At 61.7% G+C, this 86516-nt stretch carries 81 protein-coding genes and 5 pseudogenes; 52 read left to right on the top strand and 34 right to left on the bottom strand.

The genetic code is table 11. From position 1 onward, the window contains the following. Positions 1-72 precede the first annotated feature (72 nt). From AC5ZG5_RS31745 to AC5ZG5_RS31780, 8 genes are all read right to left on the bottom strand, one after another. A complete protein-coding gene (locus AC5ZG5_RS31745) occupies positions 73-327 on the bottom strand; it encodes a hypothetical protein (RefSeq protein ID WP_456645208.1) in 255 nt (84 codons plus the stop codon). 19 nt (positions 328-346) lie between these two features. Beyond that, positions 347-655 (bottom strand): hypothetical protein, encoded by a 309-nt coding sequence (locus AC5ZG5_RS31750; RefSeq protein ID WP_456645207.1) that lies wholly within the window; start codon positions 653-655, stop codon positions 347-349. A 43-nt stretch (positions 656-698) separates the two neighbouring features. Then, positions 699-1112, bottom strand: a complete 414-nt coding sequence (locus tag AC5ZG5_RS31755; RefSeq protein WP_456645206.1) for a hypothetical protein — start codon at positions 1110-1112, stop codon at positions 699-701. Between the two features lie 163 nt (positions 1113-1275). Beyond that, positions 1276-1452, bottom strand: coding sequence for a hypothetical protein (locus tag AC5ZG5_RS31760; RefSeq protein ID WP_456645205.1), 177 nt, complete (start codon positions 1450-1452; stop codon positions 1276-1278). A gap of 40 nt (positions 1453-1492) precedes the next feature. Then, positions 1493-2686, bottom strand: coding sequence for a hypothetical protein (locus tag AC5ZG5_RS31765; RefSeq protein WP_456645204.1), 1194 nt, complete (start codon positions 2684-2686; stop codon positions 1493-1495). After that, complete coding sequence (locus AC5ZG5_RS31770; RefSeq protein WP_456645203.1) at positions 2683-3120, bottom strand: hypothetical protein; 438 nt, start codon at positions 3118-3120, stop codon at positions 2683-2685. Before AC5ZG5_RS31770 ends, AC5ZG5_RS31765 begins: the two co-directional genes overlap by 4 nt. Before the next feature lie 167 nt (positions 3121-3287). Next, positions 3288-5441 (bottom strand): lytic transglycosylase domain-containing protein, encoded by a 2154-nt coding sequence (locus AC5ZG5_RS31775; RefSeq protein ID WP_456645202.1) that lies wholly within the window; start codon positions 5439-5441, stop codon positions 3288-3290. Positions 5442-5490: 49 nt separating this feature from the next. After that, positions 5491-6030 carry an SH3 domain-containing protein gene (locus tag AC5ZG5_RS31780; protein WP_496138711.1) on the bottom strand — a complete coding sequence of 180 codons (540 nt, stop codon included), beginning with the start codon at positions 6028-6030 and terminating at the stop codon, positions 5491-5493. A gap of 306 nt (positions 6031-6336) precedes the next feature. Here AC5ZG5_RS31780 and AC5ZG5_RS31785 point away from each other — a divergent pair, with 306 nt between their 5' ends. From AC5ZG5_RS31785 to AC5ZG5_RS31810, 6 genes are all read left to right on the top strand, one after another. Next, positions 6337-8412: a sensor histidine kinase gene (locus tag AC5ZG5_RS31785; protein ID WP_456645200.1), complete on the top strand. Its 2076-nt coding sequence runs from the start codon at positions 6337-6339 to the stop codon at positions 8410-8412. Continuing rightward, on the top strand, positions 8384-9061 hold the full coding sequence (locus AC5ZG5_RS31790) for a response regulator (protein WP_456645199.1): 678 nt from the start codon (positions 8384-8386) through the stop codon (positions 9059-9061). Before AC5ZG5_RS31785 ends, AC5ZG5_RS31790 begins: the two co-directional genes overlap by 29 nt. Positions 9062-9901: 840 nt before the next feature. After that, on the top strand, positions 9902-10087 hold the full coding sequence (locus tag AC5ZG5_RS31795; RefSeq protein WP_456645198.1) for a hypothetical protein: 186 nt from the start codon (positions 9902-9904) through the stop codon (positions 10085-10087). A gap of 347 nt (positions 10088-10434) precedes the next feature. Then, positions 10435-11232 (top strand): enoyl-CoA hydratase/isomerase family protein, encoded by a 798-nt coding sequence (locus AC5ZG5_RS31800; protein WP_456645197.1) that lies wholly within the window; start codon positions 10435-10437, stop codon positions 11230-11232. Position 11233: 1 nt separating this feature from the next. Continuing rightward, a complete protein-coding gene (locus tag AC5ZG5_RS31805) occupies positions 11234-12499 on the top strand; it encodes a CaiB/BaiF CoA transferase family protein (RefSeq protein WP_456645196.1) in 1266 nt (421 codons plus the stop codon). 136 nt (positions 12500-12635) lie between these two features. Further along, positions 12636-13139, top strand: a complete 504-nt coding sequence (locus AC5ZG5_RS31810; protein WP_456645195.1) for a winged helix-turn-helix transcriptional regulator — start codon at positions 12636-12638, stop codon at positions 13137-13139. On the opposite strand, the gene AC5ZG5_RS31815 is transcribed toward AC5ZG5_RS31810, so the two are convergent. The 4 genes from AC5ZG5_RS31815 to AC5ZG5_RS31830 are packed head-to-tail and all read right to left on the bottom strand — an operon-like array spanning position 13119 to position 17581. Next, entirely contained in the window at positions 13119-13973 is an 855-nt protein-coding gene (locus tag AC5ZG5_RS31815) for an FAD binding domain-containing protein (protein ID WP_456645194.1), read from the bottom strand. The two genes, AC5ZG5_RS31810 and AC5ZG5_RS31815, sit on opposite strands and share 21 nt — an antisense overlap. Continuing rightward, positions 13970-16339: a xanthine dehydrogenase family protein molybdopterin-binding subunit gene (locus AC5ZG5_RS31820; RefSeq protein WP_456645193.1), complete on the bottom strand. Its 2370-nt coding sequence runs from the start codon at positions 16337-16339 to the stop codon at positions 13970-13972. Before AC5ZG5_RS31820 ends, AC5ZG5_RS31815 begins: the two co-directional genes overlap by 4 nt. Before the next feature lie 5 nt (positions 16340-16344). After that, positions 16345-16827 (bottom strand): (2Fe-2S)-binding protein, encoded by a 483-nt coding sequence (locus AC5ZG5_RS31825; RefSeq protein ID WP_456645192.1) that lies wholly within the window; start codon positions 16825-16827, stop codon positions 16345-16347. A gap of 37 nt (positions 16828-16864) precedes the next feature. After that, positions 16865-17581 carry a hypothetical protein gene (locus AC5ZG5_RS31830; RefSeq protein WP_456645191.1) on the bottom strand — a complete coding sequence of 239 codons (717 nt, stop codon included), beginning with the start codon at positions 17579-17581 and terminating at the stop codon, positions 16865-16867. Positions 17582-17723: 142 nt separating this feature from the next. Between AC5ZG5_RS31830 and AC5ZG5_RS31835 the strand changes: the two genes are divergently transcribed. After that, the gene (locus AC5ZG5_RS31835) at positions 17724-18221 is read left to right on the top strand and encodes a winged helix-turn-helix transcriptional regulator (protein ID WP_130225663.1); all 498 of its coding nucleotides are present in this window, start codon (positions 17724-17726) and stop codon (positions 18219-18221) included. Between the two features lie 125 nt (positions 18222-18346). Here the strand turns inward: AC5ZG5_RS31835 and AC5ZG5_RS31840 are convergent, their stop codons facing one another. Then, positions 18347-18559: a hypothetical protein gene (locus tag AC5ZG5_RS31840; RefSeq protein WP_456645190.1), complete on the bottom strand. Its 213-nt coding sequence runs from the start codon at positions 18557-18559 to the stop codon at positions 18347-18349. Between the two features lie 141 nt (positions 18560-18700). Here AC5ZG5_RS31840 and AC5ZG5_RS31845 point away from each other — a divergent pair, with 141 nt between their 5' ends. From AC5ZG5_RS31845 to AC5ZG5_RS31860, 4 genes and pseudogenes are all read left to right on the top strand, one after another. After that, on the top strand, positions 18701-19417 hold the full coding sequence (locus tag AC5ZG5_RS31845) for a gluconate 2-dehydrogenase subunit 3 family protein (protein WP_456645189.1): 717 nt from the start codon (positions 18701-18703) through the stop codon (positions 19415-19417). A gap of 670 nt (positions 19418-20087) precedes the next feature. Next, positions 20088-21071, top strand: a pseudogene (locus AC5ZG5_RS31850) (GMC family oxidoreductase N-terminal domain-containing protein); the annotation flags it as partial. Positions 21072-21193: 122 nt separating this feature from the next. Continuing rightward, positions 21194-21532: pseudogene (locus tag AC5ZG5_RS31855) on the top strand (cytochrome c); the annotation flags it as partial. A gap of 126 nt (positions 21533-21658) precedes the next feature. Next, positions 21659-22426, top strand: a complete 768-nt coding sequence (locus tag AC5ZG5_RS31860; protein ID WP_456645212.1) for a c-type cytochrome — start codon at positions 21659-21661, stop codon at positions 22424-22426. Between the two features lie 16 nt (positions 22427-22442). Here AC5ZG5_RS31860 and AC5ZG5_RS31865 read toward each other — a convergent pair whose 3' ends face one another. After that, entirely contained in the window at positions 22443-23186 is a 744-nt protein-coding gene (locus AC5ZG5_RS31865; RefSeq protein ID WP_456645188.1) for an IclR family transcriptional regulator, read from the bottom strand. 286 nt (positions 23187-23472) lie between these two features. Between AC5ZG5_RS31865 and AC5ZG5_RS31870 the strand changes: the two genes are divergently transcribed. The 10 genes and pseudogenes from AC5ZG5_RS31870 to AC5ZG5_RS31915 all read left to right on the top strand — a co-directional run bounded on the left by AC5ZG5_RS31870 (position 23473) and on the right by AC5ZG5_RS31915 (position 31534). After that, a complete protein-coding gene (locus AC5ZG5_RS31870) occupies positions 23473-24693 on the top strand; it encodes an ABC transporter substrate-binding protein (protein ID WP_456645187.1) in 1221 nt (406 codons plus the stop codon). 121 nt (positions 24694-24814) lie between these two features. Next, positions 24815-26308, top strand: coding sequence for an aldehyde dehydrogenase (locus AC5ZG5_RS31875; RefSeq protein ID WP_207231012.1), 1494 nt, complete (start codon positions 24815-24817; stop codon positions 26306-26308). A 49-nt stretch (positions 26309-26357) separates the two neighbouring features. Then, on the top strand, positions 26358-27128 hold the full coding sequence (locus AC5ZG5_RS31880; protein ID WP_456645186.1) for an SDR family NAD(P)-dependent oxidoreductase: 771 nt from the start codon (positions 26358-26360) through the stop codon (positions 27126-27128). Between the two features lie 165 nt (positions 27129-27293). Continuing rightward, positions 27294-28571, top strand: coding sequence for a cystathionine gamma-synthase family protein (locus AC5ZG5_RS31885; protein WP_456645185.1), 1278 nt, complete (start codon positions 27294-27296; stop codon positions 28569-28571). Positions 28572-28731: 160 nt separating this feature from the next. Further along, positions 28732-29682 carry a c-type cytochrome gene (locus AC5ZG5_RS31890; RefSeq protein WP_028163301.1) on the top strand — a complete coding sequence of 317 codons (951 nt, stop codon included), beginning with the start codon at positions 28732-28734 and terminating at the stop codon, positions 29680-29682. A gap of 70 nt (positions 29683-29752) precedes the next feature. Continuing rightward, positions 29753-29944 (top strand): hypothetical protein, encoded by a 192-nt coding sequence (locus AC5ZG5_RS31895; RefSeq protein WP_456645184.1) that lies wholly within the window; start codon positions 29753-29755, stop codon positions 29942-29944. 201 nt (positions 29945-30145) lie between these two features. Continuing rightward, a pseudogene (locus tag AC5ZG5_RS31900) lies at positions 30146-30591 on the top strand (baeRF12 domain-containing protein). A gap of 66 nt (positions 30592-30657) precedes the next feature. Next, on the top strand, positions 30658-30831 hold the full coding sequence (locus AC5ZG5_RS31905; protein WP_155255129.1) for a hypothetical protein: 174 nt from the start codon (positions 30658-30660) through the stop codon (positions 30829-30831). A 119-nt stretch (positions 30832-30950) separates the two neighbouring features. After that, positions 30951-31115, top strand: a complete 165-nt coding sequence (locus tag AC5ZG5_RS31910; protein ID WP_456645183.1) for a hypothetical protein — start codon at positions 30951-30953, stop codon at positions 31113-31115. 206 nt (positions 31116-31321) lie between these two features. Further along, entirely contained in the window at positions 31322-31534 is a 213-nt protein-coding gene (locus AC5ZG5_RS31915; protein WP_456645182.1) for a hypothetical protein, read from the top strand. A 68-nt stretch (positions 31535-31602) separates the two neighbouring features. On the opposite strand, the gene AC5ZG5_RS31920 is transcribed toward AC5ZG5_RS31915, so the two are convergent. Further along, positions 31603-31986 (bottom strand): BA14K family protein, encoded by a 384-nt coding sequence (locus tag AC5ZG5_RS31920; RefSeq protein WP_456671231.1) that lies wholly within the window; start codon positions 31984-31986, stop codon positions 31603-31605. 355 nt (positions 31987-32341) lie between these two features. Here AC5ZG5_RS31920 and AC5ZG5_RS31925 point away from each other — a divergent pair, with 355 nt between their 5' ends. From AC5ZG5_RS31925 to cutA, 5 genes are all read left to right on the top strand, one after another. Beyond that, positions 32342-33313: an isopenicillin N synthase family dioxygenase gene (locus AC5ZG5_RS31925; RefSeq protein ID WP_456645181.1), complete on the top strand. Its 972-nt coding sequence runs from the start codon at positions 32342-32344 to the stop codon at positions 33311-33313. 12 nt (positions 33314-33325) lie between these two features. Next, positions 33326-34090: an alpha/beta fold hydrolase gene (locus AC5ZG5_RS31930; protein WP_456645180.1), complete on the top strand. Its 765-nt coding sequence runs from the start codon at positions 33326-33328 to the stop codon at positions 34088-34090. 138 nt (positions 34091-34228) lie between these two features. Continuing rightward, positions 34229-35107, top strand: a complete 879-nt coding sequence (locus AC5ZG5_RS31935) for an FAD binding domain-containing protein (RefSeq protein WP_456645179.1) — start codon at positions 34229-34231, stop codon at positions 35105-35107. Next, positions 35107-35634, top strand: a complete 528-nt coding sequence (locus AC5ZG5_RS31940) for a (2Fe-2S)-binding protein (protein WP_456645178.1) — start codon at positions 35107-35109, stop codon at positions 35632-35634. Before AC5ZG5_RS31935 ends, AC5ZG5_RS31940 begins: the two co-directional genes overlap by 1 nt. Next, positions 35634-38027 (top strand): aerobic carbon-monoxide dehydrogenase large subunit, encoded by a 2394-nt coding sequence (gene cutA / locus AC5ZG5_RS31945; protein ID WP_456645177.1) that lies wholly within the window; start codon positions 35634-35636, stop codon positions 38025-38027. Before AC5ZG5_RS31940 ends, cutA begins: the two co-directional genes overlap by 1 nt. Positions 38028-38162: 135 nt before the next feature. Here the strand turns inward: cutA and AC5ZG5_RS31950 are convergent, their stop codons facing one another. Genes AC5ZG5_RS31950 through AC5ZG5_RS31965 form a run of 4 tightly spaced genes read right to left on the bottom strand, consistent with a single transcriptional unit; the run spans position 38163 to position 42806 of the window. Beyond that, positions 38163-39098 (bottom strand): ABC transporter permease, encoded by a 936-nt coding sequence (locus AC5ZG5_RS31950; RefSeq protein ID WP_456645176.1) that lies wholly within the window; start codon positions 39096-39098, stop codon positions 38163-38165. 10 nt (positions 39099-39108) lie between these two features. Beyond that, positions 39109-40185: an ABC transporter permease gene (locus AC5ZG5_RS31955; protein ID WP_456645175.1), complete on the bottom strand. Its 1077-nt coding sequence runs from the start codon at positions 40183-40185 to the stop codon at positions 39109-39111. 22 nt (positions 40186-40207) lie between these two features. Then, the gene (locus tag AC5ZG5_RS31960) at positions 40208-41710 is read right to left on the bottom strand and encodes an ABC transporter ATP-binding protein (RefSeq protein ID WP_456645174.1); all 1503 of its coding nucleotides are present in this window, start codon (positions 41708-41710) and stop codon (positions 40208-40210) included. A 16-nt stretch (positions 41711-41726) separates the two neighbouring features. Beyond that, positions 41727-42806, bottom strand: a complete 1080-nt coding sequence (locus tag AC5ZG5_RS31965; RefSeq protein WP_456645173.1) for a BMP family ABC transporter substrate-binding protein — start codon at positions 42804-42806, stop codon at positions 41727-41729. A gap of 399 nt (positions 42807-43205) precedes the next feature. Between AC5ZG5_RS31965 and AC5ZG5_RS31970 the strand changes: the two genes are divergently transcribed. The 5 genes from AC5ZG5_RS31970 to AC5ZG5_RS31990 all read left to right on the top strand — a co-directional run bounded on the left by AC5ZG5_RS31970 (position 43206) and on the right by AC5ZG5_RS31990 (position 49968). Next, on the top strand, positions 43206-43880 hold the full coding sequence (locus AC5ZG5_RS31970) for a cysteine hydrolase family protein (protein ID WP_456645172.1): 675 nt from the start codon (positions 43206-43208) through the stop codon (positions 43878-43880). A 167-nt stretch (positions 43881-44047) separates the two neighbouring features. Then, positions 44048-44902 (top strand): FAD binding domain-containing protein, encoded by an 855-nt coding sequence (locus AC5ZG5_RS31975; RefSeq protein WP_456645171.1) that lies wholly within the window; start codon positions 44048-44050, stop codon positions 44900-44902. Continuing rightward, complete coding sequence (locus AC5ZG5_RS31980; protein ID WP_456645170.1) at positions 44899-47214, top strand: xanthine dehydrogenase family protein molybdopterin-binding subunit; 2316 nt, start codon at positions 44899-44901, stop codon at positions 47212-47214. The genes AC5ZG5_RS31975 and AC5ZG5_RS31980 overlap by 4 nt, the downstream gene beginning before the upstream one ends. Beyond that, the gene (locus AC5ZG5_RS31985) at positions 47207-47695 is read left to right on the top strand and encodes a (2Fe-2S)-binding protein (protein ID WP_456645169.1); all 489 of its coding nucleotides are present in this window, start codon (positions 47207-47209) and stop codon (positions 47693-47695) included. The genes AC5ZG5_RS31980 and AC5ZG5_RS31985 overlap by 8 nt, the downstream gene beginning before the upstream one ends. After that, a complete protein-coding gene (locus AC5ZG5_RS31990; protein WP_456645168.1) occupies positions 47692-49968 on the top strand; it encodes a xanthine dehydrogenase family protein molybdopterin-binding subunit in 2277 nt (758 codons plus the stop codon). Before AC5ZG5_RS31985 ends, AC5ZG5_RS31990 begins: the two co-directional genes overlap by 4 nt. A gap of 10 nt (positions 49969-49978) precedes the next feature. Here the strand turns inward: AC5ZG5_RS31990 and AC5ZG5_RS31995 are convergent, their stop codons facing one another. Then, positions 49979-50599: a helix-turn-helix domain-containing protein gene (locus tag AC5ZG5_RS31995; RefSeq protein ID WP_028163319.1), complete on the bottom strand. Its 621-nt coding sequence runs from the start codon at positions 50597-50599 to the stop codon at positions 49979-49981. A 181-nt stretch (positions 50600-50780) separates the two neighbouring features. Between AC5ZG5_RS31995 and AC5ZG5_RS32000 the strand changes: the two genes are divergently transcribed. From AC5ZG5_RS32000 to AC5ZG5_RS32010, 3 genes are read left to right on the top strand one after another with little or no spacing between them, the layout of a single operon-like run. Further along, positions 50781-51104 carry a cupin domain-containing protein gene (locus AC5ZG5_RS32000; RefSeq protein WP_196237252.1) on the top strand — a complete coding sequence of 108 codons (324 nt, stop codon included), beginning with the start codon at positions 50781-50783 and terminating at the stop codon, positions 51102-51104. Positions 51105-51107: 3 nt separating this feature from the next. After that, positions 51108-51512: a cupin domain-containing protein gene (locus AC5ZG5_RS32005; protein WP_282530806.1), complete on the top strand. Its 405-nt coding sequence runs from the start codon at positions 51108-51110 to the stop codon at positions 51510-51512. Positions 51513-51523: 11 nt separating this feature from the next. Beyond that, positions 51524-51748 (top strand): hypothetical protein, encoded by a 225-nt coding sequence (locus AC5ZG5_RS32010; protein WP_130225636.1) that lies wholly within the window; start codon positions 51524-51526, stop codon positions 51746-51748. Positions 51749-51914: 166 nt separating this feature from the next. Here AC5ZG5_RS32010 and AC5ZG5_RS32015 read toward each other — a convergent pair whose 3' ends face one another. Then, on the bottom strand, positions 51915-52283 hold the full coding sequence (locus AC5ZG5_RS32015) for a BA14K family protein (RefSeq protein ID WP_028163322.1): 369 nt from the start codon (positions 52281-52283) through the stop codon (positions 51915-51917). 157 nt (positions 52284-52440) lie between these two features. After that, a complete protein-coding gene (locus tag AC5ZG5_RS32020; RefSeq protein ID WP_456645167.1) occupies positions 52441-52830 on the bottom strand; it encodes a hypothetical protein in 390 nt (129 codons plus the stop codon). 507 nt (positions 52831-53337) lie between these two features. Between AC5ZG5_RS32020 and AC5ZG5_RS32025 the strand changes: the two genes are divergently transcribed. Continuing rightward, complete coding sequence (locus tag AC5ZG5_RS32025; RefSeq protein ID WP_456645166.1) at positions 53338-54336, top strand: helix-turn-helix transcriptional regulator; 999 nt, start codon at positions 53338-53340, stop codon at positions 54334-54336. Here the strand turns inward: AC5ZG5_RS32025 and AC5ZG5_RS32030 are convergent. Next, on the bottom strand, positions 54333-54734 hold the full coding sequence (locus AC5ZG5_RS32030) for a YciI family protein (RefSeq protein ID WP_456645165.1): 402 nt from the start codon (positions 54732-54734) through the stop codon (positions 54333-54335). The two genes, AC5ZG5_RS32025 and AC5ZG5_RS32030, sit on opposite strands and share 4 nt — an antisense overlap. A gap of 199 nt (positions 54735-54933) precedes the next feature. Between AC5ZG5_RS32030 and AC5ZG5_RS32035 the strand changes: the two genes are divergently transcribed. Beyond that, entirely contained in the window at positions 54934-55683 is a 750-nt protein-coding gene (locus AC5ZG5_RS32035) for a hypothetical protein (RefSeq protein WP_456645164.1), read from the top strand. Between the two features lie 41 nt (positions 55684-55724). On the opposite strand, the gene AC5ZG5_RS32040 is transcribed toward AC5ZG5_RS32035, so the two are convergent. Beyond that, positions 55725-56009 (bottom strand): hypothetical protein, encoded by a 285-nt coding sequence (locus AC5ZG5_RS32040; protein ID WP_456645163.1) that lies wholly within the window; start codon positions 56007-56009, stop codon positions 55725-55727. A gap of 369 nt (positions 56010-56378) precedes the next feature. On the opposite strand from AC5ZG5_RS32040, the gene AC5ZG5_RS32045 reads away from it, so the two are divergent. From AC5ZG5_RS32045 to AC5ZG5_RS32060, 4 genes are all read left to right on the top strand, one after another. Beyond that, positions 56379-56966 carry a hypothetical protein gene (locus tag AC5ZG5_RS32045; RefSeq protein ID WP_456645162.1) on the top strand — a complete coding sequence of 196 codons (588 nt, stop codon included), beginning with the start codon at positions 56379-56381 and terminating at the stop codon, positions 56964-56966. Positions 56967-57593: 627 nt separating this feature from the next. Further along, a complete protein-coding gene (locus tag AC5ZG5_RS32050; protein WP_496165487.1) occupies positions 57594-58388 on the top strand; it encodes a hypothetical protein in 795 nt (264 codons plus the stop codon). Positions 58389-58709: 321 nt separating this feature from the next. After that, positions 58710-60023, top strand: a complete 1314-nt coding sequence (locus tag AC5ZG5_RS32055) for a DUF7947 five-stranded beta-barrel domain-containing protein (RefSeq protein ID WP_456645160.1) — start codon at positions 58710-58712, stop codon at positions 60021-60023. 224 nt (positions 60024-60247) lie between these two features. Continuing rightward, on the top strand, positions 60248-60799 hold the full coding sequence (locus AC5ZG5_RS32060) for a terminase small subunit (RefSeq protein ID WP_456645159.1): 552 nt from the start codon (positions 60248-60250) through the stop codon (positions 60797-60799). 304 nt (positions 60800-61103) lie between these two features. Here the strand turns inward: AC5ZG5_RS32060 and AC5ZG5_RS32065 are convergent, their stop codons facing one another. Continuing rightward, a complete protein-coding gene (locus tag AC5ZG5_RS32065; RefSeq protein ID WP_456645158.1) occupies positions 61104-61433 on the bottom strand; it encodes a hypothetical protein in 330 nt (109 codons plus the stop codon). Positions 61434-62188: 755 nt separating this feature from the next. Continuing rightward, a complete protein-coding gene (locus AC5ZG5_RS32070; RefSeq protein WP_456645157.1) occupies positions 62189-62887 on the bottom strand; it encodes a recombinase family protein in 699 nt (232 codons plus the stop codon). Between the two features lie 233 nt (positions 62888-63120). Between AC5ZG5_RS32070 and AC5ZG5_RS32075 the strand changes: the two genes are divergently transcribed. After that, positions 63121-64884, top strand: coding sequence for a serine hydrolase (locus tag AC5ZG5_RS32075; protein WP_456645156.1), 1764 nt, complete (start codon positions 63121-63123; stop codon positions 64882-64884). Positions 64885-65300: 416 nt separating this feature from the next. Further along, positions 65301-66203, top strand: a complete 903-nt coding sequence (locus AC5ZG5_RS32080) for an NAD-dependent epimerase/dehydratase family protein (RefSeq protein ID WP_456645155.1) — start codon at positions 65301-65303, stop codon at positions 66201-66203. Positions 66204-66479: 276 nt separating this feature from the next. Here the strand turns inward: AC5ZG5_RS32080 and AC5ZG5_RS32085 are convergent, their stop codons facing one another. The 5 genes and pseudogenes from AC5ZG5_RS32085 to AC5ZG5_RS32105 all read right to left on the bottom strand — a co-directional run. Next, a complete protein-coding gene (locus AC5ZG5_RS32085) occupies positions 66480-67325 on the bottom strand; it encodes a carbohydrate ABC transporter permease (RefSeq protein ID WP_456645154.1) in 846 nt (281 codons plus the stop codon). Between the two features lies 1 nt (position 67326). Beyond that, on the bottom strand, positions 67327-68187 hold the full coding sequence (locus tag AC5ZG5_RS32090; RefSeq protein ID WP_282532709.1) for a carbohydrate ABC transporter permease: 861 nt from the start codon (positions 68185-68187) through the stop codon (positions 67327-67329). 68 nt (positions 68188-68255) lie between these two features. Then, positions 68256-69293, bottom strand: coding sequence for an ABC transporter ATP-binding protein (locus AC5ZG5_RS32095; RefSeq protein WP_456645153.1), 1038 nt, complete (start codon positions 69291-69293; stop codon positions 68256-68258). Positions 69294-69427: 134 nt separating this feature from the next. Further along, positions 69428-70609 carry an ABC transporter substrate-binding protein gene (locus AC5ZG5_RS32100; protein ID WP_456645210.1) on the bottom strand — a complete coding sequence of 394 codons (1182 nt, stop codon included), beginning with the start codon at positions 70607-70609 and terminating at the stop codon, positions 69428-69430. 51 nt (positions 70610-70660) lie between these two features. Beyond that, positions 70661-70819, bottom strand: a pseudogene (locus AC5ZG5_RS32105) (twin-arginine translocation signal domain-containing protein); the annotation flags it as partial. A gap of 807 nt (positions 70820-71626) precedes the next feature. On the opposite strand from AC5ZG5_RS32105, the gene AC5ZG5_RS32110 reads away from it, so the two are divergent. From AC5ZG5_RS32110 to AC5ZG5_RS32125, 4 genes are all read left to right on the top strand, one after another. After that, positions 71627-73225, top strand: coding sequence for an FAD-binding oxidoreductase (locus tag AC5ZG5_RS32110; RefSeq protein ID WP_456645152.1), 1599 nt, complete (start codon positions 71627-71629; stop codon positions 73223-73225). A 529-nt stretch (positions 73226-73754) separates the two neighbouring features. Continuing rightward, a complete protein-coding gene (locus AC5ZG5_RS32115; RefSeq protein WP_051397068.1) occupies positions 73755-74036 on the top strand; it encodes a hypothetical protein in 282 nt (93 codons plus the stop codon). A gap of 128 nt (positions 74037-74164) precedes the next feature. Then, positions 74165-74755, top strand: coding sequence for a QcrA and Rieske domain-containing protein (locus AC5ZG5_RS32120; protein ID WP_051397074.1), 591 nt, complete (start codon positions 74165-74167; stop codon positions 74753-74755). Positions 74756-74844: 89 nt separating this feature from the next. Then, on the top strand, positions 74845-76572 hold the full coding sequence (locus AC5ZG5_RS32125) for a methanol/ethanol family PQQ-dependent dehydrogenase (protein WP_028167104.1): 1728 nt from the start codon (positions 74845-74847) through the stop codon (positions 76570-76572). Between the two features lie 185 nt (positions 76573-76757). Here AC5ZG5_RS32125 and AC5ZG5_RS32130 read toward each other — a convergent pair whose 3' ends face one another. From AC5ZG5_RS32130 to AC5ZG5_RS32140, 3 genes are read right to left on the bottom strand one after another with little or no spacing between them, the layout of a single operon-like run. Next, a complete protein-coding gene (locus AC5ZG5_RS32130; protein ID WP_456645151.1) occupies positions 76758-77018 on the bottom strand; it encodes a hypothetical protein in 261 nt (86 codons plus the stop codon). A 55-nt stretch (positions 77019-77073) separates the two neighbouring features. Next, positions 77074-79392, bottom strand: a complete 2319-nt coding sequence (locus tag AC5ZG5_RS32135; RefSeq protein ID WP_028167102.1) for a xanthine dehydrogenase family protein molybdopterin-binding subunit — start codon at positions 79390-79392, stop codon at positions 77074-77076. 1 nt (position 79393) lies between these two features. Next, on the bottom strand, positions 79394-79846 hold the full coding sequence (locus AC5ZG5_RS32140) for a (2Fe-2S)-binding protein (protein WP_456645150.1): 453 nt from the start codon (positions 79844-79846) through the stop codon (positions 79394-79396). Positions 79847-80317: 471 nt separating this feature from the next. On the opposite strand from AC5ZG5_RS32140, the gene AC5ZG5_RS32145 reads away from it, so the two are divergent. The 6 genes and pseudogenes from AC5ZG5_RS32145 to AC5ZG5_RS32170 form a co-directional block, all read left to right on the top strand. Beyond that, the gene (locus tag AC5ZG5_RS32145; protein WP_456645149.1) at positions 80318-80638 is read left to right on the top strand and encodes a hypothetical protein; all 321 of its coding nucleotides are present in this window, start codon (positions 80318-80320) and stop codon (positions 80636-80638) included. A 118-nt stretch (positions 80639-80756) separates the two neighbouring features. Then, on the top strand, positions 80757-81386 hold the full coding sequence (locus AC5ZG5_RS32150) for a C13 family peptidase (RefSeq protein WP_456645148.1): 630 nt from the start codon (positions 80757-80759) through the stop codon (positions 81384-81386). Between the two features lie 491 nt (positions 81387-81877). Next, a complete protein-coding gene (locus AC5ZG5_RS32155; protein WP_456645147.1) occupies positions 81878-82792 on the top strand; it encodes a c-type cytochrome in 915 nt (304 codons plus the stop codon). Positions 82793-83320: 528 nt separating this feature from the next. Beyond that, positions 83321-85408: a carbon starvation CstA family protein gene (locus AC5ZG5_RS32160; protein WP_456645146.1), complete on the top strand. Its 2088-nt coding sequence runs from the start codon at positions 83321-83323 to the stop codon at positions 85406-85408. Between the two features lie 34 nt (positions 85409-85442). After that, positions 85443-85634, top strand: coding sequence for a YbdD/YjiX family protein (locus AC5ZG5_RS32165; RefSeq protein ID WP_456645209.1), 192 nt, complete (start codon positions 85443-85445; stop codon positions 85632-85634). A 50-nt stretch (positions 85635-85684) separates the two neighbouring features. Beyond that, positions 85685-85820, top strand: a pseudogene (locus AC5ZG5_RS32170) (helix-turn-helix domain-containing protein); the annotation flags it as partial. Between the last annotated feature and the right edge of the window lie 696 nt (positions 85821-86516).

The raw sequence follows: 86516 nt of genomic DNA on the forward strand, positions 1-86516 counted from the left end.
CCGCACGAAATTACTTCGCTGTCGTCGCTATCGCCGCAACTCTGCTCTGGCTAAGATAACTGTCCACGCGACCTAGACCTCATCGCCGGTCCAGCCATTTTCGCGGCGTGAATCAGCTTCGGTATTGCAGACCCGAGCAGGCCGGCCAACCGCCTTCCATCCGACCATATACGGCCACTTCGGCTCGATCTTTTGCCTGTGGTAGTAGTCCTCAAATTGCTGCCGCTCCTCAACCCAGCAGCAGAGATCCACATTCGGCCCTGCTGTGGTAATCAGGAACACGCTGCCATCTTTCGGTGCGGTCTCGGGCGGCCACCAATCGCTCATCTGTTCAGAACTCCCTGTTTTAAGTTCGCGGTGAAGGTGGCAGAATGGCGCCAATCGCCTTGGCGATGCTTTTGGCCTCAACGATCCGGCCGCGCGAATAGGCTCCTTGCTTGCCCTCTGTGTCGCGCTCAGCAATCGCGTGGTAGCGCTCGACGGTATCCTCGTGCAGGGCAAACACTTCTCTGGCCATCTCACGCCGTCCCCGGTCGGTCCGGCGCTCGAATGGGATCAGTCTGGCGATCTCCAGGGCGGCATCATGGATTTGCGCCGAGCCCTCGCCATTGGCGAGCTGGAATAAGCGCTCGATTATTTTGTCTATTTCGCCCATCGCCACCTCTCCTGATCGAATAGAGATTACACATCGGGGGACCTTAGCGCTCGCCCGACCACCAGGTCGACGGCGGATCCTGCGCCGAGATTTTGTTTGGCCTCAGCGCAACCAGGTGGCTGCGCTTGTAGGGATAGCCGCGCTCTTCTGAGCACAGCTTGCAGCGCATGTAGCGCTCGAGCTCGTGGATTGGCGTCGTCTTTGGCCGGCGGACGATATCGAGCGCGACCGTCTGGTGCGTCTCGCAGCCGAGACACTTCACCTCGAGATAGGTGTAGCCGGCATTGAGTGCGTCGCCGAGGGAAGGCGAGGGCTGCGCCGGTCCCTGGAACGCAAGCATACGCTTGTTCCAGGCTTCGCAGGCGAGCCGATCGGCTTTCTTACGCGCCTCGAGCGCCTGCTCGGCGGCGGCGCGCACGGATGCGCCAAAGATGGTCTCGCGTGACTTGGTGCCCATAGCCTGAAAATGCGGTCTGCGGCCTTCGGCGGCAAGCCGCTAGGTCTTGCGTCGGGCGCATTCGACCTCACTAGCTGCTGGTCAACAGCTTCCTGGCCAAAACCAACACCAAGATCACCGCCATACAAACCAAAGGTCCATGAGCCGACGCGGGTGAGGCGGTTCATGCTTCCATCTTTTGAATGGGAGTTTTGAACGCAACATCCGGATTGAGCAGGCAGTCAATCTGATTTGCAAGAATGTAGGTATCGCTTCCGAAGCGGAAGCGATCCTCTATTTCCTCAAGCGCATCATAAGCCCGCTGAAGCACGTCTCTCGGTACGATTATCAAGTTTTCCATCTACCCGTCTCCTCCTGCTATTTGCTCGGGGCGGCGCCGGTCATGCCAATAACTTTTGCGCCCAATCGGAAAGTGCCACGTAGCCGGCCGCTGGCTTCGTGATGATGCCGAGCGTCGAGAGCGACCCAATCAGATTGTTGAAGCCGCCGCTCGATGCTGAATAGTCCGTCCTTTGCCCAAGCTCTTCCCGTGAAAGATCGCCGGCACCATTCAGGGCATCGACCAGTTTGCGCTGCGGGTTGCTCAGGTAGCTCAGCAGCATGTCCCGCCCCTCTGCGGCGTCCATCACGTCTTCGTCCACTAGAATCGAGACATGCCCTGGCATTGGCTTGCCGATCGCGCCGGCCGTAGCGAGCGCGCCCAGCAGGTTATTGAAGCCGCCAGAGGAGGGGCTATATCCGGCCGCTGCGGCGACCATCTCGCGGGATGGGCTCGGATGCCCCAATGCCTTCCACATTGCGAGCGAGCGCAGGACGCGATGCTGCGGGCCGCTGAATTGCCCGTTGGCTTTTGGAAGCGGCGGCGCGGCCACCGTAGGCCGGCTCGGAGCCGGCGGCGCTACGACTTGCCGCCGGGGTGCGGGCGCCCGCATCGGGCTGTCCAACGCTTCCAGGGCGCTCCCGGCCACCGTCAGCGCGTCGCCTAGCCGGTCGTGGACGGCTTTCAGCGCCGCCTTGGCCCGGTTCTCGCCGCGCGCCAGCCCCTCAGACAACCCGCGCTCGTAGGCCTCCTCAACCGCCTTCGGGTCGATGCTGGTTGGCTTTGCGGCCAACTCCTTCCGCAGGGAGGCAATCTCAGCCTTGAGCGCCTTCGGGTCGTTCGCTTTCGTCTCGGCCTCGACCTTGGATAATCGCTCCTTCAGCCGGCCAAGATCCAGCGGTCGCAGGGTGGTCTCCTGCAGCTTTTCGCCCCGCTTCGGCGTGCGCGAGCTGTCGAAGGTGACCTTTTGCGGGAAGGCTGCGGTCTCGAGAACGCGGCGCGTCGGAATCCAGATAACCCCGCGGCCGCGCTCAAGACTCGGCAAGGAGGCGAGGATGGCCTTGCCCTCCTGCTTGTCGGCTTGGCCCTCGATCCAGGCGCCGATCGCATCGCGGTCCTGCGAGGCCGTGAGCTTGAACGACACAATTCCATCCGCTTGGCTGAGAACGTCCTTCGACAAAACGGCCGGCCGTTGGGTGATCAGCCACGGAATGAAGCCCCGCACGCGCCCGCGCCGAACGATCGTCTCCATCATGCCAGCAACTTTGCGGCCTCGCCATCCTTATCGAGCAGCCGCTGCGGCGCCCACATATCCGCTTCGTCGATGATGAGGTGAACCGGAGAGTTGGTGCCGCGGTAGAGTGCCGTCAGGAACGCCAGCATAAAGCGGCGCTCCCCGGCCTTCGTCCCGATCTGGCTCAAGTCTAGAATGCAGCTCTCGACCATGCCGGCGACCGTCTCGCCGATCAGCGCGCCAGCATGCTCGGTCAGCGTGAGGTCGCCGTGCGCCCCGCCGAAAATCGGGATGTCGAACGCCGACGCTGAGTTGCCATCGGCCTTCAGCCGGAGGCCCCACCATATGCCCAGCGGGTCGATCACGACGCATCGGGCCTTGGCGGCCAACAGCCGCTCGACACAGCTTCCGGCGTTATAGGTCTTGCCGCTGCCGGCCGTGCCGACGAAGGCCAAGCGATCGTCGAGGGCATCCTTTGGAATCGGGTGAGGTGCGGGCATCGCTCAAAATTCCCCTTTGGCTTCAAAGGCACGGAAGCGCCCGCACCTTTCTGTAAGTCTTTGGGAATTAAGAAGGATGCCACAACTGCCTCCCCCACCAGCCTGTAACGGGCTGATGCGTCCTATCCCTGGCGCCCGCGCATGTCGGCTTCGATGGTCAGGCGCGCGGAGTCGTCGAAGCGGGATCGATAGACCTGAAGGTTCTCCATCACCCGTTGTACATAGATGCGCGTCTCCGTGAATGGGATGCGCTCGACCCAGTCGACGGAGTCCACATTCGGATTCCGCGGATCGCCATAGCGTGCGACCCATTCGCTGACGCGCCCGCGCCCGGCATTGTACCCGACGAAGGCGAGCACATGATTGCCGTCGTATGTCTTGATGAGATCGGCGATCTCCGCCGAGCCGAGTTGCACGTTATAGGCGGGATCGCTTAGAAGCCGCTTGGGCTCGAACTTGATTCCCAACCGGCGCGCGATTGTGTGCCCTGCCGCAGAAGTCACCTGCATCAATCCCTGAGCCTTGGCGGATGAAACCACCTCTGGATTGAAGGCGCTTTCCGCCCGCGCCACTGCGTAGACAACGCTTGGGCTCGCCTTCGGTCCGATCTCGACATAATTGGGTAACCCGAACCGGGGAAAGGCATACTGATCAAAAGCAAGACCGCGAAACAGCGCGCCCTTGCCGATCGTCAACGTGGCACGCGCATCCCGATGCTTTGCGTTTGTTTCTGCGACCATCGTCAGAATGCCGACATCGCCAACGCGATCGAGATCGGCGACGAACGGAATGACCAGGTCCCGATTGCCGGTTGCATAAAGAAGCTCGACCGCGCGGACCAGGTCGACATTGCGCAGCGTCGCGTGCTGCATGCGGCTCAATCCCGGCGGCTTGCGCAGCGCGATCTTGCGATGGCCAAGGCGGGCGCTTGCAAGCTGACCGTAATAGGCCGCGGGGTATCGCGCCGCGGTCTCATAATGGTGGCGTGCCTCGTGGATGCGGCCGGTGGCTTCGGCCGCACGTCCAAGCCAATAGCCGGCGCGGGCAAGCGACGTCGGATGCGCAGTGATCTGCGGTATCCGAGAAAAATGTTGAGCTGCCAGATGCGGGTCGTTGAGGAAGCGCAGCGCGATCCATCCCGCGGTGAATGGTTGGTCGACTCTCAAGGACTCCTTCGACGGGGGGACGGCCTCGCTGGCGATCCGGTAGGCGAGGCGGCTCTTGTCTTCGTCAAGCAGCTTGCGCACCAAGGTCCGGCGCTCGATCCACCACACATCGGGATTGCCGATGGCGGCCGCATCGCGAGGCACCGACAGCATCAGCCGGGCGGCCTCACTGGTGTGGTGGTTGCGGCGAAGCCACTGGATACGCGTGAGTGCGTAGGCAGGATTGGCGCGGGCGGTCATCGGAACGGCGTTCAGCAGCGCGTGCGAATTGGCTGCGTTGCGGTCGACGGCGGCGCGCGCCTTCACGATCGCAACCGCGCCTGGCCCCAATCGCCTTGCCGCGCGCATCGCACCTTCGATGTCATCCGCATAAAGCCGCGACATCATCCGCGCCCTGTGATTGTCGCTCGTCAGGAGCGGCTCAAATGTCGTGAGCACCTGTGCTTCGAGTTGAGCCGAGAAATGTCCCTCCTGCCAGGCGGAGCGGGCGTATTTTTTCGCCGCGATCCGATCGCCATGGGCCAGCAGCGCGCGAGCCATCGCGAGCTTGCCATGGGGACTGAGCGGCTCCTGTTCGGAAAAGAAAGCGAAGACGGCTCTGGGCTCGCTCCGCTCAGTCCAGAGCAGGACCTCCGCGCGTCGTCGAAACAGATTGAAACTTGGCCAAGACGGATGGGCACGCACGAACGCGGCATAGCGGGCAGCGCTCATCGCATCGTCGCCAATGTCGCTGGATCGCAGCGTCACCCACTCCGCGAGTCTCCTGCCCACGGCGTCGTCAATTTGGTTGAGGCGATCCGTCGCCGCTTTCGTCTTGCCGCCACGCGCCAAACGGATCGCATCCCTGATCGCGCCGATCTCTGTGCCTACCGGCGCGCCAACGGATGGAGGAGCAGGCGGCGGTGCGGTCGACGACAGGAATCGGCCGATCGCATCGGAAGCCGTTCGAGTGGCCGTTCCGCTCGCGCGATCACGTTGGGCCAGACCGCCGTGCCCTGTGGTGTGGGCGTTCGCCGCAACCTTATCGTCACTCGGCGTGCCCATCGCCTGAGAGCAGAACAGCACTGCGCCCGTCAGAAGTGAAATCCGTGCAAGGGGAATGCGAATCATCTGGACCTCAAGTCATGCTGCGATCGAGCCGGCTGGATGAACGGCCTGACTAAAATTTCTCGTTTGGATACGCACCCCACAGCTTGGTTTGGCGGATGTATCCCCGTCGACCCTTTACTTCCACGCGGCACCAGGTTCCGTCGCAACGGCTCACGTGAACCAGCACGTTTGGCTGCACGATCGCGACAATCGAGGCGTCCTTCCTCGCGTTGGCTCGCAGCGAGACCGGCTGGGCTCCGCGCCATGGAGCAACCAGCGCCGTCCTTTTGCCGGAAAGCAACGGGCCCAGCATCCATCCCTCTTGCCCTTCCCAATCGCGGATTCGCCGCCAATGTCCGAACTCGGCAGTTATCTCGAGCGGAACCCCTTGGCCGACGTACGTCCATTTGAGAGGGTAATCGATCCCCGGTCCCAGACGCACGTTCGCGGGCGTAACCTTTGTCGAAACGAAGCGGGGTGTCGGAAGACCGGTGGTCTGTCCGACATCCGATGCAGATGCGGCCGCGATTTGCAGGCACGCGGCGCTAGCTGAGAGGATCAGGCGGCGGAAGAAGCGACGCTTCAAAAGTCGTGACGTTGAGTGCGACAAAAGTGACCGGCTTTGACGTTCGGGTGGAGTTTGAGTTTGCGGCTTAACTTCGGTCGTGTTTCATGAACATCGTCTTAAGCTGCGCAGTCCAGCCGACATCGCATCGTCGAGTCTATCCGTTCAACGTGAGAAGAAGCGATCCTCTCAGCGGTGGAGGGATCGGTTCCAGCGTCAGGATTTTCCTGACGGAGCAGCGGCGAGAGTGATCGTTACAGGACGGATCCAGGAGAGCGTCAGGTCGGGGAAGCCTGCAGAGCAGTTCCTGTCGTTGTTGAATCTGATGCGGGAGAGGACGCACGTGGACGCATGAATGTCGTCGAGAGATTTTCCAGAGGCGGCAGCAAGCAGGCTGTCTGGCTGTTCATCGCGCTTGCTCTGAGTGCGGCCATTCCGGTCCTGCTACTTGGCGGATGGATGGCGTATATTACTGCTGACCAGGAGCGCAGCTACGCGCGACAGGCAGCGACAGAAGCTCTCACGCAAGTGGCGCACCAGATTGAAGGCGAGATTTCCAGGGAAATGCTGGTTGCCAAGACGCTTGCGAACTCGACTGCGCTTGATCGTGGCAATCTGAATGATTTCTATCAAGAAGCCACACGGCTTGTTGCCGACCGTCCTTTGTGGGAAACGGCGTCGCTGACGAAACCAGATCTGGAGCAGGTTCTCAACGTGCTGCGGCCGCTGGGTGAGCCTCTCGGTCCAGTAACGGATACGGACAGCTTCAATGCTGTCCTCCGCGCCCGCAAGCCTGTCTTGGGAGGACTCGGCGCCTTTCAGCCCGCAATTGGCAAGAGACTGGTGGCCTTGCGGGTCCCGGTTATCCGCGATGATGAACTCCGCTACATACTGACTATCGGCCTGCTGCCCGATCAGATCAGCACGATCCTGGGACAAGCCGGGTTGCCTGCTGGCTGGGCAGGCACTGTCGTCGATGCAAAGGAAAGAATTGTAGCCCGGACCCCGAACAGGGAAATCGGGAGCGGAGATGCCACGACACCTGCCGTACAGGAAGCTATTGCTCGTGGTAAATCCAATTCCTTGCGCACGAAAACAAGTGAAGGTCTAGACGTTGAAACCGTCCATCGCACATTGGCCGGCACTGATGGCTGGTCGGTGCATGTGGGAGTGCCGTTAGCGGAACTCGACGCGCCTGTGTCACGCTCTTTGCACCTGCTGTTTGCGGGAACGGCCGCCAGTCTGGCGCTGGCACTTGCACTTGGATTGGTGATCGCGCGGGAGATCGCTCAACGGCGGCATCTGGAGGCGCTTCGCGCCGCCGCCGCGCTGCTCGACAGTGAAAAGCGAGGCGCGTTGGCCATCGATGCCGCCGAGCTCGGTACGTGGCGCTGGGATCTGGCTGCAAACGAGTTCAACGGCTGCAGTCGATTTTGTACGTTGCTCGGGCTGCCCGGCGTGCCATCTGGCGCAACGAAGTGGTCCGCAGATGAAGTTTTCGCAGTGATAGAGCCATCGTATCGGTCGGCCCTGTCGTCATTCGCTGCCACCTGCCTTGAAAGCGGCAAATCAAGTAGCGTTGAGTTTCCCGTTCGGACGCAGGATCGCGGCGAATATTGGCTACGGGCTGCCGGAAGGGCTGAGGGCCAATCCAATCACCGTCGCGTCATTCACGGAGTATTGGCCGATATCGACATCCCAAAGCGCGCGGAGACCGAGAGATCCAATTTGCTGCGGCGGCTGGCGTCAGCTCAAGAAGAGGAGCAGCGGCGGATTTCGCGCGAATTGCATGATCAAGTCGGTCAGACCGTAACTGGTCTCTCGCTTGGACTGAAGGCGCTCGAACAGGGATTGGCGCAAGGAAAGGACCTGGACGTGGCCGCCGATCATGTGCGCTGGCTTCAGGAGCTTGCCATACAGATCGGTCGCGACATTCATCGATCTGCGTCGGACCTGCGGCCAACTGCCATCGATGATCTCGGCCTTTTCAAGGCTATCGGAGCCTACGTCGCGGAATGGCAGGAGCGCTACGATATTGATGTCGATATGCAGACGTTCGGACGCGACGATCTGTTGCCGCTTGATGTCGCAGTGGTACTCTACCGGATCGTCCAGGAAGGGTTGACCAACGTCATCAAGCACGCGCACGCCAGCAAGGTCAGCATCATACTCGAGCAGAAGTCGGATGTATTCACGCTCGTTCTTGAGGATGATGGCGTTGGTTTTGATCCTGACGATCGGGCGCGGCCAGATCGCGGTGAGGTTTCGGGTCTCGGTCTCTCCGGCATGAAAGAACGAGTAGCACTTCTAGGCGGCTCCATTGCCCTGGAATCTGCTCCCGGGAGAGGGAGCACGATCTTTGTGAACATACCATTGGAAGAGTCTCGCAGGGACACAGATGACGCCGATTCGGATCAGCCTCGTTGATGACCACCCTGTTGTCCTCGCCGGGATCAGAGCGCTTCTGCAGGTCGCGCCTGAGATCGAACTTGTCGGGGAAGCGAGCACTGCGGCGGCGGGTCTGGAGATTATCTGCGAACGCTGTCCGGATATCGCCGTGATCGATCTTTCCTTGCCGGACATGAGTGGCATGGAACTCGCGCGCCGAGTGAGCGGGAGGTGTCCGCAGGTGAAGATTGTTGTCCTCACCGTTCATGAAGATCGGGCGTATGTTCGTCCTGTGTTCGAAGCGGGAGCCAGGGGGTATCTTTTGAAGCGATCGGCCGGGGAGGAATTGCTGCGCGCCATCCGAATCGTAGAGCAGGGCGATACCTATCTTGATCCTGCGTTGGCCGAGAAGGCGTCCACGACTGCTCTTCAGCCGTTCCCGATAGCCGACGCCGATGGTGGTGAACTCAGCCCGCGCGAAGAAGGTGTACTCAGGCTCGTGGCTCAGGGGCTGAGCAACAAGCAGATCGCCGGGCAACTGAGCATAAGCATCAAAAGTGTTGAGACATACAAGGCGCGTGCATCTGAAAAGAAAGGACTCCGTAGCCGCGCGGATATCGTCCGTTTTCGGTGTCAGTCGGGGCTGGTTGATTGCTCCCAACTGACCTGGGGCGCGCCTCAATCCTGACGAGGCGCAGGGGCCGGCCCCCGCCGAACGGCCTCTGACCGTGAGTCGTTATTGCAGATCAGGCAGATCGCTTTCGACATCAGCTTACCGTTTACTCCTACCCGCTCGTAGCGATGCGGCGTTCTTTCCGAACATGGCTCGCAGTAGGCGAGAGGTCGAGTCTCGCTGCTTTCACTGTTCAACATTCTACGTCCCCCAGATCAGGAAATGGCGACGGATCGCCGTCCTGACAACTGGACCCGATCGTGTCAACACTATCGGTTCCTGGTTGCGAGTAGATCGACGGCGACCAGACCCGAAATAAGAATTGCCGAAGTCAGGGCCTGATTCCTGAGAGCGGAGCTCGGCACTCCCAGATCGTAGTGGGCAATATGCGCCAAGGAGTAAGCAACGAATGCAGCGCTGGATGAGGCGAACGCAAGTGTAAGTATGAGATCAGCGAGCTTCTTCACCTGCGCTTACCTATTGCGATTAACAGGCCGACCAGAGTTCGTGACAATTGCGCTGTGGGACCGAAGTTGCTCGGAAAGACCCTTGGCAGTTTCGATGCGGAGCGACGTCCAGCATTTGCGTGGGGCATAATAGAGTGACGACCGTCTCAGGAATGTCAGGAAAAGCCTGTCACAAGCCGGGGAAGAATAGTTGCAACAAGTGAAATCGGCCGCCGCGCACGCCGGCCATTTGAATTCTGCAAGGAAACTTGATGCGTTGGCGAAGGATTTTGGACGCGTATCCGCAGCGTGGCCCGCTGACACGTCAGGGCTTTCCTGACAAGACGGCGAGTTGGAATGTTCTTAAACGGCCTCTAGCGAAATGTCATAGAGGTCGAGCAAAAATATCATGATCGCAACCGTTGCGCTCGCCGTTTTGGTGTTCCTTGTGGCGCTCGTCTATATCGCAGGGGCGACCTACGGCAATGAACGTCGACACGATCGCCGCAACTTCGCGCAGTCGCTCGATGCGCGTCTGGTGCTGATCTGTTTGGGATTTGGAATAGCGGCGCTATTGAATTCAATGCCAAACTAGGCGGCGTCCCATAGACGCTTGCCATCCGTAATGGCGACTTTCTTCTCCATCCGTTCGCGGAGAACGTGCTGCGTCCGCAGGGGAGGCGATATTGTTCCGCGGCATGTCGTGCAGACGGAGCCCGTAACTCTGACGCCTCGGCGTGGCCGCGGAGCAGGTGCCGGGCAGGCTGGCGGCGAAATAGCTGGCTGGCATCACGGGTCAGACCAGCGCGGCCGGCCTTGCTCGCGCGCCAAGGCCGTCATCGGACAACGACTCGTGACTTGCAAAATGCAAGTCATGATGTAGTGTTCTCGGAAACGAGAATACGGCCATTGCGAAGCAGCGCCGACACACAGGAGGCAATTTTGTCCGAGGACGTGCTCGTGACGCGCGAAGAGCGCGGCAACATCTCCGTTTTGACCATGGTTTATCGGCCGTACAACCTGCTCGGCCCAAAGCTCATCAATGCGCTTGTCGAGCAGGTGGAGGCGGCCCAGAAGGTCGGCAGCCGCGCTATCGTGATCCGCAGCGGACTGCGCCATTTCTCTGCCGGCGCGGATCTGGATATCTTCGACAAGCGGGTCGCCGCGGGTGCCGCTGATCAGGCCAGCGAAAACAGGCGGCTCAACGGCGTCGAATTCCTGCGTTTCATGGAGTTGTTGCCAATTCCGCTGATCGCCAGCGTTCACGGCGTCTGCCTTGGCGGCGGACTCGAGCTTGCGCTCTCCTGCGACTACATCATCGCCGCCTCTTCGGCAAAGATCGGATCGGTCGAGGCGACGCTCGGGCTGCATCCCTTGCTCGGCGGAATCCAGCGGCAGGTGCAGCGTATCGGAGCTCAGCGCGCCAAGGAGATGTCGATGCTGGCGCGGCGCTACGACGCGCCGACGCTGGAGAAGTGGGGGCTGATCAATCTGACGGTTCCGGAGGAGTCGCTGGAGCAGACCACGATGACGCTTGCGGAAGAATTCGCGCAGGGTCCGACCGTGGCGCATGCGGCCACCAAGCAACTCGCGTACATCGCGGTCAATGAAGGTGTCGCTGCTGCCGATGAGGCGATGGCGAGGGTGCAGGCGCCGATCTGGACCTCGGAAGACTTGAAGACCGGTCTCGCGTCATTCCGCAAGAATGGCCCGGGCCTCGCAAAATTCGCGGGGCGCTGACATGAGCGGCCCTTTAAGCGGAATCCGTGTTGTCGACTTCTCCCGTGTGCTCGCCGGCCCGTTATGCGCGCGGACGTTGCAGGATCTTGGCGCCGAAGTCATCAAGATCGAGCCGCCAAGCCCTGATGTCTCGCGCTTCGCGTTTCCGTCGACCGACGGCATGTCGGGCTACTACGCACAGCAGAATGCCGGCAAGCGCAATGTCAGCATCAATCTCAATGTGCCCGGTGCCTATGAGCTGGCGCTGAAGCTCTGCGACACGGCCGATGTCGTCGTCGAGAATTTCCGTGCGGGCACGCTGGGTTTCTTTGGTCTCGACTATGAGACTCTGTCAAAGCGAAATCCGCGATTGATCTATGCCTCGATCACCGGCTATGGCCAGGGAGGACCGTGGCGGAGTCGGATGGCATACGCGCCGACGGTGCAGGCCGAGGCAGGTTTCACCGAGAACAGCGTTCGTCATTATGGGAGTGCGCTGAGTGAGCCACGTACCGACAGCCTGTCGCACGCGGATGTTTATGCCGGACTGCAGGCCGTGATCGCCATCCTGGCAGCGCTCAACAGCCGCCAGAAGTCCGGACGCGGCCAGTACATCGATGTCGCGATGGCTGCGACGCTGCTCGCGGTCAACGAACGGGCGCATGTCGATCTTTCCGACGATGATATCGGCGCCGAACCCGCCGTGCTTGGTGCCACCGATTGCTCGTTCTTTACCGGGCCGCAAGGCGAGCACTTCACGGTCGCGACCAGCATTGTCGGAAGCCGGACCTTTCCGTCGTGGTTGCGCGCGATGCGCCGAGCGGACCTGATGGACGATCCGCGATTCTCCAGCGCGGCCGCGCGGCGGCTGAATTTCGGCGCGCTTCACCAGATCATCCAGTCGTGGATACTCACCTTCCCTGATATGGCGACCTTGGACGCCCAGTTCGATGAAGCCAAGATCGCGATGGGCGAGATCCGCTCGATCAAGGAACTGACGGCATCGGAATGGAGCGACTATTGGGGAGCCGTGCAATACGTCTCCGACCGCAGCGGTGGTCAGTATCGCCTGCCAGGACGTCCCTGGCGCTTTTCGGCTGAAGAGCTGACGCCGATCGGCACTCCGGCCTTTCAGGGTGAGCATAATGCCGCGGTGTTCGGCGAACTCGGCGTCAGCGAAACTGAATTGAAGCGCTTGAGCGAAGCCGGCGTACTGGTGACACATCGGCGCGCACTTGAGCCTGAGACCGCCGTCAAGCCGCAGACCGAGCCCGGTCAGGCGGCCTGATCCACCGGAAACAGGCAAGCTACGCTGAGGCTGGACATCCGCGAACTCGCCCCAATATGGTACGGGCTCGAGTTCGGAGCTGAAGAGAGCTATGTCCGGCGTCAAGCAAAGCCGTCTTGCAAACAAGGAATGTTCCATGGTGCGAGCCATGGAAATCGTCGGCGACCGCTGGACGATCCTGATCCTGCGAGAGGCCTATTATGGCGTGAAGCGGTTCGACGAATTCGAGTACTATGTCGGAGTGGCGCCCAATATCCTGAGCAGTCGGCTGAAGAAACTTGTCGAGGCAGGCGTGATGGCCCGTGTGCCGTTGCCCGAGCACGCCGGCCGATACGAATATGTTTTGACCGACAAAGGGCGCGACTTTTTCCCCGCCTATCTTGCACTCAAGAAATGGGGGGACAGCTGGCTCGCAGAGCCGGAGGGGCCGCAGGTGGTTTTTCGTGAGCGCCGCGCCGGACATCCGATCGAGTATCCGGAACTGCGGACAGCCGGCGGCCAGCCGTTGCGTCTCGAAGACGTCGAAGTGGTCCCGGGAGCCGGCGCCGTGCCGTTCAACCGCAAGCGGTTCGGCGGCGCGGCCTCGGCCGGGAAGACGACCGAATCGCCCCAACGCGCCTCACGCAGCAAGAGCAAGTAGCGCGCGCGTTATTTCCGTTCTGACCAGGCTGGCGCGATACTCGGCCGATGCGTAGCGGTCCGACAGGCACTCGGTCGCTGCGCTCTGGAGCCTCGCGGCCTCTCCGATATTTCCTTGGGACAATGCCTTGCCAGCCAGGAATTTTGCCGCGACATCTCCCGCAAATGCGTGCCCCGCCGCGCCGCTGACGCCGATCGAGACGTCCGCGGCGACGCCGACGTTGACGCGCACGCCGGCAGCCACACCGACGACGGCATAGCCGCTCGCAGGATGCCGGATTTTCCGATAGGTGAAGCGCGTATCCGCCGCCGGGCGCGGAATATGGATGGCGACCAGCACCTCGTCGGGCTCCAGCGCCGTAGAGAAGATATCGACAAAAAAGTCATTCGCCGCTACGCGTCTTGATCCGCTGGCGCTTGCGACCTCCAGTTCCGCCTTCAGCGCGATCACGATGGCCGGCCAATCGGCTGCGGGATCGGCATTGGCGAGTGATCCACCAATAGTGCCGCGGTTGCGCACCTGCGGATCGGCAATCAAATTGGCCGCCTGACGGAAGATCGGAAGCACCTGGTGTAGCGCGTTGGATGCAAGCAGTTCGGCATGTGTCGTCAGCGCGCCAATGCTGATGGTGTCCTCGCCGATCAGGATTCCTTTCATTTCCGCGACGCCGCGGATATCGACGAGCAGCGCTGGCGAGGCCAGCCGAAGCTTGAGCGTCGGGATCAGCGTGTGGCCTCCGGCGACCAGCTTCGTTCCGTCTGGGTCACGGCGCAGGAGATCGATCGCCTCGGCGAGCGAGCCCGCGCGAACATAGTCGAAGGGCGCAGGGATCATTGGCTCGCTCCGTTGCGCGCGCTCTGGACCGCCGCCCAGATGCGCGGCGGCGTCAGCGGCATATCGAGGTGGCTGATGCCGAAGGGCGACAACGCGTCGAGCACGGCGTGAACCATGCAGGGCGGCGCCGCAATCGAGCCGCTTTCGCCGATGCCTTTGACGCCGATCGGATTGGTCGGGGAGGGGGTCTCCTGGAACAGCGAGGTGATGCTGGGCACATGCTCGGCACGCGGCACGGCGTAGTCGAGCAGCGAGCCGGTCAGGAGCTGTCCGCTGTCAGGATCGTAGCTGACCTCTTCATAGAGTGCCTGGGCAATGCCCTGCACGACGCCACCGTGGATCTGGCCCGCCGCCAGCAGCGGATTGATCAACGTGCCGACGTCGTCGACCGCGACATAGTCGATGATGTCGACGATCCCGGTCTCGGGATCGACCTCGACATAGGCAAGATGGACGCCGGACGGCGCGCACATTCCGGTCGGATCGTAGAAGACGGTTTCGTCGAGGCCAGGCGTGACCCCATCGGGGAGCTTGTGTCCGACATAGGCCATGCGCGCGACCTTGCCGAAGGCCAGAGGTGCGATGTCGGTGCCGGGCACACTGAACTGGCCCGCGGCATAGGCGACGTCCTTCTCGTCGACCTCCAGCATGCCCGCAGCGATTTTCTTTGCTTTTGCGACGATGCGCTGCGAGCAGACATGCAGGCTCGATCCGCCGACCGCCATCGAACGGGAGTTGAAGGTGCCGTGGCCAGCCTGCACCTGGCGCGTATCGCCCTGGATCACGTCGATGCTCTCGATCGGAATTTGCAGCACGTCGGCGGCGATCTGCGACAGCGAGGTGACATGGCCATGGCCCTGGCTCATCGAACCCGAATACACCGTGGCGCGGCCGCTGGAATCGATCGCAACCCGCGCGCTCTCCCAGCCGCCGCGATCGAATCCGATCAGCGCAAGACGCCGCGACGGCGCCATGCCACACATATGCGTGTACGCGGCAACGCCGATGCCGCGGTAGATGCCGTCGCGGCGCAAGGTGTCGCGTTCGTTCCGGCGAGCGTCGTAGTTGAAAGCGGCGAGGGCCTTGTCGAGAAGGCCCTGATAATTGCCGCTATCGTAGATCACGGCCATGCCTCCATAGGGCCGGTAGGGAAAATCGGCGAGCTGAATGAAATTCTTCCGCCTGATCTCGACCTGATCCAGATTCAGATGACGCGCCACGGCGTCGATGGCGCGCTCGGCGATATAGGCGCCCTCCGGCCGGCCATAGCCACGATAGGCATCGACGGGCACTGTGTTGGTGACGACGACGCGCGAGGTCGCCTCGTAGTTCGCGATTCTATAATTGCCGGTGCCGAAATTGACGGTGTTAACGGTCGGCCCACCGCTCGCCATGTTGGAGAGATAGGCTCCGACATTCCCGAGCGTTTCGACCTTCAGTCCGAGAATGATGCCGTCATTCTTGATCGCCACCTCGATATTTTCGGTGTGGGCGCGGCCATGGTTGGTCGATTGATGGCTCTCGGAACGGCTTTCCCACCATTTCACTGGTACGCCGAGTTCGCGCGCGAGATGCGGACAGAGCAGCTCCTCCGGATAAAGATGCATCTTGGCACCAAAGCCGCCGCCGATATCGGGCGCGACGACGCGCAACAGGTGTTCCGGAATGCCGACGGTCTCGGCGATCCAGCGCCGATGCATGTGCGGGACCTGGCTTGGCAGGTACACCGTCAATGTGCCGTCGGGTTCGGGCGCGGCGACCACGCTGCGCGTTTCCATGCAGGTCGGGATCAGGCGGTTGTTGACGACGCGCAGCTTGAGAACCTGGTCGGCTTCGCGGGCTGCCATGGCATAGTCCCCGCCGCGCACCTTGTACACGGTGGTGATGTTGCCGGGCACGTTGTCGTGAAGCTGCGGCGCGTCGGCGGCGATCGCGGCTTCTTCGTCGATGACCGCAGGCAGCACCTGATAATCGACGTCGATCAGGCCGACGGCGTCATAGGCTTGCGCTTGCGTCTCCGCCACCACCAGCGCGACGCATTCACCGACGAAACGCACGCGATCGACGGCGACAACCGGGCGAAACGGCACCTTGGTCCCGGGCATGACCCAGTTCGGAACAATCGGACCGATCTTGCCCGGAAGATCCTGACCGGAGAGGGCAAGGCGAACGCCCGGCGCTGCCTTGGCCGCGCCAAGGTCGACGTTCTTGATGATGGCATGCGCATGCGGCGATCGCGCGATCGCCATATGGAGCATGCCGGGCAGCCTGATATCGTCGACATAGCGGCCCTTGCCGGTGAGGAATTTGAAATCCTCGCGGCGCTTCAGCGGCTGGCCGATGTAGGGGAGCACGGTTGCGTTCATGGCGATCAGCCTTTTGCAACGAGGGACTCAACGGCGCGGACGATGTTGTGATAGCCGGTGCAGCGGCAGATGTTGCCGGCAATGCCGTGGCGGATGTCGTCTTCACTTGGATCAGGATGAGCGCGCAGCAACTGGCGCACGCTCATGATCATTCCCGGCGTGCAGAAGCCGCACTGCAGCGCGTGATGCTCATGGAAGGCCGTCTGCACCGGATCGAGGGTCGATCCCGCTGGCGACACGCCCTCGATCGTCGCGATCGAGGCGCCGTCGGCCATCACGGCGAGCACGGTGCATGATTTTGTCGCCTGTCCGTCGATCTCGACGGTGCAGGCGCCGCATTGCGAGGTGTCGCAGCCGATATGCGTGCCAGTCAGGCCGAGATCGTCCCTGATCAAGTGGACCAGCAGCTTGCGGCTTTCGACCTCGAGCGTACGGCGGATGCCGTTGATCTCGATCGTCACCGTGTGACGTTTTTCCGCTTCGGCCATGAATCCTCCCGTTGCGGTCCGGCGACCGCGTATCTCGTTAGAAGAACCTGATGGCGGCGATGTCGATGGCGACGCCGATCCCGTTTGTCATGGGAGTCCCGTCTGCATTGCGGCGATAGGCTCGACGCTTGGCCGGGATCTTGATGCCGTCGAAGTCGCGATAGTCGGACACGTAGTGGGCGGTCGGAACGCCGCCGATCACATCAGCGAAATAATCGAGCCTCGAAATGAGCCCATCGGCGCGGACATAGAAGACTTGTTCGGGACAGTGTGTCGCAACTGAGCTGGGGAAGGTCACTTTGAGCCGGCGCCACGTCTCTCCGCTCTCGTTCCAAGGCTCGATCTCCTCGGTCGAAAAGCCCGGCAATGCGAACATGAAGGGCGTGTTGAGATAGTTCCACATCGCATAGCCGCTGAAATAGGCGAGGTGCAGATCGTCCCATGGGGTGGCTGGGGTGTGGTCGGCAAAAGAAGCGCGCGGACTGCTCCGCTCTCTCAGGCGTTTGCCCTCGACAGTATCGATTGCAACCAGATCGGGCCGATAGAAGCTGCGCAGGCCGTCGGCGGTGAATGGCTCGTAGCTGAGCTTCTGGCCGGGGATATCGACCGTGACGCGAACGTCTTTCAGCACTTCAGGCCAGCCTTTTCCGGCCCAGAGCGAACCAACGATCGACATGTCGCCCTCAATGCCGCGAAACCGTTTCCATTGCGCCGCGCCATGGGCATCGAGGACGAGATCGCGGAGATCTGCCATGCTGTTTCCTTCCGATCCAAGAATTCTAACGAGATGGACAACTCTAATAATAAGAGTGATTAGAAAGCAAGAGATTTGCAAGGGTTGTGCGCACGTCGAAATTACTCTAATTATTAGAGCGATTTGCGAGGGGGTATGACGAATGCGCTCGAAGAGTTTCGAGGGAATGGTGTGCTCGATTGCCGGCGTTCTGGACGCCGTCGGCGACCGCTGGGCAATGCTGATCCTGCGGGACCTCGGTCTTGGGCTGCGCCGCTACGATGACCTGCGCAAGTCGACCGGCGTCACCCACGCCACACTGTCCGATCGTCTCAAGCATCTCGAGGAGAATGAGCTGATTGAGCGGCGGCTGTATCAGACCGGGCCCGACCGCTATGAGTACGTTCTGACGCGAAAGGGAGCGGACATTATTCTCGTGATCCAGGCACTCGCGCAGGTCGGCGACAAATGGCAGATCGCTGGCGACAAAGGTCCGCCGCTGAAATTCATCAATCAGAGCAGCGGGCGGGCGGTCAAGCTTGCTCTTGTCGACGAAAAATCAGGTGAAGTTGTCCGCCTGCGGGATGTACGGCCGCAGGCCGGCCCGGGCGCCGACGATCTCGTGCGCTGGCGGCTGACGAAGTTCAATGGATCGCGGTGATAACCAGCTTCACTCGATGCGCTCACGGCGAACGAACGCTCCGGCATGTCACAGCCTATCCTTGGTGACGCTGAGCAAGTCGCATTTTCAGCGTATTGCTCGTGGATGGTCACCTCAGGTAAACATCAGGTATGCCGGGCCATCGCATGATAATGATGCCGCGTCTGCGCACGGAAGATCTGATGGCTGATCTCTCGGTCCTTCTTCAGCCCGCCGAGCTGCTTTTGGGAGTTTGCCATACCGGTCGATTCCCGAGCCTGCTGCTCCTTGGTCTGGCTCATCGCCGGAGCGGCACCAAGGATCGCGATCGTGATGGCAAGACATAGCGTGCGTGTCACCGCGTGCTCCTTTCGGTGTTTTCCGGCGTAACGCCGCGGCGGGAGCGACGTTCCTACCAAAGAATGAGCCCGTAATAGGAACCGGCGAACGGCGCCGACGTTGGCCGAGGTAGCTCGATGGGACCTCCCATGCGACGCCGATTGTTTTTATTTTCACTCGCAGCCTGGCTTGTCGGCACCACATCGCTGACACGCGCGACCGTCATCCGCGATCATGTGCCTTGGGCGCCATTTCCGAACTCGGCGCCGGAGATCGAGCGGCCAGGACCCTGGCAATTCTTCACCGCCGACGAGGCCCGCGCGATGGAAGCAATCGTCGATCGGATCATTCCGCCAGATCCGGAAACGCCAGGCGGAAAGGATGCCGGCTGCGCCGTCTTCATCGATCGGCAACTCAAGGGGCCCTATGGATCGAACGAGGGATTGTACACGCTCGGCCCGCATGTGAAGGGCATCAAGGAGCAGGGGCCGCAATCGGAGCTTTCGCACGCGCAGCTCTATCGCAAGGGGCTGGCCGGGCTCGACGCCTTCTGCCGATCGAACCACGGCGGCAGGGCTTTTGCCGAATTGAACATCAACGAGCAGGATGAACTGCTGAAGAAGATCGAGGCGGGCGATGCAAAATTCGACGGCGTCGACGCGCAGGGATTCTTCGATGCGCTATTGAAGGACGTACCGGAAGGTTTTTTCGCCGATCCGATCCACGGCGGCAATCGCGACATGGTCGGATGGAAGATGATCGGCTTTCCCGGCATCCGTTACGACTATCGCGACTGGGTGATGCGGCACAACGAGCGTTATCCGTACCCGCCCGTGAGTATCGCCGGCCGCGCCGACTGGACCCCTGCAAAATCGTGAGCGCCGAACAATGGCCCGCAAACTGCCGCCAAAGGATGTCGTGATCGTCGGCCTCGGTTGGACCGGGTCGATCATGGCCTACGAGCTTGCCGATGCCGGCCTCGATGTGGTCGCGATCGAGCGCGGACCGTGGCGCAACACCGCCACCGATTTTCCGCCGGGCTATGCGGCGGACGAACTGCGGTTCCGGATTCGACACGAGCTCTTCCTGCGTCCCGACCAGACCACCTTCACCTTCCGCAACAAGATGAATCAGACGGCGCTGCCGATCCGCAGCTGGGGTGCGTTTATGCCGCCCAACGGGGTCGGCGGCGGAGGCGTGCACTGGAACGCGGAGACCTGGCGTTTCCTTCCGTCGGATTTCGTATTGCGCACGCATCTGACGGAACGCTATGGCGCGAGCTTCCTGCCCGAAGACATGACGATCCAGGACTGGGGTGTGACCTATGACGAGCTCGAGCCGTATTACGACCGGTTCGAGTATCTCTGCGGCACGTCAGGCCAGGCCGGCAACATCAAAGGCAAGATCATCGACGGCGGCAATCCTTTCGAAGGGCCGCGCTCGAGGCCCTATCCAAATCCGCCGCAAGACCAACCGTTCAGCTACACGCTGTTTGCCAAGGCCGCCCGCGACCTCGGTTACAAGCCATTCCCACAGCCATCGGGTAACATGTCGCGCCCCTATCAGAACCCGCTCGGCGTGCGGCTTGGTCCCTGCACGTATTGCGGTTTCTGCGAATGGTTCGGCTGCGGCAACTATTCGAAAGCCTCCCCGCAGACCACGATCCTGCCCGCGCTGATGCGTAAGCCGAATTTTTCGGCGCGCGACAACAGCGAGGTGACGCGGATAAGCCTTGACGGTTCGGGCAAACGCGCAACCGGTGTCACCTTTGTCGATACCACCGGCAATGAATGGGAGCAGCCGGCCGCTCTTGTGGTGCTATCGGCCTACACCATCTTCAATGTGCAGCTGCTTCTCTTGTCCGGGATCGGCAAGCCTTACGATCCTGCAGCGGGCACCGGCGTGATCGGCCGCAACTTCACGCACCAGACGATCTCCGACGTCGTCAGCTTCTTCGACCCTGCCAAATTCATCTTCAATCCTTTCATCGCCTCCGGCGCGATCGGAATGTGCATCGATGAGTTCAACGGCGATAATTTCGATCACGGGCCGCATGGCTTCGTCGGCGGCGGCTATATGGGGCAGGTGCAGACCAACGGTCGGCCGATCGAGACCACTCCGGTGCCGCCGGGAACGCCGCGATGGGGCGCGCAATGGAAGAAGGCAGTGAAGGAGAACTATCTCAGCGCGCTCAAGCCTGGAACCGGCGTGCATGGCAGCATGTACAGCTATCGCGACGTTTATGTCGATCTCGATCCGACCTACAAGGATCGCTTCGGCCGACCGCTGGCGCGGATCACCATGGATTTCCACGACAACGAGATCAAGCAGAACAAGTTCTTGACCGACAAGTTCGCCGAAATCTTCCAGGCAATGGGCGCGCGGCAGGTCCAGAAGGAATATCGTAAGGCACCCTACGACATCACCAAGTACCAGACGACGCATCTGTGTGGCGGTGCGATCATGGGCACCGATCCCGGCACCAGCGCGCTGAACCGCTATTTGCAGAGCTGGGACGTGCCGAACCTGTTCGTGCTGGGCGCGAGCGCCTTTCCGCAAAACGCCGGCTACAATCCGACGGACACGGTCGCTGGCTTACTGGGCAGCAGATGCGATCCGCGGAAAATATCTCAAGAAACCGGGACAGTTGATCGATGGCTAGAAGGCTGCGGTTCGTGCTTGCGAGCATCGCGCTCGTCGTTGGCGGGTCCGCGGCCACAAGCGCGAGCTTGCAGGATTTCGCAGCGGTGGAGCGCGGTCGCTACCTCCTCAATGCCGCCGACTGCGGAAGCTGCCACACGGTCCCGGGAAGCGATCGTCCCTTCAGCGGTGGGCGAGCGATCGAGACGCCGTTCGGCGTGCTGGTTTCCCCAAACATCACGCCTGATCGGGACACGGGGATCGGCGCGTGGAGCGACGAGGAGTTCGACGCGGCGGTACGGCGAGGGATACGCCGGGACGGCAAGCGGCTCTATCCGGCCATGCCGTTTCCGTATTTCACGCGGATGTCGCGCGAGGACGTCAAGGACATCCGCGCTTATCTCTCGACCGTCGCTCCCGTTCACAACGCAGTTGTCTCCAACAAGCTGCCATTCCCCTTGAATATCCGGACGGCGATGATGGCCTGGGACAAGCTCTACTTCACGCCGGGAGAGTTTCGCGAGGATGCCTCGAAATCTAAGGAGTGGAATCGAGGCGCCTATCTCGTGCAGGGACCAGGGCATTGCGGCGCCTGCCACACGCCCAAGACATGGTTGGGTGGCGACAAGACAACGGCGCTATTGCAGGGCTACACGCTGCAGGGCTGGGTCGCGCCGGATATCACCAGCGGGGAGGGGCCGCTTGCAACCTGGTCCGTCGAAGATCTCGCGCAATATCTGAAGACCGGCCATAACCGTTTTGCGGCGGCTGCGGGATTGATGGGCGAGGTCGTAGACCTCTCGACGTCGAGGCTGAGCGACGAGGACGTCAAGGCCATGGCGACCTACCTGAAGGACGTGACCGGGCCAAAGCCCGGGGCGGACAACTCGTCTGCTGACCAGAAAGTGCTCGCGGCCGGCGGCGCGATCTATCAGGATCTCTGTTCAGCATGCCATAAGTCGGATGGCACCGGAGTTCCGAACCTGATCCCGAATCTCTCGCAAGCCGCAACCGTCAACACGGGCGATCCCACGACAGTGTTGCGGGTGATTCTGCAGGGCGCGCAGAGCGTGGCGACGGATCGCGAACCGACCGGCCCTGCAATGCCGGCATTCGGCTGGCAGCTTAACGACGTGCAGGTCGCGGCTGTCGCCAGCTATGTCCGCAACCACTGGGGCAAGGCCGCGCCGGTCAGCGAGGACCAGGTGAAGCGAGAACGCGAGGCGCTCGAAGCCAGGACGAACTGAGCCTTGGCCGTAAATCTCAATTGCTTTCCAGCTCGGACGCGAAGCGGCGCAATGCTTGCTGCATCGTTGACGCCGTCAGTGCTCTTCGTTCCAGGCACCGAGACGTCGGTCCGGCAACGACGATCGAGAGCTGTCGTGAACTGAGCGGAAGGGAAAGCGCGACGCCTGCCAGATCGGGAATGTACTCCGACGAACTCTGGTGGTACCCGCGCTTGGCCGCGATCTCGAGTTCAGCCTCCACCGCGTCGGCGTTCACGGGCGTGGTTTCGGAAAACGGCTCGAACTTGATCTTGCGATAGATGGCCCGCCGTTCTTCGGGAGAATGCTGCGCCAGGATGGCCCTTCCCACCGAGCTTGCATACACCGGCACCCGGTCGCCCACTTGAGCGAAGTAGCGCACCGAATGCCCGGATTCCTCGACATGCAGGAAGATCGCAGAGGTGCCCGCTAGGGCCGCGATCGCCGTGGTCTCTCCGGTCTCCTTGGCAATTTCTGCCACGAGTGCATAGGCGACTTCTGGAAGCGGGGCCGCGTCCGCAACGGCGCGCGCCAGCGTCAGCCAGCGCGGGCTTGGGTAGTACCCGCTTCGCGCTCGCGTCTCGTAGAGCCATCCCTTGTCGACAATCGTGCCAACAAGATTGAAGGTGCTGGAGCGCGGCCAGCCCAGATCGTCCGAGATCTCGGCCAGCGTCGCCGGTCGTTTGCGGCGCGCAAAGTACTCCAGCAGCTCGAGAACGTTAGCAGCCTGCCTGACCAACATACGAAACCCGCATCTTCTCCGCGAAGGTTGGTTGCCCCGTCACGTCGAGCAACAACTCCCGCTTACTCAGCCGCTGATTGGCGACTCCACGGTCATAGCATCATCCGCTCAGCCGGAAGCTCGTCCCGGAATTTGAGGCAGCGCGTCCTGTGGACTTCGGCTCAGAGGTCGGATCGAAACGCCTTGACTTGAAATTCATATACGTGTCTTGTGAATTCACAATAAAGAATTTCGTTGAAGGCTGGGGCTGTCACCATCAGCGAAAGCCCACGGGGGAGGACCTTTCATGGCTGCATTCAGGAATTTGGTTTCATCGGCGGTGGCGTCGGTTTGCATGGTGACCGCCTCGGCCGCCTTAGCTCAGACCAGTGTCAAGCTCGGCGTGCTCGCCGACATGTCCGGCATCTTCTCGGACATCGGGGGCATGGGCGCCGCCGAAGCGACGAAGATGGCGGTCGAGGATTTCAACAAGCTGCCGGGTTCGGAGAAGTTCAAGATCGAGGTTGTCAGCGGCGACGCGCTGAACAAGCCGGACGTGGCGCGCGGCATCGCCCGCAAATGGTTCGACACGGAGAATGTCGATGCGGTCGTTGATCTGCCGACGAGCGCGATCTCGCTGGCCATCGCACCCCTCGTTCAGGAGTTGAACAAAGTCGCGCTGTTCACCGCATCGGGCACGTCGGACCTGACGGGCAAGTCCTGCACGCCGAATTCGGTGCACTGGACCTACGATACCTGGGCGCTGTCGCACGGTACCGCCGATGCCATCACCAAGGCCGGCGGCAAGACCTGGTTCTTCGTCACGGCCGACTTTGCCCTCGGGCATTCGCTGGAGCGCGATGCGAGCGCCGTCGTCAACGCGAACGGTGGCAAGGTCGTCGGCAGCGTCAAGCACCCGACTGATTCGAACGACTTCGCGTCCTTCCTGCTTCAGGCGCAGGCGTCGCGCGCCGAGATCATCGCGCTCGCCAATGCCGGTGGCGATACGATCAAGGCGATCAAGCAGGCCTCCGAATTCGGCATCATTGAGGGCGGGCAGAAGCTCGCAGGGATGCTGCTGTTCATCTCGGACATTCACTCGCTTGGCCTGAAGACGGCGCAAGGCCTCCAACTGACCACCGCGTTCTATTGGGACCTGAACGACAAGACGAGGAGCTTTGGCGAGCGCTTCGCGGCTCGGAACAACGGGCGCTATCCGTCGATGAACCAGGCTGGAGCATATTCCGCGACGCTGGCCTATCTGACCGCCGTCGCAAAGGTGGGATCGCCGCGTGATGGCGCCGCCGTCGTCAAGGCGATGCGCGAGCTGGGCACGTTTGACGATCCTCTGTTCGGAAAGACGTCGTTGCGCGAGGACGGTCGCGTTCTTCACGACATGATGCTGATCCAGGTCAAGACGCCCAGCGAATCGAAGAAGCCCTACGACTACTACAAGATCGTTTCGACCATTCCTGCCGAAGCGGCATTCCGTCCGCTCAAGGACGGCGGTTGCCCCCTTGTGAAGTGAGTGTCCGGCTCGGTCGAACGCGAGCGAGCCGGAAATTCAAGCGAGAGCCGCGCCTGCCTTGCGGCGAGCCGCATGGCGGGGCTGCTCCGAGATTTTGCGTTGACCTGTGGAGGATCAATCCGTGCTGAAATCCGATCGTCTCATCCGCTACGATCATCTCTATATTGGCGGCTCGTGGGGCGCGCCTGAAGACGGCGGTTTTCTCGAAAGCATCGATCCATCTACGGGACGCCCCTGGGCTCGCGTCGCCTTCGGCGGCCCCGGTGATATCGACCGCGCCGTCGCGGCGGCGCGACAAGCACTGAACGGTCCTTGGGGACGCATGCCCGGGCACGAGCGCGCCGCACTGCTGCGCAAGTTCGCTGACCTCTATGCGAAGCGCGCCGCTGATCTTGCGGTTCTGGAAACAACGGATTCCGGCCGCGCGCTGCGGGAGTCACGTGCCGATATTGGCGGCCACACCTATGGCTATCACTGGTGGGCATCATTGGCGGACAAGCATGCCGGCCGCACCATTCCATTCGACGACAGCGTGCACGCATTTACGACCCGCGTGCCGGTCGGCGTGGTCGGCGCGATTACGCCATGGAACGTGCCGCTCATGGCTGCGGCATGGAAGCTCGGTCCGGCACTCGCGGCAGGTTGCACTGTCGTGTTGAAGCCGGCAGAGCAGACGCCGGTCACCTCGCTTGAACTCGGAAAATTGTTTGACGAAGCCGGGTTTCCGCCTGGGGTAGTCAACATCGTTCCCGGATATGGGAAGGATGGCGCTGGTGAGCGGCTCGTCACCCATCCGGGCGTCGACAAGATCGCATTCACCGGCGAGGGCGCGACGGCGAAGGTCATTCTGCGTGCGGGCGCCGACACGATGAAGCGCTTCACTTTCGAGCTTGGCGGCAAGTCGCCCCATATCATTTTCGCTGACGCCGATCTCGAACAGGCGCTGAACGCGGCCACCAATTCCGCATGGACGCTGTGCGGACAGAGCTGTGCGCTCGGCTCGCGGGTCCTGGTTCAGAGGCCGATCTACGATCAGGTCGTCGCAGAATTTGCGCGCCGCGCGGCTCAGGTGCGGGTCGGTCCTCCGCTGGATGAAGCCACGCATATGGGCCCCCAGGCGCACGAGGAGCAACTCGCCAAAACACTGTCCTATATCGATATCGGACGGGCCGACGGCGCTGAACTGGTGACCGGCGGAAGCCGGCTGAGCGGCGGCGTGCATGGCGACGGCTACTTCGTCCAGCCAACTGTCTTTGCCAACGTCTCCAACGAGATGCGTATCGCGCGCGAGGAGATTTTTGGCCCCGTGGCCGCGCTGATTCCGTTCGACGATGAGGAGCAGGCGATCGCGATCGCGAACGACACGGCATACGGACTGACGGCCGGCCTCTGGACCCAGGACATCGGACGCGGCCATCGCGTCTCCAGCCGGATTCGCGCCGGCATGGTGTGGGTGAACACCTATCGCTTCATTCGCTGGTCGACGCCTTATGGCGGTTTCAAGGGCAGCGGGTGGGGCCGAGAGAACGGTATCGAAGCGCTCGATTCCTATCTCGAAACCCGCACCACGGTGGTCAGCACGACCGGGCGTTTTCCGAACGCCTATGCCAACTAAAATCAAGCACAGCACCTCTCGTTAAATCCAACAAGAAGAGAAGACGATCATGCGTTTGGCAAACAAGCTCGCGGTGGTAACGGCCGCCGCATCCGGGATGGGACGTGCCGGTGTCGAGGTCTTCCTGAGGGAAGGGGCCAAGGTCGTCGCCGTCGATATCAACCGCGATGCGCTGGCACAGCTCTCCGCGGACATGCGTGCCAAGGGCTACACCATCGAAACGCTTCAGGCGGATCTGTCACGGCCGGAAGAAACGCGACGGTCGGTGAACGATGCGGCGCCGCTATTGGGCGGCATCGACGTGATGTGGGCTCATGCCGGAATTCCCGGCCCGGCCGGCGTGGAGAATCTCGATCTGGCGGCCTATGAAGCCGCGATGGCGCTCAACGTCACGTCCGCCACCTTGGCAGCGGGCGAAGTGATTGGGCATATGCGCAAGCGGGGCGGTGGATCGCTGATCTTCACGGCATCCGTCTCGGGACTGGTCGGCTCGATGTTCAGCCCGGTCTATTCAGCGGCGAAATTCGCGGTGGTCGGGCTGACCAAGTCGTTGGCGCAACGCTTTGCCGCGGACAATGTGCGCGTCAACGTCGTTTGCCCCGGGCTTGCAGATACGCCCATGAAGACTGGATTCACGGGGCGTTCGGGTGATCCTGCCGAGGCCGCCGCCAATCAGGCGCGCCTGCTCGCGTCCGTGCCGATGGGACGGCTCTGCAAGGCGGAGGAAGTCGCGCATGCGGCGCTTTGGCTGGCATCTGATGAAGCTTCGTTCGTGACCGGCGTTGCGCTTCCGATCGATGGCGGATTCACGGCTCGCTGAGTTCTGACGATCAGAACGAGGGCGGATGGCTTGCGATTGTGCCATCCGCCGAATTATGCCCGCATCGACGGGCTCGATCTGGCCATTCTGGCGTTATAGCCATAGGAGACTTTCATACCGCCGTAGACAGGCGCCGGGTAAGGTGTTCCCCCAAAGGAGCGAGCCATGGTGAAACCGACGAAGACGCGCATTGGCAACCACACCCTGCACCCGGAAACGCTGATGCTGAACTACGGCTATGATCCGCAATTGTCGGAGGGAGCCGTCAAACCCCCGGTCTTCCTGACCTCGACCTTCGTCTTCAAGACGGCGGAAGACGGCAAGGACTTCTTCGATTTCGTCGCGGGCCGGCGCGAACCGCCGGAGGGGATGGGCGCGGGCCTGGTCTACTCGCGGTTCAATCATCCCAACAGCGAGATCGTGGAGGACAGGCTCGCCGTCTACGAGCGCACCGAGAACTGCGCGCTGTTCTCGTCCGGCATGGCGGCGATTTCGACGACGATCCTGGCCTTCGCACGCCCTGGCGATGTGATCCTGCATTCCCAACCGCTGTATGGCGGGACGGAAACGCTGTTTGCGAACACGCTTGCGAAGCTCTCCATCGGTGCCGTGGGCTTCGCCGATGGCCTCGATGAGGCCGCGGTCAGGCACGCGGCGGAGGACGCCATGCGCAGGGGCCGAGTGACGATGATCTTCATCGAAACCCCGGCAAATCCCACCAATGGCCTGGTCGATATCGCGATGATCCGCCGTATCGCCGAGCTGATCGGCGAGGTCCAGGGCCACACGCCGATCATCGCATGCGACAATACGCTGCTCGGGCCGTTGTTTCAGCGGCCGATCGAGCATGGTGCTGATCTATCGTTGTACTCGCTGACCAAATATGTCGGAGGCCATTCCGACCTGATCGCCGGTGCTGCGCTCGGTTCAAAAGCTTTGATGAAGGACATCAGGGCGTTGCGAGGCGCGATCGGCACCCAACTGGATCCCCATTCCTGCTGGATGATCAGCCGGTCGCTCGAAACCCTGAGCCTGCGGATGGAAAAGGCTGACAGAAATGCGCACCTTGTGGCGGATTATCTGCGCGATCATCCCAAAGTGGAGCGCGTCCATTATCTTGCCCACCACGCCGAGGATTCCGCGGCCGGCCGTCTGTTCGCGAGGCAATGCAGCGGAGCAGGCTCCACGTTCTCATTCGATATTGTCGGCGGCCAGACGGCTGCATTCAAATTCCTGAATGCGCTAAAAATCCTGAAACTGGCAGTGAGCCTGGGCGGCACCGAGTCGCTTGCCAGCCATCCCGCTACCATGACCCACTCGGGCGTCCCGTCCGACATCCGTCAAAGGATAGGCGTGCTCGACTCCACGATCCGGTTGTCTGTTGGCATCGAGCACCCTTCCGATCTGATCGCGGATATCGCGCAAGCTTTGATCGCGGCATAGGTGCGACGCAACGGGAGGCGCTGGCTCAGCAGCGATGCCGTGCACGTTACGCCTGTAACACGATAGGCCGGTCTCGAAATTATTTCGTATCGCGCGCCCCATAGCGTCTGCAGCGGTCGACATTTCATCGTCGAACGCATTGATTTGGGGGCAATACAGAATGTTCGAATGGCTCGAGCCCGCGGCGTTGATCGTCATAGCGGGATTGCTGGCATGCTCAGGTATTCGTAACTGGCGATCGAAGAAACCAATTGTCAAATGGGGCGGAGCAGGTTTGGCGGCTTTGGCTTCCGTCATTGCTTTCTCGATCAGCGTGCTGCTGACCATCGGGCTATTCAAGCTGCACGCGCGCAGCGCGCCAAGCGTGGACGTGAAGGTTGCAGGGACCGCGGAGCAAATCCGGCGCGGCCAGACGATCGCGGACAGCTTTTGCAGCGGCTGCCATACAAGGACCGACACGCTCACCGGCGGCGCGGATCTCGGTAAGGATATCTCGTTGCCGATCGGTTCGTTTATAGCCGCCAACCTCACGCCGGTCGGGCAATTAAGCCGGTGGTCGGACGGCGATATTTTCCGCGCCATTCGCAACGGGGTCGATCCCGAAGGGTATTGGCTGGTCATCATGTCCTACACCAACGCCGGAAAGCTGAGCGACGAGGACACCAAAGCGGTGATTGCCTATCTCCGCAGTCTGCCTGCTGCAGGAGAAAAGACGAGAAATCCGGCCGATCGTCTCACGATGCTGGGCATCGCGATGTTGGGCGCTGGCATGCTGCCAGCAGGCAAGCCCGTCTCAACAGACCATGTGACCGCGCCACCAAAAGGCCCCACGTCTCGATACGGCGAATATCTCATTTCGTATCAGGACTGCCGCGAATGCCATGGCAAAGATCTGACCGGTGGCAAACCCGGCCAGCTCGCCCCGCTAGGGCCCGATCTCAATGTCGTCAAGGGGTGGAAATTCCAGGAATTCGTCGCCACCATGCGCACTGGTGTCGATCCGAACGGACATACCCTCGGCAATCGGATGCCGTGGCAGCCGATCGGCAGGATGGAAGATGAAGACCTTCGCGCTGTCTATGAGTATCTAACACATCTGCCCGCAGCCTGAACAATTCCGTGCGGCGCTCGCATCCTTAGAATGAGGGCTAGCTTTTCGGGGTTGAATCCGCGCCCAGCAGTTGGCCGGTCTTGCGGCTGAGAAAATGCAGTCGCGTGCAGGCAGGGCAGCTTACCGCCGTGAATTCGTTCTGATCGGTATTATCATCCTCGTCCAGGCTGTGCTGAACGTTGAGATGGGTATTGGGGCAGACGAAGATGAAATGTCTCATCCGCTCTTTGTCGAAGATCTGGAATCGGACGATTTGATCTAGCGCAAGGTTTTAGCCCCCCGGAAGCGCAATGCCTCCACGGCCGGCACCGTCCTATGGCGCGCGATCTATCCGGATGGTTTGATCCAGAACAAACGGCGGAGAAAAGCTCCGAGATAGCCTGTCGTCGTTGTTGAATTGTGCGCGGCTACGGCCTCGTTCCGCGCCGTTCGGCAGATTGAAGACAGGTACCGGAGGTTCATCATGGCTAAACTCAAGATTCCGCATGACGCCATCGTATTCGTGGGCGACGGGCGGAAAGCGCTGTTCCTCCGCAACGAAGGCGATGAGAAATTCCCCAATCTGAAGACCGAGCAGGTCTTTGAGCGGCAAAATTCCTCGACCCATGATCAGGGCAGCGAGCGGCCCGGACGCACGAGGAAGCCCGGTTCGGGGCAGCGAAGTACGGTCGAGCCGGTAGACTGGCATGATCTCGAAGAGCATCGGTTCGCGCGACAGGTGGCGGCCGCCGTCGAGCAGGTCATCCGCAGCGGCAAGGCAAAGGCCCTCGTCGTCGTGGCCCGCCGCGAACCCTGGCAGAGCTTCGAGTTGCCTTTCATGCTGACGTGAAACGGCATATCCTGGCCGAGTTTGACAAGGATCTCACCAAGCATCCTGTCGGCGAAATCGAAAGGCATCTGGTTGGATGATCCGCGGGCGATGCCCGCTGATCTTGATGCATAACGTGTTCTCACGCGTCTCTGCGGGAGACAATGATGTCCGCTGTTCCTCGGAAGCGGGGCGCCGAACCGGCTGATCAGGCCGATGAAGCGCCCGGCTTGATCGATCAGGATCAGGTTGATGTCGAGCGCGATGAGCCGCTCGGCGAGAATGAGCCGGTCGAACGCGATTCCCCTGATGCGCCGGCCTCGCCAGCATTCGAGGAGTGATGTGCATGTGATGCAGTGTGGCTAAGCGTCGCTCGAAATCGTCTGGTCTCTCAGACCTCCATGCGGTAAGACGCAACAATTGTTGTGATGCTCGAATTCCGCGGATGGAGGTTGGTCCCGTGGAGAAATTCATTCACAATCAGAATCTCGCGCTGTTCAAGAAGAAGCTGAACGATCCGCACATCAGCGAGGCGGAGCGCGACGTCGTTCTCAAGCTGTTGGCGGATGAGGAAGCGAAGGAGGGGCTGCTGCGTTCCACCCGAGCGGATCGGAAACCGTCCTGATCCAACGCAATTTTCCGAAAATCACATCGCGCTTTGGCGCTGTTGCAGAAAGTTTGGGCATGGAAGACCGCGTCCGATGGTTCCGCGCTAAGCTGGGGATCTGCGTTGCAATTTCAAATCGGCTCATCGCCTATTCGGCTTGCGCGAGATCAACGCGGGGCCTCGCGGGCTGGCTCAGCTAGCAGAGGAAAAGAGGAGCTACGCGGATGGCGCGCTTCATTGCCCGATTCTACAAAAATGTGCTTGGCGAGAACGGCCAGGTCGGCGATGTCTGCCAATGCACGGTGGATCTCGACGTGCCCGACGACGCGCAAGCAGTAGACGTCGCCAAGCAGAAATTCTGCGAGATACACCGGGTTCGTGACTGGACCCTGCACGCCGATCGGCTGGAGGTGAAGCCGGCCGACTTTCCGTCATAGGCAGGGAGATACCGGGCTGCGTGCTGCGCACGCATCCCGGAATGACGCTTGCGCTCGGCTAGGACTCGTTACGGGCAGGGATGACGGTAGCCGTCGGTGCCGAGATAGGTGCCTGAGGCGGGATCATAGGAGCGGAAGCGCTGCGCGCAGTAAGCTTGTGCATTTGCCGCTTGTGCCTGGCTGGATGCAATGGCACCGCCGATGATGGCGCCGGCGGCGAGTCCGCCAAGCACTGCGGCGCCGGTTCCGTATCCACGTCCATGTCCATGTCCATACCCGCCGCGGTAACCGTAGTGGCGGTATCCGGGACCACCATGGTAGCGACGGTATTGCACCTGCTGTACCGAAGACTCTTGTGCCACGGGGGACGGCGTCATGGGCGCGGCTCGAACAGGTAGGGATGCCGATATCGTCAGCGCTGTGGCGGCGGCCATCAAGAAAATCCTACGCATGTTCACGGCTTGCTCCTTTTCTTGTTTGGTTGGGAACACAACGGCCGTGCTGCCGAACGGTTCCCGGGGACTTCCCGCTCGCGACGACAGAGAGCCAGCGAAGCGTTAACTCCCACTACAAGATTCCGCCCCTGCGGTCATCACAAGATCAGTCGGCCCTCACGTGCGAATATGAAGGGCTCCGTTGCATCTCTGCCGTGTGATCCGATTCGCCTTCGGATGCTTTTTTGAGCCGAAAACGCCAATTTTTGCCGAAACTTTCAGCGCGCATGATCGCGCTCGCCGCGCTACCTAGAAGCGGACGAGGGAAGCGCTTCATGGTCGTGAGGCGGCCGCGCGAAGGAGGGTAACCAACATGCTCGAAGCGGCACGGGTTTCGCAGTCCAGTCTGCCGGTGATCGATATCTCCGGCTTATCGTCGCCAAACCTGTCGGATCGCAAAGCGGTTGCCGCCAAGCTGCGCGCCGCCTGTTTGTACAACGGCTTTTTCTACATCTCGAACCATGGCGTCGACGAAAAGCTCGTCGCCGATGTCTTCGCCGAGGCTGCTGCGTTCTTCGATCTATCGCCCGAGACAAAGGCCGAGGTTGACAAGTCACGCTCGAAGACCAATCGCGGCTATGAGCCGCTGCAGGGCCAGACGCTGGAGCCCGGCGCGCCGCCCGATCTCAAGGAAGGCTACTATGTCGGGCCCGAACATGCGCCTGACGATCCGCGCGTGCTCGCCGGCATGTTCAATCACGGCGCCAACCAGTGGCCGTCGTCGCGGCCGAACTTCAAGCCGGTGATGGAATCGTATCTCAACGTGATGCTGGAGCTGTCGGCCCGGATGATGGGTGGCATCGCGCTGTCGCTCGATCTGCCGGAAGATTATTTTAGGGGTTATTGCACCGACGCGATGGCGACCGTGCGGCTGTTGCACTATCCGCCGCAGCCTGCTGGCGGCAATCCGGACCAGAAGGGCGCCGGCGCGCACACCGATTTCGGCGGGCTGACGCTGTTGCGCCAGGGCGATGTCGGCGGCCTGCAGGTCTGGGACCAGGCCTCCGGCGGCTGGATCCACGCCGACCCGGTGCCCGGCACCTATGTCGTCAATCTCGGCGACATGATCGCGCGCTGGACCAACGACAAATACCGCTCGACGCTGCATCGTGTCGTCAACGTGTCTGGCCGCGAGCGCTATTCGGTGCCGTTCTTCTACACCGGCAACTACGCCCACAAGGTCGAATGCATCCCGACCTGTCTTGCACCGGGTGAACAACCGAAATATCCGCCGATCACGGTCGAGGAGCATATGCGCGCGATGTACAAGCGGACCTACAAGTAGTCCGTCGCCGCCATGACTGCTCCATCCCCGTGCTATACCTTTATCCTGATCCACGGCGCCTGGCAGGGCGCCTGGGCCTGGGAGACCATCGTTCCGCGCCTGAAGGCGCTCGGTCACGAGGCTATTGCCGTTGACCTGCCGGGCAACGGCCACAATCCGCTGCCACCCGAACAGGTCAATCTCGAGCGCTACGCCGCGCATGTTGTCGACATCATCGACAGGACCAAAGGTCCGATCATCATTGTCGGGCACAGCATGGGCGGCACGGCGGCCGCGCAGGCCTGCGAGTTGCGCCCCGAACGGATCGCGCTCGCGATCTTCCTCTGCGCATTCATGCTGCCTGACGGGATGTCCGTGCTGCAGTTCTACGAGCGCTATCTGGAGCCGTGGATGCGCGGCGCGCATGCGCGTGTCACCTATGACGAGGCGGGCCTGCTGTCACGTATCGATCCGGCCTCCGCAGTCGAGGTGTTCTACCAGAAGGCGGATCGCGCGTTGGCTGAAGCCGCTGCGCGTCGGCTGACGCCGCAGCCCGAGGGCGGGCGCCGCTCGCAACTGAAGCTGTCGGCGGAGCGCTTCGGCACCGTGCCGCGCGTCTATATCGAGGCGCGCGAGGATCGCTCAGTGCACCTGCCGCTGCAGCGGAAGATGCAGGAATTGTCGCCGTGCCTCGAAGTCTACGGCCTCGACAGCGACCACGCGCCGCAGCTCTCGCAGCCGGATGAGCTCGTTGCACTATTTATGAAGGCGGTTGCCGCGCACGCCCGCACGCTGTGACTGATCTCGCGACCGCGATTCAATCGCGGCGGCCAGATCGATGCTTCATTTGTGGGCAAATGGTGCTCATTTCACTTCGTTGACAGCATTTTCGCGCCACCTATCCTGACCGCAGTTTTGGCGAGCTGAAGAGATCAGATGAAGCCCTCCATCTTTGGCTATCAGGCGCCAGCATCAATCGAAGAGGTAATCAGCATTCTGGCCGGCGATCCCGACGCGGTCGTGCTCGCCGGCGGGCAGACATTGTTGCCGGCGATGAACTTTCGCGCTGCCAATCCGTCCACGCTGGTGGACATCCAGCATGTGGCTGATCTGCGCGGCATCGAAGTCGGCACCGACATCATCGTCGTGAAGGCGATGACCCGTCACCGCGAATTCGAACTCGATGCGGGCGTCGCGCGCGTCAATCCGCTGGTCGCCGAGGTCATGCAGCATGTTGCCCATGTGCCGATCCGCAACCGCGGCACGGTGGTCGGCAGCCTTTGCCACGCCGATCCCTCCGCCGAAATGCCGATGCTGCTGGTGCTGCTCGGCGGCTCCGTGATCGCGCAGGGGCCGTCGGGGCGGCGCGAGATTGCGGCCGAGGATTTCTTTCAGTCGTTCCTCACCACGGCCCGAGAGCGGGACGAGATCATCACCGAGGCGCGCTTTCCGGTGCTGCCGAAAGGCGCCGGATGGGCCTTCGACGAGGTGACCCGGCGTCACGGCGACTACGCAATTGCCGGCGTCGGCTGCGTTCTGTCGCTTGACGATCGCGGCCATGCGTCGCGCGTGCAGCTTGCGGCGTGCGGCATCGCGGATACGCCAGTGCGCTTGAAGGAGGCGGAGAATATCCTCACAGGCACCGCGCTCGGTGCGTCCGATCTCGACGCCGCGGTGGCGGCCTCCGGTGCGGCCGTGACACAGCCCGACGAGATACATGTGTCCCAAACCTATCGCCGCAGGGCGCTCGGCACGCTGATCCGCAGGATCGTGACGACAGCCGCGCAACGTGCCACGCAGATGGAGACCGCCTGATGGCGCGAACGATGAAGGCCGCGATTCCGGACCGCTCCGCCGATGCTGAGGTCGACGTGTCGATGACGGTCAACGGCGAGGCCGTCAGCCGCAGCGTCAGCGTCCGGATGCTGCTGAGCGACTTCCTGCGGCACGAGCTGAGGCTGACCGGCACCCATGTCGGCTGTGAGCACGGCGTCTGCGGCTGCTGCACGGTGCTCCTTAACGGCAGGGCCGGCCGCTCCTGCCTGACGTTGGCGGTGCAGGCGAATGGTTACGATATCCGCACCATCGAGTCGGTCGCATCAGCTGACGGCACGCTGCATCCGGTGCAGCAGGCGTTCAAGGAGTGCCATGGCCTGCAATGCGGCTATTGCACGCCCGGCATGGTGATGAACATCGTCGCCCGCTTCGAGGAGCCGGAAAAGCTTGATCTCACCGACGAAGGCATCAGGGATTTGCTCTCGGGCAATCTCTGCCGTTGCACTGGCTATCTCAACATCATCGCCGCGGTGCGCCGTGCCGCTGAGCTGCTCGGACGGGCCTGATGTCGACACGCCAGTTCGGAGCGCGCGTCGAGCGCAACATCGATCCCAAGCTGCTGCGGGGCGAGGGGGCCTTCGTCGACGACATTCCGCTGCCGGACGCGCTGCACGTCGCTTTCCTGCGCAGCCCGCATGCGCGGGCGCGGATCGTCTCCATCGACGCATCGGCAGCGAAGCGCCATCCGGGCGTCGCGGCTATCTATACCAGCGACGATATCGGCACTCTCGATGTCGAGATGCCGCTATTGATTCCGCATCCCTCGATGAAGAATCCGAAGACCCAGCGTCCGCTAGCGCGCGGCGATGTCCACTATGTCGGGCAGACCGTGGCAATGGTGGTCGCCGTCGATCGCTATACCGCCGAAGATGCTGCAGCACTGATCGAGGTCGAGTACGAACCGCTGCCAGTCGAGATGGACCTGGCGAAGGCGCTGACCGACGACACGCCGCTTGTGCATGCCGACGTGCCGAACAATCTGGCGGCGCATTTCATCCAGACCAGCGGCAATCCGGACGACGCTTTTGCGCGCGCCGAGCACGTCACCAAGATCACCGTGCAGGTCGACCGTTCGACCGCAGCGCCGATGGAATGCCGCGCGGTTGCGGCGCGCTGGGATGCGGTATCCGGTGAACTCACAGTGTGGGACGGCACACAGGCGCCGATCTCGGTGCGCGGCGGGCTTGCATCCGTGTTCGAGCTCGATGAGGACAAGGTCCGCGTCATCGCCCCCGATGTCGGCGGCGGCTTCGGGCAGAAGGTGCTGCTGTTCTATCCGGACGAACTCCTGGTGCCGATGGCGGCGATGCGGCTCGGGCGCCCCGTGAAATATATCGAGGACCGCCGCGAGAACTTCCTGGGTTCTTCGCAGGAGCGGACGCAGATCCACACGATCGAGCTCGCCGCGCTCAGGACCGGTGAAGTGATCGGCCTGCGCGATTTCTTCCTGCACGACACCGGCGCTTTCATTCCCTATGGCATCGCCGTGGCGCAGGTCGCCTCCACCTCGATCGCGGGCCCGTATCGCATCCCGAACATATTCGTGGAGTTCAAGGCGGTCTATACGCCGACCGTACAGGTGACGCCATATCGCGGCTGTGGCCGGCCGCAGGCCTGCTTTGCCATCGAACGTGCGATGGATCAGCTCGCCGAGGAACTCGGGCTCGACCGTTTCGAAATTCGCCGCCGTAACCTGATCGCCGAGAAGGAGTTTCCCTATGAGCGCGAGGGGCTGCTGTTCGCCGACGGGCTCAAGGTGACGCTCGACAGCGGCCAGTATGGCAAGGCGCTGGCGATGGCTGCAGCCGAGCTTGGCGCGGAAAGTTTCGCCGCCGAGCAGGCGAAGGCGCGCGCCGAGGGACGTTATCTCGGGCTCGGGCTCGCCTGCTACGTCGAGGGCACGGGCCTCGGTCCTTACGAGGGAGGCCACGTCAAGATCCACCCGATCACCGGCAAGGTCTACGTCAACACCGGCCTCAGCACGCAGGGGCAGGGGCACGACACGGTGTTCGCGCAGATCGTCGCGGATCAGCTCGGCGTCAGTCCGCATGACGTTATCGTGGTCGAGGGCGACACCAAGGCGTTCGACTGGGGCGTGGCGACCTTTGCCAGCCGCGCCGCCGTCGTCAGCGGCAACGCGATCCACAAGACCGCGCTCACCGTGCGCAAGAAGGTGATCGAAGCCGCCGCCAACATGCTCGATGTCGACCCTGACCAGATCGAGCTGCGCGATTCCGCGGCTTGGGTGAAAGGCTCGAACCGCTTTGCGCCGCTGGCGGCGATCGCGACCGCCAGCAATCCGCTGCGTTACGCCTTCAACAAGGCGGCGCAGGCGGCAACGCAGTTCGCGCCGGCGAGCAAGCATGACGGGCCGCCGCTCGCGGACGGCCAGGCGCCGGGACTGGAGGCCACCGACTATTACAGTCCGTCCCAATCCACCTGGGCCTATGGCGTGCACGGCGCGATCATCGAGGTCGACCCGGGCCTGTGCACCGTGAAGATCAGGAAGTACGTCTGCATCCACGATTGCGGCAACATGATCAATCCGATGATCGTGGAGGGGCAGGTGCTCGGCGGCATCGCGCAGGGGATCGGCGGTGCGCTCTATGAACATCTCGACTACCAGGCCGACGGCAATCTCGCCAATGCCAGCCTGATGGATTTCCTGGTGCCTTACGCGACCGAGATTCCCAACGTCTCGATCCTGCACCTGGAGACGCCGACGCCGCTGAATCCGCTGGGCGTCAAGGGCGTCGGCGAGGCCGGCTGCATCGCGGTCGGCGCTGTCGTCGCATCAGGCGTGGAGGACGCGCTGCGTCCATTCGGCGCGCTCAAGTTCCACCAGGTGCCGCTGTCGCCGAGCATGATCTCATACGCCCTGGAGCAGGCGGGGCACTAAGTAGCGGCTCGGCCTGTGGCCTCATGGTTCGAGACGGCGCTTGCGCGCCTCCTCACCATGAGGGTCTCAGACCTCATCCTGAGGAGGTCGCGCAGCGACCGTCTCGAAGGATGAAGCCGCGGACAGCGCCACACGTCACCGCCGCTCCTCGCGCACGTGTGGCTGGCCCAGCGCGCCGGGCTCCTGCGTGATGCCGGAATCCTTGGTGCCAACCCAGATCATGACGGCGATGGTCGCCAGATACGGCGTCATCAGCATCAGATATTGCGGCACGCGGATGCCAGCCGCCGCGATCTGCGGGATCAGCGCCTCGATGCAGCCGAACAGGAGCGCGCCGGCGAGTGCGGGCCACGGCGCCCAGCGCGCGAACACGACCAGCGCCACCGCGATCCAGCCGCGGCCGCCGGTCATCCCCGTCACCCATAGTTTGACGCTGACGACCGAGATGTAACCGCCGGCCAGGCCAATCAGTGAGGAGCCGGCGACGATCGCAAAGATCCGATGCAGCGTGACGTTGACGCCGGCGGCGTCTGCAGCGCCCGGGTTCTCGCCGACGGAACGAATCCGCAAGCCCAGCATGGTACGGAACAAGAGGAAGTTGACGGCGAAGAAGATGAGGATGGTGAGATAGACGATCGGATCCTGCTGGAACAATATCCGCCCGATGCCGGGGATTTCCGACAGCGGCCAGATATTCAGCGGAGCCAGCCCCGTCAGTTGCTTGTTCTGCCATTTCGCCAGCGTGCCGACGAGGCCTGTAAAGCCCTGGCAGAAGAACACGACTGACAGGCCCGCGATCACCTGGTTGATGCGCAGCACCACCACCAGCACCGCGAACAAGAGCGAGACCGCGCTCGCCGCCACCATCGCGGCGACCAGCGCCACCGCCGGATAGCCGCCAAGCATAAGGCAGGCGCCCGCACCCGCGAGCGCGCCGACCAGCATCAAGCCTTCCGCGGTGAGGTTCAATACGCCGGAACGCTCGGCGATGATCAGGCCGAGCGCCGCAAGCGCGTAGGGGACCGCCGTGACGGGAGCGTTGGCCAGCCAGTTGATGAGGAAATCAATCACGGTAGTCCTCTCAACGTATCCAGCGGATGCGGTGGCGGATCAGGAATTCCGACGACGCGACCGCCATGACGATGATCGCCTCGATCATCTGCACCATGGTGAAGGGGATCTGGTAGAATACCTGCAGCGTCTGGCCGGTGATGAAGAGCACCGCGATCAGGAAGCCAACGACAGCGACCACGATCGGATCGTTGCGCGAGAGGAACGCGATCAGCACGCCGGAGAACACGTAGCCGTTGGCGAAGGATTGCGTGAGCCGGCCTTCCTGGCTGGCGACATTGACGAAGCCGGCGAGCCCTGAGCAGGCCCCGGAGATCGCGATGATCCAGATCGTCGCCGTCTGCACGGGAACGCCGACCACTTTCGCCATTCTCGGATTGGCGGCGATGAACCGGGTGTAGAAGCCGATGCGGCTGAGATGGATCAACCAGCCCGCCGCGAGCACGCCAGCGATTGCGATCAACAAGCCGCTGTTGACACCATAGCCGATATCGGTCAGCCGCTCGAAGGGACGGAACGGTGTCGATTGCGGGAACGCGGTCTTGGAGTCCTGCCAGGCGCCGTAGAGCAGGTGGAACAGGAAATACATCGCGACGTAATTCAGGAGCAATGTCGCGATGATCTCGTTGACCCGGAAGCGCAGCTTCAGGAACACGACGAGTAGCACCCAGAGCCCACCGCCGAGCGCGGCGGCCATTCCCATCAGCAGCAGTCGCGTGGCGGGCGGGCCGATGTCATAGATCGAGATCGCGGCGGCAAAGATGCCGCCGAAGATCATCTGGCCTTCAATGCCGAGATTCCAGAAGCCGATGCGGAAGGCGAGGCTGGCCCCTAAGCCGACCAGGATCAGCGGCGCAGCCTGGATCAGGACGCCGCGCAGGTTCTCCGCCGTGAGCACGCCGGCAAGTTCGCTCGCGAGCGTCAGCGGCGGGATGCCGGCCACCGCGAGGATCGCGACCGAGATCGCGAGGCCGAGGATCAGCGATGATCCGACGAACACCGCCTGTTTCCATGCCGGCAGGTTCTGGCGCACGTCGAGCGTGAGGCGGCCGAGGCCGCGCGATGCAGCGGGAGTGGGCGACGTCAATGGTTCGGCTCGGCGCAAGATGTCATGCATGGTCGACCATGGCCCGGCCAATCGCCTGACGGTCCGCAGGGCGTTCGAATTCGGCGACGATCGCGCCGCGGGTCATCACTCCGATGCGGTCGGAGAGGCTTAATATCTCGTCGAGGTCCTCACTGATCAGCACGATGGCGGCGCCGCGTTCGCGCGCCGCGATCAGGCGCTGGTGCACGGCGGCACAGGCGCGCGCATCGAGCCCGCGGCTCGGGCTGTGCGCGACCACGACATCAGGCTCGCGGCTGAATTCGCGGGCGATAACGAGCTTCTGCGCATTTCCGCCGGACAGCAGCGAGGCCTTCTGCTTGACGCTGCGCACGCCCTGCACATCGTAGTCCTTCACCGCCGCGATGGCGTCGCGGCGCATCGCGGCACGATCGAGCCTGACAACGCTGCCGTAGCGCCCGGAGCGGATCTGCGCCACCGCGAGATTGTCCTGGATCGGCAGGCTGCCGGCGAGCGCATAGGCATAGCGGTCGGCGGGGATCGCGGCGATCGCAGCTTCGCGCCGCTTGGCCTGGCCGGCACGGCTGATGTCGCCGGCGCCATCGACCCAGATCTCGCCCAAGGAGGGCTCGATCGCGCCGATCAGCGCTTCCGCAAGCTCGGCCTGGCCGTTGCCGCTGACGCCGGCGATGCCGTAGATCTCGCCGGCGCGGACAAAGAAGCTCGTGTTGTTCAGCATGGTGCGGCCGTCGGCGCGCGTATAGGTGAGGGCGCCGACATTGAGCCGGGTCGGACCACCCTGGTGCGGCGTTCGCTCCGGGAGCGCCGAGGTCTGGCCCACCGTGAGCTCGGTCAATTCTTCCGCGGTCGAATGGCGCGGATCGAGGGTCGCGACTGTCTTGCCGCCGCGCATGATGGTCACGACATCGGCGTAGCGCTTCACGTCCTGCAGCTTGTGCGTCACCAGCACGACCGCGGTGCCGGATCGGGCCAGCCGCTGCACGATCTCGAGCAGGCCGATAGCTTCGGCGTCGGTCAGCACCGCGGTCGGCTCGTCGAGGATCAGGATCCTGGCGCCGCCGACCAGCACCTTGACGATCTCGGCCTGCTGCTGCTCGGCCACCGTCATGGTGTCGATGCGGCGATCGGGATCGATGGAGAATTTGAGCGCATCGACCTGCTTCTTGATGGCGTCGCGGATGTCGCGCAGGCCGGAAGCAAAATGGGCCTTCGGATTGGCGAGCAGCACGTTCTCGGCCACGGTGAAAGGTCTGACCAGCTTGAAGTGTTGGTGCACCATGCCGATCCCGTGAGAGCGGGCCGAAGCGGGTCCGCTCAGCGAGATCGGTGCACCATTGATGGAGATCGATCCGGCATCCGGCGCGTAGAGGCCGGCGGCGACGTTCATCAGCGACGATTTGCCGGCGCCGTTTTCGCCGAGCAGGGCATGGACCTCGCCGGAGCGGCTCTCGAAGGACGCACCATCGAGAGCCAGAGCCCCGTCAAAGGATTTCCTGATCCCGGCAAGTTGCAGGGCCGCATTCATCAGAAGCTATGCTCGCCTATTTCTGAGTGATGACACCAGGGACGAACCAGTCCATCTTCCAGAAGCCGGCGTCGTCGAGCGACTTGCCCTCGGCGACGCGGACGGTGCCGGCCGTGTCCTTGATCGGACCGGCAAAGATCTGCTTGCCGGCGATGATGGCGTCGCGCTCGGCCATCACCTTATCGACGACCTCCTTCGGCACCACGCTGTTGCAGCAGGCGATGTCGGTGCCGCCATCCTTGATGCCGGGGAAGGCGCCGTAGGGATTGGGCTCCCAATTGCCCGCCGCGATCTTCTTCAGTTCGGGCCCGAGGAATTTTTCCCAGGTCCAGGCCGAGGAGCACAGCGTTGCCTTCGGCGCGAACTCGCGGAGATCGCGGTGATGGCCGGTGCCGTAGATGCCGCGCTCTTGCGCGACGATCTGCGGCGTCGGGGTGTCGACGTGCTGGCCGATCACGTCGATGCCCTGGTCGGCCATCGCCTGCGCCGCGGCGCGTTCCTTGACCGGATCGTTCCAGGCGCCGGTGAAGACCACGGTCACAGTGGCCTTCGGATTCATCTTCTGCGCGCCTAATTCATAGGCATTGATGGTCCAGTTCACCGGGCCGATCGGATGCGCGGCGACGAATCCGAGCTTGCCGGACTTCGACATCGCGCCCGCGATCATCCCGCAAAGATACTGGCTCTCATAGGTGCGGCCGTAGAAGGATTCGAGGTTCGGGCCGTTGGTGGTGCCGGAGCCGTTGAGGAACGCTACCTTCGGATATTTCTGCGACAGCTCCTTGAAGGTGTCGGAATAGCCGAACGCGGTGCCGATGATCACATTGTAGCCGCGCTGGATGAAACGCTCCGCAGCCGGCGTGATCTGTCCTGCAACTTCAGGCACATTTTCGACGAAGGGAATCTGCATGCCGACGTCCTTCTCGATCTTCGGGCGCGCCTCGTCATAGGCCTGCGTCCAGCCGCCATCGTTCTTCTCGGCGAAATAGAGGAACGCAATCTTGGCCGGCGCCGGGAGTGTGAACCCGGCGGCATAGGCGGCTGCCGCGCCGCCTGTCAGGGCAGCGGCAAGAACAGGGATTGTAGTCCAGCGCATCACGCAAAATCCTCTCGATGTGCGAAAATTTGTCGACCGTTCAGGACGGGTTCCGAAAAAATCTTCGCATTGTTGGAAAAAATAGCACGCCAATTGTTTAGTCACCGTCGAGCCAATCGATGGGCAGTCCCCCTTGCATTCTCTTCGCCGCGCGACCGCGTGCGGTCGCGCGCAGGAATGAGCGAAGCGAGCTTGCTTTCGGCCCGCACATTCCAGTGTGTTGCCCGGCGGCATCCGGTCACGCGCAAGGCGCAACCGAAAATTGGTGTGTGATTGATGTTGGCGCGTTTGCGCGAGCGGCTCGTCGCGGCTTGAATATTGCTTGGCGAGCGCCGATGCGCTGTGATCGATGCGTGCGTTGGCGCGGAACGGAAAACTGCTTCGGCGATAGGAGAAACGATGAAGGCTTATGTGTACGGTGCGAAGCGCGAGCTGCCGCAGGGGTTCGAGGATTTCACGCAGGCCTCGCGGACCGCGATCATCTCCGTCGACATGCACCAGGGACATCTCGCCGATACGCCGGATTGTCCTTGTCCCGCGCCGCGCGCGCGCGAGATCGTGGCGCCGATCGATCGGTTCCATGCTGCGGCGCGCGCGATCGGCGTGCCGGTGATTCATGTCAAATCGGTGCTGCGCAAGGGCGGGGTCGACGACATCGCTGGCATTCCGTCGGCATGGCGGCGCACCTTTCCGCTCTATGTCGGCGCGATCCCGAACTCCGATGCGCATGCGATCGAAGGCTCGCGCTGGACCGAATTCGTCACCCATGTCGAGCCACAGGATCTGGTCGTCGCCGGCAAGAAGCGGCTGTCGCCGTTCTTCGCCACCGATCTCGATTTCCTGCTGCGGCAGATGAACGTGCGCACCGTGGTGCTCGACGGCGGCATGACCGATTGCTGCATCCTCAACGCGGCGTTCGATGCCAGCAATCTCAGCTACCGCGTCGTTGTCTTGCGCGACCTCGTGCGCGGCACCAATGAGGAGATGGAAGACGCCGCGCTGAAGATGGTGTCGCTGCATCTTGGCATCGTCACCGACGCCGCCGACCTGCTTGCGGAATGGCGCGCCCGTTGAGTTGAAACCACCCGGCGCATCGGGAGAAGCGAAAGCGCGGCCACCTGCCGCTCTGCGCTTTTGCCCCTCGGCCCTGGTCCAACCCATGCAGACTCACCGTCCCGAACAGTAGACACCGCAATGAGGTCATGTTAATCAGACTAAATAAAATTGAGCAAGGTTGAAATGTGAAGGCTGCAGCGTTCGACTATCTCCGGCCGGCAAGTCTCGGCGAAGCGCTCGCGCTGCTCGCGACACATAAGGACGATTGCAAGATCCTGGCCGGCGGCCAGAGCCTGGTTCCGGCGATGAATTTCCGCCTGGCGCGGCCCGCTATCCTCATCGATATCAACGACCTCGACGAATTGGATCACCTGCGCGCGGACGCCGGTCAGTTGAAGATCGGTGCGCTGACGCGGCACGCCGCGTTCCATCGGCCGGTGGTCGAGGGGCCGCTCGGCATGCTTCTCGCAAAGGTCGTGCGCCACATCGCGCATTATCCGATCCGCCAGCGCGGCACCTTTGCGGGAAGCCTGTCGCACGCCGATCCCGCCTCGGAATGGTGCCTGGTCGCCACGACCCTTCGCGCCGAGATGGTCGCAAGGAGCGCGCGCGGCGAACGGGTGATTGCCGCAAGCGATTTCTTCCACGGCACGTTCACGACCGCGCTCGAACCCGACGAAATCCTGACCGAAATCCGCCTTCCAATCATGACGCCGGATTGGCGCGTGGGCTTCTACGAGTTCTCGCGACGGGCCGGCGACTTTGCGCTCGGGATGGCGGTGGCGGCGGCCAGGGTTGAAGGCAGTACGATCCGGGAGGCCCGGCTAGGCGTCGGCGGTGTCGCCGATCGCGCGATCCGCCTTGTGGCGCTGGAAGATCAGCTTGTCGGGAAGTCCGCGTCCTCTGATGTCATCGACAGTATCGCCCGCGAGGCGCGCGGCATGATCGAGCCGAGCGGAGACATTCATGCGTCTCCCGAATATCGGCGCGATCTGATCGCCGCTTCTGTCAAGCGCGCATTGACCGAGGCGCTGGCATGAACTGGATCGGCCGACGGCTGCCACGGCTGGAAGATCCGGCGCTATTGAAAGGCGGCGGCAGCTATGTGGCCGATCGTGCGAGCAAGGCGGCTGCCGTCTGCTTCGTGCGCAGTCCGGTGGCGCGCGGGACGATCGTCGATATTGAGGTTCCATCGGATGGAATCATCTTCACCGGGCGGGACCTCGTCGACGTGAAGCCGATCCGGCCGATCCTGCATCGGCCCGATTACGTCGCGATTGGACAGCCGGTGCTGCCGGTCGATCGCGTCAGCTTCTGCGGGCAGGCGATCGCGGTCGTCGTCGCCGACGATCCGGCGCTAGCGGAAGATATCGCCGAGCAGGTGTTCGTCGATATCGACGTCGCGGATGCGATCATCGATTTCGAGGCCGCGCTGGCCCCCGATGCAACGCCGGTGCATCCCGAAGCTGCATCCAATGTGCTGGTCGAAGGGCGCATGAGGACGCAAGGGCTCGATAAGGCCTTTGCGGATGCCGCCGAGATCGTCACGCTGGACGTGCGCTCGCACCGGCAATCGGCGGCGCCAATGGAGAACCGTGGCGGGCTCGCCGAATATGATGCCGCGTCGGGACGCGTCACGCTAACCGCGTCGGTGCAGATGCCGCACATGCTCAGAACCGGCATCGTCGACACGCTCGGCATGCCAGAGTCGGATTTGCGCGTGATCGCGCCAGATGTCGGCGGCGGCTTCGGGCAGAAGATGTCGCTATTCCCCGAATATGTCGTGCTGGTGTGGCTGGCGCGAACGCTAAAGCGGAGCGTCGCCTGGATCGAAGATCGCCGCGAAAACCTGCTCGCCTCCGCCCATGGCCGCGATCAGGCCTTCAGCCTGCACGCGGCCTTTGCCGGGGACGGCAGGCTGCTTGGGCTGGATGCGGATTTGCGTTCCAACATCGGCGCGTTCTCCTGCTATCCCGTGACCTGCGGCGTCGAGCCATTGATGGCTTTTGCCGAACTGCCGGGCCCCTATGATTTCGCCGAATACGGCGTCCGCTCGCGCGGCGTGACCACCAACACCTGCATGATGGCGCCGTATCGCGGCGTGTCGCGGCCGACGCTGACCTTCTCCATGGAGCGGATGATGGATGTCGCAGCGAAACGGCTCGGCATCGATGCCGCCGAGATCCGCCGCCGCAACCTGATCAAGACGTTCCCGCATCGCTCGCCGACCGGCCTTGTCTATGATGAAGGAAGCTATCTGCAGGCGATGGAGGTGGCGCTCGATGCTGCCGACCTGCCGGCGTTCCGCGAACGGCAGGCCGCGATGCGCGAGCGCGGACGCTATCTCGGCGTCGGCCTTTCCGTGTTCAGCGAACGCACCGGCTACGGCACGCCGGCTTATGCCGCGCGGGGCATGGAGATCGTGCCCGGCTATGAGATCGTCGATTGCAGCATGGACCCTTCCGGCGATGTTGTACTGCGCATCGGCTCGTCGCCGCATGGTCAGGGCCTGAAGACCAGCCTCGCGCAACTGGTGTCCGACGAGCTAGGCATCGAGCCACAGCGGATCAGGATCATCTCCGGCGATACCGATGCGACGCCCTATGGCTGGGGCACCTTCGCCAGCCGTTCGATGGTGATCGCCGGCGGCGCATCGAAGCTCGCGGCGGGGAAGGTTGCGGTGAAGCTCAAGACGATCGCGGCAACGCTGATGGAAACGTCACCGGACAACATCGAGTTGAAAGACGGTTGGGCACGGGTCAGCCATTCCAACCAGGCCATGGAGATCGGCGCGCTGGCGCGCGCCGCCTATCACCAGAGCCACCGCTTCAAGGGGCTATTGCCCGGACTGCATGAGAGCGCGGTCTACGATCCCGGCGGCACATTCTCCAATGCCTGTCACGTCGCGATGGTCGAGGTCGACATCGAGACCGGCGGCGTCAGGATCGAGCGCTTTCTCGTCGCCGAGGACGCCGGCGTCCTGATCAATCCGATGATCGTCGACGGCCAGATCACCGGAGGCGTCGCGCAGGGCATCGCGAACGCGCTGTTCGAGGAGATCGTCTACGACGACACCGGCAATCTCCTGACCGCGTCCTTTGCCGATTATCTGCCGCCGACCGCGGCGGAGATTCCGGAGATCGAGATCATGCACATGGAAACCGTCTCGCCCGAAAGCGTGACCAAGGCGAAAGGCGTCGGCGAGGGCGGGGCAATCGGCGCACCGGCGGCGATCGTCAACGCGATCTGCGATGCGCTGGCGCCTTTCGGCATCGAACTGTTCGAACTGCCTGCAACCCCGCAGCGCATCCGTGAGGCGCTGCGCCGGGCCGGAGTGGCGACCTATGCCTGACAAGCGCGACATCACCCTTGCCGTGAACGGCAAGACCTACGCGGTATCGATCGAGCCACGACGGACCCTCGCCGACGTCCTGCGCGACGATTGCGGCCTCACAGGCACGCATCTCGGCTGCGAGCACGGCGTCTGCGGTGCCTGCACCGTGCTGGTGAACGACAAGCCGGTGCGCTCCTGCCTGATGTTCGGCGTGCAGGCCGAGGGCAAGACGGTGCAGACCGTCGAGGGACTGGCCGACGGCGAGACGCTGCATCCGCTGCAGCAGGCGTTCTGGGAAAATCACGGCCTGCAATGCGGCTTCTGCACGCCGGGCTTTCTGATGCTCGCCGCCGGCGCGCTGCAGGAAAATCCGGATATGTCCGACGACGACATCAAGGATGTGCTGTCGTCGAATCTCTGCCGCTGCACCGGCTATCAGAACATCGTGAAGGCGGTGCGGCTGGCCGCGCGCGAAATGCGGGCGAGAACGCGGGCATGAGCTTTGTCGGCCGCTCGCTCCGGCGGATCGAGGACCGTCCGCTGCTGATGGGCCAGGGCGCGTTCGCCGCCGACTGCAACTGGCCCGGCCAGCTTCACATGCGCGTGGTGCGCTCGCCGGTCGCTTTCGGCCGCATTCTCGGCGTCGAGACCGAAGAGGCCGCTGCGCTCGAGGGCGTCGTCGCAATTTGGACCATCGCCGAACTCGACGACCTGCCGCCGATCGATTTCCGCCAGATGGGGCTGGAGCGGCTCGCGCCATACCGGCAATTCGTGCTGGCGCGCGACTATGTGCGTTATGTCGGCGAGCCCGTGGCCGTGGTCGTTGCTGTCGATCCCTATGTCGCCGAGGATGCGGCCGATCTGGTGTTTTGCGATATCGAGGAACTGGAGCCGCAGCTCGATGCCACTGCCGAGCCGGTGGCGTTCATGCCCGATGTTCACCCCGGATTGATGTCCGAGCCGGCGGTGATCCGCCGCGGCTATGGCGATCTCGACGCGGCTTTTGCCTGTGCGCGCAGGGTTGTCGAGCTGGAGGTGAAGATCGGACGTCACACCGGTGTGCCGATGGAGACCCGCGGCGGGTTGTGTGTCTACGACACAGAGAAGGATACGTTGCGGCTCTACGGCGCCGCCAAGGTGCCGCACTACAATCGCGACGCTATCAGCAGGATGCTGGGGCTTGCGGCGGGGCGGCTCGAACTCAGCGAAGGCCATGTCGGCGGCGGCTTTGGCATCCGCGGCGAGCTCTATCCCGAGGACGTGCTGGTCTGCGCCGCGGCGCTGCGGCTGAAGCGGCCGGTGAAATGGATCGAGGATCGCAGGGAGCATCTGCTCGCGGCCAACCATTCGCGCGACCAGGTCTATCGGCTCAAGGCCGCCGTCGACTCGAGCGGATTCATCCTTGGCCTGAAGGCGGATTTCTTCACCGACCAGGGCGCCTATGTGCGCACCCACGGCACCACCGTCACCGATCTCTCGGCTGGTTTGCTGCCGGGTCCTTACGTCATTCCCGCCTATGATGTCGCGGGCCATATCCGGCTCACCAACAAGACGCCGGCCGGCACCTATCGCGCGCCCGGCCGCTACGAATCGACGTTCGCGCGCGAGCGGCTGATCGACGCGATCGCCGTCGAGTTGGGGCTTTCGCCGGTCGAAGTGCGCCGTGTGAACCTGATCGGCGAAGCCGCTATGCCTTTCGATCGCGGGTTCGAGACGCTGGGAACCAGGGTCGTCTACGACTCCGGCAAGTATGCCGATCTGCTCGAGCGCGTGCTGGCGCATCTCGACTATGACCGGCTGCAGCAGCAGCTCACGGAGCGTCGGAGCCGCGGTGAGCTGGTCGGCCTCGGCCTCGGCTATTTCGTCGAGAAGAGCGGTCTCGGTCCGCAGGATCTGGTGCGGATGAGGGTCGACCTGCGCGGCGATATCGAGATCGTCACCGGCGTTGCCTCGGTCGGGCAGGGTGTCGAGACTGCGCTGGCGCAGATTTGCGCTGAGACGCTGCAGGTGCCGATCGAGCGCATCCGCGTGATCCATGGCCAGACCGACCGGATCGAAATCGGCTTCGGCGCCTTTGCCTCGCGCGTCACCGTCATGGCGGGCTCTGCCGTGAAGATCGCCGCCGAAGCACTGCGCGCTACCGCGCTGGAAGTAGCGGCAAGGCTGTTGCAGGCCACGCCGGAGGCACTGCGTCTGTCGAACGGCATGATCGAAACCGTCAACGGCAGCGCCTCACTGTCGCTTGGCGATGTTGCCGCGCATCTCGAAGAGACGGGCGGCTTGACGGGAGAGGGGCGTTTCGCCTCCTCGCATATGACCTATCCATATGGCATCCACGCCGCACAGGTACGTGTCGATCCCGCAACTTGTGCCGTCACCATCGAGCGCTATGTCGTCGCCTACGACGTCGGGCGCGCCGTCAATCCGATGCTGATCGAGGGGCAGATCGTGGGCGGCGTGGCGCAGGGCGTCGGCGGTGCGTTCCTGGAAGAGTTTGTCTATGACGAGAACGGCCAGCCGCTGGCGGCGAGCTTTGCCGATTATCTAATGCCCACCTGTCACGAGGTGCCCGAGGTCGAGGTGCTCCTGCGCGAGGATGCGCCGTCACCGCTCAACCCGCTCGGCGTCAAGGGTGCGGGCGAGGGCGGGATCAACGCGGCCGGCGCTGCACTCGCGGGGGCCATCGACGCTGCGATTCAAAAGCCCGGCGCAGTCGCGCAGCTTCCGATCACGCCCGGCCGCCTGCACGCCATCCTGCGCGGAGGCCGATGATAAGGGGGCCTCAATCGCGATCGAGGTTGAACCAGAGCGTGCGGACCTTGGTCTTGCCGTGGTTCCAGAGCTTGTGCTTGCGGCGCGAGCTATAGGCGATGAGATCGCCTTGCCGCAGCACGTGCTTGATGCCGTCGACCTCGACCGTTAGTTCTCCCTGCAGCACGAAGCCATATTCGAATCCGTCATGGGTGATCGGATGCTCGGCGCTGCCGGTATGCGGGGCATATTCGTTGACGGCGACGGAGACCCCGCGGCTGCGGTCTTCCCGCATCAGCCGCCGCACGACATGCTGCGCGGTCTCGACCACGCGCGCCTCGGACGCGCGCACCACGATCTTCTCCTCGGCAAGGCTGCCGCTGACGAGCAGATCCGACATCGTGACGCCGAGCGCGCTCGCGATCACGATCAGCGATCCGATCGAGGGCGAGGCGCGTCCGCGCTCGACCAGGCTGAGCATGGAGGTGCTGAGGCCGGAGACGTCGGCGAGCTCCTGCAGCGTCAGTCCGCGCGCCTGCCGCAATTCGCGGATGCGCACGCCGATCGCCGCAAGCGTGTTCGCGGTGGTCTCGGCGATTTCCTCCGACAGATGGGCAAGATCGGCATTCGTGTCGGTCTCGGATTGGCTCATGTGCTGACGCTCCCGGCGCCGTTCGTCCTGGTCTTCGCAAAGAAGACGTTGCGTGTCTTGTGATTTTGAATATACTAAAAACACTTTAGTTTGGATCAAAAAATAGGCGGCGATGGCCAATCTCAGGTTTTCCCAGGTTCGAGTCATCGACAGCGCCGCCGGATGTCCAGAAATACCGATCGTGGAGGGCGAGGGCAACGCGAAGGTTGTACTGTCGCCGCACAATGGTGCCGCGTTCCGCAGTTTTCAGCTGGTGTCGCTGCAGCAGAATGCGCGCACCATCGACCTCCGCCATGCGTCCGACTGCGTGTACTACGTGATCGCGGGCGAGGGCGCGATCGTCGATACGGCCGGCGGCTCGCGGTATGAGGTGGCCGAAGGGCACATGGTCCATATCGACGCCGGCGATCGCTATCGTATCGAGGCGGGCGCAGCCGGCATCAAGGTGATCGGCGGGCCGTGCCCGGCGGATGCCAATCCCAACTCAACGATCGCAGCGAGCTAGACCATGGCCATTCGCCTGTTTCATCGCGACCATCCGACGCTGCGTCTGCCGCTGATCTCCAAGGACGCGCGCTTCGTGATCTGGCCCGGCGTCGGCGCCTGGCAGGCGAATCTCAACTATGTCTGCCTCGAACCCGGCGAGGCCAACGTCCCCCACATCCATACCCAGTCGGAGGACACGATCTTCATCCTCGAGGGCGAGGGGACGATTCACGACTACACCAACAACATCTCGCTGCCCTTCCATGCCGGCTGCGTCGTCCACGTGCCCGTGGGCGTCAAGCATGCGGTCGCAGCCGATCGCGGCAGCCATATCGTCAGTGTCGGCGGTCCCTGTCCGGCTGACGTTCCGCTGCTGAAAAAGGTTGGTGCGCTGCCGGCGGATGCGACGCCGCCGCTATCGGCGTAACGGGGCCGGCTTTGCACGACACCAGCCACCTCGTGTTCCAGCGCGAATACTACATCGTGACCCTCAGCGACGAATGTCGCTCCGCGTGGCGCTGGGAAATCAAGCGCAGAGGCGCGCCGATGGGCGTCAGAGTGACCGGAGATGGATATTCGTCCCAGCGCGCGGCGGAAGAGGCTGGAAAGCAGGCACTCGCGGAGTTTCTCCTTGCTGTCGCTTCCGAGCAGAAGCGCGGATGAGATGATCGCGTCGACGTGTGCTCGGAACGAAGCCATCGGCCAGACCTCTCCGCCTGCTCGGCGAACCGCCAATCTCTTATCGCAGGCCCCAGCAAACAAAAAGGGGCGGCGGTGTCACACCGCAGCCCCGAAACCGGATGCAGTCGCGACTGCATCTCAAAGAAACTTACTGGCAGGGATACCGCCGGCCCTTTGCCACGTACGTATTCGTCGCTGGATCGTAGGAGCGGTAGCGCTGCGCGCAAGAGGCCGCGTGCTGCTGGGCGGCGGCGGCAGCGGCGGCTTCCTGCTGCGCGGCGGCAGTGGCCGCACCGGCCGCGATGGCGCCGCCGATGAGGCCGCCGACCAGTCCGCCAACACCGGCGCCGTTGTCATAGCACTGTCCGTAACGGCACCAGACCTTCTGGGTGAATGCCGGGACCGCGGCCGCAAGACCCGTGCCGGTCGGTAACGGAGCCGAAATCGCGGAGGCTGAAAGCGCCACGGCACCGGTGGTGGCCATCAAAACGACTTTCAAAATGTGATCGATGCGCATCGAATCTCCTGCTTCATTCCTGTGGGCGCAGGCCGGCGCCTGCCTCCCGATTCCTGAACATGGATTACGGGCTCCCCTGGCCTCGGCCCGGGCGAGACCGTACACGCACGGCCGGTTACAATTCGCGCGTCAGCTTAAGTTCACAGATGGGCGGTGTTTATTGGCCGGCTGCGTCCACGACGCGGCACAGGTTATTGCTGACACCTGGAGCCAATTGTCCTGGCGGCAAGACGAAGACCGCATCGACGCGACTACCTCTGCCTTCCTTGCGGACGACGACTTGCAACGTTTGTGGTCGGCCGGATCCGGTTGTTTCTTGCTGAGTGGTCAGCGTGCCAAGCTTTTTGTCCACGTTCAGACCGACAAAGCCCTCTGCCAGAACGGCCCGGGAAACCTTGTCAAGGGCGACACTGGGATTGACTGACGGGAAAATCATCCAAGTCTTGTGGGTCATGCCCGTCACCATCGGAACGCCGGTGCTCTGGAAGTGCTCTGCGCAGCCATCGGCCAGTGCGGGCATAGACGACAGAACCATGAGCGTGAACACGCAAGTTATTCTTGTAAGCATGCTTTCATAACCTGTTGGAGTAAGTCGGGAGGATTGAGACCAAACGCGCCGTGAGTCCATGGATGCCTTCGCATTCTGGATGGAGGCATTCGGATTTTGGCTAGTGCACGGAGTGATCCTGCAAGCGATCGGCGATCTGGCCGACGTAGCAAACGTCGACGCTTGCCTTGCTACGTTCACCCGCAGGCGGAGCCCGCCGTCAACGAGCGCCGCGGGAATGGATCGGCGCTTTTTCGGAATAGAGGCCCCACGAATTAAATCAAATCTTATCTTTCGCGGCTCGGTTGCGCGATCTGGATGTTTCGTTCGACAATTGGATATTGAGAGAAAGAATTGATAGAAAGAGGCCTCGACCTGAGTTTGCCAAAGCTGTGCTAGCGTGGTGACGCGGGTCTGTGCCTCCGGCGGACGCCCCGAACGATGAATACTCGGTCTGGCGGGTGAGATCGGTTCGCGTCCAGCAAAAGTCCAATGGTCAGGATTTGCATGAACGAAGATGTACTCGCCGCACCTCCCACGCGATCAGGATCTTCGTTTCAAGAGTTGCTTGAAATACTCCAACCTCACGGGATCAATGCCCGCTCCTCGCCGAGGCCTGGCAAATCATTTCGTTGGCATGCGGATGTTGCAGTTGGAGCAGGAATTGACGTCGTAAGGGCGGAACTTTCTGCTGGTTGGGATTGGCGCTATTCATACGAGAATTCATTGGGAGAGCTTGCAATAAGCTTGCTGAATGCCGGCAAGGCCGAAATGCTCATTGCAGGAAAGAACGTGCAACGAACGCCCTCTGAAATCGCCATCGTATCGCTTCCGACGTTGCAAGAGCAGAGGGTCGAAGCGGTCGATGGAAGATACTCAAGTGTAACGCTAACGTTGCATACGGGTATGGTTACAAAGGCGCTGTCTGCGACGTTCGGGAGCACAGCACTGGAAGATCTCAATTTGACACCAACGGTCGATTTGTCTACCGGCGCCGGGCAGATCCTTTTTCAGCTTGTTCGTGCCAGCACGACTGGCTTGTATGACGGGATCCTGGCACGCTCTCCGAAAGCCAGCGCTCTGCTGTCAGAAGCTGCGATACAGCTCATACTTGAAAATGTCCCCCATCGGCTGATCGACCGGTTGAGCCGCTACCCACTGGATGTGCCTCCTCGTTACATTCGGCGGGCTATCGAGTATATGCGCGCCAATCTTCATCTGCCGCTTACGATAGCCGATATTGCTGGGACGGTTGGTGTTAGCAGCCGATCGCTAGAATCGGGATTTCGTAGAATCCATGGCACGACGCCTGTCGCCTATTTGCGAAGAATTCGACTTGAGGCGATCCACGATGAGCTATCGCGACCAGAGAACCTGCTTCCGGTAAGCGAAGTTGCACTGAAGTGGGGTTTTACTCACATGGGCCGTTTTGCAGCGTTGTACCGCTCCGCATTTGGCCTGTATCCGTCCGATACAGTCCGGCGAGCGCGAGGGGTCTGCGACTAAGAGGGTTCGCTGTCGTCAACGGCCTCCGTCAGTGGAAAGGCTGTGCCCGGAAGATAGAGCGTGATCGGCCGGATCTCGTACACGGCCGTTGGATTCACCCGACGCAGGTCGCGCGCGGCTTCGATTGCGGCGTCCTCGCTGGTGCAGTCGACGACGTAAAAACCAAGCAGTTGCTCCTTGGTCTCGGCAAAGGGGCCGTCGATCACGACGCCGGCGCCCGGACCGCGCAAGGTGCGGGCTTTCCCGGTCTCGCCGAGCCGCGCCGCCGGCCCGAGGCGGCCTTCCTTGGTCAAGCGGTCATGGACCTTGTGCAGATCGACCATCAGTGCGGCATCTTCCTCCGGCGTCCAGGACATGACTTCCGTTTCGACGTGATAGGCGAGGATGGCGTAGAGCATCGGTACCTCTCGTTGCTGGATAGCCAGGTGAAGGACGTCTGCGACAGACCGAATCCGACAAATCGTCGTGGCCGGGCTACCCTTTCTGAGCCGCCGCGTCCTTCATTTTTGTGCACGATGGCCGCTCGCGCCTTGTTTTGGCCGCAAGACGGGAATTCAACAAGCAAGTTAAAGTGTAAGCGTGTTCTGAGGTGTCCTTATGGTGGCACTTGCGGAGACAGCTCCTTCTGATCTGGTCGACGAGCTCACCGCGCATGCGGTTGCCAGCATCGAGACTGCTGATCATTTCTCTTTACCCTTCCCCCATATCGTCTTCCGCGATTTCTTTCCCGCAGATTTTTACCGGGATCTGGTGCGGAGCATTCCCACTGATGGATATGATCCGATCACTGGCACGGGCACCCGCATGGCGCTGCGGCTCTATGGCGAGAACGTAGAGAAGATCGATCCGTCACTGCGACCCGCATGGGCTGCGGTATCGGTCATGTTGACCTCGATGGAGGTCGAGCATGCTGTACGGGACAGACTGCATGACGGGCTCGAAATTCGTGCTCGCGGCGACAAGGTGGCTCGCCCCGACGATCTGAAGCTGGTCGCGAAGCCGGTGGTCTACTGGGACAGGGACGGCTACCAGATCAAGCCGCATCCGGACACACGCAAAAAGGTTGTGACGATGCAGCTCTATTGCCCGGCCGACAGCAGCCAGGAAGCGCTCGGCACGACGCTTTATCGGGCTTCGCTCAGAGGCCTGTTTCACGTCGGCTCCTATTGCCTCGAGCCTGTGAAAACCATCCCCTTCCTGCCCAACCTCGGCTACGCGTTCGTGGTCCTGAAAGCCTATCACTCCCTGACAAAGATGAGCTGGCACGGCCGCCCGCCCATCAAGACCGATCGTCCTCGGATATCCATGCTCAACACCTTCTACATGAACGAGGATGTCGGCTTCTGATCTGGGCCGTGTACAGCCACGACGGCCCTGCGGCGCTGCTTTCAGAACTGGGCCGGTTGAGCGGGTGGACTGGGCCAATCGGATCGCAGGTTGTTCGGGTTATTCCTGTCGAACAAGTCCTGCCTTAAAATGCCGCTCGGGTAGGCATTGATTGCTGGTGGCATTCTGCGGTGGTCACGGGTTGGCGCGACGATGACGCCGGGCCGAACGACACAATTGGCGGGATAGCCAACGGATTGGCAGTAAATTACGGCGCTCGCGCTTCCGGTGCTCGCAGCCGAGAAACCAACAATCAGCGATGCCGACAAGGCAATCGACCGCTTCATTTTTTGCCTCCGTAGCTTATCCACTCCCGTAGCTGATCCTCGGAAAAATGATCGCAAATGGAGTGCTGCGCTATGCCAAAGCGGCAAATGTCGAACCAAGGATTTCCGCTCCGGGTCCGTTTGCAGAAAGCCCAATAGCTACGCCGCCTGCGGATTTGACCGCATGCGAAAGTACATGCAACGCGTTGTTTTATCGTGATTTTTGGAGCTGAGCGATGGAGCGGGTGAAGGGAATCGAACCCTCGTATTCAGCTTGGAAGCCTTTCGGCGGCTGAATACTTTCAATGCCCGTTCGGACAAATCTCCTCAAAATCCTTCATTGCCTGCAAACGGCTTTTTCGCCTTGTCCGAACAGACGACAGGTGCGGCATGCCGGTAACCGAGGCCCGGACATACTGCCGCCGTTGCCGCGCCAAGCTCGCCGAGCCGACCGAGAACATGCGCTCGTCGTTCTGCTGTCGAGGCTGCTATCGGATGTTTTTCGCGGCCAGGTGTCTGGTCTGCGAAGGCACCATGAAGCGCAACGCGGGAAACCAGGTCGTCTGCTCCCGCCCTGTATGCAGGACCGAGTTCCAGTCACTCAAGCGTCACGGCGTTCTCGGAAGCTTTGCAGGGCCAAAAACTGCGCAAGTGGGCAGGGGTAGCGCTCAACACCGTTCTGCTTCCGGAATCACTGAAAATACAGAGGGGCGCGAACGCGTCGAAAGCGACCGACCCTGCCGTATCGCGGCGGGTTCAGCGCTGACCCCCGTCCAGCTTCGACTGATCACCGTCGGAGCCGCCTTCGGAAACTGCCCCTTCGAACAAGACCGCAAGCTCAATAGGCGCCACTGGCTCGACACCGAGCGTAACGAGATCGAGGCGGGCGGCTACTTCGAGGATACCGAGTGGCGCGCGGCGGCCAGCTCTGACGCGGTCGGATGTTTCGTCGCCAGCCGTGAGGTCGCGAATGGCTGACGTCCCCGCTCATCCCGAGATCCTCCTCGTCGAGAGGAGTTGGGGTGGCGCCTTTTTCCCGAATTCACCGCCGCTCATACTGGAGCAGCACAACGAGCAACGCCTCCCGCGGCAAACGGAAGGCGTTGGAACTTGGGCGTCGAAATCTTTGGAAGGATTCGATCATGCCATTTGTGTGCAAACAAAGCAAGCGCGCTGTGAGCTGCCCCCGCAATCTGAGGGCCAGCGATGGCGTATTATTGGGACAGCCAGACCGAGCGTGACCGGCCGCTTGGATTCCACTGGCGTTCGAGCGGATTATCCGAGGCGCTTGGGTTAGACCCGGCTGATCGCGCGCTCGAGTCACTGCTCACCGAGGCATGCTTGGCTGCTGAGGACGGCTGCGCGGTCTCGTATTCTCGATCCAAAGACTTCTATGCCGGCGTCGGCCGATATCACGGCACGGGTTGGAGCTATCGCTGCGTTTTGCGCAGCGTAGCCGAAGCGGCAAGGCTTGGGCTAATTCGAGACTACCGCGTTCCTCCCGGAAATCGCGGCTGGCAATCTTGGCTAGAGGCCACGGAGGAGCTGATGGGCGTTTGGCGAAGTCGACCGCAAGCGCTGCACTATAGCCCCGGTGATCCAATAGTGCTGCGCGACGCCAACGGTGACAGCACCGGCTACCAAGACACCGCCATGACCGCGCGTCTGCGGGGAGAACTGCGCGAGGTCAATGACATGCTCTCGTCGATCAAAATCGAGGTCGACGGCGTGGCCTGGCGAGGCCGACACATGGTCTTCACCGGTGCCGACAGGGCCCAAAGCTTCATCCGGCCGGTGCTAGGCAATCCAGTGCGGCGGATCTTCGCCCGCAGCTCGTTCAAGCTCGGCGGAAGGGCCTACGGTTGGCACCAAAACATTCCGAAGGAGTGGCGCAAGCGTATCACAATCAACGGGATGACGACGGCCGAACTCGACTTTCGCGCGATGCACTTGTCCATGCTCTACAACGAGGCCAACACGCCGATGCCGGCGGGCGATCCATATGCGATCCCAGGATGGCAACGCGTCGACGTCAAACTCGCCGTGAATATCGCGCTCAATGCCGCGACGACGCAGGGCGCAATCGGCGCGCTCAGCCAGGCCGCGGGCTTCTCAGTGCCGAACGACAGGACGAGGGCCGCCGAGGTCATTCTCGCTGTCCGCGCCAAGCACAACCCTATTGCCGGCGCCTTCGGCTCCGACGCAGGCATTCGCCTGATGCGCCGAGACTCCGACATCATGATGCGCGCGCTGAAGATTCTCAACACCGACGGGACACCAGCGCTACCGGTTCATGACAGCTTGGTAGTGCCGCAGCGCCACGCGGGGACCGCAGCAGCAGCGATGAGCCGAGCGTGGGCAGAACTATCAACAGGGCCGAACACAGCCCGGATAGGATAACCCCGGGGGAGAAGGGGGGGACGGAACCCACTCCATTATGTAGGTACAAAGTCGAAGAACCTTAATCCGATCAATGGTGTCACCCGCAATGGAAGGATGGCCGTGAAAATCTACTTCACTGAGATCGACAACACGACTTTACCTTGCTCATGTTCTTGCGCCGGCGTCGGAGGAGCTACTGACGGTCAATCCCGACCATAGGGAAATCATGAGCCATTGGAATCCCGAGCGAACAGGAATTGAATTGGTCAATGCGCAATTAGCAATTCGCTTTCTTAATGAAGGGCTCCCATTCTTAGCGCTTCACATTTCATGGTTTGCATGATCAAGAAAATGCGGGCCTTGCCAATTGGAGCAATGCACCAAGCATTCCTTGAACAATTGACCAGCAGGCAATCTGCGGCCGTCGAATTTTTAGGCCTAAGTGAACCGCGAGACGCGGAAAAGATGGCATTGATTACCGTCCCCGCGGCCACAATGAATTGCAAATGCCGTCGCCCGTATTGTCACGTTGGCCTCGTCAAAGAATTGACCGTTACAGATTCCGGATCAGGTATTGGCCGTCCGAATACCGATGCCGGCGTCGATAGTCCCTCAGATCACCAGAGCGAAACCACGTCGGAATCCGGGTGTCGAACCGCCCTTGCTTTCGAAAGTGGCGTTTTCGACATCAGTCGAACGAAAAATGGGTCAATTCCCGCGACGGTTGCAATTTTCCTCGATTGTGTAATGCTCATTTCGCAGGGGAAAATTATGGACGACCAAGTGTTTGAACCTGTACCGATCAGGTACACGGGCCTTTTTGCTGACAGTCATCTTGTTGATGCCAACCACTTCGGTAGATCGGTAGCCAGCATCGCCCGTATCGGCAACGATATAGTTCACCTTCTTTTCTTCGCCGAAATTGCGTCTCCGAAGAGGCACAAGATCAATTTCTACGTCAGGCCAAGCAAAGAAAACGGGCTTTTGCAGGAAATCATTGCGGTGATGAACAACGGCGCAATGCCGATGTTTCATCCGATCTTGCTGAAGCTTGGCAGCGTCCTGGTCGAACGGATATTCGACGTAGTGATCAAGACCGCGCTTGGTCGGAAAACGGATGCCGGGATGGCTATGGATAAACTTCACGACCTGGCTACGCAGCAGATGGAGTTTAGCCGAGAGGTTCACGCCGGCCAGATGCAGGACAAGGCGTGGATGCAAGGTATGATTGAACGGCTGGTTGCCGAAAACCGGACGCCGTTGCGCGAGCTACCAGCTCCCGTTGGCCACAGTGTTCGCCAATTGCAGATAGGCTCGCCGCAGGTTGGACCGATGGTTGACGAGCCAGCGGCGGAGGTATTGCGGGCAAGAGAGCCGCTTGAACTCGGCGACACCACTGAACACCAAGTTTTCGTTGAGGGCGTCTTCAAGACCAATGGCGCTTGTCGTTTGAAATTGGTGCCCGATAATCGGATCGTTTCAGGGAAGATCACCGACCCTGCACTAGCGATGCCAAGCAACGTCTATACAACGGCACTGGATCGCAATCTGCCCTTGAAGGTCACGGCGAAGCCAATTCTCAAAAACGGGGTAATCCACACCCTGTATGTCAGTGATGCGAAGTTGGCAGACACCGACATCGTGGCCGGGTGATCCTTTGCATTTGGGGAGCTATTCGATCCCAAACTGCCGAAGCGGACCGATCGGGCCTACAATGTAATCCGCGAACTGTGCCAAAAACGGGTAGGGTGGTGCACGTGGGCAAGCAAATAGAGGCTGCGGACCTGATCCAGTCTTTGAAAATTTGTAAAGCTGTTTTCGGTAACGTCTTCTCGCGGGAAACGCTGCCACTGCGACGGCTACTACGGTGACGATCCATGCCAATCCTTAAGAACCCCAAACATGAGCGCGTCGCCCAGGAGCTGGCGAAAGGACGCTCGGCTGCCCAGGCGTACATAGAGGCAGGCTACAAAGCCAATAGGCACAACGCCTCCGCTCTAGCCCGGACGCAACCCATTAAAACCCGGGTATCTGAGCTGCTTGAGAAGCGCGAAAGGGTGGATGCGAAAGCCACCGAGAAGGCCGTGGAGAAGCTCGCGCTGACCAAAGAGTGGGTCATAGATAAGTTAATCGAGAACGTTGAGCGTGCGCTGCAAGCCCGGCCGGTGCGTGGCAAAGAGGGGGAAGAGCAGGGCGAGTACCAGTACCAGGGAAGCGTCGCGAACCGCGCGCTGGAGCTGCTCGGCAAGGAATTGGGCATGTTCATCGACCGGAAGGAACTCGGTAAGCCGGGCGAGTTCGAGAGCATGACGGACGAAGAACTTGACTCCTGCATCGCAGAGCTTCTCTCGCCCGGAAAAGCTGGGTCTGGCAAGGGTGCTCAAGGAATGGGAGCTTCGCCGTCAAAAAGAATGCAGAAGCCTCACTGAGCTTCGTAAGGCAAGCGTCCTAAGCCAACGAGCGCGCCACTACGGGAAGGAAAGGCTCGGCCATTTTGATGAGCGAGTCAGATGGGACGCCGTCGTCAGTCACCGCTCCACTCGGGCAACGAGCGGTGGGGTCGCGTTTTTGGTTGGCCACGCTAAGAAAATAAGCTTATTCAGCAGGCAAGATTTAAGACGACAAAGAGGCTGAGGAGAGAGCGGCGGCTCATTTGCGATCCAGAATTCCGAGTTAGCCTCTGGTTTCCAATGCACGCGGTAGTGATCAAGAGCGCCACCACTACGCCGGCTTTCAGTCGAACTTTCTGATCTGCTCGGGCGAAGACATATGGACCGCGCGTTCATCAGGGCCTCGCCTCACTTCAGCACGCACCGAGGTCGCCCGGGAGCACGGGGCTGATTTCGAAACGGCAAGCTCGGCGACCATGCTCAGGTGCCCGAGGCCACCACAGTGCGCCTGGTTGGTACTCTCGATCTCCACGCGCGAGGCGGTATGGTGTCGCATTAAGCTTGAGGCCTTCTCCAGGGCCTCTCCGATGTGCGCCGCGTTGACGATTCCGAAGAGTGCGCGCTCGCCCTCGCTAGTATCGAAAAGTTTGTAGGTGAATAGTCCGGGGGCCATGTCGCCCTCCTAGTCTAGTAACTACCCAGCGGCGGACCGGTCTACGCGCCAGCGATCCGCAAAGTAGTTACCGTGTGTTGCAGATGACCTCTTGCCCGAGACGCTGACAGCGCGTCGTGGACGGCGGTGAGGCGGTTGACGCTGCAATCTCAGCTCCGGCCGCAGCAATTCCAAGCCTGCTTGCGTGCCGTGCTTCGCGGGTTTGCTGCTGGATCAGCCGGCAATTCGAATATTCCGGCGTTCCGAATTGGGTGCCAATTGATTGGCAATAGGCGGCGTCCTGCTGGGCTTTTCAGGACCAGCGATGGCGTCGCCGACAATTGATCCAGCACACGCGCCAAGAGTCGGGGCGAGCCCGACGAGAACGGAGAATACCAAGATCCGCAAATTCAGCCCTCTGCGCTGAGCCCGGCTGGTGCCGGGTGGTTGAAATTCAGCAGCAGAGGTGCTGACCCCCAATATTCCCACCGCACCGGGAGCGACCCGGTGTTGCTACTAGCGGTTATTTTTGGAGCCACCCGGCGTAAGCCGTTCTACCTCTGCTGCCTTCGATACGCACTAGCGGATTTCAAGCCACCAGCGCGCGGGCGGAACTTATTTGGGTAATTTGCCGACGTAAAGCCGGCCACAGGAACTTGATCCGTGAGCTACCCCAGCCTGTTGCTAATCGCGCTCGCAAACGAGGTGTGGTCGATCTTGTCCGACTCAAATTGTGGCCATCCCGCTGCTGACCAAAGATTAGGGCTCGTGCGCGGTCAAGACACTCGCTTCCGTCGACGTCCACGCTTCGGCTCTGCGCCCTTGGCCGCGCCGCCTGGGAGGCTATCCAGCATCGACGCCACAGCCGAGGCCGAATAGGCTTTGCCGTGCGGCGTTGTGAATCCCTTCGATGCAAGCGCGGCGGAAATCTGGCGCAACGATAGCCGCGGGCGCTGCTCGCTCAGCTCGCGGGCGCAGCTCACCAGCTCGGGCTCCTTCTCGGCATAGGTCTTGCGGCCCTCGACCTTGCCGACCTCTTTCCGCTTGCGGTCTCGCGCCGCCCGTAACTTCGCGACCGTTGTCGCTTTGTCGAATTGCGCTATGGCGCCCAGAACCTGCCGGACGAGCACGGCTGTGGGCGTATCCTCGACGAAGAAGTCCGGGGCGCTGGCGGGAACCAGCATCACACCCAGCCGCTTCAAGTAGTCATGGCCGGCGAGCTGTACGGCCAAGTCGCGGGCGAAGCGATCTGGGCTTTCAACGATGATTGTGCGGACGCCGTTGCTGGCGATCCGATCGAGCATAGCTGAGAAGCCAGGACGAGCCGTGACCGGATCGGCGCCCCTAACAGCGGCATCGTAAAACCAATCAACGATCTCGTAACCCGCCACTCTAGCATAGCCTGCGATGGCTAGCCTTTGGCGGCGCTCGCTGTCCTTGCCCTCGCCAACGTTTGCGGCGCTGCTGGTACGCATATAAGCGACAGCTTCAACGGGTTTTGCCTTGCGTACCACGGCTCTAAGTCCGGTTTCCGCAAGATGGGACGGCCAAAGTGCTACGGGCGAGCGGTGTCCCTCCAGCAGCCGAAGCGAATGCCGACCAAGTCAAATCAGCAGCTTTGGGCCCAGGAAGAGACATTCTGACTGGGGTTGATCTCGGCTTCGATCACCTCGTCGGCGTATCAGCCAGGGTCACGAGAGATTTCCGCTTGGCGGTCAGAACCGACCTCGCACAAGCCATTTGGCACATCGAATGCGGTCAGCAATTATGGGTTGTCTTGCCGGAGAGGTTGACTAGGCTGGAGCGGTATCATGGCCACAACGGCCGCTGTTCATTTCAATGGGGCGTTGCAACAGGGGAGTGCCGCATCATGTCCTTGCCAGAGTCGATTGCGGTATTTTGCCCGGGCAGGAGCGTAATTGCCGCCAAGTTAGTTGCCTTATGTCTTATTTGGGCTGCCGCGCCGATACCAAGCCTTGCCGACACATCACCGCCTCAGATCGCCGGCGTGCCCATATCCGAGGACCAGATCGACAAGGCTATCGCTGGCCTCGACGCGCTCGCGAGCGACGTCATGAAGAGGAGCGGTGTGCCGGGCATGGCGGTGGCGGTGGTGCGAGATGGCAAAACGGTCTACGCGAAGGGTTTTGGCGTCAGAAAAATCACCGAGAGCCAGCCGATCGACGCAGATACCGTGTTTCAGATCGCTTCCCTTTCGAAATCCCTTGCGGCCAGCGTGGTGGCTCATCAAGTCGGCGCGGGCATCATCAACTGGGAAACGCCTCTCGTCGCGCGCTTGCCCTGGTTTAAGCTCGGTGATCCCTGGGTTACGCAGCATGTCACGATTGCCGATATGTTCAGCCACCGCTCGGGCTTGCCGGAGCACGCCGGCGATGATCTGGAAGATCTCGGCTATGACCGACGAACCGTGCTGGAACGCCTACGTCTGCTGCCGCTCCACGGCTTCCGCGATACTTACGCCTATACAAATTTCGGCCTGACGGCGGCGGCGGAGGCTGTGGCTGCCGCATCGGGCAAGGGCTGGGAAAACCTTTCCGAAGATGTCCTTTACAAGCCGCTCGGCATGACCGCGACTAGCTCACGCTTCGCTGATTTCGAAAGGCGATCGAATCGCGCTTTTGGGCATGTGAAGGTCGGCGCCGGCTTTCAGCCGAAGTATCAACGTCTGCCCGACCCGCAGTCGCCGGCCGGCGGCGTCAGTTCGTCGGCAAATGATCTCGCCCGCTGGGTGGCGATGGTGCTGCAAAACGGCAAATTCGAAGGTCGGCAGATCATTCCAGCAGATGCGCTGCTTCCGGCCGTGACGGCCGAGGTCATTTCGAGCCACTCCTCCGCGGTCGACGCAAGGCCTAGCTTCTACGGGTACGGATTCGGCGTTGGAATCACACCGGCAGGCCGCACGATGATTAGTCATTCCGGTGCCTTCGCGATGGGGGCCGGGACCCATTACGCAATAATCCCGTCGGCCGGGGTTGGCATCGTCGTGCTGACGAACGCGGGACCGGGCGGTGCAGCGGAGGCACTCGGCGCCTCCTTCACGGATCTTGTCCAGTTCGGCATGATCACGCGGGATTGGTTTGCTGTCTATAGCGTGGCGATGGCGGGGCTCATGGCGCCGATAGGCGATCTCGTCGGCAAATCGCCCTCCACCACTCCAGCGCCACCGGCAAAGCTTTCATCCTATGTCGGTACCTATGCCAGCTCCTATTTCGGCAATGCCGAGATCTTTCAGGTGAATGGCCATCTGGAGCTGAAGATCGGACTTTCGGGCACGCCATACGTGCTGACACACTGGAACGGTGACGTGTTTTCGGTGAGCCCCTCCAGCGAGAACGAACCGGATGGTTCACTGTCGTCGATCACATTCGAACGGAGTGGTAACGAGCCGGCACACGAACTGACGATCCAATATCTCAACAGCAACGGGCTCGGCCTGTTTCTGAGACGTTGAAAGGCGCTCGTGCAAGCGCGGCTGACAGACGTCCTTCGGAAGGCAACATGACTCAATTCGTCACGGGCCGGCGCCAAACCCGGGATGAAGTCAGTTCGCCGACTAAAATTGCTTTGACGCCTAATGCGGGGAGGGGCGCGGTCCTTCGATCCCGCGTGCGTCTAGTCACGTGAATCTAAAGTTCGCCACATATCGAGCACGCTGTTCTTTGCGGCGTTACTGCGCGCATGGCGGTGTGGTGGTGGCGCTGTCGCGGAGCACCAAGATCGATCGCATCGGGAACAACGCCGCGATCTTCGACTTTGAGCTTTCATCGGAAGAGATGGCAACAATCGGCGCGCTCACGCGACCGGGAAGCCGAATTATCAGCCCTTCCGGTCTTGCACCGGACTGGGGGCATGTAGGGAGCAACAGGCATGAACATCTTCCTGACCGGCGCCAGCGGCTTTATCGGCGGCACCGTCGCCCTCCGGTTGAAGGCATCGGGCCATCGGATCCGCGGCCTGGTGCGGTCGCCGGAGAAGGCGGCGCGGCTGCAGGCGCTCGGCATCGAGCCGGTGCTCGGCGATCTCTCGGACACTGCGCTGCTGGCGCAGGAGGCGAAGTCGGCGGATGCGGTGATCAATGCCGCCAGCTCCGACGATCGGTCCGCGGTCGACGCCTTCCTTGAAGCCCTCGCCGGCAGCGGCAAGCCGTTCCTGCACACGAGCGGCACCAGCGTGGTGGCCGACGACGCCCGCGGCGACTGGGCCTCGGACCGGATCTATGACGAGGACACGCCGATTGTGCCGGTGCCGGGCAAGGCGGCGCGGGTCGCCATCGACCGGCTGATCATCGGCGCCGCCGGCGGCGGTTTACGGTCCGTCGTCCTGTGCAACAGCCTGATCTACGGCACCGGTCGGGGGCTGCACCCCGACAGCGTGCAGATCCCGACCCTGGTCGCGCAGGCGCAGCAGACCGGCATCGTCCGCCATGTCGGGCGCGGCCGGAACATCTGGTCGAACGCGCATGTCGAGGACATGGCCGAGCTCTACGCGCTGGCGCTGGCCCGCGCCCCGGCCGGTGCCTTCTACTATGTCGAGAACGGCGAGGCCTCCTTCGCCGAGGCCGCAGCGGCGATCGCCCGGCGCCTCGGTCTCGGCGCGCCGCAGCCCTGGCCGATCGACGACGCCATCGCCGCGCTGGGCTTCGGCCACGCCGTCTATTCGCTGGGCTCGAACAGCCGGGTGCGTGGCAGGCGCGCGCGGGCGGAGCTGGATTGGTCGCCCAAGCACGCTTCGTTGACCGCCTGGATCGAGAACGAAATGCCGGTGCGCTGATGCGCCCTGCGTCGCACCGCTGTCTTCGTCGATAAGATTTTCAAGGGTGCGAAGCCTGCCGACCTGCCGGTCGAGCGGCCGACCAAGTTCGAGTTGATCATCAACTTGAAGACCGCAAAGGTGCTTGGTCTCACCGTGTCACGATGCTGCCCTCCCGCGCGGACGAGCCGATCGAATAGAGCTGCTTGCTGCGGTGCATGGGCTGGAAATGGCACTTTTGCGAAGTGCCAACCGGCTCTGACCGTGCATGCTAAGGCGCAGCACGAAAATGGCCGATTATTTGACCGCGCCGCCTGTGATGCCGCTGATGAAGCGGTCCAAAAAGAGATTATAAGCGATCGCCACCGGGATGCTGGAAATGAGCGCCGCGCCCATCAATTCGCCCCAATAAAAAATATCTCCGCGGATCAAATCCGTCGCGACTCCCAAAGTAACAGGCTTCTCGCTGGAAGAGGAGATGAAGGTCAGCGCGTACACGAATTCCTGCACCGTTAGCGTGAACGCAAAGATCACTACGGTCAGAATGGCAGGCACCGAAAGAGGAAGGACCGTTTTCACGAATGCCCCCACGACAGTGCAGCCGTCGACAATTGCGGCCTCCTCGATCTCTCGCGGCACCGACTTGAAGAAGCCCATGAGCAGCCAGGTGCAGAACGGGATGGTGAAAGTCGGGTAGACGACGACAAGAGCCCACATGCTGTCCTGCAATCCGAGCAACGTAACGACTCGTGCTAAAGGCAGGAACAGAAGCGTCGGCGGCACCAGATAGGTCAGGAAGATACCGATGCTCAGATTTTCGCCGCTACGACCCGGCATGCGCGCTAGTCCATAGCCGGCTGGCAGGGCCACGAGAAGAGTGATCGCCACGACACAAAGCCCGATGAGGGCGGAATTGGACAGCCATTGCACGAATAGCGTGTCTTCAAACAAATAATTGAGATGCTCGAGCGTCGGCGGCGCGTTGAACCAATAAGGGATGGACTTGAGATTGTAGAGGTCGCCGTCAGTTTTGAAAGTGGTGATCAGCATCCAATAGAAGGGAAACGCGGCGAATACAACCAAAGTAACCACCGCGGCATAAAACGAACTCTGCCCAACTACTTTTCCGGCAAGGCGCGGCATGTCAAATCTCCCGCCGCCGCAGCGACCGCAAGAGAAAGATCACCGCGACCAAAAGGAAGGGGAACAGGAACAAACAAATGGCCGCCCCGTGAGCGACATCGCCCGAGAGGATGCCCACCTGAAACGCCAGCGAGCCGAGCACCTGCGTGCTGTTGATCGGTCCGCCCTTCGTCAGCAAATAGACGACGCTGAGATCCGTGAAGGTGAACACGGTGCCAAAGATCACAGCGATCATGATGATCGGGGCGATGATTGGCAGGATGATCTGATAGTTGCGCCGCCAGAAGCCCGCACCGTCGATCGTGGCGGCATCGAGCACATCCTGCGGCACCGACGTGAATCCGGCAAGGAAGATCACGACGCCGAAAGGAAATAACCGCCAGGCATGCACGACCGCCACGGCAATCATCGCCAAATCTTCTTGCCCCAGCCACTGTGGCCGGTTTGCCGCATCGATCAATCCTACCGCGATCAGCGTCCAGTTGATGACGCTATAGAGCGAGTCGAACATCCACACCCAGGCCAGCGTCGCCAGTGACACCGGTACTGCCCAGGGCAGAACGATAAGCGCACGGGCAAGCCGGCGCCCCGGGAACTCCTGCATGAGGAGCATAGCGCCGATCTTGCCCAGCAGCAGGCCGATGATTTGGGCACTGATCGTGAAGATGAGGGTGTTGGCCAGCGTCCGCCGGAAGATCTCGCTGTCGATGACCTCGCGAAAGTTCTTCAACCCGACAAACGCGTAGCTCGGATTGAAGATGCTGTAGGCGCTGACGCTGTAATATAGGGCAAGTAGGAATGGCAGCCCGACGAGCACGACGACATAAAGGATCGCGGGGAGGATGAACAGCGGCCCGAGCACCTCGAGCCGATCGAACGTAAACCGCGATCGCGCCCGCCGGCGGGGCGCGGCTGCCTCGGCGATCGCGCTCATCGAGCCTGCTCCTTGGGGCTGACGGTACGCCGACCGTCCCGGTCGAAATAGCGCAGCTCGGCTTCCCGAACCGCAAATTTGTGCCATTCACCGGCGCGGATGCCAGACAGCGGAACGTGGGCCGGCAGCTTCGCCGTGACTTCGCGCTTCGCCTGGAAGCCATCCAACGCGCCGTACAAGATACGCTCCGATCCGAGATACTCCATGCGATCGATGCGGAAGGGCAGCTCGGAGAGAGCGGCTCCATCAAGCATCTCCCGCGGCAGGAAATGCTCCGGCCGAAAGCCCAACAGTCCACCGTTATGCTCGACCAGGTTCATGGGCGGGGTGCCGAGGAAACTCGCGACAAAATCGTCGGCGGGGTGGTCGTAAATCTCGCTTGGAGTTCCGACTTGTCGGAGCTTGCCGTAGTCGATAACCGCGATGCGATCGCCCATGCCCATGGCCTCGACCTGGTCGTGCGTGACGTAAATGGTGGTCGTTCCCACCTTCTGCTGGAGCTGCTTCAGCTCACTGCGCGCGCTTGCCCGTAGCTTCGCGTCCAGATTGGACAGCGGTTCATCCAGCAGGAACACGGTTGGATTGCGTACGAGCGCGCGGGCCAGCGCCACACGCTGGCGCTCGCCTCCCGAAAGCTGGCGGGGACGCCGGTGAAGCAAGCGATCGATGCCGAGCAGGCCAGCCGCCCAATCGACCTTGCGCTTGATCTCGGGCCGCGGCGTACCCTGCGTCTTCAGCGGAAATGCAATGTTGTTGGCGACAGTCAGGTGCGGATAGAGGCCATAGCTCTGAAACACCATAGCGACGCCACGTGCGCGCGGCGTGATGTCATTGACGATTTCGTCGTTGATCAGGACGTCGCCGGACGTTTGCCGCTCGAGACCGGCGATGATCCTCAGGAAGGTGGTCTTGCCGCAACCCGATGGACCGAGCAGCACCAGAAACTCGCCGTCGCCGACTGATAAGCTGACACCATCGACGGCAGCGACGTCACCGAAATCCTTTCTGATGTCTTTGGCAACCACCGCGGCCATCTGGACTTCCTCTGTGCCTTGAGCAGTGACCTAAAGCCCTCCGCGGCCGGCAGGCTGCAATTGCCTTGCCCGATCGGTATCAACGTTTCGCGAGGCGAGCAGCTCTACCCGCCCGCCCCGCTGTTCGAATCGGTTCATACCGCCGACCATTTCTTGTAGATCAGCTCGATCTCTTTCTGCGCCCAGGCGACCGCTTCCTCTGGCGTCGCTTTGTCGGTCGCGGCCTTGGCCATCATGTCGACGAGGATGAAATTGTCCGCGACCTCGTCCGAGGCCGGTCCGGCCGGTCCCGGATAGCCATAAGTAGCGTGCCACTCATTGGCGGTCTCCAGCACCTGCAGCTTGTCGGCTGGGTGTGAGGTTGGGTCGTTTGACAAGATCGGCATGGGCTTGGGCAAGATGTTCTCGAACAGCGGATGATTGTAGCCCGTGCTCGCCTCGAAGGATGCAACCCAATTGTCAGTCCAGTAGTGCAGGAACTCGATTGCTGTGTCCTTGTTGCGCGCGAAACGCCAGACGACGTAGGAGTTGGGCGCTCCACTCGCCAGCCTACGCACAGAGCCGGCCGGCGTCTTCCAGACGTAGATCTTGTCGGCCAATTCGGGGCTGGACTTCTGTATCGACCGGTATGCGGAGATCGGGTTGTGAATCCATGATCCTCGACCGGACGCCAGATACCGGTTGTTGCTGGCATCGTCCCAGGACAAGACTTCCGGTTCCATGGCTTCTTTATAAAGGGCGCGAACCAGCCTCACGACCTCGAGCGTCTCTTTCGAGTTGAGGGTGACGCGCTTGCCCGTCTCGTCGCATTCAGACGCGCCATAGCTCCACAACATGCTGCGGTACGAGAGGTTCGGGTCGACGGAGTGCCCAAGCCCGATACCAATCGGGGTGCCCTTCGCCTTCAGCTTGGCCCCACCGACGCGGATATCTTCCCAAGTATCGGGTTTCATCCCGATCTCGTCCCACAGGTCCTTCCGGTAAAGGCCGGGGAACCGGATGTAGTAGGCCGGAAGGGCGCTCCAGACCTTCGTACCCTCGTTGTACGCGATCTGGCGACCGATCGGCTGGACCTTGCCGTGCTTCTTCTCCACCTCGCTGACGAGACTGGTGAGATCGACGACATGTTTTTCGTACAGGTGCGGGCCGCCCGATCCATTGAAGGCAAAAACGTCGTGTCCGGCTCCCGCAGAAATCTCGGCCGCGGCGCGCGCCGGTAGCTCCAGATGCGGGATGTGATCAACAGTTACGGTGACGCCGTTCTTCTTGCCCCACTCCGTTGCAAAACCATCGAACCATTTATCGTATTGCGGCACGAAATGGCTCCACTGGAGGATCTTGAGTGTCTTGGCCTGTGCAAGAGCGCTAGACACAAACGGCGACGAAACCGCCGGCGCCAAACCCGCAGCTCCAGCCGCGGCGCCCACCTGCTTCAAGAACCCGCGTCGTGTGACGGATGATGTGCAAATTTCTCGTTCTGACCGCATGTTTGTCTCCTCCTGACAAGTCGTCCGGGGCAACCACATTGCAACGTGGAAGCCGCTTTTGCAGGCTGGCGCTAAAAATGCCTTAGCCTGCTTCCTCGACTGCGGTGGGCGCCAATGTATGTAAAAGCCTCGCCTCCTAGGTCGGCAGGCGCGCTGCAAAACTGGCCTCCTGGTTGGTCCGGCCCCCAGCTTGTCCAAAGACGGTTATTCAGGCCGCGATAGAATACGTCGATACCCGGGGCACACCCGTCATGGCAGCCGGCTCTGACCATAGCTCAAACCGCGCCCGTGTCAGTCGGCGCGCTCCACCACTCCTGGGCGCGAGCCAAGCCGAGGCTAGGGATGGGTAACTAGCGATGGGGAGCTACAGCACCTGCGTAACCCATCGTTTCTCCCTAACAGGGCAGGACGAGGTCACCCGGCAGTGCAAGTTGAAGTTATGGTACTCCTTCTTCCGCACGGCCACAAATATTCCTCTTTCAGCACCGCCATAAAAGAGAATGACCGACGTGGGGGATACCCAGCCGAGCGAGATTGCTGCACTGCAGCCAACACGCACGCCGCGCGCCATTGGAGCGAGGGGGCGCAGGAACGTCGAAGCCCGTGATCTCCTCGCTCCGATCTACTGCTGGTTCACGGTTTCGGCACGCTCGACTCGAAGGAGGCGAAAATCTTACTCGACGCGGTGGCGCCATGGAGGACACTTATCGTCGCGAGGGCCGGAAGGGAAACGTCGGCTCTTGGCCCCGAGCCGAAGTCGCTCGAATTGGTTCGAATGTCCGCAACCGCGGGTAGACCGGACGTGACGTGCGCTAGGCTTAACCGCTGCTCCTGCGAGGAACGCTCATGACCGACACAAGGCTGAAACATTACGGCTGGGGACGCGAAGGCGAAGGCATGAGCGAAGAGGAACGGAAGTTTGTCCTCGGCCGCTATCACGTCAAATTTGGAGCTGACGAATTCGACACGGTCGCTGTTCCGGGCCTTGAAGAGCTCTCCTTGCGGGAGCCGCGCGTGGTGCCGCCGGCTTCCCTCACGCCCTTCTGCACGAGCGAACGCTACGATCGTGCCGCGCACACCTATGGCAAGTCCTATCCGGATTACGTTAGAGCAATGCTTGGCAATTACGATAGTGCGCCCGACGTCGTCGCCTATCCGCGTAACGAGTCGGAGATTTCCGCTGTGATGGACTGGGCGGGCTCCGTTGGCGCTTCGCTGACACCTTTTGGAGGTGGATCGAGCGTGTGCGGCGGCGTCGAGCCGCGGGTTGACGGCATCACGCACAAGGCTGCCGTCAGCCTCGATCTGCGCAATCTCTCCAATGTCATCGAAGTAGATCCGTTATCGCGCGTCGCATCGATCGAAGCTGGCGCCTATGGTCCGTCTCTGGAAAACCAGCTCAAGCCGCACAACTTCACCTTACGGCATTTTCCGCAGAGCTTCGAATATTCAACCCTGGGCGGCTGGATTGCGACACGATCGGGCGGCCATTTCGCCAGTCTTCATACTCATATCGACGATTTCGTCGAAAGCCTGCGCGTCGTGACGCCTGTTGGCGTGCTGGAGACGCGCCGACTTCCCGGCTCGGGTGCCGGGCCGAGTCCCGACCGCATGTTCATCGGCTCGGAAGGAATTTTGGGTGTGATTTCGCGCGCCTGGATGCGATTGCAGCCCCGTCCAAAGTTCCGCGCTGGCGCATCGGTTCGCTTTCCCTCATTTTTCGATGCCGCGTGCGCTGTGCGTGCGGTCGCGCAAGCCGGCCTCTATCCCTCCAATTGCCGGATCCTGGACCCACGGGAGGCCTTCAACACGGGTGCGGCCGACGGCAGCACTGCAGTCATGGTGCTCGCATTCGAATCGGGCGATCATCCTCTGGACGCCTGGTTCGCGCGCGCACTTGAATGCTGCGCCGACCACTGCGGGACGCCGGAGCCTGCGACGGCGAGCGACGCGCATCTCCAAGGCGCGGCAGGCGTCTGGCGCAACGCATTTATTCGCATGCCCTATGCGCGCGAATTTCTGACGCCCACCGGCCTCATCAACGATACGTTCGAGAGCGCCATCACCTGGGATCGGTTCGAAAACTTTCACGACAAGGTCAAAGCAGCAACCGAACGCGCGATTCTGGAAGCAACTGGGATCAAAGGTGAAGTCACCTGCCGCTTCACCCATGTCTACCCGGACGGGCCCGCACCCTATTTCTCCTTCCACGCGCGCGGTCGACACGGCGCGCTTCTCGAACAGTGGCAGGCCATCAAGAACGCGGCAAGCGACGCGCTGATCACCGCAGGCGGCACCATTACCCATCATCATGCCGTTGGTCGCGATCATAGACCCTGGTACGACAGACAGCGGCCAGAGCTTTTCGCCGCCGCATTGCGGGCAGCCAAGCGCGAATTGGATCCGGAAGGCATGCTCAATCCGGGCGTCCTGATTGATGCCTAGGCGCGTGCTGTCGAAAGAGCTCTTCGCGCGCGAGATCCCCCGGTGCTACATAGGGTCGGCATTTTAGGGCCGGCTTGCGCCAAAAGCTGTGCTTCTGCGACGTCGCGTTTCCTCGCGGGCTCGATGATATCATCGAACAGCGCGGCTACTCGCGCTCCGTATTCGCAGAGCCTCCATGGCACCGATGATCCGGTTGCGCCATTGCTTGGCTCGACGAGAGCATGCTGGCGTCCGGGATGGCCCGGCGCGCCGTGGCAACAGCTCAACGGTGAATTGGCATCGCGCAGGACATCAGGCGCTCCCCGGCAAGAGGAACGAAACAGTGGCGCGGTCCAGATGGCTTAAGATCTCTGAGGCGCCGAGATCACACTAAGCCGAGTCGGCGAGTTTGTTTCCATGTCGCCTATCTCCCGAGCTGCGCGGCTGCGCCGCATCCCTTGTCTTGAAAATATGAGGTTGAACTAGGAACCTTCGCGAACCGGCGCGTTCGTATTCGTACAAAGTGACGCTACGATGGGGAGGACCCTCCATGCGAACCATAATCGTTGCGATGCTTGTTGCGAGCGGAACCATGATCGCCCTGCCGGCGCTGGCGCAGCAGCAGACGGCACCCAACCCGCAGCAGGTGCAAGAGGAGGCGGACAAGGGTGCCAAGACCCGCCAGTCCGGCGAGTCAGGCTATGTCGGTGAGCAGGAAAAGCCGGGCGCTTCCACCCATCCTCCTGGGCGGACTGACACTGCTCCGCCGACAACGGGCTCAGCCACCGGCACCTCGACGGGGGCGGCTGGCAGCGCTGAAAGGCCGCGTTGAGCCTCGTAGAGGGTAGCAAGCCTGCATGTGACCGCGTCGCCTCACGTGCCGGTTTAAGCGTTTTGCCGTTGGGCAGGGAGGTTACGCGCGACTGAAATTCAGGCTCGGTGGCGGAGCTGGAGAAGACAATGCTGTGTCCGAACCAAACGCGACGCTCGCTTCTCTTGACGACGCTCGCGGCCGGAGCGTTCCTGGCGGCGAACAGGTTCGCTGCGGCGCAGGAAGATCAGCCCGGCAGCAGCGACCGGCCGAAGAAAGGGGATCTCCTTGTTGTCTCCGAAGGAGAGCGTGCCGGCGACGTCATCAAGCCCGATGATTTGAAGCTCGGCGACCCTCCGCTGCACGCTTGGCCAAAGGACCCCGAGACTTCGGTAGTCCGCAACGGCTCGCGGCTCAACGAGATTCTGATCATAAGGCTTGATCTCGCTGAATTGGATGAGGAGACCCGATCACGCTCTGCTGAAGGCATCGTCGCCTATTCGGCGATCTGTACTCACGCCGGATGTTCTGTCACCGGTTGGCTGAAGTCCGAGACGGGCGACAAAGACGTTCTTAAATGTTTTTGTCACAACTCCGAATTCGATCCCCGCGAGCGCGCGGAAGTCGTGTTCGGGCCCGCGCCCCGGCGTTTGCCGGCACTGCCGTTGGCGATAGCCGACGGCTCGCTCACCATAACTGCAACCTTCGTTGGAAAGGTAGGTGCTCAACAGCCAGGGTGATGGGGCGCGGTCGCATCCGATTCCCGTGCCCCAGACGATCGCACCACCCACCATAGGGGAGGGAGAGAAGAGCACAGGGAGATGGCGTCATGACCAGAAAGCAATGGCTATTGTCGGGTTGTGTTGCGTTCACAACCCTTATCTCAACCGCTGCTGTCGCCGGTCCGATCGAAAATTACAGTCCGGTGACGCAAGCCCGCCTTGAAAATCCCGAACCCGGCAACTGGATGCTGTATCGGCGGACTTATGATGGGCAGGGCTATAGCCCGCTCCAGCAGATCCACACACAGAACGTGAAGAGCCTGATGCCGGTATGGACTTTCTCCACCGGCGTCATCGAAGGCCATGAGGCCCCGCCGATCGTCAACAACGGCGTGATGTTTGTCACGACGCCGATGGGCCAGGTGATCGCGCTTGATGCCAAGAGCGGCGAAGAATATTGGCGCTACAAGCGGTCACTTCCGGAAGATTTGTTCCAATTGCATCCGACCAACCGCGGCGTCGGCCTGTGGCAGGACAAGCTCTATCTCGCCACGACGGACGATCACCTGGTCGCGCTTGATGCGAAGACCGGCAAGGTGGTCTGGGACACCAAGGTCCAGGACTATAAGAAGGGGCAGTATTTGACCCTCATGCCGCTGGTTGTCGACGGCAAGGTCATCGTCGGCGGATCCGGCGGTGAATTCGGCGTCCGCGGCTATATCGCCGCCTACGACGCCAATAGCGGCAAGGAGCTGTGGCGGACCTTCACTATCCCCGGCCCCGGCGAACCCAGCCATGATACTTGGACGGGCGACGATTGGAAGACCGGCGGTGGATCGGCCTGGATGACCGGCAACTACGACAAGGACACCAAGACCATTTATTGGGGTGTTGGTAATGCTGCGCCGTGGCCCGGGGACGCTCATCCCGGTGACAATCTCTATACGACCTCCGTGCTCGGCCTCGATCCTGAGACCGGCAAGATCAAGGCACATTTCCAGTACCATCAGAACGATTCCTGGGACTGGGACGAGGTCGAGGCGCCGATGCTGGTCGACCTGCAAAGGGATGGCCGATCTGTCAAGAGTCTGATCCATCCGGGACGCAACGCGATCTTCTGGATCCTGGAGCGCAAGCCGGACAAGATCAGCTACGTAGCCGGCTGGCCCTATGTTTACACCGATGTCTGGAAAGGCATTGAGCCCGAGAGCGGCAAGCCGATTGTCGACCCCGCGCACAAGCCGGTGGTTGGCAAGCGGGTCGAGTTCTGCCCGTCACTGTGGGGCGGCAAGGACTGGCCGTCGGCGGCCTACAGCCAGAAAACGAAATATGTCTATGTGCCGGCCATGGAGAACACCTGCGGCGGCTTCTCCGGCGAGAAGGTGGCGCTGGTTCCAGGCCAGCTCTGGCTTGGCACCAAGCCGGAGGACATCGGTCTGACGATCCGTCCCGGCGGCAAACACATCGGCGAATTGCAGGCCTGGGACCCGGCCACCGGCAAGAAGGTCTGGTCGCACACCTTCCCGAAGTCGCAATTGTTCGGTTCGGTGCTGGCGACCGCGGGCGATCTGGTCTTTGTCGGCGGCACCAACGATCGCTACTTCCGCGCCTTCGACGCCAAGGGCGGCGAACTGTTGTGGGAGCAGAAGACCAATTCCGGCATCATGGGCATGCCGGTCTCCTATGAGGTGGACGGCACGCAATATATTGCGATCCAGTCCGGCTGGGGCGTCGATGCGCAGCGCATCCAGGATGCCTTGGCCACCCAGAATGTCGGCGTGGAGAACAATGTGCCCCAGGGCGGCGTCGTCTGGGTGTTTGCGGTCAAGAAATAGCCGCACGCGGAACGGCTGCAAAAAAGCGGCGGACCGAAAGGTCCGCCGCTTCCGTTTCAGCGCGATGACTTTCTTCGAATCGTCATCCTCTCTCATCGGCTTCCACGTTGCCGGATAAAGCCCTCAAGCGTTTCGAGCGAGGTGGAACCGAGCTGCACGCGAGAAGGTCAAACGTCACGGCCAAACTACTTGCCCATCCGTTCGACCTTGCCTTTCTCCTTCACGTTCATGTCCTTCACCGTCGGATCGCGGCTGCCTTCGCCAGTGGTTTGGGTTCGCGTGGCTTTCGGCGCATTGCTTGGTACAGAGCTCTGATCCTTCGGCGTCTTTGCCGGCCGTGTAGCAGTGGCCGGCGGCGGGTTAGTTTGAGCGCTCGTAGCTTGCGCGCTCAAAAGAAAGGCGCCCGACAGTAGCGACACCGCGAGCGCCGCCAAGATCTGTTTCATCGGTCCGTCTCCTGTCCAGACCAATGAAACGGTTGGTGCGAAGTTACGTTCCACCTCACGCCTCCAGTTGCTTGCCGATCGGCATCGCGCGGATGCGCTTGCCGGTGGCGGCGAAGATCGCATTGATCAGGGCCGGCGCGAACGGCGGCACGCCGGGTTCGCCGACGCCGCTCGGCGGCGTATCGGGGCTCGCGGGCGGCACGATGTAGACGTTGGTGACCGCAGGCGATTCGTCGATCCGGATCACCGGGAAGTCGTCGTAATTCCCCTGCTGCACTCTGCCGTTCGTGAAGGTGATCTCGCCATGTTTGGCGAGGCTCATCCCCATGATCGCCGCGCCCTCGATCTGTGATTGGATGCGCTCGGGATTGACGTAGGCGCCGCAGTCGATCGCGGTATCGACCCGTGGCACCGTCAACTTGCCCTTGTCGTCGACGGCAACCTCAACGATGGTCGCGATATAGCTGACGAAGCTGCGGTGCGCCGCAATACCAAGGCCGTGGCCCTTGGGCACCTGCCGTCCCCAACCTCCCTTGTCGGCGACCAGCTCGACCACCTTGCGCAGCCGTCCGGTGTCGATCGGATAGCTGTCATAGGGCTCGCCATAGTTCCATAAATCCTTCACCGAGGCGAGGTTGAGGATCCGCGGCGCACCGATCAGCTCCAGCAGCATGTCCTTCGGGTCGCGGTTGGTCGCCTGCGCGATCTCGGCGACCATCGACTGCACCGCGAAGGCGCGCGGGATGTTGGACACCGAACGGAACCAGCCGATGCGGGTGTGCGCGGCCGCTTCCGGGTTCTCGCACTGGATGTTGGCGATCTCGAAGGGCATGTCGACCAGCCCCATGCCGAGCTCGAACGGTGCCTGGTGCACCGTGCCGGCCGCAAAGGTCGAGGCGATGCTTGGCGCGACGCTGCGATGCCGCCAGGCGATCACCTTGCCGCTCTTGTCGAGGCCCGCCTCGATGCGCTCGACGGAGACGGTGTGCAGGAAGCCGTTGCGGATATCGTCCTCCCGCGTCCACTGCACCTTGACCGGCGCGCCGAGCTCCTTCGACAGCAGCGCGGCTTCGAGCGCGAAGTCGCATTTCGACTTGCGCCCGAACCCGCCGCCGAGCAGCGTGACGTTGACGGTCACGTTCTCCTCGGGGATACCGAGCGTCTTGGCGACGTCCTCGCGCGTGCCGCCCGGGCTTTGCACGGGAGCCCAGACCTCCACCTTGTCGCCCTTGACGTCGGCGACCGCGACCGGCGTCTCCATAGCGACATGGGCAAGGTGGGGCAAATAGTACTCGCCCACGATCACCTTGTCGGCGCCTTTCAGCGCGGCTTCGGCGTCACCTTCCTTGCGCACGACGAGGCCGGGCTTGCGCGCCGCGTCCTCGAGCTCGGCCCGATAGGCAACCGAGTCATATTTGGCGTTGGCGCCGTCCTCCCAGGTGACCTTCAGCGCGTCGCGGCCCTTGATCGCCGCGCCGGTGTTGCGGGCAATCACGGCGATCCCGCCGAGCGGCTGGAATTTCGAGGGCCATGGCCAGCCCTTGACTTCCATCACCTTCTCGACGCCGGAAACCTTCATCGCCTCCGCGCCGTCGAACGACGCCACGTTGCCGCCAGTCACCGGCGGGCGGGCGATCACGGCATATTTCATGCCGGGCAACCGCACGTCGGCGCCGTATTCGGCCCTTCCCGTCGTGATGTCGTGAAGATCGACGATGCTGATCTCGCCCTTGCCCAGGTAACGAAAGTCCTTGGGATCCTTGAGCTTCAGGCCTTCAACGCTCGGCACCGACTCCTTGGCTGCATCGGCGGCCAATTCGCCAAAGCCGAGCTTGCGTCTGCTCGCGCTGTGGACGACTTCGTGATTGACGGCCTTCACCTCGGCTGCCGGCACGCCCCAACGTTTTGCGGCGGCCTGCTCAAGCATGGTGCGGGCCGAGGCGCCGATCTGGCGCATCGGAATCAGATGATGCCGCGTGCTACGCGAGCCGTCGGTATCCTGGTTGCCGAACTTGACCTCGTCGCCATGCGCCTGCTGGACGCGAACGCGCTTCCAGTCGGCCTCCAGTTCTTCAGCGACGATCAGGGGCAGGCTGGTGCGCACGCCGGTTCCCATCTCGGAGCGGTGCGCAACGATGGTGACCATTCCATCCGGCGCGATCGAGACGAACACGCGCGGGTCGACCACGACGCCGTGCGGCATCTTCCCCGCGCCGGTCTCGTAGGCGAAGCTCGGCCGCATCATCACGGGTGCGGCGAGCACGAAGCCGCCGGCGAGGCCGAGGCCCTTGAGGATGCTGCGCCGCGAAACGTTCTCGACCTTGATGTGCTTCTCGAAGCCGCGAAGCTTGCTGGGATTGGTGAGGATATTCATGTCACACCCCCGTCGAAGCGAGATGGACCGCGTTTTCGATCCGCTGGTAGCAGCCGCAGCGGCAGATATTCCCGGACAGGGCTTCGCGGATCTGGTCGTGCGACGGCTTTGGATTATCCATCAACAACGCCGCCGCCTGCATGATCTGGCCGGTCTGGCAAAAGCCGCATTGCGGCACGTTGAGCTGCCGCCAAGCCTTCTGCACCGGGTGGTCGCCGGTCGGATGCAGGCCCTCGATGGTGGTGACCTCGCGGCCGCCGACATCGGACACGGAGGTGATGCAGGCGCGCACCGCCTGCTTGTCGACGATAACGGTGCATGAGCCGCACAGCGCCTGGCCGCAGCCGAACTTGGTGCCGGTGAGTCCCACTTCATCACGGATGAACCAGAGTAGCGGAAGATCGGGATCGCCATCCCAATTCTGTTCCTGGCCATTAATCTTCACCTTGATCATGATCGTCTCTCCCTCTTCCTACAGGAGCCGTCATGAGCGTGTCTTCGAGGTGAGCAAGAGAATCTTTCCTAGGAGATCCCTTGCACGGTCTCAGGCAAAACTGACCTCGCTGAGAAACCGCAGACTGCACCGTAGGATCTGATTGATTGTCTGTGTCAGGCCCATCCTCCTGTTTTAATTTCGCTTGGTTCAAGGTATGGACGACTGGAAGACTAGCACAAAGCGCGGCCGAATAGGATTCACAACGCCCTGTTTGCCTTCGTATTTTAGCGAGGGCTGCCTGCTCGAACGGCGTGCTTTTGGTCAAGGGCCCTTACGCTGTAGCCCTTACGAGACGAGATTTTTTCGAAGCGCTGTATGCGGCTATAAAGATCGACGTGCTCTATTGGAACGCTCTTGAGGGAGATGATGCCGACGTCGAGGCGCCTCACTGCTGCATATTTGGAGCTGGAGTCTAATCAGGAGGTCACGATGAAGATTGACAGCACCACATTTGGCGCGATTACGATTGACGGAACGACGTATCAGCACGACGTGGTCGTTCGTCTTTCCGGCAAAGTTGTGAAGCGGAAAAAGAAGCTTTCTCTTCGAGAAAGGGTGCGACCAAGTCGTCATTGGTTCCGGTCAGATGGGCAACGTGCACCTGTCACCGGAAGCCGAAGCCTATTTCGAAAGGAAGGGCTGCGAGGTGCTGTTGAGGCCGACACCCGAGGCGATCCGGATGTTCAACCGCTCGCACGCCAGGAGGATCGGGCTCTTTCACGTGACCTGTTGAACGAAATGGCCTGGTGAAGCTGTGCATCCACGTTGGATCGGCCGGTTCGGCGCGCCGCTCATCGCCTTTGTTTTGACCATTGCGCCGTCGTTTTCGCCGGCGCGCGCCGTTGAGGATGCTCGCAGGGTAAGCGTCGTGTCCTTCGGCCTTTTCGGCGATCAGGGCGTGTTTAGAAACGAGGCAATCGGTGCAGCACGGGTCGTAGCGGGCCGTTTCGGGAGCGGCCCGGTCAACGTGCAATACAATTGGAAGATAGGCGGAGGTGCAACGATTGAAGGCCTCGCTAGGTCCTTGCAGGCGGCGGCCAATGGAATGGACGCCGAGAACGATGTTCTGTTCTTGATTCTCACCTCGCACGGCTCCCCCGACGGGCTTGCAGTCAAAGCGGGCCGGCTTACGCAAACGCTCACGCCGTCCAATCTCGCCGGCATGCTGGCGCGGACCGGTATGCGATACAAGGTGGTGGTCATCTCGGCCTGCTATTCCGGGGTCTTTATCCCTCGTCTCGCGAACCCCGATACGTTGGTCATCACCGCGGCCGATGCCGACCATCCATCGTTCGGCTGCCGGGACAAAGCCAAGTGGACCTATTTCGGCAACGCCTTTTTCAATGTCGCAGTCCGGCAAGCGAAACGCCTGAAGGACGCCTTTGTTGTGGCGCGCTCGCTCGTCAAAAGGCGAGAACTGCGCGAGCACTTCGAGCCGTCGAATCCCCTCATGGCAGGCGGCGAAAACGTCCAGCCGTTGCTCATTGCGCGTCCTTGAGCGACCGGCCGCCTGGGCAGCCGACACCGGGCTGCCGGAAACCTCGTCCGTATGACTCTCTCGTCCGTATGATCTAATGACCGAAACGTGCCGCATGTCCGCCAATGGCCCCTTTGAGACATGCCGACGGGCGCTGAGAATGTCCGTTGATCGGGGCGGACCGGAAGTGGCTCGAATGACCCAGCCCAGACATGTAGTAAACGTACCGACTTCCGCGTCATGAATGACCTGGTCGCGTCGGACCCGGCGGGGCTTCAGAGCAACACCGAGATCAAACGTCGGGCTGAATGGCTTTGGCGGGGCACACGCGGCGGCCAGGCTTTGCTCGGACGGCTTCAGTTATTTCGAGTACCTTGACATTCGCGGGCACTTGCCCGGAGTTCATGGGTGCGGCAAGCTCCCCATAGCTGCCGGCTCGGACAGTCGGGGAACTGAAAATGAGGATTGTTCCCGCGCTGCTCTCGTCTGTGATCGTTTGTGGCTTGCTCGCGATGCGGATTGCGACCGCCGCAGACGGTCCCCCCGCTTGGGCCTATACGCCGAACAATCCCGACTACAAGCCTCCCGTCGATGACGGAAAGCCAGTTCGCGTACCAGACAGCACGGCCGGCTATACCTGGAGCCAGTTGCGTGATCGTTTCATTGCGCCGGTTTGGCACCCCAGCGACCACGGCGCGCTGCCGGACATCGTCGCGAACGGCCGCAAACCCGGTGTGTTCGCATGCGGATATTGTCACCGCGCCACAGGGCCAGGTGGTCCGGAAAACGCGGACCTTGCAGGGCTGCCGAAGAGCTACATCATCCAGCAGATGGCCGACTATAAGAGCGGGGCACGCGGTACAACTCTCCCCGGGCGAATTCCGCCAAAGCTAATGATCGAGCTTTCTAAGCCGATCACCGACGCCGAAATCGAAGCCGCGGCAGCCTACTTTTCGGCCTTGCAACCGCGCAAACGCATCAAGGTGGTCGAGAGCGACACCGCGCCAAAGACCTATGTGGCGGGTCTGCTTTGGGCTGCGGTGGAAACCAGCGAGCGCGAGCCGATCGGAGCGCGAATCGTGGAGGTCCCCGACGATTTGCTCCGCTTCGAAAGCCGCGACCCTCGATCGACCTTCACAGCGTATGCACCAATCGGGAGCCTCGCCAAAGGCGAGGCGCTAGTCATGAAAGGTGGGTCGGGCAAAACGATCCAATGCACTTTGTGCCATGGCGCGGACCTGAAAGGGCTTGGACCGCTGCCAAGCATTGCTGGTCGTTCACCGAGCTACATGTTCCGGCAGCTCTATGACTTCCAGCACGGCGCCCGAACGGGAGAATGGAGCCCGTTAATGGCCCAAGTTGTCGCCGATCTTGACGAGCAGGATCTTCTCGCGATTGTAGCGTACCTCGCATCTCGCGATCCGTGAGCGGGCACGATACCGCGCCACGCCATCACCGGGACAAGGTCATGCTCCGGAGCGTCGGGCCCAACTCCTGAATGTGCTTTGAGTAGGCATCGGAGGCGCCGGCCGTAGGCGAGCCTGAATAGTCTGGCGGCTCGTGTCGCATCGCTCTCTTCATAGAAGGGCATATGAGGTCCGGTTCTGACCCTGAACGGACCAAGTTGCTGTACTCCAACACCTGATGAAAACCAGCACGCGAAACGGTTATGGATCGCTGTCGCTGGGCCAGCCCCCTGATGAGGTGCCCATCATCCATTGGCCCAGCCACGAGACTTTCTTCGCACGATCCTAATCACTTCCCAGCGAACAAACAGAGTCCTAGAATTATACCGTCAGGCGGAACTATAGTGGGCTCTGAGCTTAGCGAAATACCCAGTCCCGACCTGGTGTACGGAAAGGAAGGATCCCAGCCAATACACCCTTGCCTCGATCTAGGTCCCCGCCAGGGTGAATTTTGTTTGGTTGGGCTTCCTGCAGTGCGGGAGGACATCCATGAGTATCATCAACAATTCAAGTGCGCGCCAGTCGAAGCTCTTATGGATCGCGGTCGCTCTTCTGGGTGCCGCGGCATTCGCGATCGTGGCGCTCAACCGAGGTGAAACTGTCAATGCAGCGTGGCTGGTCGTCGCCGCGATTTGCATCTATTTCATCGCCTACCGGTTTTATGGGTTGTTCGTCGCCGACCGGGCGCTCGGGGTCGATGGCACACGACTAACGCCTGCCGTTCGCCATAATGACGGTCTCGATTACGTTCCGACCAATCGGTACGTGCTCTATGGCCATCATTTCGCGGCGATCGCCGGCGCGGGTCCACTGGTTGGTCCAGTGCTTGCCGCGCAAATGGGCTATCTGCCGGGTACGCTCTGGATTCTCGCTGGCGCGGTGTTCGGCGGTGCGATCCAGGACATGACTGTTCTGTTTCTATCGACGCGGCGCGATGGTCGCTCGCTCGGCGACATCGTGCGTGCCGAGATGGGAGCGGTGGCTGGCACGATCGCAGGGGTAGGCATTCTCCTGATCTGCGTCATTGTACTTGCGGTCCTCGCTCTCGTTGTCGTCAAGGCATTGATCGGCAGTCCGTGGGGAACTTTCGCGGTGTTCTGCTCGATTCCGATCGCGCTACTAATGGGTGTCTATAGCCGCTTTATCCGCCCGGGCAGAGTCGGCGAAATGTCACTGCTCGGCTGCGTGCTGCTTCTCGCTGCGCTGATCTATGGTAAGACCGTGTCCGAGACGCCTGAGCTCGCGGTGTACTTCGATCTACATGGCGAGACGCTGGCGCTGATCATCATCGGATACGGCTTCGTCGCATCCGTGCTGCCGGTTTGGCTGCTTCTGGCTCCGCGCGATTACCTTTCGACATTCCTCAAGATCGGCACAATCGCGCTCTTGGCCATCGGCATCATCATCGTTCGTCCCAATCTCCAGATGCCTGCTGTCACCAAATTCATTGACGGCAGCGGACCAGTTTGGGCCGGCGGCTTATTCCCCTTCCTGTTCATTACAATCGCCTGCGGCGCCGTTTCCGGATGGCATGCTCTCATTGCGTCAGGGACGACGCCGAAGATGATCGAGAACGAAAGGCAGATTGCCTTCATCGGCTACGGCGGAATGTTGATGGAATCGTTCGTCGCGATCATGGCGGTGATCGGCGCGAGCATCATCCATCCCGGCGTCTATTTCGCGATGAACAGCTCTGCAGGACTGATCGGCACCACGGCTGAGCAAGCCGCGCAAGTGATCTCGGCTTGGGGGTTCGTGGTGACCCCGGACGAGATTACTCAAATGGCCAAGGACGTCGGAGAGACGTCGATCATGTCACGCACCGGCGGCGCACCAACGCTCGCCGTCGGCATGGCCCATATTCTGTCGTCGTTCCTTGGTGGCCGTACCTTAATGGGCATCTGGTACCACTTCGCGATCCTCTTCGAGGCCCTGTTCATACTCACCACGGTTGACGCTGGAACGCGCGTGCTCCGGTTCATGATTCAGGATCTCATCGGCAACGCTGTCCCAGCGTTCAAGGAGACTGCGTCCTGGACCAACAACCTGATCGGTTCGGCGCTTTCGTGCGCGCTGTGGGGCTACTTTCTTTACGTCGGCGTGATCGACCCATTGGGTGGTATCTGGACGCTATGGCCTCTGTTCGGCACCGCCAACCAAATGCTGGCGGCAATCGCGTTGACGGTGTGCACCGTCGTCCTGTTCAAGATGAAGCGCGAGCGGTTCGCTTGGGTGACGATTGTGCCCGCCACGTGGCTCGTGGCCTGCACGACGACCGCGGGGCTCGAGAAGGTGTTCAGCCCCGATCCGAACGTGGGGTTCGTCAGCCACGCGCTCAAATATAGCGATGCGATCGCAGCAGGTCAGTTGTTGGCACCGGCAAAAACGCTTGGCGAGATGAGTCGGATCGTCTTCAACGACTACGTCGATGCATCGCTCGCAGCTTTGTTCGTGCTGGTGGTCGTTGCGACAGTGATCTACGGCCTGATCAATATCTGGCGAGCACTGGGCAATCCGCAGCCGACCGCAATGGAAATAGAGTTCGCCGGGGTAGCCGCGGGAGGTAGCCATGCCTGACCTGCAGAATTTGTTCGACCAGTCCGCCAGCGCGATGCGAACCGCCGGTTATTGGAGCACGCGTACTGCGCGTCTTATGATCGGCGTTCCCGATTACGAAACATACGTTGCGCACCGGCGAGTGAAGCATCCCGACCAGCCGATCATGACGTATGTGGAATTCTTTCGCGAACGCCAGCAAGCGCGCTATGCCGTCGGGAAAGGTCGCTTTAGAGGTTGCTGCTGAAAGCCGATAATACTTCTGCACCTGACCGCCATCCGATGTGCGGGCGAGTGCTTGTCGAAGACGGTGCCAAGGTTGTCTCCGTCGCAGCGGCTGTCGGCTTCGAATCAGAAGCTGCGTTCAGTCGCGCTTTCAAGAACGTGCGTTGGCCTTTCTCCAGACGAATGGCGCCGACGACGAGGAGATTGAGAGATGGGGAGCGTTCCGATCATCGCCAACTTGTTCCGCAATTGGCCCTGAACCGAAGCGAACCGGGTTGCACGTCTGCTGTCGTGAGAAGATCTTTTAATTAGATAGTTGTCCACGTCGCTTTTGCGTCATCGCCTCTGATAGATAACCCGAAGCTCCCCCGCGGCGCATCCCGGCGCATTTTCTGATGGTCCCACCGTTAGTTTGCTGAGGAGAACTTAACCCTGCATAGGTTGAGCTCTCGGATCCTAACCAGCGCATATACAGCTAAGCGAGAGTGCTCGGAGCGGGCAGGCAGGACGCTTCCGACTCTCGCACCTTTGAGACGTGCCGGCAGGCACCAAAATGTCTGTTATCAGGGATCGACCAGAAGTATCTGGCGCACGGTCGGAATGACGCAATTGACCGATCTCGGAAGTCATCCGCCCGTCCGAGGGGGAAAAAGCTTCAATGACCCTTCCAATTGAGCCACCACGCGGACATGACGGGCAGTCGTTGGCGTGGTGATGGGACACCTAACTTCCTAAACGAGGAGGGCTGGGCGGCGCGTCGTCGGTCGGCACAAGCTTCGATCGCCGTTCGCGCGCCCGAGCGGCATCAGACGCGCCCGCGGGTGCGCGCCTAGATCCGGCTCAAGAAAAACGCCTCCAGTTTGCCTTTGCCCTTCACGTCAATGCTGCCGCGTGGCTCCAGCGC

The sequence above is a fragment of the Bradyrhizobium sp. Ses1 genome (assembly GCF_059512365.1).

What these genes read in the sequence shown, in the direction of transcription:
- AC5ZG5_RS31745 (WP_456645208.1), bottom strand. Translation starts at nt 327, where the DNA reads ATGAGCGATTGGTGGCCGCCCGAGACCGCACCGAAAGATGGCAGCGTG.
- AC5ZG5_RS31750 (WP_456645207.1), bottom strand. Translation starts at nt 655, where the DNA reads ATGGGCGAAATAGACAAAATAATCGAGCGCTTATTCCAGCTCGCCAAT.
- AC5ZG5_RS31755 (WP_456645206.1), bottom strand. Translation starts at nt 1,112, where the DNA reads ATGGGCACCAAGTCACGCGAGACCATCTTTGGCGCATCCGTGCGCGCC.
- AC5ZG5_RS31760 (WP_456645205.1), bottom strand. Translation starts at nt 1,452, where the DNA reads ATGGAAAACTTGATAATCGTACCGAGAGACGTGCTTCAGCGGGCTTAT.
- AC5ZG5_RS31765 (WP_456645204.1), bottom strand. Translation starts at nt 2,686, where the DNA reads ATGATGGAGACGATCGTTCGGCGCGGGCGCGTGCGGGGCTTCATTCCG.
- AC5ZG5_RS31775 (WP_456645202.1), bottom strand. Translation starts at nt 5,441, where the DNA reads ATGATTCGCATTCCCCTTGCACGGATTTCACTTCTGACGGGCGCAGTG.
- AC5ZG5_RS31785 (WP_456645200.1), top strand. Translation starts at nt 6,337, where the DNA reads ATGAATGTCGTCGAGAGATTTTCCAGAGGCGGCAGCAAGCAGGCTGTC.
- AC5ZG5_RS31790 (WP_456645199.1), top strand. Translation starts at nt 8,384, where the DNA reads ATGACGCCGATTCGGATCAGCCTCGTTGATGACCACCCTGTTGTCCTC.
- AC5ZG5_RS31795 (WP_456645198.1), top strand. Translation starts at nt 9,902, where the DNA reads ATGATCGCAACCGTTGCGCTCGCCGTTTTGGTGTTCCTTGTGGCGCTC.
- AC5ZG5_RS31805 (WP_456645196.1), top strand. Translation starts at nt 11,234, where the DNA reads ATGAGCGGCCCTTTAAGCGGAATCCGTGTTGTCGACTTCTCCCGTGTG.
- AC5ZG5_RS31810 (WP_456645195.1), top strand. Translation starts at nt 12,636, where the DNA reads ATGGTGCGAGCCATGGAAATCGTCGGCGACCGCTGGACGATCCTGATC.
- AC5ZG5_RS31815 (WP_456645194.1), bottom strand. Translation starts at nt 13,973, where the DNA reads ATGATCCCTGCGCCCTTCGACTATGTTCGCGCGGGCTCGCTCGCCGAG.
- AC5ZG5_RS31820 (WP_456645193.1), bottom strand. Translation starts at nt 16,339, where the DNA reads ATGAACGCAACCGTGCTCCCCTACATCGGCCAGCCGCTGAAGCGCCGC.
- AC5ZG5_RS31825 (WP_456645192.1), bottom strand. Translation starts at nt 16,827, where the DNA reads ATGGCCGAAGCGGAAAAACGTCACACGGTGACGATCGAGATCAACGGC.
- AC5ZG5_RS31830 (WP_456645191.1), bottom strand. Translation starts at nt 17,581, where the DNA reads ATGGCAGATCTCCGCGATCTCGTCCTCGATGCCCATGGCGCGGCGCAA.
- AC5ZG5_RS31835 (WP_130225663.1), top strand. Translation starts at nt 17,724, where the DNA reads ATGCGCTCGAAGAGTTTCGAGGGAATGGTGTGCTCGATTGCCGGCGTT.
- AC5ZG5_RS31860 (WP_456645212.1), top strand. Translation starts at nt 21,659, where the DNA reads ATGGCCTGGGACAAGCTCTACTTCACGCCGGGAGAGTTTCGCGAGGAT.
- AC5ZG5_RS31865 (WP_456645188.1), bottom strand. Translation starts at nt 23,186, where the DNA reads ATGTTGGTCAGGCAGGCTGCTAACGTTCTCGAGCTGCTGGAGTACTTT.
- AC5ZG5_RS31870 (WP_456645187.1), top strand. Translation starts at nt 23,473, where the DNA reads ATGGCTGCATTCAGGAATTTGGTTTCATCGGCGGTGGCGTCGGTTTGC.
- AC5ZG5_RS31880 (WP_456645186.1), top strand. Translation starts at nt 26,358, where the DNA reads ATGCGTTTGGCAAACAAGCTCGCGGTGGTAACGGCCGCCGCATCCGGG.
- AC5ZG5_RS31885 (WP_456645185.1), top strand. Translation starts at nt 27,294, where the DNA reads ATGGTGAAACCGACGAAGACGCGCATTGGCAACCACACCCTGCACCCG.
- AC5ZG5_RS31890 (WP_028163301.1), top strand. Translation starts at nt 28,732, where the DNA reads ATGTTCGAATGGCTCGAGCCCGCGGCGTTGATCGTCATAGCGGGATTG.
- AC5ZG5_RS31905 (WP_155255129.1), top strand. Translation starts at nt 30,658, where the DNA reads ATGTCCGCTGTTCCTCGGAAGCGGGGCGCCGAACCGGCTGATCAGGCC.
- AC5ZG5_RS31915 (WP_456645182.1), top strand. Translation starts at nt 31,322, where the DNA reads ATGGCGCGCTTCATTGCCCGATTCTACAAAAATGTGCTTGGCGAGAAC.
- AC5ZG5_RS31920 (WP_456671231.1), bottom strand. Translation starts at nt 31,986, where the DNA reads ATGCGTAGGATTTTCTTGATGGCCGCCGCCACAGCGCTGACGATATCG.
- AC5ZG5_RS31925 (WP_456645181.1), top strand. Translation starts at nt 32,342, where the DNA reads ATGCTCGAAGCGGCACGGGTTTCGCAGTCCAGTCTGCCGGTGATCGAT.
- AC5ZG5_RS31930 (WP_456645180.1), top strand. Translation starts at nt 33,326, where the DNA reads ATGACTGCTCCATCCCCGTGCTATACCTTTATCCTGATCCACGGCGCC.
- AC5ZG5_RS31935 (WP_456645179.1), top strand. Translation starts at nt 34,229, where the DNA reads ATGAAGCCCTCCATCTTTGGCTATCAGGCGCCAGCATCAATCGAAGAG.
- AC5ZG5_RS31940 (WP_456645178.1), top strand. Translation starts at nt 35,107, where the DNA reads ATGGCGCGAACGATGAAGGCCGCGATTCCGGACCGCTCCGCCGATGCT.
- cutA (WP_456645177.1), top strand. Translation starts at nt 35,634, where the DNA reads ATGTCGACACGCCAGTTCGGAGCGCGCGTCGAGCGCAACATCGATCCC.
- AC5ZG5_RS31960 (WP_456645174.1), bottom strand. Translation starts at nt 41,710, where the DNA reads ATGAATGCGGCCCTGCAACTTGCCGGGATCAGGAAATCCTTTGACGGG.
- AC5ZG5_RS31965 (WP_456645173.1), bottom strand. Translation starts at nt 42,806, where the DNA reads ATGCGCTGGACTACAATCCCTGTTCTTGCCGCTGCCCTGACAGGCGGC.
- AC5ZG5_RS31970 (WP_456645172.1), top strand. Translation starts at nt 43,206, where the DNA reads ATGAAGGCTTATGTGTACGGTGCGAAGCGCGAGCTGCCGCAGGGGTTC.
- AC5ZG5_RS31980 (WP_456645170.1), top strand. Translation starts at nt 44,899, where the DNA reads ATGAACTGGATCGGCCGACGGCTGCCACGGCTGGAAGATCCGGCGCTA.
- AC5ZG5_RS31985 (WP_456645169.1), top strand. Translation starts at nt 47,207, where the DNA reads ATGCCTGACAAGCGCGACATCACCCTTGCCGTGAACGGCAAGACCTAC.
- AC5ZG5_RS31990 (WP_456645168.1), top strand. Translation starts at nt 47,692, where the DNA reads ATGAGCTTTGTCGGCCGCTCGCTCCGGCGGATCGAGGACCGTCCGCTG.
- AC5ZG5_RS31995 (WP_028163319.1), bottom strand. Translation starts at nt 50,599, where the DNA reads ATGAGCCAATCCGAGACCGACACGAATGCCGATCTTGCCCATCTGTCG.
- AC5ZG5_RS32005 (WP_282530806.1), top strand. Translation starts at nt 51,108, where the DNA reads ATGGCCATTCGCCTGTTTCATCGCGACCATCCGACGCTGCGTCTGCCG.
- AC5ZG5_RS32015 (WP_028163322.1), bottom strand. Translation starts at nt 52,283, where the DNA reads ATGCGCATCGATCACATTTTGAAAGTCGTTTTGATGGCCACCACCGGT.
- AC5ZG5_RS32025 (WP_456645166.1), top strand. Translation starts at nt 53,338, where the DNA reads ATGAACGAAGATGTACTCGCCGCACCTCCCACGCGATCAGGATCTTCG.
- AC5ZG5_RS32030 (WP_456645165.1), bottom strand. Translation starts at nt 54,734, where the DNA reads ATGCTCTACGCCATCCTCGCCTATCACGTCGAAACGGAAGTCATGTCC.
- AC5ZG5_RS32035 (WP_456645164.1), top strand. Translation starts at nt 54,934, where the DNA reads ATGGTGGCACTTGCGGAGACAGCTCCTTCTGATCTGGTCGACGAGCTC.
- AC5ZG5_RS32040 (WP_456645163.1), bottom strand. Translation starts at nt 56,009, where the DNA reads ATGAAGCGGTCGATTGCCTTGTCGGCATCGCTGATTGTTGGTTTCTCG.
- AC5ZG5_RS32045 (WP_456645162.1), top strand. Translation starts at nt 56,379, where the DNA reads ATGCCGGTAACCGAGGCCCGGACATACTGCCGCCGTTGCCGCGCCAAG.
- AC5ZG5_RS32055 (WP_456645160.1), top strand. Translation starts at nt 58,710, where the DNA reads ATGATCAAGAAAATGCGGGCCTTGCCAATTGGAGCAATGCACCAAGCA.
- AC5ZG5_RS32060 (WP_456645159.1), top strand. Translation starts at nt 60,248, where the DNA reads ATGCCAATCCTTAAGAACCCCAAACATGAGCGCGTCGCCCAGGAGCTG.
- AC5ZG5_RS32065 (WP_456645158.1), bottom strand. Translation starts at nt 61,433, where the DNA reads ATGGCCCCCGGACTATTCACCTACAAACTTTTCGATACTAGCGAGGGC.
- AC5ZG5_RS32070 (WP_456645157.1), bottom strand. Translation starts at nt 62,887, where the DNA reads ATGCGTACCAGCAGCGCCGCAAACGTTGGCGAGGGCAAGGACAGCGAG.
- AC5ZG5_RS32080 (WP_456645155.1), top strand. Translation starts at nt 65,301, where the DNA reads ATGAACATCTTCCTGACCGGCGCCAGCGGCTTTATCGGCGGCACCGTC.
- AC5ZG5_RS32085 (WP_456645154.1), bottom strand. Translation starts at nt 67,325, where the DNA reads ATGCCGCGCCTTGCCGGAAAAGTAGTTGGGCAGAGTTCGTTTTATGCC.
- AC5ZG5_RS32095 (WP_456645153.1), bottom strand. Translation starts at nt 69,293, where the DNA reads ATGGCCGCGGTGGTTGCCAAAGACATCAGAAAGGATTTCGGTGACGTC.
- AC5ZG5_RS32110 (WP_456645152.1), top strand. Translation starts at nt 71,627, where the DNA reads ATGACCGACACAAGGCTGAAACATTACGGCTGGGGACGCGAAGGCGAA.
- AC5ZG5_RS32115 (WP_051397068.1), top strand. Translation starts at nt 73,755, where the DNA reads ATGCGAACCATAATCGTTGCGATGCTTGTTGCGAGCGGAACCATGATC.
- AC5ZG5_RS32120 (WP_051397074.1), top strand. Translation starts at nt 74,165, where the DNA reads ATGCTGTGTCCGAACCAAACGCGACGCTCGCTTCTCTTGACGACGCTC.
- AC5ZG5_RS32125 (WP_028167104.1), top strand. Translation starts at nt 74,845, where the DNA reads ATGACCAGAAAGCAATGGCTATTGTCGGGTTGTGTTGCGTTCACAACC.
- AC5ZG5_RS32130 (WP_456645151.1), bottom strand. Translation starts at nt 77,018, where the DNA reads ATGAAACAGATCTTGGCGGCGCTCGCGGTGTCGCTACTGTCGGGCGCC.
- AC5ZG5_RS32135 (WP_028167102.1), bottom strand. Translation starts at nt 79,392, where the DNA reads ATGAATATCCTCACCAATCCCAGCAAGCTTCGCGGCTTCGAGAAGCAC.
- AC5ZG5_RS32140 (WP_456645150.1), bottom strand. Translation starts at nt 79,846, where the DNA reads ATGATCAAGGTGAAGATTAATGGCCAGGAACAGAATTGGGATGGCGAT.
- AC5ZG5_RS32145 (WP_456645149.1), top strand. Translation starts at nt 80,318, where the DNA reads ATGAAGATTGACAGCACCACATTTGGCGCGATTACGATTGACGGAACG.
- AC5ZG5_RS32155 (WP_456645147.1), top strand. Translation starts at nt 81,878, where the DNA reads ATGCGGATTGCGACCGCCGCAGACGGTCCCCCCGCTTGGGCCTATACG.
- AC5ZG5_RS32160 (WP_456645146.1), top strand. Translation starts at nt 83,321, where the DNA reads ATGAGTATCATCAACAATTCAAGTGCGCGCCAGTCGAAGCTCTTATGG.
- AC5ZG5_RS32165 (WP_456645209.1), top strand. Translation starts at nt 85,443, where the DNA reads ATGCGAACCGCCGGTTATTGGAGCACGCGTACTGCGCGTCTTATGATC.